Source organism: Vibrio zhanjiangensis (genome assembly GCF_030161235.1).
Lineage (GTDB): Bacteria > Pseudomonadota > Gammaproteobacteria > Enterobacterales > Vibrionaceae > Vibrio > Vibrio zhanjiangensis.
In genome coordinates this window covers 57672-173014 of the sequence record NZ_BSPW01000024.1, presented here as the reverse complement: position 1 = coordinate 173014, position 115343 = coordinate 57672, and the positions used below count along the sequence as shown (strand labels likewise).

At 43.0% G+C, this 115343-nt stretch carries 104 protein-coding genes, 2 tRNA genes and 1 riboswitch (2 of these 107 cut by a window edge); of the genes, 55 read left to right on the top strand and 51 right to left on the bottom strand.

Features of this window, described 5'->3' with window-relative positions; translation table 11 throughout:
* The 4 genes in view from mukB to cmoM are tightly spaced (each overlapping or abutting the next) and all read right to left on the bottom strand, a layout consistent with a single transcriptional unit that may run on beyond the window.
* Nucleotides 1–1221, bottom strand: the beginning of a protein-coding gene (gene mukB, locus QQK21_RS07550) for a chromosome partition protein MukB (RefSeq protein WP_284191588.1). It extends 3234 nt beyond the left edge of the window; the window shows 1221 of its 4455 coding nt (coding positions 1–1221); it begins with the start codon at nucleotides 1219–1221; the stop codon falls past the left edge of the window.
* Nucleotides 1218–1946, bottom strand: a complete 729-nt coding sequence (mukE, locus tag QQK21_RS07545; RefSeq protein WP_284191587.1) for a chromosome partition protein MukE — start codon at nucleotides 1944–1946, stop codon at nucleotides 1218–1220. Before mukE ends, mukB begins: the two co-directional genes overlap by 4 nt.
* The gene (gene mukF, locus QQK21_RS07540) at nucleotides 1927–3264 is read right to left on the bottom strand and encodes a chromosome partition protein MukF (protein WP_284191586.1); all 1338 of its coding nucleotides are present in this window, start codon (nucleotides 3262–3264) and stop codon (nucleotides 1927–1929) included. The genes mukE and mukF overlap by 20 nt, the downstream gene beginning before the upstream one ends.
* On the bottom strand, nucleotides 3257–4051 hold the full coding sequence (cmoM, locus tag QQK21_RS07535) for a tRNA uridine 5-oxyacetic acid(34) methyltransferase CmoM (RefSeq protein ID WP_284191585.1): 795 nt from the start codon (nucleotides 4049–4051) through the stop codon (nucleotides 3257–3259). The genes mukF and cmoM overlap by 8 nt, the downstream gene beginning before the upstream one ends.
* Nucleotides 4052–4165: 114 nt before the next feature.
* On the opposite strand from cmoM, the gene elyC reads away from it, so the two are divergent.
* The 5 genes from elyC (at nucleotide 4166) to QQK21_RS07510 (ending at nucleotide 8441) form a co-directional block, all read left to right on the top strand.
* Nucleotides 4166–4984, top strand: a complete 819-nt coding sequence (elyC, locus tag QQK21_RS07530) for an envelope biogenesis factor ElyC (RefSeq protein ID WP_284191584.1) — start codon at nucleotides 4166–4168, stop codon at nucleotides 4982–4984.
* Between the two features lie 300 nt (nucleotides 4985–5284).
* Nucleotides 5285–6292 (top strand): HTH-type transcriptional repressor PurR, encoded by a 1008-nt coding sequence (gene purR / locus QQK21_RS07525; RefSeq protein ID WP_284191583.1) that lies wholly within the window; start codon nucleotides 5285–5287, stop codon nucleotides 6290–6292.
* Nucleotides 6293–6432: 140 nt separating this feature from the next.
* A riboswitch (cyclic di-GMP riboswitch) is annotated at nucleotides 6433–6519 on the top strand.
* Nucleotides 6520–6709: 190 nt separating this feature from the next.
* The gene (locus tag QQK21_RS07520; protein WP_284191582.1) at nucleotides 6710–7303 is read left to right on the top strand and encodes a TfoX/Sxy family DNA transformation protein; all 594 of its coding nucleotides are present in this window, start codon (nucleotides 6710–6712) and stop codon (nucleotides 7301–7303) included.
* Between the two features lie 134 nt (nucleotides 7304–7437).
* On the top strand, nucleotides 7438–8133 hold the full coding sequence (locus tag QQK21_RS07515) for a TVP38/TMEM64 family protein (protein WP_284191581.1): 696 nt from the start codon (nucleotides 7438–7440) through the stop codon (nucleotides 8131–8133).
* The gene (locus tag QQK21_RS07510) at nucleotides 8130–8441 is read left to right on the top strand and encodes a putative signal transducing protein (protein WP_284191580.1); all 312 of its coding nucleotides are present in this window, start codon (nucleotides 8130–8132) and stop codon (nucleotides 8439–8441) included. The genes QQK21_RS07515 and QQK21_RS07510 overlap by 4 nt, the downstream gene beginning before the upstream one ends.
* 55 nt (nucleotides 8442–8496) lie before the next feature.
* Here the strand turns inward: QQK21_RS07510 and QQK21_RS07505 are convergent, their stop codons facing one another.
* From QQK21_RS07505 to QQK21_RS07485, 5 genes are read right to left on the bottom strand one after another with little or no spacing between them, the layout of a single operon-like run.
* Nucleotides 8497–9513, bottom strand: coding sequence for a sugar phosphate isomerase/epimerase family protein (locus tag QQK21_RS07505; protein ID WP_284191579.1), 1017 nt, complete (start codon nucleotides 9511–9513; stop codon nucleotides 8497–8499).
* Between the two features lie 29 nt (nucleotides 9514–9542).
* Complete coding sequence (gene iolE, locus QQK21_RS07500) at nucleotides 9543–10460, bottom strand: myo-inosose-2 dehydratase (protein WP_284191578.1); 918 nt, start codon at nucleotides 10458–10460, stop codon at nucleotides 9543–9545.
* A gap of 49 nt (nucleotides 10461–10509) precedes the next feature.
* Nucleotides 10510–11025 (bottom strand): hypothetical protein, encoded by a 516-nt coding sequence (locus QQK21_RS07495; RefSeq protein ID WP_284191577.1) that lies wholly within the window; start codon nucleotides 11023–11025, stop codon nucleotides 10510–10512.
* The gene (locus QQK21_RS07490; protein ID WP_284191576.1) at nucleotides 11022–12158 is read right to left on the bottom strand and encodes a ferritin-like domain-containing protein; all 1137 of its coding nucleotides are present in this window, start codon (nucleotides 12156–12158) and stop codon (nucleotides 11022–11024) included. Before QQK21_RS07490 ends, QQK21_RS07495 begins: the two co-directional genes overlap by 4 nt.
* Nucleotides 12151–14076, bottom strand: coding sequence for a GMC family oxidoreductase (locus tag QQK21_RS07485; RefSeq protein WP_284191575.1), 1926 nt, complete (start codon nucleotides 14074–14076; stop codon nucleotides 12151–12153). Before QQK21_RS07485 ends, QQK21_RS07490 begins: the two co-directional genes overlap by 8 nt.
* A gap of 340 nt (nucleotides 14077–14416) precedes the next feature.
* On the opposite strand from QQK21_RS07485, the gene QQK21_RS07480 reads away from it, so the two are divergent.
* The 3 genes from QQK21_RS07480 (at nucleotide 14417) to QQK21_RS07470 (ending at nucleotide 18428) form a co-directional block, all read left to right on the top strand.
* Entirely contained in the window at nucleotides 14417–15847 is a 1431-nt protein-coding gene (locus QQK21_RS07480; protein WP_284191574.1) for a glycoside hydrolase family 15 protein, read from the top strand.
* A 68-nt stretch (nucleotides 15848–15915) separates the two neighbouring features.
* On the top strand, nucleotides 15916–16749 hold the full coding sequence (locus QQK21_RS07475) for an MBL fold metallo-hydrolase (RefSeq protein WP_284191573.1): 834 nt from the start codon (nucleotides 15916–15918) through the stop codon (nucleotides 16747–16749).
* Nucleotides 16750–16772: 23 nt separating this feature from the next.
* Nucleotides 16773–18428 carry an alpha-keto acid decarboxylase family protein gene (locus tag QQK21_RS07470; RefSeq protein ID WP_284191572.1) on the top strand — a complete coding sequence of 552 codons (1656 nt, stop codon included), beginning with the start codon at nucleotides 16773–16775 and terminating at the stop codon, nucleotides 18426–18428.
* A 77-nt stretch (nucleotides 18429–18505) separates the two neighbouring features.
* Here the strand turns inward: QQK21_RS07470 and QQK21_RS07465 are convergent, their stop codons facing one another.
* The 6 genes from QQK21_RS07465 to topA form a co-directional block, all read right to left on the bottom strand.
* The gene (locus QQK21_RS07465) at nucleotides 18506–19567 is read right to left on the bottom strand and encodes an exonuclease/endonuclease/phosphatase family protein (protein ID WP_284191571.1); all 1062 of its coding nucleotides are present in this window, start codon (nucleotides 19565–19567) and stop codon (nucleotides 18506–18508) included.
* A 329-nt stretch (nucleotides 19568–19896) separates the two neighbouring features.
* Entirely contained in the window at nucleotides 19897–20733 is an 837-nt protein-coding gene (locus QQK21_RS07460; RefSeq protein WP_284191570.1) for a LysR family transcriptional regulator, read from the bottom strand.
* 414 nt (nucleotides 20734–21147) lie between these two features.
* On the bottom strand, nucleotides 21148–21951 hold the full coding sequence (locus QQK21_RS07455) for an alpha/beta fold hydrolase (protein ID WP_284191569.1): 804 nt from the start codon (nucleotides 21949–21951) through the stop codon (nucleotides 21148–21150).
* Between the two features lie 132 nt (nucleotides 21952–22083).
* The gene (glgA, locus tag QQK21_RS07450) at nucleotides 22084–23541 is read right to left on the bottom strand and encodes a glycogen synthase GlgA (RefSeq protein ID WP_284191568.1); all 1458 of its coding nucleotides are present in this window, start codon (nucleotides 23539–23541) and stop codon (nucleotides 22084–22086) included.
* Entirely contained in the window at nucleotides 23531–24748 is a 1218-nt protein-coding gene (glgC, locus tag QQK21_RS07445; protein WP_284191567.1) for a glucose-1-phosphate adenylyltransferase, read from the bottom strand. Before glgC ends, glgA begins: the two co-directional genes overlap by 11 nt.
* A gap of 365 nt (nucleotides 24749–25113) precedes the next feature.
* Entirely contained in the window at nucleotides 25114–27741 is a 2628-nt protein-coding gene (topA, locus tag QQK21_RS07440) for a type I DNA topoisomerase (RefSeq protein ID WP_284191566.1), read from the bottom strand.
* Nucleotides 27742–28103: 362 nt separating this feature from the next.
* Here topA and QQK21_RS07435 point away from each other — a divergent pair, with 362 nt between their 5' ends.
* Nucleotides 28104–28355 (top strand): DUF2498 family protein, encoded by a 252-nt coding sequence (locus QQK21_RS07435; protein ID WP_284191565.1) that lies wholly within the window; start codon nucleotides 28104–28106, stop codon nucleotides 28353–28355.
* Between the two features lie 98 nt (nucleotides 28356–28453).
* Here QQK21_RS07435 and aroA read toward each other — a convergent pair whose 3' ends face one another.
* Together aroA and QQK21_RS07425 are read right to left on the bottom strand one after the other, a co-directional pair.
* A complete protein-coding gene (gene aroA / locus QQK21_RS07430) occupies nucleotides 28454–29734 on the bottom strand; it encodes a 3-phosphoshikimate 1-carboxyvinyltransferase (RefSeq protein WP_284191564.1) in 1281 nt (426 codons plus the stop codon).
* 148 nt (nucleotides 29735–29882) lie between these two features.
* Nucleotides 29883–30338 (bottom strand): glycine zipper 2TM domain-containing protein, encoded by a 456-nt coding sequence (locus QQK21_RS07425; RefSeq protein WP_284191563.1) that lies wholly within the window; start codon nucleotides 30336–30338, stop codon nucleotides 29883–29885.
* A gap of 17 nt (nucleotides 30339–30355) precedes the next feature.
* Here QQK21_RS07425 and aat point away from each other — a divergent pair, with 17 nt between their 5' ends.
* The 3 genes from aat (at nucleotide 30356) to infA (ending at nucleotide 32071) form a co-directional block, all read left to right on the top strand.
* Nucleotides 30356–31078 carry a leucyl/phenylalanyl-tRNA--protein transferase gene (aat, locus tag QQK21_RS07420; RefSeq protein ID WP_284191562.1) on the top strand — a complete coding sequence of 241 codons (723 nt, stop codon included), beginning with the start codon at nucleotides 30356–30358 and terminating at the stop codon, nucleotides 31076–31078.
* Entirely contained in the window at nucleotides 31075–31773 is a 699-nt protein-coding gene (locus QQK21_RS07415) for an arginyltransferase (RefSeq protein ID WP_284191561.1), read from the top strand. The genes aat and QQK21_RS07415 overlap by 4 nt, the downstream gene beginning before the upstream one ends.
* Before the next feature lie 79 nt (nucleotides 31774–31852).
* A complete protein-coding gene (gene infA / locus QQK21_RS07410; protein ID WP_001040192.1) occupies nucleotides 31853–32071 on the top strand; it encodes a translation initiation factor IF-1 in 219 nt (72 codons plus the stop codon).
* 70 nt (nucleotides 32072–32141) lie between these two features.
* Here the strand turns inward: infA and QQK21_RS07405 are convergent, their stop codons facing one another.
* The gene (locus QQK21_RS07405) at nucleotides 32142–32720 is read right to left on the bottom strand and encodes a thymidine kinase (RefSeq protein ID WP_284191560.1); all 579 of its coding nucleotides are present in this window, start codon (nucleotides 32718–32720) and stop codon (nucleotides 32142–32144) included.
* Nucleotides 32721–32786: 66 nt separating this feature from the next.
* Nucleotides 32787–34169 carry a cysteine--tRNA ligase gene (gene cysS, locus QQK21_RS07400; protein ID WP_284191559.1) on the bottom strand — a complete coding sequence of 461 codons (1383 nt, stop codon included), beginning with the start codon at nucleotides 34167–34169 and terminating at the stop codon, nucleotides 32787–32789.
* A 201-nt stretch (nucleotides 34170–34370) separates the two neighbouring features.
* On the opposite strand from cysS, the gene QQK21_RS07395 reads away from it, so the two are divergent.
* The 3 genes from QQK21_RS07395 to QQK21_RS07385 are packed head-to-tail and all read left to right on the top strand — an operon-like array spanning nucleotide 34371 to nucleotide 36190.
* Nucleotides 34371–34865 carry a peptidylprolyl isomerase gene (locus tag QQK21_RS07395; RefSeq protein ID WP_284191558.1) on the top strand — a complete coding sequence of 165 codons (495 nt, stop codon included), beginning with the start codon at nucleotides 34371–34373 and terminating at the stop codon, nucleotides 34863–34865.
* 59 nt (nucleotides 34866–34924) lie between these two features.
* Complete coding sequence (lpxH, locus tag QQK21_RS07390) at nucleotides 34925–35656, top strand: UDP-2,3-diacylglucosamine diphosphatase (RefSeq protein WP_284191557.1); 732 nt, start codon at nucleotides 34925–34927, stop codon at nucleotides 35654–35656.
* A 48-nt stretch (nucleotides 35657–35704) separates the two neighbouring features.
* Nucleotides 35705–36190 carry a YchJ family metal-binding protein gene (locus QQK21_RS07385; protein ID WP_284191556.1) on the top strand — a complete coding sequence of 162 codons (486 nt, stop codon included), beginning with the start codon at nucleotides 35705–35707 and terminating at the stop codon, nucleotides 36188–36190.
* Nucleotides 36191–36268: 78 nt separating this feature from the next.
* Here QQK21_RS07385 and QQK21_RS07380 read toward each other — a convergent pair whose 3' ends face one another.
* Complete coding sequence (locus tag QQK21_RS07380; RefSeq protein ID WP_284191555.1) at nucleotides 36269–36553, bottom strand: YeaC family protein; 285 nt, start codon at nucleotides 36551–36553, stop codon at nucleotides 36269–36271.
* A 105-nt stretch (nucleotides 36554–36658) separates the two neighbouring features.
* On the opposite strand from QQK21_RS07380, the gene QQK21_RS07375 reads away from it, so the two are divergent.
* On the top strand, nucleotides 36659–37480 hold the full coding sequence (locus tag QQK21_RS07375) for a DUF2989 domain-containing protein (RefSeq protein ID WP_284191554.1): 822 nt from the start codon (nucleotides 36659–36661) through the stop codon (nucleotides 37478–37480).
* 24 nt (nucleotides 37481–37504) lie between these two features.
* Here the strand turns inward: QQK21_RS07375 and msrB are convergent, their stop codons facing one another.
* Nucleotides 37505–37930: a peptide-methionine (R)-S-oxide reductase MsrB gene (gene msrB / locus QQK21_RS07370; protein ID WP_284191553.1), complete on the bottom strand. Its 426-nt coding sequence runs from the start codon at nucleotides 37928–37930 to the stop codon at nucleotides 37505–37507.
* A gap of 331 nt (nucleotides 37931–38261) precedes the next feature.
* Here msrB and gap point away from each other — a divergent pair, with 331 nt between their 5' ends.
* From gap to QQK21_RS07325, 9 genes are all read left to right on the top strand, one after another.
* Nucleotides 38262–39257: a type I glyceraldehyde-3-phosphate dehydrogenase gene (gap, locus tag QQK21_RS07365; RefSeq protein WP_114787106.1), complete on the top strand. Its 996-nt coding sequence runs from the start codon at nucleotides 38262–38264 to the stop codon at nucleotides 39255–39257.
* 161 nt (nucleotides 39258–39418) lie between these two features.
* Entirely contained in the window at nucleotides 39419–40303 is an 885-nt protein-coding gene (locus tag QQK21_RS07360; protein ID WP_284191552.1) for a D-hexose-6-phosphate mutarotase, read from the top strand.
* A gap of 96 nt (nucleotides 40304–40399) precedes the next feature.
* Nucleotides 40400–41218, top strand: a complete 819-nt coding sequence (gene rlmA / locus QQK21_RS07355; RefSeq protein ID WP_284191551.1) for a 23S rRNA (guanine(745)-N(1))-methyltransferase — start codon at nucleotides 40400–40402, stop codon at nucleotides 41216–41218.
* Between the two features lie 66 nt (nucleotides 41219–41284).
* On the top strand, nucleotides 41285–42208 hold the full coding sequence (locus QQK21_RS07350) for a ChaN family lipoprotein (protein WP_284191550.1): 924 nt from the start codon (nucleotides 41285–41287) through the stop codon (nucleotides 42206–42208).
* Between the two features lie 215 nt (nucleotides 42209–42423).
* Nucleotides 42424–42780: a hypothetical protein gene (locus QQK21_RS07345; protein WP_284191549.1), complete on the top strand. Its 357-nt coding sequence runs from the start codon at nucleotides 42424–42426 to the stop codon at nucleotides 42778–42780.
* Between the two features lie 273 nt (nucleotides 42781–43053).
* A complete protein-coding gene (locus QQK21_RS07340; protein WP_284191548.1) occupies nucleotides 43054–44631 on the top strand; it encodes an alkaline phosphatase in 1578 nt (525 codons plus the stop codon).
* Between the two features lie 100 nt (nucleotides 44632–44731).
* Nucleotides 44732–45043: a ribbon-helix-helix domain-containing protein gene (locus tag QQK21_RS07335; RefSeq protein ID WP_284191547.1), complete on the top strand. Its 312-nt coding sequence runs from the start codon at nucleotides 44732–44734 to the stop codon at nucleotides 45041–45043.
* Nucleotides 45044–45122: 79 nt separating this feature from the next.
* Nucleotides 45123–45518, top strand: a complete 396-nt coding sequence (locus QQK21_RS07330) for a VOC family protein (protein ID WP_284191546.1) — start codon at nucleotides 45123–45125, stop codon at nucleotides 45516–45518.
* A gap of 13 nt (nucleotides 45519–45531) precedes the next feature.
* A complete protein-coding gene (locus QQK21_RS07325; protein ID WP_284191545.1) occupies nucleotides 45532–45816 on the top strand; it encodes a putative quinol monooxygenase in 285 nt (94 codons plus the stop codon).
* Nucleotides 45817–45851: 35 nt separating this feature from the next.
* Here the strand turns inward: QQK21_RS07325 and QQK21_RS07320 are convergent, their stop codons facing one another.
* Nucleotides 45852–46778, bottom strand: a complete 927-nt coding sequence (locus QQK21_RS07320) for a putative adhesin (RefSeq protein ID WP_284191544.1) — start codon at nucleotides 46776–46778, stop codon at nucleotides 45852–45854.
* Between the two features lie 481 nt (nucleotides 46779–47259).
* Here QQK21_RS07320 and QQK21_RS07315 point away from each other — a divergent pair, with 481 nt between their 5' ends.
* From QQK21_RS07315 to QQK21_RS07300, 4 genes are all read left to right on the top strand, one after another.
* The gene (locus QQK21_RS07315; protein WP_284191543.1) at nucleotides 47260–48300 is read left to right on the top strand and encodes a zinc-dependent alcohol dehydrogenase family protein; all 1041 of its coding nucleotides are present in this window, start codon (nucleotides 47260–47262) and stop codon (nucleotides 48298–48300) included.
* A gap of 87 nt (nucleotides 48301–48387) precedes the next feature.
* Complete coding sequence (locus QQK21_RS07310; protein ID WP_284191542.1) at nucleotides 48388–50043, top strand: sodium:solute symporter family protein; 1656 nt, start codon at nucleotides 48388–48390, stop codon at nucleotides 50041–50043.
* The gene (locus QQK21_RS07305) at nucleotides 50031–50162 is read left to right on the top strand and encodes a putative transporter small subunit (protein ID WP_284191541.1); all 132 of its coding nucleotides are present in this window, start codon (nucleotides 50031–50033) and stop codon (nucleotides 50160–50162) included. The genes QQK21_RS07310 and QQK21_RS07305 overlap by 13 nt, the downstream gene beginning before the upstream one ends.
* 388 nt (nucleotides 50163–50550) lie before the next feature.
* Nucleotides 50551–51954 carry a trypsin-like serine peptidase gene (locus tag QQK21_RS07300; RefSeq protein WP_284191540.1) on the top strand — a complete coding sequence of 468 codons (1404 nt, stop codon included), beginning with the start codon at nucleotides 50551–50553 and terminating at the stop codon, nucleotides 51952–51954.
* 70 nt (nucleotides 51955–52024) lie between these two features.
* Here the strand turns inward: QQK21_RS07300 and QQK21_RS07295 are convergent, their stop codons facing one another.
* From QQK21_RS07295 to QQK21_RS07260, 8 genes are all read right to left on the bottom strand, one after another.
* Nucleotides 52025–52762 carry an endonuclease gene (locus tag QQK21_RS07295; RefSeq protein ID WP_284191539.1) on the bottom strand — a complete coding sequence of 246 codons (738 nt, stop codon included), beginning with the start codon at nucleotides 52760–52762 and terminating at the stop codon, nucleotides 52025–52027.
* 215 nt (nucleotides 52763–52977) lie between these two features.
* Nucleotides 52978–53751 carry a hypothetical protein gene (locus QQK21_RS07290; protein WP_284191538.1) on the bottom strand — a complete coding sequence of 258 codons (774 nt, stop codon included), beginning with the start codon at nucleotides 53749–53751 and terminating at the stop codon, nucleotides 52978–52980.
* Nucleotides 53752–53988: 237 nt separating this feature from the next.
* The gene (gene fecE / locus QQK21_RS07285; protein ID WP_284191537.1) at nucleotides 53989–54753 is read right to left on the bottom strand and encodes a Fe(3+) dicitrate ABC transporter ATP-binding protein FecE; all 765 of its coding nucleotides are present in this window, start codon (nucleotides 54751–54753) and stop codon (nucleotides 53989–53991) included.
* Between the two features lie 2 nt (nucleotides 54754–54755).
* Nucleotides 54756–55727: an iron chelate uptake ABC transporter family permease subunit gene (locus QQK21_RS07280; protein ID WP_284191536.1), complete on the bottom strand. Its 972-nt coding sequence runs from the start codon at nucleotides 55725–55727 to the stop codon at nucleotides 54756–54758.
* Nucleotides 55727–56647: a FecCD family ABC transporter permease gene (locus QQK21_RS07275; RefSeq protein WP_284191666.1), complete on the bottom strand. Its 921-nt coding sequence runs from the start codon at nucleotides 56645–56647 to the stop codon at nucleotides 55727–55729. Before QQK21_RS07275 ends, QQK21_RS07280 begins: the two co-directional genes overlap by 1 nt.
* Before the next feature lie 125 nt (nucleotides 56648–56772).
* Entirely contained in the window at nucleotides 56773–57747 is a 975-nt protein-coding gene (locus QQK21_RS07270) for a Fe(3+) dicitrate ABC transporter substrate-binding protein (protein ID WP_431313102.1), read from the bottom strand.
* A gap of 88 nt (nucleotides 57748–57835) precedes the next feature.
* Nucleotides 57836–59974, bottom strand: a complete 2139-nt coding sequence (locus QQK21_RS07265; protein WP_284191535.1) for a TonB-dependent receptor family protein — start codon at nucleotides 59972–59974, stop codon at nucleotides 57836–57838.
* 106 nt (nucleotides 59975–60080) lie between these two features.
* Complete coding sequence (locus tag QQK21_RS07260) at nucleotides 60081–62117, bottom strand: TonB-dependent receptor (protein WP_284191534.1); 2037 nt, start codon at nucleotides 62115–62117, stop codon at nucleotides 60081–60083.
* A 238-nt stretch (nucleotides 62118–62355) separates the two neighbouring features.
* On the opposite strand from QQK21_RS07260, the gene QQK21_RS07255 reads away from it, so the two are divergent.
* From QQK21_RS07255 to QQK21_RS07235, 5 genes are read left to right on the top strand one after another with little or no spacing between them, the layout of a single operon-like run.
* Nucleotides 62356–63567: an ATP-grasp domain-containing protein gene (locus tag QQK21_RS07255; RefSeq protein ID WP_284191533.1), complete on the top strand. Its 1212-nt coding sequence runs from the start codon at nucleotides 62356–62358 to the stop codon at nucleotides 63565–63567.
* Nucleotides 63564–65375, top strand: a complete 1812-nt coding sequence (locus tag QQK21_RS07250) for an IucA/IucC family protein (RefSeq protein ID WP_284191532.1) — start codon at nucleotides 63564–63566, stop codon at nucleotides 65373–65375. Before QQK21_RS07255 ends, QQK21_RS07250 begins: the two co-directional genes overlap by 4 nt.
* Nucleotides 65376–65381: 6 nt before the next feature.
* The gene (locus QQK21_RS07245; RefSeq protein WP_284191531.1) at nucleotides 65382–66578 is read left to right on the top strand and encodes an MFS transporter; all 1197 of its coding nucleotides are present in this window, start codon (nucleotides 65382–65384) and stop codon (nucleotides 66576–66578) included.
* Nucleotides 66550–68397 (top strand): IucA/IucC family protein, encoded by a 1848-nt coding sequence (locus QQK21_RS07240; RefSeq protein ID WP_284191530.1) that lies wholly within the window; start codon nucleotides 66550–66552, stop codon nucleotides 68395–68397. Before QQK21_RS07245 ends, QQK21_RS07240 begins: the two co-directional genes overlap by 29 nt.
* Nucleotides 68390–69592, top strand: coding sequence for a type III PLP-dependent enzyme (locus QQK21_RS07235; protein WP_284191529.1), 1203 nt, complete (start codon nucleotides 68390–68392; stop codon nucleotides 69590–69592). Before QQK21_RS07240 ends, QQK21_RS07235 begins: the two co-directional genes overlap by 8 nt.
* 107 nt (nucleotides 69593–69699) lie before the next feature.
* Here the strand turns inward: QQK21_RS07235 and QQK21_RS07230 are convergent, their stop codons facing one another.
* Entirely contained in the window at nucleotides 69700–70140 is a 441-nt protein-coding gene (locus tag QQK21_RS07230; protein WP_284191528.1) for a YcgN family cysteine cluster protein, read from the bottom strand.
* Nucleotides 70141–70251: 111 nt separating this feature from the next.
* A complete protein-coding gene (locus tag QQK21_RS07225; protein WP_284191527.1) occupies nucleotides 70252–70644 on the bottom strand; it encodes a DUF2850 domain-containing protein in 393 nt (130 codons plus the stop codon).
* 261 nt (nucleotides 70645–70905) lie between these two features.
* On the opposite strand from QQK21_RS07225, the gene QQK21_RS07220 reads away from it, so the two are divergent.
* Nucleotides 70906–71154, top strand: a complete 249-nt coding sequence (locus QQK21_RS07220) for a YkgJ family cysteine cluster protein (protein ID WP_284191526.1) — start codon at nucleotides 70906–70908, stop codon at nucleotides 71152–71154.
* Between the two features lie 67 nt (nucleotides 71155–71221).
* On the opposite strand, the gene QQK21_RS07215 is transcribed toward QQK21_RS07220, so the two are convergent.
* Nucleotides 71222–72193, bottom strand: coding sequence for a lytic murein transglycosylase (locus tag QQK21_RS07215; protein WP_284191525.1), 972 nt, complete (start codon nucleotides 72191–72193; stop codon nucleotides 71222–71224).
* A 61-nt stretch (nucleotides 72194–72254) separates the two neighbouring features.
* Complete coding sequence (locus QQK21_RS07210; protein WP_284191524.1) at nucleotides 72255–72536, bottom strand: YcgL domain-containing protein; 282 nt, start codon at nucleotides 72534–72536, stop codon at nucleotides 72255–72257.
* Nucleotides 72537–72697: 161 nt separating this feature from the next.
* Between QQK21_RS07210 and minC the strand changes: the two genes are divergently transcribed.
* The 5 genes from minC to metG all read left to right on the top strand — a co-directional run bounded on the left by minC (nucleotide 72698) and on the right by metG (nucleotide 77786).
* A complete protein-coding gene (gene minC, locus QQK21_RS07205) occupies nucleotides 72698–73360 on the top strand; it encodes a septum site-determining protein MinC (protein ID WP_284191523.1) in 663 nt (220 codons plus the stop codon).
* Between the two features lie 18 nt (nucleotides 73361–73378).
* Nucleotides 73379–74191 (top strand): septum site-determining protein MinD, encoded by an 813-nt coding sequence (gene minD / locus QQK21_RS07200; protein WP_284191522.1) that lies wholly within the window; start codon nucleotides 73379–73381, stop codon nucleotides 74189–74191.
* Entirely contained in the window at nucleotides 74192–74455 is a 264-nt protein-coding gene (gene minE, locus QQK21_RS07195; RefSeq protein WP_284191521.1) for a cell division topological specificity factor MinE, read from the top strand.
* Between the two features lie 360 nt (nucleotides 74456–74815).
* On the top strand, nucleotides 74816–75871 hold the full coding sequence (locus tag QQK21_RS07190; protein ID WP_284191520.1) for a hypothetical protein: 1056 nt from the start codon (nucleotides 74816–74818) through the stop codon (nucleotides 75869–75871).
* Nucleotides 75872–76229: 358 nt separating this feature from the next.
* Nucleotides 76230–77786 carry a methionine--tRNA ligase gene (gene metG, locus QQK21_RS07185; protein WP_284191519.1) on the top strand — a complete coding sequence of 519 codons (1557 nt, stop codon included), beginning with the start codon at nucleotides 76230–76232 and terminating at the stop codon, nucleotides 77784–77786.
* Nucleotides 77787–77890: 104 nt separating this feature from the next.
* Here the strand turns inward: metG and adhE are convergent, their stop codons facing one another.
* Nucleotides 77891–80584, bottom strand: coding sequence for a bifunctional acetaldehyde-CoA/alcohol dehydrogenase (gene adhE / locus QQK21_RS07180; protein WP_284191518.1), 2694 nt, complete (start codon nucleotides 80582–80584; stop codon nucleotides 77891–77893).
* Between the two features lie 581 nt (nucleotides 80585–81165).
* Here adhE and QQK21_RS07175 point away from each other — a divergent pair.
* Together QQK21_RS07175 and QQK21_RS07170 are read left to right on the top strand one after the other, a co-directional pair.
* Complete coding sequence (locus QQK21_RS07175; protein ID WP_284191517.1) at nucleotides 81166–81804, top strand: YchE family NAAT transporter; 639 nt, start codon at nucleotides 81166–81168, stop codon at nucleotides 81802–81804.
* 51 nt (nucleotides 81805–81855) lie between these two features.
* A complete protein-coding gene (locus QQK21_RS07170; RefSeq protein ID WP_284191516.1) occupies nucleotides 81856–82692 on the top strand; it encodes an ion transporter in 837 nt (278 codons plus the stop codon).
* 57 nt (nucleotides 82693–82749) lie between these two features.
* On the opposite strand, the gene asd is transcribed toward QQK21_RS07170, so the two are convergent.
* Nucleotides 82750–83880: an aspartate-semialdehyde dehydrogenase gene (gene asd / locus QQK21_RS07165; RefSeq protein WP_284191515.1), complete on the bottom strand. Its 1131-nt coding sequence runs from the start codon at nucleotides 83878–83880 to the stop codon at nucleotides 82750–82752.
* 434 nt (nucleotides 83881–84314) lie between these two features.
* Between asd and nhaC the strand changes: the two genes are divergently transcribed.
* Nucleotides 84315–85748, top strand: a complete 1434-nt coding sequence (gene nhaC, locus QQK21_RS07160) for a Na+/H+ antiporter NhaC (protein ID WP_284191514.1) — start codon at nucleotides 84315–84317, stop codon at nucleotides 85746–85748.
* A 169-nt stretch (nucleotides 85749–85917) separates the two neighbouring features.
* Nucleotides 85918–86535, top strand: a complete 618-nt coding sequence (locus tag QQK21_RS07155) for a class I SAM-dependent methyltransferase (RefSeq protein ID WP_284191513.1) — start codon at nucleotides 85918–85920, stop codon at nucleotides 86533–86535.
* A 2-nt stretch (nucleotides 86536–86537) separates the two neighbouring features.
* Here the strand turns inward: QQK21_RS07155 and QQK21_RS07150 are convergent, their stop codons facing one another.
* The 5 genes from QQK21_RS07150 to yejK all read right to left on the bottom strand — a co-directional run bounded on the left by QQK21_RS07150 (nucleotide 86538) and on the right by yejK (nucleotide 94687).
* Nucleotides 86538–87791 carry an Hpt domain-containing protein gene (locus QQK21_RS07150; RefSeq protein ID WP_284191512.1) on the bottom strand — a complete coding sequence of 418 codons (1254 nt, stop codon included), beginning with the start codon at nucleotides 87789–87791 and terminating at the stop codon, nucleotides 86538–86540.
* 150 nt (nucleotides 87792–87941) lie between these two features.
* The gene (locus tag QQK21_RS07145) at nucleotides 87942–89987 is read right to left on the bottom strand and encodes a type I secretion system permease/ATPase (protein WP_284191511.1); all 2046 of its coding nucleotides are present in this window, start codon (nucleotides 89985–89987) and stop codon (nucleotides 87942–87944) included.
* Nucleotides 89987–91372 carry an HlyD family type I secretion periplasmic adaptor subunit gene (locus QQK21_RS07140; protein ID WP_284191510.1) on the bottom strand — a complete coding sequence of 462 codons (1386 nt, stop codon included), beginning with the start codon at nucleotides 91370–91372 and terminating at the stop codon, nucleotides 89987–89989. The genes QQK21_RS07145 and QQK21_RS07140 overlap by 1 nt, the downstream gene beginning before the upstream one ends.
* On the bottom strand, nucleotides 91369–93426 hold the full coding sequence (locus QQK21_RS07135; protein WP_284191509.1) for a peptidase domain-containing ABC transporter: 2058 nt from the start codon (nucleotides 93424–93426) through the stop codon (nucleotides 91369–91371). The genes QQK21_RS07140 and QQK21_RS07135 overlap by 4 nt, the downstream gene beginning before the upstream one ends.
* A gap of 256 nt (nucleotides 93427–93682) precedes the next feature.
* Nucleotides 93683–94687, bottom strand: coding sequence for a nucleoid-associated protein YejK (gene yejK / locus QQK21_RS07130; RefSeq protein WP_284191508.1), 1005 nt, complete (start codon nucleotides 94685–94687; stop codon nucleotides 93683–93685).
* Nucleotides 94688–94772: 85 nt separating this feature from the next.
* Here yejK and QQK21_RS07125 point away from each other — a divergent pair, with 85 nt between their 5' ends.
* From QQK21_RS07125 to QQK21_RS07100, 6 genes are all read left to right on the top strand, one after another.
* A complete protein-coding gene (locus tag QQK21_RS07125; protein ID WP_284191507.1) occupies nucleotides 94773–94997 on the top strand; it encodes a YejL family protein in 225 nt (74 codons plus the stop codon).
* A gap of 27 nt (nucleotides 94998–95024) precedes the next feature.
* Nucleotides 95025–96827: a DUF3413 domain-containing protein gene (locus QQK21_RS07120; RefSeq protein ID WP_284191506.1), complete on the top strand. Its 1803-nt coding sequence runs from the start codon at nucleotides 95025–95027 to the stop codon at nucleotides 96825–96827.
* A 53-nt stretch (nucleotides 96828–96880) separates the two neighbouring features.
* Nucleotides 96881–96957, top strand: a tRNA-Pro gene (locus QQK21_RS07115).
* A 231-nt stretch (nucleotides 96958–97188) separates the two neighbouring features.
* Complete coding sequence (locus tag QQK21_RS07110) at nucleotides 97189–98196, top strand: TAXI family TRAP transporter solute-binding subunit (protein WP_284191505.1); 1008 nt, start codon at nucleotides 97189–97191, stop codon at nucleotides 98194–98196.
* Nucleotides 98197–98228: 32 nt separating this feature from the next.
* Nucleotides 98229–100355 carry a TRAP transporter permease gene (locus QQK21_RS07105; protein WP_284191504.1) on the top strand — a complete coding sequence of 709 codons (2127 nt, stop codon included), beginning with the start codon at nucleotides 98229–98231 and terminating at the stop codon, nucleotides 100353–100355.
* Between the two features lie 161 nt (nucleotides 100356–100516).
* Nucleotides 100517–100607, top strand: a tRNA-Ser gene (locus tag QQK21_RS07100).
* Between the two features lie 144 nt (nucleotides 100608–100751).
* On the opposite strand, the gene QQK21_RS07095 is transcribed toward QQK21_RS07100, so the two are convergent.
* The 5 genes from QQK21_RS07095 to QQK21_RS07075 form a co-directional block, all read right to left on the bottom strand.
* Nucleotides 100752–101486: a substrate-binding periplasmic protein gene (locus tag QQK21_RS07095; protein WP_284191503.1), complete on the bottom strand. Its 735-nt coding sequence runs from the start codon at nucleotides 101484–101486 to the stop codon at nucleotides 100752–100754.
* 79 nt (nucleotides 101487–101565) lie between these two features.
* Nucleotides 101566–101925: a diacylglycerol kinase gene (locus QQK21_RS07090; RefSeq protein WP_284191502.1), complete on the bottom strand. Its 360-nt coding sequence runs from the start codon at nucleotides 101923–101925 to the stop codon at nucleotides 101566–101568.
* 146 nt (nucleotides 101926–102071) lie between these two features.
* Nucleotides 102072–104024 (bottom strand): LTA synthase family protein, encoded by a 1953-nt coding sequence (locus QQK21_RS07085; RefSeq protein WP_284191501.1) that lies wholly within the window; start codon nucleotides 104022–104024, stop codon nucleotides 102072–102074.
* A gap of 158 nt (nucleotides 104025–104182) precedes the next feature.
* Nucleotides 104183–104665, bottom strand: coding sequence for an NUDIX domain-containing protein (locus QQK21_RS07080; protein ID WP_284191500.1), 483 nt, complete (start codon nucleotides 104663–104665; stop codon nucleotides 104183–104185).
* Nucleotides 104662–105600, bottom strand: a complete 939-nt coding sequence (locus QQK21_RS07075; RefSeq protein WP_284191664.1) for a histone deacetylase family protein — start codon at nucleotides 105598–105600, stop codon at nucleotides 104662–104664. The genes QQK21_RS07080 and QQK21_RS07075 overlap by 4 nt, the downstream gene beginning before the upstream one ends.
* A gap of 161 nt (nucleotides 105601–105761) precedes the next feature.
* Between QQK21_RS07075 and QQK21_RS07070 the strand changes: the two genes are divergently transcribed.
* Nucleotides 105762–106442 (top strand): SDR family oxidoreductase, encoded by a 681-nt coding sequence (locus QQK21_RS07070; protein WP_284191499.1) that lies wholly within the window; start codon nucleotides 105762–105764, stop codon nucleotides 106440–106442.
* Nucleotides 106443–106449: 7 nt separating this feature from the next.
* On the opposite strand, the gene QQK21_RS07065 is transcribed toward QQK21_RS07070, so the two are convergent.
* Together QQK21_RS07065 and QQK21_RS07060 are read right to left on the bottom strand one after the other, a co-directional pair.
* Nucleotides 106450–108399 carry a DNA topoisomerase III gene (locus QQK21_RS07065; protein WP_284191498.1) on the bottom strand — a complete coding sequence of 650 codons (1950 nt, stop codon included), beginning with the start codon at nucleotides 108397–108399 and terminating at the stop codon, nucleotides 106450–106452.
* Nucleotides 108400–108489: 90 nt separating this feature from the next.
* Complete coding sequence (locus QQK21_RS07060) at nucleotides 108490–108828, bottom strand: Grx4 family monothiol glutaredoxin (protein ID WP_284191497.1); 339 nt, start codon at nucleotides 108826–108828, stop codon at nucleotides 108490–108492.
* Nucleotides 108829–109098: 270 nt separating this feature from the next.
* Between QQK21_RS07060 and sodB the strand changes: the two genes are divergently transcribed.
* The 3 genes from sodB (at nucleotide 109099) to QQK21_RS07045 (ending at nucleotide 111181) form a co-directional block, all read left to right on the top strand.
* Complete coding sequence (sodB, locus tag QQK21_RS07055) at nucleotides 109099–109683, top strand: superoxide dismutase [Fe] (protein ID WP_284191663.1); 585 nt, start codon at nucleotides 109099–109101, stop codon at nucleotides 109681–109683.
* A 127-nt stretch (nucleotides 109684–109810) separates the two neighbouring features.
* Nucleotides 109811–110320, top strand: a complete 510-nt coding sequence (locus QQK21_RS07050) for a VC2046/SO_2500 family protein (RefSeq protein ID WP_284191496.1) — start codon at nucleotides 109811–109813, stop codon at nucleotides 110318–110320.
* Nucleotides 110321–110518: 198 nt separating this feature from the next.
* Entirely contained in the window at nucleotides 110519–111181 is a 663-nt protein-coding gene (locus QQK21_RS07045) for an SDR family oxidoreductase (protein ID WP_284191495.1), read from the top strand.
* Nucleotides 111182–111208: 27 nt separating this feature from the next.
* On the opposite strand, the gene QQK21_RS07040 is transcribed toward QQK21_RS07045, so the two are convergent.
* Nucleotides 111209–111661, bottom strand: a complete 453-nt coding sequence (locus QQK21_RS07040; RefSeq protein WP_284191494.1) for a low molecular weight protein-tyrosine-phosphatase — start codon at nucleotides 111659–111661, stop codon at nucleotides 111209–111211.
* 88 nt (nucleotides 111662–111749) lie between these two features.
* On the opposite strand from QQK21_RS07040, the gene cobO reads away from it, so the two are divergent.
* Entirely contained in the window at nucleotides 111750–112355 is a 606-nt protein-coding gene (gene cobO, locus QQK21_RS07035; RefSeq protein ID WP_284191493.1) for a cob(I)yrinic acid a,c-diamide adenosyltransferase, read from the top strand.
* 45 nt (nucleotides 112356–112400) lie between these two features.
* Here cobO and QQK21_RS07030 read toward each other — a convergent pair whose 3' ends face one another.
* Nucleotides 112401–114551: an AsmA family protein gene (locus QQK21_RS07030; RefSeq protein ID WP_284191492.1), complete on the bottom strand. Its 2151-nt coding sequence runs from the start codon at nucleotides 114549–114551 to the stop codon at nucleotides 112401–112403.
* Nucleotides 114552–114702: 151 nt separating this feature from the next.
* Nucleotides 114703–115343, bottom strand: partial view of a uridine kinase gene (gene udk, locus QQK21_RS07025; RefSeq protein ID WP_284191491.1) — the 3' portion only. 1 nt of this gene lie beyond the right edge of the window; only the last 641 of its 642 coding nucleotides appear in the window; its start codon straddles the right edge of the window (only 2 of its three bases are visible, at nucleotides 115342–115343); its stop codon occupies nucleotides 114703–114705.

The following is a 115343-nucleotide window of genomic DNA, read 5'->3' as shown; positions in this document are numbered from 1 at the left end:
ATCCAGAGCCTGTTGGTAATCTGCAAGCTGAGTCTTTAAGCTATCCACTTCTTCTTCAGCAATCAAAGCCTGTTCTTCGAGCACAAGGACACGTTCTTTAGCCTCTTCAACAACCATCATCTGCTCTTCAAGACGTTCATTGAGTTCTTGCAAATCTTCTTGATAACGTTCGATTTTTTCTTGATGACGAAGTGCATTCTGCACAAGTTGAAGGTGATCAGAAGCCGCCTGATAATCTTGCTCTAATGCCGACTCTGACTCTACCAATAGCTCAAGTTCTTGTTTAACTCTGTTGAGCAAGTCGTTTTGCTCCACCAAAGTTTCACGAGAGCTTAAAAGCTCTGAACGAAGAGAAAGTGTTTGCTCCAGTTTACTGCGCCGCTCATTGGCATGACGCATATAGTCTGCTGCCACATAATTGGTTGACTCTGTAATTAGATGCTTAAACAAATCACGGTCAGATTGGGTGGTTTTAATCGCTTCAAGCGTCATGCGATTCTCTCGCAATGCCGATTCCATATCTTGGAAAGCTTTTTTAACGCCGCCATTTTGAGGCAATAAATAGTCACGTAAAGAGCGCGTAATTGCACTGGAGATCCCACCGTACAAAGACGCTTCAATCAATCGATAAAACTTTGAACGGTCGCCAGAATTGCGTAATTTCTTCGGAATCACACCAAACTCAAACATTTGCGCATGGTAGTCAACAATCGAGTTAAAGACTTTGAGCTGAACTCCTTCGTATTGTGCTACGCATTGTTTAATCTCATTCGTCTGACGAACACGAGCTTGAGTATCCGAGACACTTTCAATCAAAATATCGGTCGGTTTAACGTGACTAGGCAACCCTTGAATAACAAATGGCTTAATGTCAACTTTCTTATCTCTACCCGCGACTTGCTGCAATTTCACCGCAAACAACAAACGTTGGTTACGTGAGTTCACAACATCTAACGCTGCATAGCATGCACCCGGCTGTAGCTTTCCGTACAAACCTTTGTCTCGTGATGATTGGCTGCTACCTGCCTCTGTTGTATTACGAAAGTGAAGTAATGTTTGATCTGGAATCAAAGCGGTAATGAAAGCTGCCATTGTGGTTGATTTACCAGCGCCATTACCCCCTGACAAAGTAGTCACCAAGCCATCAATATCAAACGTTCTGGCAAAAAAACCATTCCAGTTAACCATGGTCAGTGATTGATATTTGCCTCTTTCAATCATGCTTCACCTTCTTCTAAATTCAAATTTTCTGACTGAAACGACTCGTCATCATGCTCGGCTAATAAACTCACTTGGTTCGGTTCTTTCGTGTGAATCACTGCCTCACCATCACGGATAAGACGCAACTGAGCTTCGCGTATATCATCACCGATGCGAACATCAGCACCGAAACGAAACACAGACTCACTAATACTGAATTTACCTGTTTCACCAATATTGATGATCATCCCTAGGCGTCTTAAACGGCGCAGAGAAGTTCGCACTTTCTCAAACAGCTTCTCTTTATCCAAATCAGATCCCGTCGCTCGGTTAGTGACTAGCTTCATGAGTTTTTTCTCATCAGATAGTGTCAACAACTCGTCATAAAGTTCTTGGTTAGTAAAAATACCTTCATGAGCCAATCGCTCTGGACTTAGGTATAAGAAACACAGAACTTTGCCAACCAACATGTCCAGCTCAGACAGTACACTGCGACTGATAAGCGAAGTAGAGCGAGGTCGTAGATAGAAAAAACCCTCAGGAGCTTTAACTAATTCAGTATTATAACGCTGGTAAAACGATGATAACTCAACCTCAAAGTCTGACAACAATGCATGATTGTCGAGATCATCTGTTGATATATGTCTGCCAGCACGCAACATACTATCTAGCATTGGAAATAGTGGGTTTGAGATTGCTTTAGCCAGCTTTTCTGGCATGTAATCATTAGTATCGGTCGATAACATTTGCTTGTACCTTTGCTCCATACGGATTGATCGCCTGCCAGTCTGGCTGAATCGCCTGATAATCTGACTCTGAGTACCCAAGGCGTACTGCTTGATCAATCACAATACGAGCTAAATCAAAATGGTGAGTGCGTGGATGTTGAGCCAAGTAATCACGCAAAACAGCACCCAAGTGGATTGGTGTGCCCTGCTCTTTGTGGACTTTTAGCATGCTACTTATGCGTTCCGAGAGATCATTGTTGATTTTCTGAAATTCCTCGTACTCAACTTCCATTGGTACCTGCCCAGTCACTTCATCATCTCTGAGGACTAGAGCTTCATCCCTAAGATCAACAAGCCTCTCGGCATCGGCATAAGTAAGAAGCCAAGGAGAGTCATCATAATCTTTGATTGATTGACGCAAACGTGTACTAAAAGCACGATTTTTGTCCATATCAATAGCCGTTCGGATAAACTTATGGACGTGCCTGTCATAGCCTATCCATAAATCAATGGCCTGTTGACCCCAAGTTGTAATTCGGTCCAATTTCATCTGTAAACCGAATAGGGCTTCCTCAATAAACTGCAAAGAATCCTGACCATAGATAATCTCTTGGATGTCAAGAATCTGAGTTTGCAACTCATCACTCGCAGCTTGAAGTGTATTTTGCAGCTCACGTAAATTGTTCGATGTCTCAGAAAGTAATCTCTCACAGCTGCTGATTGCTTCCCGCCAATCTTTGTTGAGAAGCTCGGCAATTTGCACTTTAACAGACTGCTGCTGCTCATCCATCACTCGTTGGTTTAAATCTATCTGATCAAATATTTCGCCAACAGAGTACTTCAAAACACCAAATACATTCTTTTTCCAATGAGCTGGCGTGCCTCCTTTCTGAGCAGACTCAATCGCCTTCGACATCTCATCGGCAACCATGGAAAGCTGGATAGAAAGGCGTAGCTTAGAAAATTCTCGATGACGGAGATAATAGTCTGTGACACCTACCGCCAGCGGAGATAGCCGATAGATGCTGGCACCATCGTTAATTTCACTGGTGAAACGGCTGATCAATCTCTGTTTTACCATATCATTAATTGCATTGTTGGCCCGAAACGCCGTCGCTTCACCCGTCGTATCAAAGAGCCTCGTAACAATGGCAAACGCATCATGCAATTCACCTTCTCCCAGTTCTTCGTCAAACCTCTCGTTGCTCAACACTGCGACTGCGATCAGGAAAGCTAAACGTTCAGTCGTTAAATTTAATGAGAAGTCGTGCTGCTTTACCCAACCAACCAGTTCATCAATTGGCTGCCCAGCAGCATTGGCAAGTATCTCACCCATTATTATTCCTGCTCTTTTTTGCCCATACATGTATATAGCGACCCATAGAAAGATAGGGTTCCTGACGACATAACTTCCTCTCGAGCGCCATTACATCTTGTGTTTGATAATCTCCCAGATATTCCCTGTTTCCAATATAATCACTGAAACATCGGATACCTGCTTTGCCACAAATTTCAAAACCTGATTCCTCTATCCATAGATAAACATCTTCCGGTTTGAGCCCTTTCTGTGGCTGCAACTTAAATCTCTTACGATGAGGCATACCATCCAATATATGAGGAATATTGCCACACACTACATTCTTATAAACTAACCCATGGTGGTTGTAGAACATGATAGAGGCGGCTCCACCAGGTCTAACTTCATCGAGCAAGGTTTGCAGTACAGCTTTCGGTTCTGCCAACCATTCCATCACAGCATGAAACATCAAAATATCTACAGGTTCATTTAAATGTCTTGCTATGTTTTGGGCTGGTGAATGAATTAGGCGATACTGCTCAAGCAAACCATTTTTTTCAATATCTCGGCGAGCTAGTTGCAACATTTCCGAAGATAGATCACACAAAGTAACTCGATGTCCGAGTTTAGCTAGCTTTTGCGAAATTTGCGCCAATCCACCTCCTGCATCAAGCACATGGAGGCTTTTCCTGCTACCATTAATAGCAGAAAGTAATTGTTCAAGTTCTTCCCAAACAATCACTTGGCGTATCTCACCCTTATCAGAGCCGTAGATGTTTTTTGCAAATTTGTGCGCGATATCGTCGAAATTACGATCTTTAGTCACGGTGGGTTGAGTTATTATGTCGTGTCATACTGCTATTCTGTCACATAGAAAGCAGATATAAAGAAAGATTATCTTAAATTAAAACCAACTGGTGTTTTTTCGGACTATTTGAGTATGTTTGAGCTGAAAAAAGTCGTGTCATCACTATTAATGCCTTTGCCTGCCATGTTAATCATGGGCATTATTGGTCTGATGCTTATCATGTTTACAAAAAAGCAAAAAACAGGATGCTTTGTTGTGCTGTTTTCCTTCCTAGGTATTTTTCTCATCTCTTTCCAGCCTGTTGCATCAAGACTTCTTCTCCCTCTTGAGCGCCAATATACGGCCTTTTTCCCAGTGGACGAAACCATAGACTACGTTATGGTATTAGGTAGTGGCCACGTAGTCGATGACAAAATCCCTCCGACGTCCGAGCTTAGCCGCACAGGTCTAATGCGACTTTCTGAGGGAATAAGAGTCATGCGGATGTACCCAGGGTCAAAGTTAATTCTGTCAGGATATGCGGGCGGCTCAGAAGTAAGTAACGCACGTATGATGGCCAAAGTCGCTCTTGCATTAGGCGTCGCCAAGTCAGACATTATTTTATTGGAAACAGCCAAAGATACGTGGGAAGAAGCCCGTCAAGCTGCAGCATTCATTAAATTGAAAAAACTTGTCATTGTCACATCTGCCAGCCATATGAAACGAGCCCTGATGGAGTTTCACTCAGCAGGATTAAAACCCTACCCAGCCCCAACTAACTATCTTGCCCAACGCAACGTAGAACAAATTTGGGTTAAGTATGCACCGAAAGCCGTTTATCTAGAACAAACTGAAATATATTGGCATGAAACTCTAGGATTAATATGGCAATCGCTGCGCAATTGGGTTTCAAATAGTGACCATAAAGACAGTATTGTATCAGACAAAAAAGTAATAAAAGGTGATACCTGATGGCAGTGCTGTTCACTCACTCATGACCGAACCCCTTTCCATTCTCACCCAGCTAAAGGCCTCGTATACAAGAAAAAGTGAGTAAGTAAATCCAAATGTGTGATGATAAGCCTATCGCACACTGGGTTTTTGTTTGCTCTAGATGCTTTTGCGATCTAAAATCGAGAGCGAAAACGATAAAAACTAACAGAACAAGAAACAAACCGCTAAATAGAGCGGTTTTTGCGTTTCTGATACTTACTGCCCACCTACATGGCTTTCGATGAAAGCTTCCGGCAGTCATCGACAGGATAAAACCTTATGGCCACTATAAAAGACGTTGCCCGCTTAGCTGGCGTCTCAACAACTACCGTTTCTCACGTAATCAACAAGACTCGCTTTGTTGCCGAAGCAACACAAGAAAAAGTGATGGAGGCCGTTACTCAATTGAACTATGCCCCCAGCGCTGTGGCGAGAAGTTTAAAGTGCAACAGTACTCGCACAATTGGAATGCTTGTCACCCAATCCACAAACCTTTTCTTTTCCGAAGTGATCGACGGTGTGGAGAGTTACTGCTACCGTCAAGGCTATACTCTTATTTTGTGTAATACTGGCGGAATTTACGAGAAACAACGTGACTACATACGGATGCTCGCGGAAAAACGAGTTGATGGCATTTTGGTCATGTGCTCCGACTTAACAGAAGAGCTAAGCGAAATGCTTGATCGCCATAAAGATATACCTAAAGTTGTGATGGACTGGGGGCCAGAGAGTTCTCAGGCAGATAAAATCATCGACAACTCTGAAGAAGGGGGTTACCTAGCCACCAAGTATCTCATCGATCATGGCCATGAGCATATTGCTTGCCTGAGTGGACACTTTGAAAAAGCAGCCTGCCAAGAACGTATTCAAGGATTTCGCCGTGCTATGAATGAAGCGAAACTTAGCGTCAATGAAGATTGGATTCTTGAAGGAAACTTCGAGTGTGATACTGCGGTTCTAGCGGCAGATAAGATTGTTGCCATGGATGATAAACCAACCGCCGTATTTTGCTTCAACGATACCATGGCATTAGGCTTGATGAGTAGGTTACAGCAAAAAGGTATCAAAATACCTGAACAAATTTCAGTTATTGGCTATGACAACATTGAACTTGCCGAATATTTCTCCCCCCCCCTTACTACCGTTCATCAACCTAAACGTCGAGTAGGCAAAAATGCGTTTGAAATTCTTTTAGAACGTATCAAAGACAAAGAACATGAAAAGCGTGTATTTGAAATGCACCCTGAGATCGTCATTCGCGATACCGTTTTTGATTTAAACAAATGACCAAAACCCGGCTGATAACTTAAACTATTAGCCGGACCTATCATTTTAACACAAAATATTGCGATATATGTCACACTTACATGATCATGATGTGATACTTACCTCAAATCTTATTTATCCTTAAGGTGTTCGACTAATTGCCACGAACAGGGCAAACCACTTCGAAAGAGTGGGACGCAAAGCTTCCGGCCTGACTCAGGAAACTGAATGGTAGCGGAGTTACCGATGGGCAAAAATGCAACCAAGCATACTGTTTAAAACAAAACATGGACTGGTAATTTGAAGTTTCAAAAACCAAACGTATTTGTTCTAAAGAATGTATGACACTTTTTACAACACTTTACCTGCATTATTTTGCTAATCTCTCGGACCTGGTTTTGGTGGCGTATAATTTTATATACACCGAGATAAAACAGCATGGATAAACCAATACTTAAAGAATCGATGCGACTTTTTGATCAGCTTGGTCACATAAAATCGCGCTCGATGTTCGGCGGATTCGGCATCTTCGCAGACGACACTATGTTCGCATTAGTCGTCAACGATAAGCTGCACATCCGCGCCGATGATAAACTAGCTAATCAATTCCAAACTGAGGGACTAACTCCGTATGTTTATAAAAAGCGTGGTTTTCCAGTCGTAACCAAATATTTCGCTTTAACTGACGATGTCGCATCTTGCCAAGAGCGTGCACTTTTACTAGCACAAAGTGCTTTGCAAGTAGCAAAAAAAGAAAAGACCTCTCAAGCCAAAACGAGGCCTACCCGTCTTAAAGATCTTCCAAACCTTCGGCTAGCGACTGAACGAATGTTAAAGAAAGCAGGAATTGACAGTGTCGAGAACTTGGAACAAGCCGGCTCAGTAAAAGCGTTTAAAGCCATTCAAGCTACTCACTCAGCGGAAGTATCGATTGAGCTATTATGGGCCTTAGAAGGTGCAATCAAAGGCAAGCACTGGTCGGTAATTCCTTCAACTCGTAGAGCTGAATTGGAAACACTTCTCAATAGCTAGCTCAAGAAATAGCAGCTAACTGATAGGTAAGCCAACCAGATAGGTTGGCTTTTTTGTATTTTCTTTTGAAATTTTACGCCAATTCAACTGTTCTTATCTGATAGTCTTTGTTAGCTTAAATGTAGGAAATGAGTATGAATAAAAAGCTCGTGTTAGGTGTCTTGTTGGTCGGATTAATCTTATTTCTTGGGATTAACTTTAGCCACTACCTCACTTTAGAAAATGCCAAAGCTCAGCAGGCATCACTGTCTGAGTTCATCAACAATCACTTTACATTGGCCGCAATCAGCTATTTTCTTGCATACATAACTATCACCGCATTTTCTATTCCTGGCGCTGCTGTAGTTACCTTATTAGGTGCCGCTTTATTTGGCTTTTGGACGAGTTTATTACTCGTCTCTTTTGCCAGCACTATTGGTGCCACCTTTGCCTTTCTTAGCAGCCGTTTCCTGCTTCGCGATTGGGTACAAAACAAGTTCGGTGATAAATTAAAAGCAATTAACGACGGCGTAGCAAAAGATGGGGCATTTTATTTATTTTCATTGCGCCTTATCCCAGTGTTCCCGTTTTTCTTAATTAACTTACTTATGGGCCTAACTCCCATTACTACTCTTAGATTTTACCTAGTAAGCCAGTTAGGTATGCTACCTGGCACTGCTGTGTATTTGAATGCTGGTACACAACTTGCGCAGATAGATACCTTATCCGGTATTGTCTCGGCCCCGGTATTACTTTCTTTTGCCCTGCTTGGACTATTTCCTGTGATAACCAAGTGGCTGATGGGTAAACTTAGAAGAACTTCACAACCACAAAACGGTCGTGCCTCTTGAAAATCTACTCAGCACCGACAGGTCCAGAAGTTCATATTGTCTGTGAACTTCTGAAATCGTCGAATATCGATTGTAAAGTGTTAGGAGAAGGCATTTTCGGGTTACAAGGAGAATTGCCCTGTGACGCAAGTACATATCCATATATTTGGTTACTGGATGCAAGCCAAATTGGTCAAGCAACTAAGATAATTGAACATTATGAGCAACATGAGCAGTCTACGTCACGATGGCAATGCGAAAAGTGTTATGAATTCAACGAAGTACAATTTGGTTTATGTTGGAAGTGCAATACGAGTTGTCGAGATTAGCATGGTTTGGGTTGTATAAAGCGCCTAGATGACGCTTTATACAAGAGTATTGATATTACAAGTTACTCTTAATTAGAGAAAGATTATATTTTGTCGTTTCATAAGCCTGTAATGCAACCGTATAAGCATTCGGGTATTCATTCGGTGAATCCACTTCTGGCACCCAAAACTTTCTTCTGCTTAACCGCAGTCCTTGATCGAAACCTCCAACAGCATTAAAAATTTCAACCGCTATCGGTCCATCATAATGCCGTAAAATTGGCCTAAACATATCTTGCCAAGGAAGCCAACAGTTTGTTAGATCCCCTCTGTCTGGAGGGGAAGCTTGAGCATAATGTAACCGGTTTTGGCTAGCCAGATAGTCTACTTGCCCTGCAAATACCTTGGGACCATCGCCATCAAGTACCTCTTGAGCACTGTCGATAACTACTCCTACTGTTTTATCGTCTATATCGTCTAAAAATTTTATAAGCTGGGCTAGCTTATTCGGACCGGGAGTTTCCCAGTGGCTGATCGGCTCAATGGCAAGTTTGACACCTCTGTCTCTCGCATATTGAGCCAAGTCTCGAAAACTGTCTTTCGCCACTTCGTATCGCGCATCTAACTCATCTTGAAGTGCATCACTCCAAACAGCGTTACCATTTGGCGCATCAAAAACAAACCCACCATATGGAATCACCATTGGCCCCATCATAATCTCGCCACCCATCGCTGCGGTAATATCGATTCTAGATTTAAGATAATCAATACCAGCCTGACGCAGCTCAGGATTGCTGGAGCTTGGGTCTAGGGTAGTGGTTGCGCCAACGTTAGTGGCAATTTTGATATTAGCAAGGCCTTCAGAGTTCATTCTTGCTCTAAATTCCCTGTATGCCTTCAGCTCTTGGTCATAGGTTGGAAAAGCATAAGACGTCGTTTCTTCCCGCCCAGGATGGATTTCAAATCCAACGTATCCTAAATCGACTAGGTGTCTCATGTGAACGATGGCCTGATCCAAAAAATTCTCATTTTCAATTGGAAAGTTGGAGTCGAACATAAAAAAGCTAAAGTATAGCTCTGTCTGATTTGACATAGATATTGCTCCGCATCAAGTATACTAAGTTACAGTCCGGTGATTTCTCTTAAGTACTGACGAGCCATTTGAGCGTATAATAACGGCTTAGCCTTTGCCGGATCTTGTTCTGCTTCTACAATCAACCAACCAGAGTAGTCTTTTTCAACCAATGCTTGGAAGATAGCCTCAAAGTCCAAACAGCCCGCAGGGTCTCCAGGTACAGTAAATACTCCGCGAAGGATTGACTCTTTAAATGACAATTGATGGGCTAGACAATATTCCATTACCTCTTGGCGAATATTTTTTAAATGTACGTGACGAATTCTGTCACCATAGAGTCTAATAAATTCGAGGTTATCACCGCCAGCAAAGTGAAGATGACCTGTATCCAGACATAAGTTGACTAAGTTTGGATCTGTCATTTCTGCTAAGCGGGCAATTTGATCCATGTTCATCACCCCTGTTCCCATGTGGTGGTGGTAACACATAGTAATGCCTTTTTGGTTTGCTTTGTGTCCGAGATCATTCAAACCGTTAGCTAAATTTTTCCATTGTTCATCACTAAAATTTGGCGCATTAGGAACGAGAGCGATTGGCTGTTGATGTGATGAACACCCCAACTCAGCCAGCACCATATCTCCGCTTTTCATCGCTTGAATAAATTCAATTTCCTTATCAAAGTTCTCCAGCGTTTTCTGGTACATATCTTTAATGGTGAAATAGGTGCTTACCCAAGGCTCAGACATTTGTAAGCCTCGCATATCAAGTTCGGGTTTTAACACTGCAGGGTCCGAGGGGTATTTGTGTCCTCGGCTACAACCACAAAAGCCAGCTAAAGCCATCTCACTTACAATTTGCTCAAATGGAATGCCGATATCAATATCTGGAAAGTCGTCGTTAACCCAACCCGCCGGTGTGATACCAAATTTAACACTTCCCTCTGGAAACATTGTTTGTCTGCTCATACTTTTATTCCTTTAGCCAAATGATATTTACGATAAACTTTGCTACTTGTTATTGTTCCATCGGAACCTTAGGTGGGTACGACCAAGTATCTTTAAAATGAATATTCGGTGGGCTTTGCCAAGAACCGTAACCAGGCCCTTTTGCACCAGATGGGTTAGCACCAATAGCTAGCCATAATAGCCCTTCGGTATAAGAAGATGGACTGACAAAAAAAGTTCGATCACTGTCACTTGCCCCATAGGCCTCTCGCCAATCATTCGGTAGCTGATACCAAGTTCCTGTATACCAAAGTTTGATGATGTTTCTCGCCACCGGGCCAAGCTTAGGGTCACCTAAAATATTCTTTCTTATCTCTCCCAACAAATTGTTTTCTGAGTGAGCAAGCTGACAGATCCCCTCAAATTTCTCCAGTAACTCTAACGTTATTTCCATCCCTGTTATCGACGCTAAAGTCTGTAGATAGTCATCTACCTGCCCTGTGCCTTGAAGCGTAAATCGGTCAAAGTCTGTAAGAACACTTGAGAGCTCAATGAATAAATTGACTTGTTTGCTCGTTAATCTCATGACAAGGCCTCCTGAACATCAATTTGAACCTGACTGAGTTCCTGACTGACGTTGTACAATTCGAAAGTAGGAGCGCCATTGATATGAGATTGGTTAGGAATAGGATTACGTATTAGCTGAGTCGCTCCTTCTTTAAGCCTGAACATATCGCAAACCGCCCCTAATAAAACATTTTGGTTTCCATTGAACGCTTCTGTAACTAATGCCAAAAACTTGAGGTAGTTCTGATTGAACAAACGAGCTGCTCGGTATAATTCAGATTCAAGTGGGTAATCACTTAACTTGGGATTAGACTTAATTGGATAGACCTTTTCAAAATTTACGCTAAATCGCTCTCCTGTTGGCTGACCTGGTTGGTCACCAACTTGGTAGTATTGACCCATTTTTAGCTGCTCAAACCGATAGTAGTGGGAAATTTCGCCCTCTGAATTGAAGATACTGCCTCCATGCCCCTCACCCTGCTCTTTTATCAGTTCAAGTGCTTTTCGTGCTGTGTCTACGTCGTTCACTTCTATCACTTCACCGCCACCTGAATAGTAATAAGCGTTCGAGACCTGAAGATGGCTTGAACCAACGAATATAGTGCTTCCGCTCGCCTTGGCCTCAGCTTCCAAAAACTCAATACCTTCCAATATCGCGTCATAAAATTCGCCAATACTATAAAAACGGTAATTGTGTCCTTGGTGAGGAGTAATGGCGGACAACTCAAATTTATCGACATTTGAACACGGTATACAACCTTTACAAAAATTGGAACGAGGACCTGTATCTGACATTTTTGAAGGTCGCTCAATGTTCAAAAATGTCTCTAAAGTTTCTGGTGAAAACGGGGCAATTGAAACTTTAAAGTCCGTCTCTCCATCGGGCAAAAACGTCGGAAAATTGGGCACAAATCCCCTCTTAGTAAGGTCTGGCTTTTTGCCCACTGAATTCAAAACATTGGCAGCAAGGGTAAGGTGCAGCATTTCTTCCACTAACACGGCCCTAATCGTCGCAACAGCTTCGAGGTTGGTATTTGGATAAATACTATACAAAGCCGTCAGATAAGGAGGTATGGTTGCATGCTCTAATTGAATCGCAGCCTCAAGCATATAGTGAAGCTGCTCTATTGAATCAATGATACGATCATTCATAACAACCATCCTTTGCAAGTTTGAATTCTTTATCAGACACAACGCTAATCTTGTACTGCGTCAGTCGGCTTAAGATGTCTTCCGTGGTCTTATAGCAAAGGGCGGCCAAAGTTAATGTGGTATTTGATGTCCCTATACTGGGCATGCTACCCGACCCCACTAAATAAAGATTCTCGTGATCCCATGATTTTTGGTTTTCATTGACGACTGAATTTGACGAGCAACTGCCCATTATGTGCGTTCCTGAGAAATGGTTTCCGCCCCGAAAATAATAATTTTCTCCTTGGTAATTGAAGTAACCGTAGTCTAATGGCGAATAACTAGAGCAGTCTTGTGCACCTAGACGTTGAAAAAACACTTTTGATGTTTTCCTCGCGTAAGCAATGCCTGCTTTTGAGTAATCCGACAAGTTATAATTTACGATTGGGCGCATATTACCAATAGCGTCTTTGTACTTAGGGTCTACGGTAATACGGTTACTTTCATCAGCGACCTGCTCCACCATGTAGGCAAATAGAAGCTGGTTTGAAATACGATCAACAACCCCTTTTCTCAGTTCGCGACCAAACTTATTCTGCTCATCGACTAAATGTTCAATGTCGGTGAAAGGAGAGCCCGTGGCCCAGCCCCAACCATCATTATGAATATCAATACCAAAAGGCGCTTGCTTGCTGCGCCCACGACCATGTCGAAAATCTGCGATTCCCGAAGTACATTTAGTACCACGCATGGTACCAGCTGGCTCGGGTAACAAGCCCCATGTAAGCAAATAGGTATGATCCATCAGATTTTTACCTATTAAACCACTCGAGCTTGTGAGCCCAGACGCTAACATCAAACGAGCATTTTCAACCGCATTGGTTGCCAATATGACGATCTTTCCACGCGCTTTATGTGTGGTATATTCGGCACTTTCAACTGACTCATAATGCTTAAACTCAATGCTATCTATCGAATTATCTTCCTTATTTACCGAGACCTTACTCGCAACCGCCTGGGGTAAAAAGTCAAGCCGTCCGGTTTGAGCTGCATCGAGTAACGTTTTGCGAGCATCATATTTTGCTTGGACAGGACAAATGGGCACGCAATTATTATTGCCTTGGCACCACCCTCCCTGCTCTACTTGATAGCCACTTACGGAACCTTTAGGTTTATAGCCTTGTCCAACATTGTACGCCTTGTTGGGAATCCCGTTTCTACCTTGGGGGAAAGGTCTTACTTGAACCGTATGGCTTTCACCGTACAAATCGAACTGGCTGCCATCGATGCCTTTTGCAACGACTTGATCCAAGTATGAGGGAGGCAAACCATGCATTGGATAAACATAGTCAGGTTCGTACTTAATGCCATAGAACTTCTGATCTTCTACATTTGCTGATACACCAATTTCACGCTCTGCGATTCGATAATAAGGCATCAAATCATCGTAGCTGATAGGCCAGTCAAGGCCGACACCAAAGGAAGTCCTAATCGAGAAGTCCTCGGGCAACATCCTTAAAATTTTCGCTTCCCAGTGCATGGTTGTTCCCCCTGCTACACGCGTGTAGGTACTGTCAAGAGCTAAGGGGCCATTTTGAACCATATACCCTTTGTCGTTTGTAACACCGGGAATCAACTTACTAATGTCGGTGGATCTAGGCATAGGTGCATTGGGATTTTCGGGATAGGGTGCGTTGTTATCTTTAGAAGCGTTGGCGTAATACTGACTTACATATTGTTGAAAACCACTATAAGTAAAGTCTTTTGCGGGCCCTGCCTCAAGCATTAATACTGATAAGCCTTTTTGGGTGAGCTCTTTAGCTACGATGGCTCCACTAATTCCAGAACCAATTATTAACGCATCATAAACGCCCAGCTCAGACTTGCTAACAGCTTGTTTTAAATTAATACTTTGTATCTTTGATGATGGATCATTCATAGAAAGCCTCAGTTTTTTCTAGCCAATGCCATCAATACCTATGGCAAAAATCAGTGTAGCAGCTAAATCCTTACCCTAAAGACAACATAAGAAAATGATTTCATATTAATTTGAACAGCCAAATTTGCTCCTATTTTTTATGCTTACTTTTCAGATATATAAGAAATAGTTAGTCATGTTCCATGCAAAAATTTATTTTTCGAATATACTTCCGATATGCATTCGCATGCTTAAATGAGGATTTGTGAATGTGGGCTAGCTAAGTGAAATTTACCTAGTTGAAGTTTTTCTCACACGTGCATTTCCATAAATCTAATCGATACATTTCCTTCGGAAGTTTATGCCAATGAATACAAGCACATTAGAGAAAGTGGATAAAGGCTTAACGGCTCCTAAATCGGTTTTACCGATAGAGCAATGGATATCTGCTGCGAGACCAAACATTCTCACCAAAATGATAGCGAACATATCTCCAGATGATGGAGAAAAGGGAGCGGTACTCGCTTCGCCCTCACGAAATAACCCTGACTATTACTATCACTGGATACGAGATGCTGCCCGCACGATGGCTGAAATCGTAAAACTGAGCGGCAAAGATAAACGTAAATTCAAAGATAAATATTTCGACATGATGATTGATTATGTTGAGTTTACAAAAATCAATCAAACAACGCCTACACTCAGTCAAAGTCCTGGTGAACCCAAGTTTTATGTCACTGGTCAGGCATTCAACGGCCCTTGGGGTCGACCGCAAAATGATGGCCCAGCACAACGGGCGCTAACGCTCACTCGCTGGGCCAATATACTTCTCGATAACAATGAAAAAGAATACGTATCTGGGGTCTTATATGATGGAAAAGAACCTTCTTTCAGTGTGATTAAATCTGATCTGGATTTTATCGCCAATCATTGGAAAGAAGCGTGTTTTGATTTATGGGAAGAAGTAGAAGGTACACATTTTTATACTCGGATGCTACAACGGACAGCACTTAGAGAGGGCGCTGACCTTGCAACCACTTTAAAAGATCAAGGCGCTGCAGATTTTTATAATGAGCAAGCAGAACAAATTGAGCAATCGATGGATGCTTTCTGGAGTGAAGAGAAAGGCTATTTTCAAGCGACACTAGACCGCGTCGGAGGATTGGACTACAAGCAATCCAATTTAGATGTCGCCGTGATGTTAGGCACTTTTCAGTCTCAATCTGACACTCACCCGTTCCTCATGCCTGATAACGACAAGGTCTTAGCTACTGCTTATGCGCTCCATCAAGTATTTGATTCCTTGTATCCCATTAATGCAGTCGAAAAAACGGATATAGGGGAACCCATTGCCCCCGGAATTGGCCGTTACCCAGAAGACAAGTACACTGGCAGCGGAACATTAGGCGCCGCTAACCCATGGTTTTTGTGTACGGCGTCTCTTTCTGGTACTTGCTATAAAGCAGCAGCGCGATTTTCATCTCTAAAGGTCATTAACGTGACTCAATATAATATCGGCCAACTAAGACTGGCATTGTCCTACGTAGACCCAAATCTAAAAATTAATGATGGTGAAAATTACGGCGCAAAAACGAAAGTGTTTAAGTCTATTATCAATGGATTGAAAGCTCTCGGCGATGCTTACTTGCGTAGAATTCAAATTCATTCTGCAGACGATGACTCTATGTCCGAGCAATTTAGTCGTTATGATGGATATATGACTAGTGCCCATGATTTAACTTGGAGTTATGTATCTGTAGCAATCGCAATGGATATGAGAAAAGAGATTTAAAATATATAATATATCCACTTTTAAAAGTGGATATATTTTTATTTTCTTACAGAACTGTGAGTAAAAATATGAATATTCCTATTACTACACCCATAACGATAGTATCTAAAAATAATGGAAAAATAAAAGTTCATACCTTTATCTCCTCATATGAAGAGAACAATATTGCAAATGCAACTCACATTATTGAAAGTGAACATACACTGGTAGTTATTGACGGCCAATTCCTTCGCCCATACGCGAAAAGTTTTCGCGCCTATGCAGATAGCTTAGGAAAACCGATTGAGAGAGTATATTTGTCACATCGCCATCCAGACCATTGGTTTGGATTGGGGGACGCTTTTGATGATGTTGAAATTTATGCATTGCCAGAAACCATCGATTTTCTAAAAGAGCATGCAGAAGCTTCAAGAGAAGATCATATCTCAAAACTAGGCAAAGAATTAGCTCCTACTAAAGTCGTTATTCCACAAAATGTCGTTTATCCAGGACTGCAGGTGATTGACGGCATAGAATATATTATCGATCGTGTTATCGATACTGAGATTGACTTTGCTCTAACTATTAAGCTGCCTAAACATGGAGTCTACATTGTACAGGATTTATTATATAGTGGAACACATCTATATTTAACAAAATACATTGACCATTGGATTGATATTTTACAATCTATGCTATGTTCTGATTATGATATATTTCTTCCAGGTCATGGGTTCCCAGCTGACAAAAAAGAAGTAACGGAAAACATTAAATACCTAATTGCAGCCAATAATGCGATTGATAATGGATTAAAAGACAAAGAATTCAAAGATTTTATGTTATCTAGGTTTTCTGAAAGAGAATGCCCTGCAATATTTGACATATATATACCAAGACTATTTGATGGTGCAAGAGAGTATTAATTTAAAATTGGAAGGGCATAATTATGGAAGATCAATATACTGTCGGAAAATATTTGGCGCACAGACTTGAAGAACTTGGTTTAGGTCATTTATTCTCCATTGCTGGTGACTACACCGTAGGTTGGATCAACAATTATATTGAACCAAGGAATATCAAACTGATTGAAGAAGTCAACGAACTGAATGCGGGATATGCTGCTGATGGATATGCCAGAATTAAAGGTATCGGCGCCATGTGCTTCACCTATTCTGCTGGCACATTAAGTGCTGTCAATGCCGTAGCCGCCTCCTACGCTGAGCGAGTACCTGTTGTTGTGATTAATGGTGCTCCCAGTATTGAGAAAAGACTAACCGCTAAGCAAACAGGCTTCATCTATCATCACATGATAGACGGTGAAACCGATTTAAATATTTATAAAAATATTACTGCTGAGGCCGTCAAAATAGATGATCCTGAGTCGGCTCCACGATTAATCGATCAAGCGTTAACTTCATGTATTTCACAAAAAAGACCCGTGTACATTGAGTTATTAGAAGACATGGTCCAGTTGAAATGCCGCTCCCCGCAAAACAGGCTAGAAGCGGCTAAGCCTATCGCCTTAGATAAAAATCTCGATGATGCAGTGGTCACCATCAAACAAAAACTGCAATCTGCGAATACGCCCATTTTGTGGCTGGGTGCGGAGATAGACAGGATGGGTCTTCATCAGCAGGCTAGCCAGTTAGTGCAGAAGCTTGGGCTTCCATATGTCACCGAACTAGTGAGCAAAGCCGTTATTTCGGAGAAAGATCCCCTTTTCATGGGCGTATTCGATGGACAGGCGTCTTCTGAGACTACGCAAAACCTAGTTGACCAAGCTGATTTTATTCTCGGTCTTGGTGTGTGGTTGTCGGATATCAACTCCTTGGGCAAAAATATCGATTATTCAAAAACCGCGCTTGTTTCCTTTGATACAGTAAAATATCGAGAATACTTTTCCCCACAAGTACCACTTTACCAATTCACTCAGCGGATGCTACTCGAAGATGTAGATTGCACATACAATGCAGAGCTCCCTACAAAGATCCCACAAACTCAAAATACATTCGAAGGGAGTATTAGCTATCAAGGCTTTTATGAGTTTATTAGATCTAAGCAATATATTAATGACCAGACAATTGTAGGAAGCGATGCCAGCCTTAACTTTTTTGGTAGTATGTTGCTGGAAGTCGGTACGCCACGCGGATTCATTGCCCAGCCAACGTATTCATCCATCGGTTACATAGGTCCGGCGGCTACTGGGCTCTGTTTAGCCAAACAAAGTCATCAGCGCGTTGTCGTTTTTTGCGGTGATGGCGGGTTTCAAATGACGCCACAGTGTCTTTCAACCCAAACTCGTTTCGGCCTAAATCCGATTATTTTCGTTATGGATAACGGTGTGTATGGCGTTGAACAATGGCTTTATGATGCAGAGGTTTTTGTCGGTGAAAGAGAGTTTTACGACTCATGTATTTTACATCGCTGGGATTATAGCAAGCTTGCCGATGTGTTCGGTTGTAAAGGCTGGACAGTAGAAAACTATGATGAGTTAGAGTCTGCTATTTTGGATGCATTAGAAAACTCCCAAAGCCCGTCATTGATTCAAGTAAAAATCCCAGCTAAATCCCTTCCCAATAACGCTAAATGGAAAAAGAAATAGCTTAAACTTCTGGCCCTCTCCGATTATTTCGAAGAGGGCTGACGTGAGGCAAAGCTAGCCACTCTCGGTTATATCTATTAACTGTCTATAGTGAACTCGGCCGTCACGGCACGATGATCACTGCCAAAAGAAGAACCAACAACCGACTTACCAACTGGAAGTATCGAACCCGTATCGGCTTCCCCTTCTTTAGCAAAAGCTCTGGGAGTCAAAATAGCAACACCGTCCAAATAACCACTCTGCATCTCACCATTTCTTTGTCTTCTCGAACTCTTAGCTTCAGCGTTTACGTCTGCATCCCATTTATAGGTGTTCTCCTGTTGGGAAATAGTTGGCAATTTAACACTATACTCTTGAGGTATTCCTAATTCAGTTCTAAAGCTTTCTTCATCTTGTAGTGCTCTTATTAAATGACCTTGTACATTTCTATTCCTTGTATTGAAGTCACCAGCAACAATAATATGATTTATGTCATTATGCTTATTTTTTATTTTGTTCAGTATGTCATTAATCTCTTTTTTTCTTTCATCTTGGTCACGCGAGTCTAGATGGATATTGACCATGGCCACTTTCATATCACCCACTTTTTGTATTGTGACAGTACCACCTTTATTAGGGTTATTTAGCATATCTCTGTATGTAAAGTGATCGATTACGACAGGAGCGACTACCCCTTTTTTAACAAGGGTAATTTGAGCGGTTGAAGCAGGACAGCTAATCAAAGATAGCAGTTCCTTAGGTTTTGTTACTGTTAACATTTTTTGTGCGCTATTGTAAACAATCACATATTGTGATCGGCCAATTGAATCTTTCATCGCACCCGACAGGTTTTTCATCTCTTCAGTTGATATGAATAGGATGTCTGAGTTACAGCTGCTCACAATGGAGTCACACATAGACTTACTCATCTTTCTATTGGCGTTATTATGAGTAAATACTTGGATAGTTTTGGCTGGTCTATGACTTACAAGAGAACTTGTGGAAATGCCAGTGATATAATTTTCACTTTGAAAAGAGCTTTGGTCAGTCCCACAACAATTAAATATTCTAACGATATTTTTGCATAAATTATCGGATTGCCCTACCTGATTTTTAAATCCATAATTATTCAGGCGAGCGCAGTTTGAGTTAATATCCATTTTAGTACCCATAGTTAAATTTCAATAAAAATTATATAGATAATTTTTAGATAAAACTGTGCGTACTAGGCAATATTAATTATTACCCCATCGATATCTTTCAGTTATATAATCGAAAAATCAGTTACCCATATCATATTTTGAATGAAGATCTCTATGTGGAAAATTAAATTTCACCCAAAAAACACCTCAATAATAAGTCATATTCTCAGCGCTAATTTTTTATGAATAGATATTTTAAAATTATGATTAATATAAACCTTTACTATATTATTATCAGATACCTCAAAGTAGCAAATAACAACATTGATAAGCTCACCCTGTACACGCTATAGTTTACACGTTTGACGCACACGCGCTGGCACATCGGATGAGGCAATCTTGGTCATGCTGTCATCGCTACTCCATATATACATATTAATTAATTGGGACAACGGAGTTTTTAGATACCCATCGCTTGTCACAGACCAATCTGGACATATTGCAATTGTCCCAGGCATCGCCAGTTCACTGTTAATTAGTGTCGATGAACTGGTGGTATGCCAGTAAACTACATTATCGAGAGAAATCTCGTGTTCTGTCAGTACACTTCTAACATAAGATTTCGTTAAAGTGCTTGAAAAAATAACTCTAGTTGGGGTCACCATGTCGCCACTAGAACGTACAAGGCTGTAGCTAACCGTATCAAGATGATGAGATGTTCCCCTGCCTCTAGGCAATCTTTCAGTGGTAAATATCAGATCGTACTCTTCTACAGGAGGGCAATGTTCAAGACTAAAACTTGTAAAGGAGAGCTCACGGTAATCTAGTGTTTTAAATTGCCTCAATACACATTCTATGACTCTTGGGCAAAACACATCTTCTACTGCAATGTTCAGTCGACGACCTAGATTGATACTTTTTAGCTGGTCAAATAAACTCTCGTTCATACTCAACATTTTTTTTGCATGGTCGAACAAAATTTTGCCATGCTGAGTCAGTTCAAAGCCACCTCTTCGATCAAACACCTCTACACCTATGGTATTTTCAATCTTCTTAATGTGCTGGGAAACGGCGGGTTGCGTCATAAACAGTGACTCAGCTGCCGCTGTTACACTACGATATTTTGCCACTTTAATAAGTGTTAATAGGTACTTTGAGTCAATAAAGCACTTAGATTTGTTCATAGGATCAGCCAACCCAACAGTAAATTTGAAAACGAAGCGAAACACGTCTAAACAGAAAATATAGACAGAGGTATTAAGGAGAAAAAGGTACAACCCAAGATATCTATACAGATGATTTCCCCCTATAACAACGACTTACACTATATGTTCAAACAGCAAAAAATCATAAAAACAAATGTTAATTTAATTTAAATTTAAAAAAATTTTTTATAACATTACGACAAGTAAGAATCTAAAAGAAAGCATAAAGAATGTTAAGCCATGCACTAACCGCAAAGTCAGACTCTTGATATAAATACAAGAAAATAAATATAAATTTTTTGCAAAATGAAGGAGATAAGCGAGAAAAAATACCTAAGATTGCACGAGTCCTATCGCCCACCGAAAGACCTTAAAAATAATGTTGAACTCGATCTACTGTAACAGCGTCTGACTTTGGATAAACTCGATAGAGTGTTGGTTAAATACTTCGGGACATTCGATATTGCATACGTGTCCACAATTGGGTATTTCAAACAAAGAGCTACTTTGATGGATAGCAACCATCTCTTTTACGGGAGTCAAAAACATATAGTCCAACTCCCCCATTAAATACAAAGTTGGTATAGGCAACTCTTTTTCTTTAAAGTAACGCATAAGAGGATTCACATCTGTGGTTAGAATAAACCAGCGCTTAAATTCTTTCTGACACAGCTTTTTAGCCTCTCTTATGAATAAGTGGCGAGACTCTTTCTGGGCTTTCTGAGGCATAACTATATAAGCGAATAAGCTATACAGCCACATGTATGGCACAATATGCTTAAACAGATTGCCTATTTTTGCCAAAATCTGAGAGCGCATATTCAGCCTTGTCACCGCTCCCCCTAAAACCATCGATTTGACCCTGTCAGTGGATAGCTCGGCCAAATTCCGGACAATTATGGTTCCTAAAGACATACCGACAAAATGCGCTGAGTGAATTTTCAGATGGTCTAAAACTTTCAGAATATCCGAGGTCACCGATTTGAAAGTGTAACGACTCGATATTAATTCTCGAATAAAAGTACGAGACTGACCGTGACCACGTAAGTCGACTAAAAGTAGATTGAAGTGCTGACGATAGGCTTTAATTTGCTTGAACCAGAGAGAGGAGCTTCCTCCAGCTCCATGAACAAAAACAACCCATTCATCACTCGTAGGATGCAGATATGTCTTGTGAAAAAGTAGCTCTTGACTCATAGCTCAAATTAAAATCCGTTTTACAAAACCCAATTACGTGCAGTATATCACAAATACCGCCATTATTAACTCCTCAGAAATCATTAAGTTGTCAAACATCATGCCGTCAATTGCACTCTGCTTGTGCGATTATCACATCAACACACTATTATATAAGCTCAAGTACTCGTCAGCAGCAATACTCCAGCTGAAATTTTGCTCCATCGCATTAAGTTGAACGCGCATAAATTCTTCTGGTTGTTGTTCATAAACTAATAAAGCATGTTGCAATGTAATCAACAGTTCGCTTGGTTTTGGCTGATTAAACACAAAGCCTGTCGCTCTATCGGGATCTGTCGCATAATCAACCACTGTATCTTTAAGGCCTCCTACTGCACGGACTATGGGTAAAGTACCATAAGCCATGCTGTAAATCTGGTTCAAACCACAAGGCTCAAACTCAGACGGCATAACAAACACATCGGCACCCGCTTCAACCATATGGGCGAGTTCATTGCTGTACGCCTCGATAAACTTAAATTGTCTACCATGACGCCGTTGAATATCTCTAAGCTTGACCGCCAAGCTCGGATCGCCGGTACCTACAATCACAAATTGAACTTGATGACTCAAAAATCGCTCGAGTATCGGAAGCAGATATTGAATACCCTTTTGGTTGGTCAAACGACAAACCATCCCATAAACAGCTACATCTCTGATATCAAGCCCTAGCTTGGTTTGCAGAGCATATTTGCAGGCTTTTTTCCCTCTCTTTAAGCTGTCTTTATTGGGCTGATAATTCATTTCTAAATAAGGATCTGTCTTAGGATTCCACAAAGAATAATCACACCCATTCAGTATTCCGACTAAGTCTGCCTGCCGTGCCCTAAACTCTTCAGACATACCATGACTGCCCATCTCAGTTTTTAGTTCTTCGGCATAAGTAGGACTCACAGCGCTAATTTTATCAGCCGTCATAACGCCAGCTTTAAGCATGGTGATATGCGTTGGACTCACAGCCGCATCAGGAGCATATCTAGTTTGCATTTCAGGTAAGCAGAGTAGGTCATCGTAGCTGAACACCCCCTTAAATATGGCATTGTGAACTGTCATTATACTTTTCATTTCGGCATAAAACTCAGATTGTCTATGTCGATATTTTAAAAGATAAGGAACTAATCCTGTGTGCCAGTCGTTCGCATGCACAATATTCGGTCGGAAGCCAAGCTTTGGTAACATATCAAGGCTTGCTGCACTAAAAAAAGCGAAACGTTCGCCATTATCACTATACGCCCTATTATTAACGGCATACATTTCAGAGCGATTGAAATACTTCGGACAATCAATAGCATAGACCACAACATTTGATATCCGCAGTTCCAACACCCTATATTCCGTATGGGGACTATGCTCAAGCTGAGTATCAAGTAAGACCGTTGCTTTTTCTAAATGAGATATTTGTTGATACGCGGGCAATGCGATTCTAACATCTTGATTCAGCGTGACTAGCGCTTCTGGTAGTGCTTTTGCTACATCAGCCAACCCCCCACTTTTTATTAACCCTTCAACCTCAGACGCAACAAACAGTACTGATAAACTCTTAGTATCCAACACGTACTCCTTTGGGAATGACAACAATACCATCTTCAGAAACATGGAAATGTTTCCTATCTTCTTCTATATCTACGCCAATTTTCGTATGAGGGGCAATATCAGCATTTTTATCTATGATGACACGGCGTAGCACGCAGCCCTCTCCGACTTTAACGTCACCCAGTAAGATACTCTCACTAATATCACAAGCCGATGCAATATTACTACGAAATCCCAAGACAGATTTTTCAATTCTCGAGCATCTTACATAGCTCCCATTACACACTAAGCTATCTATTATTTGCACTCTTCTATTGTCGGAGTCACTAAACGTAGCTGGAGGTAAAGCAGGATAAAAAGTATGTAATGGCCAGTTGCGATTGTACAGTGAAAAAGGCGGCTCTTTTTCAAGCAGATCCATATGGGCTTGCCAATATGAATCTATAGTACCAACATCCCTCCAGTATACGACGCCCTTTTCTCCTGGGATTTGATTTTGGCTAAAGTCATAGACAAAAACATCACCACGCGGGAACATTTTAGGAATGATATCTTTACCAAAGTCATGGGAGGAATCTGGGTTGTCAGCATCTTCTATCAGCTCAGCAAAAAGGGGCTTGGCTTCAAATACGTAATTCCCCATAGATACCAAGGCATGGTCAGGGTCACCAGGAATAGATTTGGGTTCGGCTGGTTTCTCTTCAAAACCGACCATACGGCCATCACTGTCTACTTCAATAACACCAAACTGTGAAGCTTCAGACAAAGGTACACGTAGAGCAGAGACTGTTAAAGAGGCGTGCTTTTGCTTATGGAAATCAAGAACCTGCTTGATATCCATTTTGTAGATATGATCAGACCCGAAAATACATACTTGATCTGGTTCTGCCAATTCCATGAAGCGAATATTTTGATAAATGGCATCCGCAGTACCTTCATACCAGCGTTTACCCGTTCTCATTTGAGCAGGAATAGGGTCAATAAATCGGTCTGTTATACCGCTGATATTCCAACCTTTTTTGAGATGATGAAACAGAGATTGAGATTTGAACTGTGTTAATACATAGATCCGCATTAAATCTGCATTAACAAAGTTATTTAGTGCAAAGTCAATTAAACGGTAGCTTCCACCAAAGGGAACTGCAGGCTTACTGCGGGATTCCGTCAAAGGGCGAAGGCGTGAACCTTCTCCACCCGCAAGGATCATTCCTAAAACACCGGCCATTCTATAATCTCCATACTTTATTATTTTGGACCACTACCCACTCCAAAATGTATCTCTATCTTCCAAGTTGCGAGATGCCACCACACAAACATACGAGATGCGTGACAAGTACTAATACTCATCATGCAAATCTACAGCCTAATGCTCTAGCGTTATCGACATATGCACGCGATCTACTATACGTTACCTCATTCCCATAAATTTACAATTCAAAACATGCAATCGCATAAGCGTTCCAGCACGGAGTATGATCCATCTCTAAGCCTCTGGTTCACGTTCAACCAAATTTGTGATAAAAAAACAGCCACGAAATGTGGCTGTTTTCACTCTATTTAGGATGGAACATACTAAAAAAATAGACCAATCTACTTTGTCGGTTTTTTACGCTTATCCGTAATTTCCCATTTTCCATCAATATACAGTGCTGTATATCCTGATGGTTTACCATCTATTTCAGAGCGTACGTAATTCTCTTTCGATTTACGGCTAAAGCGAACGACCATAGGGCGACCATCGGGGTCCTTTTCTGGCGCCATGGTCAAATAGTGGAACTTTGGAGAAATACGCTCTTTAAATCTAACCAGTTCTTCCACAAAAGGAGCTCTGGTCTCACGAGATTTAGGGAAAGTATTTGCCGCAAGAAACAAACCAGAAGCACCATCTCTTAATACAAAATAAGCATCTGAGTTTTCACATGGGAGTTCAGGGAAATGAACGGGATCTTCTTTTGGTGGTGCAATCTCGCCATTTTTAAGAATCTTACGAGTATTTTTACACGACTCACTAGTACAATCCATATACTTACCAAATCGGCCATTTTTCAATACCATTTCACTGCCACATTTGTCGCACTCAACCGTCGGCCCTTCATACCCTTTAACTTTAAACTCGCCGTGTTCCACAACATACCCGTCACAGTTGGGGTTATTGCCACACACATGAAGCTTACGCTTATCATCGATTAAGTATGCATCCATGGCGGTTTCACAGATAGGACAGCGCTTCTTAGCACGTAACGCAGCAGTCTCAACATCTTCTTCAAGTACGTTGACAATGCCTTCTTCGTCACCAAGGTTGATGGTCGTTTTACAACGCTCTTTAGGCGAAAGTGCATAGCCAGAACAACCTAAGAATACACCTGTGGACGCCGTTCTGATTCCCATTTCACGTCCACACGTCGGGCATTCAATGTCCGTATAAACGATGTGGTTTGGCTTCATGCCACCTTCATGTTCATCCAGCTCCGCTTTTTCCAAATCATTGGTAAAATCATCAAAAAAGTTATCTAGAACTTTTTTCCAGTTGGCATTGCCTTCTGCTATCTGATCGAGTTTTTCTTCCATACGTGAAGTAAACTCGTAATTCATTAATTCGTGAAAGCTATCATCTAGACGATCGGTGACAATTTCACCCATTTTTTCTGCGTAAAATCTCCGCTGCTCAACCTTTACATATCCTCTGTCCTGAATTGTAGAAATAATCGATGCATAAGTTGATGGTCGACCAATTCCGCGCTTCTCAAGCTCTTTGACTAAGGCAGCTTCGGTAAAACGTGCCGGCGGTTTAGTGAAGTGTTGTTTGGGGTCCAAGCTAACCAGATCAATTTTGTCACCGACTTGCACTGGTGGAAGAATTTGGTCTTCATTCTTACCAAGTGGCCGCTGAACGCGAGTCCATCCATCGAACTTTAGAATTCGACCTTTCGCCTTTAGAGTATATTCTGCCGCTTTAACACTGACTGTTGTAGAGTCATACTTAGCAGGCATCATCTGACAAGCAACAAATTGATTCCATATTAGTGAATACAGTTTATGGGCATCGGCTTCCATTGCCACTAAGTCATCCGCTTTCACAGAGACATCAGAAGGACGTATCGCCTCGTGAGCCTCTTGAGCGCCTTGCTTACTACCATATACATTGGGTTTTTCTGGCAAATAGGGCTCGCCAAATTGATCCGTGATAAACTGACGAACGGCCTCCACTGCTTCAGAACTCAAGTTTGTCGAATCCGTACGCATATAGGTAATATAGCCAGCTTCGTACAAGCGCTGCGCCAGCATCATAGTCTTCTTCACACCATAGCCAAGGCGAGTACTTGCCGCTTGCTGTAACGTTGAAGTAATAAAAGGCGCGGAAGGCTTACTAGACGTAGGCCTATCCTCACGCTTACACACTTCGTATGCAGCATTTTCTAAAGCCGCCACCGCAGACTGCGCTTGTGCTTCATTTGCTGCTTTAAACGCTATACCATCTTTTTGTGCGACCTGAAGACGGAAATCTTCTTTGTCTCTAGTTTTCGTATCAGCGTGGATATCCCAGAACTCTTCTGGAATAAAGGCATTAATTTCCCGCTCACGTTCAACAAGCAACTTAACTGCCACTGATTGAACTCGGCCAGCGGAAAGACCACGAGCCACTTTTTTCCACAATAATGGTGACACCATAAAACCGACTACTCGATCCATAAATCGACGTGCCTGCTGCGCGTTCACACCATCCATATTGAGTTCACCAGGCGCTTCGAAAGCCTGTTGGATAGCATTTTTAGTGATTTCGTTAAATACCACTCGCTTATATCGCTCTTCATCTCCACCGATGATCTCACGAAGGTGCCAAGCGATGGCTTCTCCTTCGCGATCCAAATCGGTTGCGAGATAAACGCTATCTGCATCTTCAGCTAATTTTTGTAGCTCAGCAACGACCTTTTCCTTACCAGGCAAAACTTGATAGTTAGGCTCCCAGCCATTGAAAGGGTCAATGCCCATTTTTTTAATTAACGCTTTCCGATCTTTTTCTTTCTTGATTTGAGCTTTATCTTCAGCACTCAAACCTTTGGTCGAAATCGCTGCAGCTTTTTGACCAGTACTTTGACCAGCCGTTGGTAGGTCTCTTACATGACCTACACTGGACTTTACGATGAAGTCCTTACCTAAATACTTATTGATGGTTTTAGCCTTAGCTGGCGACTCCACAATAACGAGTGACTTACCCATATTGACCCAAGTGTCCTTTATATGACCCGACGCCATAGCGCACGGCATACTTAAAAATGTTACTTCTTTTTTTACTATCGAGCGAGAAAACCAGAAGATCAATATCTTTTTTCAGATCCACAACTAACTGGTCGACAATTCAACGGATTGCTACTCACCTCTTTGAAAGGTCCCACATACTAGCCGTGGCAAGCTCACTTCTGCTAATACAAGCAAGAAAATTTTGCCACCGCTCACAAAATAAGAGCCTTTGCACTATACCGCCAAAGTAAAGCGCGATTGATCTAACTCAAAGGCTAAAAATGAGAGTCATTTTACACTCTTACCAATCCACACCAGTGCTAGATCATGAGTAATAGTAGATGAATCAGAAAAAAGTTATTTCAAAATTCGAACTTTTATTGATTGCCAATCACCTAATCCAAGAACACAGCGACTACATAACAGGTATGAGAGCAGATGAAGTTGAAGAAAAAGACGACATTCTCATTTTCAAAGGCCAATGCTTTCTCGATAAAAATGGATTACCCACACCAAATACGCCAGCAGCTTTTAATATTTTGAAATACCTTACCCTTCATTTATCCAACGAATTCACGTTGAAACATGACTAGATTGATAGCCCTTAAAGGTAATAATAGCTAGCGTTTCGCAAACCAAAGCAAATGAATCTGTTTTATACAGCTCCTAACCTTCATTAGGAGCTGTTTTGTTAACCACCTAATGAAGACAATTTGTCAAAGTAATCCGGAAACGTCTTTGATGTACATTTCGGGTCGTTTATTGTCACTGGGGTATCACTCAACGCCACGAGCGAAAAACACATTGCCATACGGTGATCGTCATAAGTATCAATCGTTGCATGAATCAGCTTATCGGGCGGGGTCACAATAATATAGTCTTCCCCTTCCTCAACGTCGGCACCCACTTTGCGCAACTCGGTAGCCATCGCAGTTAGGCGATCTGTTTCTTTAACCCGCCAGTTGTATACATTGCGAATTGCCGTCGTTCCTTTAGCAAAAAGAGCCGTCGTAGCGATAGTCATTGCCGCATCGGGAATATGGTTAAAGTCCATATCAATGGCTTTAAGCTCTCCAACTCGTGAAATAACATAGTCGTCACCCCATTCGATGTCTGCCCCCATTTTTTCAAGAGCATCAGCAAACTGGATGTCACCCTGAATACTGTTACGGCCGATACCAGTCACTTTGATTTTTCCACCCTTTATAGCAGCCGCTGCTAAAAAGTAAGACGCCGATGATGCATCTCCTTCAACCAGAAAATCACCTGGGGACGTATAGGATTGTCCGTGGCGGATAACAAATTCTTGATACGCATGATTCTCTACTTTTACCCCGAACTGGGACATAATATGCAGGGTAATATCGATATAAGGTTTGGAGACCAAATCCCCAATAATTTTAATGGTAACGTCTTCTTGAGCCATCGGTGCTGACATCAAAAATGCGGTCAGAAATTGACTTGATATTGAACCATCGATTTCAATCACCCCTCCCTTCAAGCCTGTGCCTTGAATCTTAAGTGGTGGGTAATTTTCGTTTTCCATATATTCTACATGCGCGCCAGCTTGACGAAGCGCATCCACTAAATGACCAATAGGCCTTTCCTTCATTCGTGGCTCACCCGTCAAAACATACTCACCGGCTCCCAAACAAAGAGCGGCGGCAAGTGGACGCATTGCTGTTCCCGCATTACCGAGAAATAGCTCTAATACTTCGTGGGATTCGAATGGCTTACCTCTGCCTTTGACTTCGCAAACCGTCTTGTCTTGTGAGAGCGTGTACTCTACTCCGAGTTTCGTCAGCGCATTTAACATGTGACGGATATCATCACTGTCTAAAAGGTTGGTCAAACGAGTGGTTCCTTGGGCTAGAGCCGCAAGTAATAGTGCCCGATTTGAAACACTTTTTGAGCCTGGCAAGTTCACCTCACCGTCGACTTTACTGATGGGTTGTAACGTAAGGCTTTCCATTAAATTTTGATATTCCTTGATTAAGCAACGCTAAAAAGCTAAAAATTCTCAATACTGGCAGCGTACCCAAATTCGTCATTTAAAACCAGACAAAAGTCACATTAATTGCGATATTTATGCGCTATCAAAATAATTTTGTGTGAGTTGATCAATACTCTTTATCCACCCGCACTCCATTATCAAAATACAGAAGGCGTACCTTATCTCCACGCTCAAACAACATACTGTTATCAACATCTTGAATGACATCAATAAGCTTCCCTTTGTCAGTTTTTATGAGCAACTCAACCAACTTGTACTCCACTTTATATTCTTGATTGGCCATATTGTGTGCCACTCCAGCACCTGCAACTGCTCCTACGGCTGTAGCAACTTGTTTTCCCGTACCACCACCAAATTGATTACCAACAACACCACCTACAACCGCTCCCAGCAACGTTTCCCAACCAGACGATTCGGCCTTAACAACATCTTGCTGACTCAAATAACGTACAGAGTCTATACTTCCAAAGACGACCTCATTGACCGGTTTGGCCATATTTCTCTCATAAGCAGCATTGGCAAAGAGTGGTAAAATGAATAAAATCCAAAGCCATTTTTTCATAGTAATTCTCCTGTATTATGGCGATTTATCTCACTGAACTCGACAGTAATAAACTCTGGTTCCCCTCTCCCTACGAAGCGCTTCAAGATCCCAATGGGCTACTCGCTTATGGCGGGGATTTATCAACAGACCGTCTACTTCTAGCTTATCAAAATGGGATATTCCCATGGTATAGCGAAGATGACCCCATATTATGGTGGAGTCCAACACCACGAGCTGTCTTTTATCCTAAGACATTTAAACCGTCCAAAAGTCTTAAAAAGTTTCAAAGAAAATATCAATATCAAGTCAGCATCAATATGGCAACAGAAACCGTCATCGACCAGTGTGCTTTCACACGGTCTGCAGACGAAACATGGCTGACCCATGAAATGCGCCTTGCCTATAAGACACTTGCTAAATTAGGCCATTGTCATTCTGTCGAAGTTTGGCATAACGGTATGATAGTAGGTGGCTTGTATGGGGTTTCAATAGGTCAAATCTTTTGTGGAGAATCCATGTTTAGTCTAAAGACCAACGCCTCAAAAATTGCACTTTGGTATTTCTGTGAACATTTCTCTTCAATGCGAGGAAAGCTTATCGATTGCCAAGTAATGAACAAGCATCTCAAGTCTCTTGGCGCTTTGGAGTTAGAACGAGAGGAATTTATACAAAGCCTGCTATCATTAAAGCAGGAAAAACTTGTCGCGAGCAGTTTTAAGCCGCAGTGGATTAAGTTGTCTTCGAAGGAGAATCCATGAGTTCTGACCTGCAACAAATTCGTATAGGATTGACAGACAGTCATCAATGTAGCTATCTCGCCGATAAACAAGAACGTGTCGCGGTCGCTCTTGACCCCACAATGCATACTGCATCAGGCTATGAAGTGCTCTTAGCCAATGGTTTTCGTCGCAGCGGTGATACTATTTACAAGCCTCATTGTGACACATGCCAATCTTGTCAGCCGATCAGATTGTCTGTTCCAGACATTGAATTTTCAAAAAGCCAAAAACGTTTACTGAGCAAAGCAAAACACCTTAGCTGGGAGCTGAGAGACGAGATGATACCCGGCTGGTTTGATTTGTATTCACGGTACATTGAAGCTCGCCACAAAAATGGCACTATGTATCCACCAAAGCAGAACGAATTTGTGCATTTTTCACATTGTAAATGGCTCAATACTCAATATTTGCATATCTACGACCAAGATAGATTAATTGCGGTTGCGGTCACCGATATTTTATCAAACTCGATCAGTGCATTTTATACCTTTTTCGATCCTCTCTTCCCATTATCCCTAGGAACGTTAGCGGTTTTATTTCAAATAAAAGATTGCCAACAGCAAGGGAAACAGTGGCTTTATCTAGGGTATCAAATCGACGAATGCCCAGCAATGAGCTATAAAGTCCGTTTTCAACGTAATCAAAGGCTAGTAAATCAGCGTTGGCAAGGGTAGAATACGTCCCAAATTTGTTGATTTCATTTTAGTTGGCAATATTGCCAGCAGAAATTATCCATTTCTAAAAGAGGAATAAATGGCTAAAGAAGACGTAATTGAGATGCAAGGCACTGTCCTTGATACTCTTCCAAACACAATGTTTCGTGTTGAGCTAGAAAACGGTCACGTAGTTACTGCTCACATCTCTGGTAAAATGCGTAAAAACTACATCCGTATCCTTACTGGTGATAAAGTTACTGTTGAGATGACTCCTTACGACCTATCAAAAGGCCGTATCGTCTTCCGAGCTCGTTAGTCTTAGATTATCGAATACAACAAAAAACGGAGCCTGATGCTCCGTTTTTTGTTGTATTCATCGGTTGGGCTTATTTTCCTAACGCTTCTTTGTAGTGTTGGCGACAAACAGAAACATATCTATCATTACCACCAATCGCAACTTGATCTCCGTGAGCAATCGCATTTCCATGTTCATCTGTTCTTATGACCATATTCGCTTTACGACCACAGTGGCAAATCGTCTTCAGCTCAATCAACTTATCTGCCCATGAAAGAAGGTATTTGCTACCTTCAAATAACTCACCCAAAAAGTCGGTTCTCAAGCCATAACACAGCACAGGAATGTTCAGTTTATCTACCACTTCAGTTAGCTGATACACTTGTTGCTTCGATAGAAACTGGCATTCATCGACCAGAATACAATGCCGCTTCTGGACTTCATCCAAGGCCGCAATCTCTTGATAAAGATTGGTGTCATTTCTAAAGAGCTGCGCATCCGATTGTAGGCCGATACGAGAACTCACCTTACCCACCCCATACCTATCGTCCAGGGCGGCTGTGTATATCAGTGGCGTCATGCCTCGTTCTTGATAGTTAAATGAGGATTGAAGAAGTGTCGTGGATTTACCTGCATTCATTGCAGAGTAGTAGAAGTACATCTGAGCCACTGGTTTTTACCCTAAACGGTGGATAGAAAGAAAGGGCTGAGAGATCACAGCCCCGTATGACATTAGCTACTTACGACGCCACGTCGTTCCCGATGGACCATCTTCGAGTACAATCCCCATCGCCATCAGCTTATCACGCGCGACATCCGCGTTCGCCCAGTCTTTGGCAGCTCGCGAATCATTACGCAATTTAATAAGCGCCTCGATTTCAGCGACTTCACTATCATCACCTGTTTGCCCTTTTAAGAAGGCTTCCGGCTCTTGATGCAAGATACCAATAACATCAGCAAGTTCGCGCATCAATGAACCCAACGCGCTAGCGTGTTTGATATCCTCAGTTTTGATTCGGTTTATTTCACGGGCCATATCAAACAACACTGAGTAGGCTTCAGGTGTATTGAAGTCATCATTCATGGCTTCGGTATAGCGTTTAACGTACTCTTCACCACCCGCGGCAGGTACTGTAAGATCCAATCCTCGCAAAGAAGTATATAGGCGTTCAAGGGATGCTTTGGCTTGATTTATATTTTCTTCACTATAGTTAAGTTGACTGCGATAATGACCAGACATCAAAAAGTAACGCACCGTTTCTGAATCATAGTGGCTTAGAACATCACGAATGGTGAAAAAATTACCAAGTGATTTCGACATTTTTTCTTTATCGACCATCACCATACCACTGTGCATCCATGTGTTGACATATTGAGTATCATGGGCACAGCATGACTGAGCTATCTCATTTTCATGATGAGGGAACTGAAGGTCAGAGCCACCACCGTGAATATCAAAATGGTTACCCAGAATCGATGAGTTCATTGCAGAACACTCAATATGCCAACCGGGGCGACCCGCTCCCCAAGGGGATTCCCAAGTAGGCTCACCTGGCTTTGACATTTTCCAAACCACAAAATCAAGTGGACTGCGTTTAGCCGCTTCTACGTCTACCCGTGCACCCGCTTGCAGCTGATCCAAATCTTGTTTTGACAGCTTGCCGTATTCATCAAACTTGGCGACTTCAAACATAACATCGCCGTTGTCAGCCACATAAGCAAACCCACGCTGAATAAGCTTTTCAACCAATTCAATGATCTCACCGATGTATTCCGTCGCACGGGGCTCAACATCAGGGCGCTTCATATTAAGTGCATCAAAATCTGCATGCATTTCGCCGATAAGACGCTCAGTAAGCGACTCACAACTTTCACCATTCTCGTTAGCGCGCTTGATGATTTTATCATCAATATCAGTTATATTACGAACAAACGTTAAGTCATACCCCAAGTAACGTAAGTAACGAGATACCACATCAAAAGAAACAAAAGTACGTCCATGACCTATGTGACAGAGATCGTAAATGGTAACCCCACAGACATACATGCCAACTTTTTTAGCATTGATTGGTTTAAATTCCTCTTTTTGTCTTGTGAGTGTGTTGTATATCTTTAACATGATCTCTATCTAATTATTTGCTAATACGAAATAGTGGTTCAGTATAACAATAGGAACGCCTAGAGGTCATCCCTCAAATGTTGAAAAAAATACGATTAAAGTAACTAATCCTCCAAAACCTCCATAATTCACATACAAAATTGGTACAACTTCATATAGAATTCAGTCTTTACATCAAAAATATAAACTAAGGACATCATCATGATCACCCTTCACACTAACTTCGGTGACATCAAAGTTGAACTAAACGAAGACAAGGCACCTGAAACGTGTGCTAACTTTTTGCAATATTGTCGTGACGGTTTCTATGACAATACTCTGTTTCACCGTGTTATTGATGGTTTCATGATTCAAGGTGGTGGGATGGAGTCTGGTCTACGCGAAAAAGAAACGCGAGATCCAATTAAAAATGAAGCAAATAATGGCCTAAGTAACAAAACAGGTACTTTAGCTATGGCTCGTACTATGGAACCACATTCTGCAAGCTCACAGTTCTTTATCAATGTAAACAACAATACCTTCTTGGATTTCCGTAGTGAAAGCATGGATGGCTGGGGTTACTGCGTTTTTGCTGAAGTAACTGAAGGCATGGATATTGTTAACAAAATTAAAGAAGTCAGTACAGGATCATACGGTATGCATCAAGATGTACCATTAGAAGATGTAGTGATTACTGGTACAACGATCGAAGAATAATGTTAGCTGGGGAGAGTGTCGAACCCTCCCCTACCACGCTCACTGATTGACGAATAATTATGACCACGCTATTTATATCAGATCTTCATCTCTCCCCATCTCATCCCAACATTACAGATTGCTTTGCTCGTTTTATGCGAGAAGAAGCTGCTCATGCAGATGCACTGTATGTTTTAGGAGATTTGTTCGATTTTTGGATAGGTGATGATGATCGTTCAGAATTTGCCAATCAAATTCGCTATGAGTTCCAACGCCTAACATCCAACGGCGTCCCCTGTTACTTTACTCGTGGTAACCGAGATTTTCTTGTCGGCAAACATTTTGCTCGAGAAACAGGAGTGACGCTGTTAACTGATGAGACTGCCATCGATCTCTATGGCACGAAAGCCGTGATACTGCATGGTGATACACTCTGTACAGAGGACCTCAACTATCTTAAATTTCGCCAGACAGTCCACCAACCTTGGCTACAGTGGCTCTTTAACCGTATCCCAATGACTATCAAGACAAAGATTGTCAAAAAAATACAAACAGATATTCGCTCAGACAAACAAAACAAGTCGTTAGATATCATGGATGTGACCCAGTCTGAAGTCGAAGCCGTGATGGACAGACACCAAGTCAGCCTTATGATTCATGGTCATACACATAGACCGAATATCCACACATTCCGCTCTTGCGATCAAACCAAAACACGTATCGTTCTTGGCGATTGGTACACTCAAGGCTCGGTACTGGTGTTTAATCAAGAAGGGTTCACTTTAGAAAAAAGACCATTCATTTTCTCATGAATTGATACTTTTCTCCTCTCGAAAACGCAATAAATTATCGGAGCTAAGATGCAAACTTGTCCCTGCGGCACCAATAGATCCTATGCTGACTGTTGTGAACCGATTCATAAAGATCATGCAAAGGCCAAAACACCAGAGCAACTCATGCGCTCGCGTTATAGTGCCCACGTAAAAGGTTTGGTGGACTACGTTATTGAGACTTATCACCCAAGTTGCAATGCACAAATTCATAGGGAAGCAATTGAACAATCTATAGAAAGTAACTGGTGTAAGCTAGTGGTACTTAAAATAGAACATGGGACTTGCGCCCAAGAAGGATTTGTCACTTTTAAAGCCTTCTACACAGAGCAAGATATAGAATATTGTCTCGAAGAACGTTCTCGATTTGTCAAAGATAACGGTCTTTGGTACTACATAGACGGTACGTTTCCCAACGAAAACTCGCTCGATGATAAGCCAAATATGATTAAAATAGGACGAAACGACCCATGTTTCTGTGGGAGTGGTAAGAAGTACAAAAAGTGCTGTGGCTAAAGAACTAACATCGCAGTTTCAGCAGACTTTTTGATGATAGAAAGCACACAGCCTTCTATCATTACGTCAACATTAGGGTTAGGATTGATTAGGGTTAACCCTCAAAATATCGTCTTGATCATTGGCAAACTGTTTTTTTAACTCAGATTTTGATTTAAAACTCACTTCGCCGCCTTTGGCAACTGTCATATGTTGAGCTTCTTCGTTGTGTTTTGACTGATATAACATTACAGCTTGCATACATGAGTCTCGTTGCTGTTGTGAAAGCACTGAACCCTCAGGCCACTTACCTGTCTCAACAGCATATAACAGACGCTCATACGCCTCAGGTGTAATAGCATTGACTAACTGCTTTGCGTCCATGGTCTATCCTTAAGTTGTAACTGATATAAGAAACATAACTAGCAAGCGATCTGAGTCAAGATTGTATGCTGAAATAAGTGTAACGGATCACAAGCAATTATAAATATGAAGCCACTAAAATTACTCATAATCGTCATTCTAACTGCAACTGTCACCGGATGCTTCGAAAATAGAAGAAATACCGATCAGCTGTGTCAGGATAATCCAAACTTAAAGTGTGAGAGAACGAATCAAAACGATGGTCAGTGTAGATTACCACGCACCAATCTGATTTGGCATCGATACGATTCAATGAAAAACCCTTCCGACAGTATGTTGATTAAAGAATATGCGTTAGTGTCTGAATATAAAAAATGTCTAGAGCTTGCTTCACAAATTCAAACCATAGATCAGGCAGATTTGAGAAGAAATAGATTTAACGCCCTCGTCAATGCGGGTGATGATCTTAAAACCATCGTTGAAAACATAAGAAAATCATCTTCCCCAGACGCATTGTACTTTTTGTGGAGCCAAACCGGGGATGAAAGTGCGCGAAGAAGCTTCTTACAACTTGAAGGCAAGCCTGCGCTTGAAACCGCTGAAATGCAGTATGCTCTTGCAACCTTTTACACCAGCCGAGATTCGGAAAAGACCATCAAACTACTCAACAAATCGCTCGAACTTAGCAACGGTGATAATCTCAATACCGAAATTTTCAAATCTCTTGCCAGTATTAATTACCAATTAAACCATAAAGAGCAAGCTTATGTCTGGGCTATGGTTGCAAGTGCCTTCGAAGTCCCTGTGATCGCATCCAAACAAGAAATGAAACTGCTGTATGGATTTAGTGAGAGCAAATACGAGCAGCTAGATGACATCGCAGATAATATCCAAAGCGCTCTAGAAAGCGGCCGATACAAGCGCAGCATGATGCCTGAATTCAAATGAAAGATTTCAACAAATAGCGGTGATTTACTCACCGCTTTGGTCTGATTTGTTGAAAATTAACGACACTGAGTTGACACAGAACCTTTCCCCTGTGGTCTTGGGTCCGTCGGGAAAAACATGCCCTAGATGGCTATCACATACCGCACATCGAATCTCTGTTCTGATCATTCCGTGACTAAGATCTTCGATGTAGCGTATCACTTGGTCATTGATAGGTGCGTCAAAACTCGGCCAACCACACCCAGAATCAAATTTGTTTTCAGATTGAAACAATGCGGTATTACAACAAGTACATTCATAAATCCCCGTATCTTTATTGTGCAGTAAGGTACCGGAAAACGGAGCTTCAGTACCCTGTAATCGACAAACTCGATACTCTTCCTCAGATAACTTATCACGCCAGTATTCATCAGGTTTGTGTATTTTTGTATTCACTGATTTCAATCTCATTTCTCCCTCTGATAAAGGATTTGAAAACTTCACTTTTCACTGCAAAAACTTGCGCTAGTCAGTGTTTGTAGCACATACTTTAATTCCATGAAAGGATGGTTAGACTTTCACCACCCGTGAACGCATCCGAATTATCTTATGTCAACTGGTTTAGAAAAAAACCCACAATCCGTTCAAAAGATAGTCAAATGAGACTTGTTATGAAAAAAAGCGACGCTTTTTTTTGACTTTAAACAAGTTAAGTCCGATTATCTGTTGCAGATTTTGACTGGATTCTGTAATTTTACTACCAGTTATCTTTAATCAGAAATTAAGTTGTGGAGCAACTATAATGACTATCAAAGTAGGTATTAACGGTTTTGGCCGTATCGGTCGTTTCGTATTTCGTGCAGCACAAGAGCGTAACGACATCGAAGTTGTGGGTATCAACGACCTAATCGATGTAGAATACATGGCTTACATGTTAAAGTACGATTCAACTCACGGCCGTTTCAACGGTACCGTTGAAGTTGAAGGTGGTAACCTAATCGTCAATGGCAAAACAGTACGCGTTACTGCAGAGCGCAACCCAACTGAACTAAAATGGGACGAAATCGGTGTTGACGTGGTTGCTGAAGCAACGGGCATTTTCCTAACTGACGAAACTGCACGTCAGCACATCACTGCTGGCGCTAAAAAAGTGGTTCTAACTGGTCCTTCTAAGGATGCTACACCAATGTTCGTTATGGGCGTAAACCATGCTTCTTATGCTGGCCAAGATATCGTATCTAACGCTTCTTGTACGACTAACTGCCTAGCGCCTATTGCAAAAGTACTTAATGACAAATTCGGTATCGAATCTGGTCTAATGACAACGGTTCATGCTACTACAGCTACACAAAAAACGGTAGACGGTCCTTCAGCAAAAGACTGGCGTGGTGGCCGTGGTGCTTCACAAAACATCATCCCATCTTCAACAGGTGCTGCTAAAGCTGTTGGCGTTGTACTTCCTGAGTTAAACGGTAAACTAACGGGTATGGCTTTCCGTGTACCTACAGCAAACGTTTCTGTTGTTGACCTAACTGTTAACCTTAAAGAAGGTGCATCTTACGAAGCTGTGTGTGCGGCGATGAAAGAAGCATCTGAAGGCGAACTTAAAGGTGTCCTAGGTTACACTGAAGATGCAGTCGTTTCTCAAGATTTCATCGGCGAAGTTCAAACTTCCGTATTCGATGCGAAAGCAGGTATCGCGTTAACTGACAAATTCGTTAAAGTTGTCTCTTGGTACGACAACGAAATCGGCTACTCAAACAAAGTTCTAGACCTAATCGCTCACATCTCTAAGTAACAGCGATATTACATCTAAGCTCCAAGCCATTGTCGAATAGCTTGAATAAAAAGACGGCCCATGAGCCGTCTTTTTGTATCTGTAATGAGAACACGCGTTGAGGCGCACATAGACATAATGTTGAGTCTCTAGTTTTCCCCTAGCCTGAGGAACCACATTGTATGGATTTGACCACACTGACTCCCCTAACCGTTCTATCCGATAGCGTCACCATCGTCCAAGTAGAACAAATAAAAATCATCCGAATCATTCATGAGAAGGCAAGTGCTGGTATTTCGTTACATGGCGGACATCTTGTCTCTTTCAAACCTACAGGACAACACGACCTTATCTGGATGAGCGATAGGGCAATCTTTGATGGCAAAGCAGCCCTTCGTGGTGGTATTCCAATATGCTGGCCATGGTTTGGGCGTATTGCCTCTCCTGCACATGGATTTGCTCGCACATCAGAATGGTCATTACTGCAACACAGAGAGAATGACCGTGGTGTTATTGTTGAACTTGGATTGGCATCTTCACAGCAAAGTATGGATATTTGGCCATTTCAGTTTAGTGCCAGACTGATTGTGGAAGTGACAGACGAGCTTAAAGTCACTTTAGAGGTCACCAATACAGACGACAAACCATGGACATTCTCAGCTGCACTGCACACCTATCTCAAGGTTAGTCATATACGAGATATCATGATTACAGGTGTTGGACCAGAATACTTGGACAACTTACAAAATGGGGCCCGTTTTGAAAGTGATAGCACCGTTTTACTATCAGATTCAGTAGATAGGGTGTACCCTAAAACGGAAACGCAAATCCACCTCCAAGATCCAGGTTATAGTCGCAAGCTGGTAGTTGAAAATGATGGACACAACTCAGCCGTTCTTTGGAACCCTTGGCAACGTGGATCAGCCGATTTAAAAGATATGGATGACGATGGCTACCTTACTATGATGTGTATTGAATCCAGTCTTCACGCATCCAGTCTTGAAACTGGAAAAGCGCTCCAACCAGGTAAAACATACCAACTGTCAACCAAGCTATCTATCGGTTAGTCAGCACCGCATGCCATTGGTATGCGGTAATCTTAATGGTCTGCATGGCACCTTCCTGTTAGAATTCAGCTCATCTATATCGATACCGAGATACTTATGTCTTACTCTTGCCCTTTATGTGATAGCAGTTTGGCTCCAAGAAACAATTCATACCATTGTAATAACAATCACTCATTTGATATCGCCAAAGAAGGCTATGTCAATCTCATGCCAGTTCAGCATAAAAGGTCAAAACATCCCGGAGATAATAAGGAAATGATGCAGGCACGTCGCCATTTCTTAGAAAAAAGCTACTATCAGCCACTACAAGAAAAAGTCGCACAGCTCTGCGTTCACTATTTACAAGGGTCCCAACACAAACTATTAGATATTGGATGTGGCGAAGGCTATTACACCAATGAAGTAGCAAGCCAATTAATCAACCGCAACGCCAAAGCCATTACTTACGGATTAGATATATCCAAAGTCGCAATTCGCTACGCAGCAAAACGCTATCCAAACTGCCAATTCAGTGTCGCTTCAAGTACTCGTTTACCCTTTGAAGAGAGTAGCCTAAGCGCAGTACTCAAAATTTATGCACCGTGCAATCCAACTGAACTCAAACGCGTTGTCCATTCAGAAGGCGTTTTGATCACCGTTACTCCCGGAGCTCGTCACTTATACCAATTGAGAGAAAGATTGTACGAAACCGTAAAACTTCATGATGAAAAACCCGATGAGTTTGAAGGGTTTAAATTAGAGAAAGTGGAAAAGTTAAGTTATACAATGACACTCAAAAATGGTGATGCTGATAAACTTCTACAAATGACTCCTTTTGCTTGGAAAGCCGATTCGACGTTAAGACAATTATTGGCCACTGCGAAATCGTTTGACTGTGACGCTGACTTTATCATCCAAATCTATCGTAGGGTCTAGTTTATATTGAGAGGGGTAAAGACCTGTAATATCATTGAGCTCTTACTCCTGCTCTTAAAAATACCTATGTACCAACATATTACGTTGCTTTTGGCTTGCTGGAGCCTAGTTGCTTGCTCAACATCTGCTCAGAAAGAAGCTCAAACCTTCTACGATTATCAACTTTTCTCACCCAATGCTGCATTGGTTTCTCTCACCAACTTGCCTCAAGAACTCATCGACGCAGATGTTATTCTTGTCGGAGAGTGGCACACACATGCTGGCATCCATCATTTTCAAACCGATTTGCTTAAATCACTATATAAAAACCGAAAAATTGCGTTGTCGATGGAGCAGTTTTCGCGCAATACTCAATCACACCTTGATCAATATTTAGATGGCGAGATTGGTGAACAAACTCTTATAAAAGAAGCGGATGCTTGGCCAAACTATGAAAGTGATTACCGCCCTCTAGTTGAATTTGCCAAAGCTCATCAGCTGGATATTATCGCGGCCAACGCTCCCAAACACATTGTTCGCTGCATAGGTCGGCAAGGCATCGACTATCTAGACAAACTGAGTCCAAACCAACGTGCTATGGTAGCCACTAAAGTGAATACACAAGCAAGCCCCTACAAAGAAAAGTTCATGGCTTCAATGCACCATGGTGCCAGTGAACAGGCTGAGCGATACTATGCGGCTCAAGTGACTTGGGATGAAACTATGGCGGAAAGTATTACGCAATACCTAGAGACACACCCTAAAACACAGGTTGTACATATTGCTGGAACATTTCATGTAGAACAAGGTCTGGGTATCAAGTCATCCATTTTAACAAGACAACCCAGGTTAAATGTTGTTGTGGTGACACCTAATGGTGAAATCATGTCCAATAGCCAAGATTACCAACTTAAGGTGCTCTCTCCCCCTACTCGGTATGTGAAGGAAGAAAACAGGCTGAAAGAATATCAACAATTAAGCAAGAGAAATGACGACCTAACTTGTTTGTAACAAGAATTATCCTAGATAGATGTAGACCCCATACCCCATCTCCTTGTCACTGAGGTCTACACTCTATAGCCGTCATTTTTATTCTCTTCTATCGGACCTACCCTACTTTAGGCACACTTTGTGCTAGATGGAATTTCACACAAATACTGTATTTTTTGCACAAGTTTTCTTCTTCGTGGCCGATACAGTCATGAGGATGATGTAAGGAGATCGCTATGACACCAGTAGGAATGGAGCCAGCCAAGCTGACCCCTGCCCAGCAGGTCAAGCCTCAAGCGAATCAAAGCGAGTTGAGCAAAAACCCAGCTGCGCTTAAGGTGGAACAAAATAAAGTTACTCTTTCAGAAGAAGGTAAAGCTCTGCTTGCCGCGTTACAAGAGTTAGACAAGGAATCTAAATCTGCCGAAAAATCAGAAAAAACGGTTGGAGACAAAGTAGAATCATTCACTCATGGTGCACTAGGTATTGATAAGCCAGATGAGATAGAAAAAGAGCAAGATGGCGCTTACTCGGCGGGGCAATATCTTTCCGCTGCGGCAACTGTTGGCGGTATATTATTGGCACTCATATAACCACCTCAGTGTGCCAATCTACTGCAAGACAGCTCTGGTAGCTCAGATACCAGAGCCAGAGTCTGTTTTATAATCTGAAATATCGTTTCCCTTCTTTCAACGCACTTAGTCGTATTTCCTCGTGATAAAAGCATTGTTTATTCACCCTTAATGTATAAGAAAGCGCACAAATGCAAATCTAAAAGAATGGTGACCAATTCAATTCATTGCCTATGAAAATGTTAAATGTAACAGTGGTTTACTCAGGATACATTGTTTAATAAGGACCACTAAATGAAGCATCTAGCGAACCCTATGTTGACGACCCTATTGACAGCAACACTTTCGTTCAATGTACTTTCAGCAGAAATAAAAAACGTTATTTTAATGATTGGCGATGGTATGGGACCACAACAAGTCGGTTTACTTGAAACTTACGCAAACAGAGCCCCAAATTCAATATATAAAGGACAGCCAACTGCACTATCTAAACTCGCCCAAGCGGGTGTGATTGGTTCATCGCTCACTCATCCAGACGATGCCATTGTCGTCGATTCCGCCTGCTCCGCAACTATGCTCTCTACCGGAATTTCCACTGGTTCAGAAGTGATTGGCATCGACGCACAAGGTAACCATATACAAACTGTGTTAGAAAAGGCCAAAAGCTTAGGCAAGGCCACAGGTTTAGTATCAGATACCCGTTTGACTCACGCAACTCCTGCGTCTTTTGCTGCACACCAAGCACATCGTTCTTTAGAAAACGAGATTGCCACAGATATGTTGGCAACTGGACCAGACGTGATGTTTTCCGGCGGCCTTAGGCATTGGATACCAAAATCAGTTAACGAAAAAGGTGAGGTATACCACCAATTAAAAGCCTTAACCCAAGAGAGCCTGTCTATAAAGTCCAAACGTGAAGATCAACGTAATTTGTTAGCTGAAGCACAGCAGGCTGGCTACCAACTGGCATTTAACCGCACTATGATGGATAAAGCTTCCAATGGTAAAGTTCTCGGCTTATTTTCATATGCAAATATGAATGATGGTATTGCTCATAGTAATAGCAAAAATGATCCTCTTCGCACTCAACCTAGCTTGAAGGAAATGACGGTGAAAGCGCTTGAGTTACTGTCTCATGATAAAGATGGCTTTTTTTTGATGGTTGAAGGAGGACAGATAGATTTTGCTGGTCACAGCAACGATGCGGGCACCATGCTGCACGAAATGATCAAGTTTGATGAGGCAATTGATGCTGTTTATCAGTGGGCAAAAGAGCGGAAAGACACCATCATTATTGTTACGGCCGATCATGAAACGGGATCTTTTGGCTTTAGCTACTCTTCTCAAAATCTACCAAAGCCGCAACAACGCAGTGGAAAGGCATTCTCCACTAGAAATTATGCCCCAAATTATAATTTTGGCTCATTTGCCTTACTCGATCGACTGTATAGCCAGAAGCAAAGCTACAACAGCATGGTCAGTGAATTTGAGAAGTTAAATGCAAACCAGCAAACCGCTGAAAAATTCGCCGCAATAGTCAATGAAAATACCGAGTTTCCCATCACTTTAAGCCAAGCAAAAGGCGTGTTGGCCAGTAAACCCAATCCCTATCATTTAACAGGCCACTCTTACTTATCAGCTGAACACATTCCAGCAATTAACGACTTTGATGCTTTTTTTCCATACAACGACCGAGGTAATCTTCTTGCTAGGGCACAAGCGACTAGCCAAAACATCGTGTGGGGAACTGGAACACACACTCATACCCCAGTGAATGTATTTGCTTGGGGACCCGCTGATGTCATCATACCTGTCTCAAAAATTATGCATCACTCAGAGCTGGGCGAATACATCAAAAATCAAGTGAGATAACCAATAAACGCCCTGAAGGGCGTTTATTTAACCCATTTAATTGACACTCGCTGGTAGTCAAGCTAGAAAGGCTATATCCTTATATATCAATCGTAGAACTATGTGTGAAATTTTCGCCAACCAACCGCAACAAAATTACCGAATCATTGCACGCTCAATTCGCATTGATGGCCATGCCACCAGCATTAAGCTAGAAGCCAGTTTCTGGGGAATCCTAGAAGAAATTGCTCGGCAGCAAAATATGACACTACCTAAATTTATCAGCGCGATTTACTCAGAAGCTATAGTATATAACCCTGAGATTAAAAATTTTACGTCTTTACTACGCTGTGCATGCTTAATTTATCTTCGCCATCCAGAAAACGTTTTGAGTAAAATACAGCAACAGCTTCAAACACCCCACCCACATTAGTTGATGTCGTACTCAGGTACTACCACAACTTAAACAAACTTCCTTATTCTAAAGCCCAATTTACGATAAGGAGGACGATATGACCAAGCTTGTCCATACCATGATAAGAGTACATGATCTTAGTATGTCTATTGAGTTTTATCGCAAAGCACTTGGATTAAACATCAAAGAGCAATTTGTATTCAAAGACTATACTTTGACCTATTTAGCAAACCAAGAAACTGACTTCGAGCTTGAGCTAACCCACAATCATAACGAAGATACAGCTTATACTCATGGCTCTGGCTACGGGCACGTCGCCGTTACAGTCGATTGTATCCATCACACACATAAAACACTCAAAGAGTTAGACATTCCACCTAGTGACATAAAAACTATTCGATACCAAGACAGGCTACTAGCCACATTATTTTTTATTGTCGATCCTGATGGATACAAGATCGAATTTCTACAACGTAACGGAAGATACAACTAGATAGGCTCCTAGAATGATTCATTTAACTGCCACTTTCGAGGCAAAACCTAGCAAAGAAAACACACTTAAAGAACTTTTGCTCAGTATGATAAAACCAACTCAAAAAGAAGCGGGCTGTGTGCGCTATACCTTACTAAGAGACTCAAACAACCCACTAATTTTTCAATTTCAAGAGCAGTTCATCAATCAAGCTGCGTTTGAATCGCATTGTAATGAACCACATTATTTAAATCTGATAGATAGCCTAGAAAGCTTGTTGGTTAAAGATCCTATCATTACCTTCTATGAACAACTATGAATCAACTAGAGCGCACAAGGCGCTCTGTTTTAATATTAGTGATCTGGTGATCCGCCAAGTTTCATTAAGTTTTCAATCACAGAATCACTTCGTTGCAATGGTTCTATACTATTCGCATTTACACCACCACCTTTATTGAACGCAATCATGTCATCGGTTGGATGGGCACGACAAGCCGCAAAATGCACAACACCCATATTGGGAACTAAGAGCGAGGAGAGAGAGCGAACTCCAGTAAACATTACCCCACCCAAAAAGGCCGGATTATCTATATGTCCTCCCAAACCTTGATGATCAAGTTCACCAATGTAATGCTCCCTGATTGTTGAACCGGGGCCAGCCACTTCACGAACAGTAGGGACTTGGTGTCTACCCCAAACTTCCGGACAAGCAATCGCTCGGACGTCAACGTCTCGCAAAAACGCTTGGTCATAAGTATAAAAATGGACACTCGTACCCTTGGGGATTTGAATATGTGTGTTAAGCGTTGTTTCACCATGACCCAAAAATACGATTTGCTTGTCCCCACGCCGAGATGCTTGTTTCATTTGGGTGACGGTTGTTTTACTTACCTTACTGGTATTACCTAACATCAGCGGCTTAGTCGGAGGTAAAGCCTTCTCATAGACCTTTGAATTGCCAAGATCACTATTAAAATATACGCCATATTCATCCACTAAAGACTGAAGCGCTTTTCTGGTTTTGGTTTCTTTACCAAACACTCTAAATGTGTAGGAAGAATGACGGTTTACCCAATATTTACACGCTGTGTCTAGCGGCTTCAAATCTGTTGGGGCTTTCTCATTGATTGCTTCGACCAAAAGATCTTTAATCTTTTTTAAATCAGTAAGTTTTACTACATCACTGCGAAGCTTAGGCAGCCCGACCGTTTTTTTTCGGCTGCTTGTGGTACCAAGAATACAATCGTCAATGGTCTTCAATACTAGTTTCTTAGTGAACATCGTTTTTCTCTCTCATCGGCGTCATGTCAACAACAGAAAGTATAGAAATAATATTGGGTGCTGGATAACTTTATTAAGTTAGTAAGTAAAAAATTCAACCTAAATTAAAAAAACAACATCATTAATATCATAAGTGTTACTAATGGGATTGTTTTACTGTTAGAAAATTTCTCTCTATAGATAATGACAATAATCATATTACAAATTAAATTATTTGATCAGAATAACATTTAAACCTAATTAAATTTATTATTAAGGTTAATAAAAAACAAAATTAAAATTTAAATAAAATAATTCACATGCAAACGTTTACTTTTGTTTTTCCTGTGTGATAACTTGATAAAACACAACTAGATTAATGCCTTTAAATAATAGTTGTAATTATAGATGCAAATGTATTTATCATATTACTTTAAAATTATCATTAAGACTATATCGGCTAAAAAATTGGTAGATTTCATTATAGAAAAGGTGAAGTAAAATGAAAGCTTACGTAATGGATGCTCAAGGCAATCACTCTCTTCAAGAAAGACCTAAACCCACTTTAATTGATGACAATGATATTATTGTTAAAATTGAAAAAACGACTATTTGTGGTACGGACCTTCATATATTAAGAGGGAATGTTTCGACATTTAAAAGTGATACTATTCTTGGCCATGAAGGCGTAGGAATCGTGGAAGAGTGTGGTCATCGCATTAGCAAATTCAAACCTGGCGACCGAGTTATCATATCTTGTATTACTTCCTGTGGCAGCTGCTCAATGTGCCAAAAGTCTCTATTTGGTCAATGTTTAAATGGGGGATGGATATTAGGAAATGAAATTGACGGATGCCAAGCCGAATATGTAAGAATTCCGCATGGGGATAATAGCTTATTCCATGCTCCAGAAGATATAGACTCAGAGTCATTAGTATTTCTAAGCGATATTTTCCCAACTGGCTATGAGGTTGGCGTCTTGGATGGAAAATTAAAGCCTGCTGATTCAATCGCCATAATAGGCTGCGGACCAGTAGGTTTGGCAGCATTAATGACAGCTAAGTTTTTTACCCCTAGTAAGATATATGCCATCGATAATAATGCTCATCGCTTGGAAGTAGCAAAGAAATTGGGCGCTACTCATACAATCAATAACACTGAAAATACTGCTGTTCAACAAATTCTCGATATTACCGATAATGTAGGAGTCGATGTGGTTATCGAGGCAATAGGAATCCCCGCAGGCTGGGATATGTCACAAAAGCTAGTGCGCCCTGGCGGTAACATTGCCGTGCTTGGTGTTCATGGAAAATCGGCCACAATTAACCTTGAAGATATGTGGAAGCGCAATTTCACCATGACTGCCGGACTTGTGCACACCTACACAACCCCCGCCCTTATTAAGCAAATTCGCGCTGGGCACCTACATCCAGAAAAACTTTGTACGCACCATTTCTCTCTTAGTGAAACTGACAAGGCCTATGACACCTTTATCAATGCAGAAAAACACAACGCTTTAAAAGTAATGATCACTAACAGCTAAAAGCATCGTGAGCTCAAGATACCCTTCTAGAGTTCACCTTTCGAATTTGAAATTTCTCCACAGAGATAAGGATAATGGATGTATCAGATGTCTACTCAGACAGCATTAATTCTGCTGCTGTGCTTTTATGGCCTCACTTTTTTAGTATCACTCACACTAGCAAGAAAAGAAGAAAATGTTGACGGTTACATGGTTTCCAATAACTCGATAGGGTTTGGTATGGCGGCTGCCAGTATGACAGCTACATGGATATGGGCTGCTTCATTCTATGCTGCGGCTACATCTGGATATAAATATGGCCTATCGGGAGCCCTACACTATGGATTCTGGGGCGCTTTGATGATTTTCTTTATCTACCCATTCGGAAAAAGATTTAGAAAAATTGCGCCCAAAGCACACACGCTTGCTGAGATCATGCACGCACGGCATGGTAGCTCTAGCCAAATGATCATGGCAGGCTCCAATATTGTGGGAAGCCTTATCAGCTTGACCGTCAATTTTACTGCAGCTGGAGCATTACTGGAAATTTTGTCGCCACTTAGCTTTGTCCATGGCGTTACGATCGCGGGTGTTGGTGTTCTTAGCTATACCATTTGGTCTGGTTTTCGGTCATCGGTGACCACTGACTTTGGTCAAGTGATTGCGATGATCTTTGCAGCGGTAGTCATCATTCCAATAATTTTTTTCCAACTTGGCGGAAGTGCTCTGTTTGACTCAGGAATGTCATTAATTACAGCGGAGCAATCCAGCTTCTATTCGCAAACTGCCATATTGGAACAAGGTGCCCCCTACTTTGTCGCGGTTCTTGCTTATGCTATCGGTAACCAAACCATTGCCCAGCGTCTATTTGCTGTCAGAGAAGACCTTTTGAGGCCAACCTTTGTCACCGCCACTCTCGGTTATGCGTCAATTGTGATTGGACTGGGGATGTTGGGGTTTCTCGCTCTTCTTGCTGGTATTATTCCAGAGGATGGCAATTACAATAATCTAATCCCACAAATGGCGGCTACCTACCTGTCTCCATTTTTGGTCGGATTATTCTTTATTATGGTCATTGGTTCACTGTCCTCTACTGCAGATTCCGATCTGTCCGCACTGTCTGCACTCGTCATGACTGATATCTATGGTAAACACTTAGCAAAAGGCAAGATAAAACCCAAAACTATGCTCTTTGTTGGTCGATTGACCATGGTTAGCGCGACATTTTTTGCCATGTTATTGGCATGTTTGAAGTTCGATATCCTCACTATGCTGGTCTTTGTTGGCGCACTTTGGGGGGCCATTGTTTTTCCAGTTATCGCGAGTCTCTACTGGGATAGAGTAAACAATCTGGCGTTTACCAGTGCTGCCATCGCAGGGTTTGGAATGTTTATTGTCACGCGATTTGAATTCATTGAACTACAAGGGCTAGCGGCTTTGTTCTTCGAATGGCTGGCATCTGTCGGTGGCGGTGTCGTAATCAGTCTAATGGCGTTTGGATTTTTTGGTTTCAGAGTGGCCTGCTTACTGGGAGGGATTGCTTTTATCACTATCACCCCATTTGCCATAGATTCACTGCGTGACTATCCCGTACTGCTTAGCTCAATGACGGCTTACGGCGCAAGCACCATCATGTGTGTACTCCTAAGCTTGAGATCTAAAGAGCACTTTGACTTCAATAGTATAGGTAACGATGTCGTTTCCTTTAACAAAGCAGAAAACCAAGAACAAGGAATGGAGGGTACCCCACAATGTCAAGCCTAGCATTAACCTTTTATGTTCTAATTTGGCCGCTTTTAGCGTTCGGCATTATGGTGCTTTTATGTGTCAGCCTCTATCGAGATATTTGCAAAGCGAAGAAAGAAGGAAAAGATCTCGTCTAAGCACAATTCGTCAGGGCTCTATCAAGTGTATGTAGCCCTGACTTTTATTTACTGGACAAGTGTGCAGATATTGCCCTCATCATACCGCCAAGTCGCGCTTATCCCTAAAAATCGATACCTGAGTTATCACGCAGTGGCTACAACTCAAAAAACCTGAGTCTATTCCAAAGTTTAAATATCAATATATTGCGTATAAATACATAAAGAGTGAATGTAAATAAGCCGATGACTTGTATAAAAAATAATAAAATAAAGATTCACAAAGAGAGGAATATAACAACTATCTAATCCATATAAAACTACAAATAACTGCACAGCTTGTGAATAACCTCTATTACATGTTCACAAATAACTTATTGCTTTAAATGTCAACCTAAGAGGCATGTTAATGAAACAACCTACACTTTTTGTCGCTGCGCTTGCTCTTACTTCACCTTTTGTCTCAGCAGATCAAAATACCGAACTACCCGACAGTGGTGAACATTCATTTTATCGCTCCGTTGGTAAGCTAAGTGGTAACATGACTTGTACCGTATCGTTTGTACAATTTGGCGACGACCTAAACGCACCCGCTACTTTTATCTCTAATGGACACTGTAGCCAAAATGCATTTAGCTCATCAGCAAGCAACGATATAACGACAGATAAATCGGTGAACTACACAGCCAAATTTAACTATTTTCAAGATTCTATTGAAGCAGGAGAGACTATCTCTGTTGGTATTAATAAGGTCTTGTACTCAACCATGAAAGGGCTGGATATTTCAGTATTATCATCAGACCAAACCGTTGCTCAATTAATCTCTCAAGGTCTTACTCCTTATCGAATTACCCAGCAATCATTACCGACTGAATCACCTATTACGATTGCTGGTGTACCTATGGATGTTAATGCATTACAGCTATCATACTGCGAATCAGGAGATACATATAATGTGATAGAAGGATACTGGCATTGGTATGGCTTTGATGAAAATAACTGTCAAGGGATCTCAGAAGGAAGCTCAGGGTCTCCAGTATTTGATAACAATCAAAGTATCGTTGGACTTATCAACACCACCACAAATACCGCAGTAGGCAAAACTTGTTATAGCGGAAACCCTTGCGCTGTTGACGAAGAAGGAGCTCATGTTAAGAAAAACAAAAATTACGTGGTTCCTCTCCAAAACCTAGACCAATGCTTCGATGCCAGTGGTCGTTTCTCATTAAACCATCTGGGTTGTCCCTTACCCAAACCTAGTAACATCACTATTACCGACTATCCCTATATCTTCAGTGGTGAAAACTACAGGTACAAAGAGTGGAAATTCAACGTAATTAGCGAGAATAAGATTCGATATAAGAACATCTTATTATCTGACAGTAATCAAACTTGTCAGGATATCTCAGGCTATAGTGCACCAGTAGATGCAAATCAAATCAACTTCAGCGAAGCAAAGATAGACGTTAGTAAAGAAGGTGTTCATCAATACTGCATCATCGGAGAAAGAGATGATGCTAGTGCACCAAGCGTGGTACAAGTGCTAGTAGACAATACTCCCCCCACAACCAAACCAGTCCTGAATGTAACGCCTATGGGTTTCGAGCCTATCTTCAACGTTCCAGAATACTCGGACTATTGGTTAGCTTGGGGCGAGCCAGACAGTATTGACTGCGATAACACTCGCTATATTCAGTACAGAAGAAACCCGATACGCATTGAGTCTATTCCACTAAAAGTCTGTGTCTATGGGTTTGATGCCGCGGGTAATCAAAGTCCAAACTTTGACTATCTTATCGAAAGTCCATTTTAACTATCTGAGCGAGTAGACAATCCCCAAATAGCCACCTCTTTCAGTAGATTTTCACTAGGGGTGGCTATACTTACAATGGGCATCGCTGTTCAAGTATTGGATTGGACGATTGCTGTGCAGCACTGATACGTTTGCCAATTTCACATTCAATTGCTGTTACGGGATATCGACTGTCCCAAGCGTTCATAAGTTTACGCTGAGAACGACTCATCTGGTAGATAGGATAAACCGTTTCCATGTATAGATAAGCTCTCGCTATCCTTCCTCTCGCATTTTCGGGAGGCTGAACCTTTGTGGCCTCAATTCTCATATCACAACTACCGAAGCTGGATAGGCTATTAGGCAACATCACAAAATTATAATTTTGCCGTTGCGCATTAACGCTCCCTATAGCTGGATACAAGTTAAACAAATCGGCCTGCATCAATCGATAATCTTTGCTCACTTTAGACGCACAGTCTCGCCCTTTGTAAGCTTTCCCCTTGTTATCAATACAATCAGGATGTCCATCACGCCAAGCAGGAAAAGCTCGACCAAAGTTCTCCGCTGGAACCACGTGCTCGGCTTCCCATTTATTTAACCGCCCACGGTATTTATCCGTAGTAAACCCTTCAGGCAAGGTTACATACTTACTCATATTAAATGATGCATCACAATACAATGTACGCTGATAAAGCTCCCCGACAAATATTTCCTTTTGCATCAGCCTTTTAGATGTACTAAATGACTCAATACTCGCATTTCCCATAGCAAGTACCACATGAGGCAGCAACGCTAGCCACACTACAAAAAATCTCGCTACGAACATCAGCTTGACAACTCCATCAAAAAATATCAAACATATCAATTACAGAAATAAGTATGATACTCAAAAAGATATACTAGAGAAAACTTATATTTTCCAGATGGTTGAATGTTTAGGGGGGTAATTGCGAATTAAGAGGTCACTGGCTGCATAATGCTGCCAAGCAACCTTGAGATTTAACAATACGGAAGACAAATACAGTACATCTTTGATGATGTTTAAGGCGCTTCATTGCTCTGCCAATGAGTCGGCTGCTCAACCTTACCGTCATCACGAAAAGCGACTAGGAAAGGTAACTCATCGGGAGCAACAACCATTTGTAGCCAAACAGAGCGCTCTGTTATTAAATCATCAAGCGCTTGGCTTCTTGAAGATGGAGCATCCTCGAGTATTGCTTGCCAAACACTTAAATCTGGCGGGTTCATGATGCTCCACTTACATTGCTTAAGTGGCTGTGTAGAATAGATTTTTAAAATCGTTTTTTTTGCTTTGTCGCTGAAATCAGGCTCTTGATAATTCCCCGAAACATAACTCAACATTTTTTGCCAAGTCGTCATCTCTCGTTTCGCTTTCTCTATCTCTTGAGAGCGCTCAGGCTCGGTTGCCAGCGAAGCTCCCCAGTCAGGCAGCTTCCCTTTCACCTTAGCCACATAAAATCCGGGACCAATTTGTCCTGTTTTTGGTAAACACTCCCTGCGAACTCCGGTATTAATGATATTCACCGCTGAACTTTCACTGGTGCCATGATAACCAATAAAATACAGATCCTTTTTAGAATCATCTTCAGGACGAACTTTTTTCTCTGGCGGCTTTTGAGTTTCAGATGCCCTTCTTTCTCGCAGCACTCTTTCTCTATTTTCCGCCCAACGTTTTTGGTCACTCGCCGAATATGTCAACTCAGCTCTGCGCTCCAAACGCTGTCGCTCTGCTCTTTCTCTGGTTGTTTCTTGCCTTTGTTCGGTTGCATTACCAGGTGAAGATTGATACCGCATACAAACACACCGTTTCTGTAAATAAAAAGCACAATAACAGTATTTAACTAACCTTAATGCTTTCATTATCACTAAACGGCGAATCACCTAACCAAAGACACACTATTAATAACAAAAAACTCACAATGATTGATGCATGACTAATAATTTAGTCATTTCAAAAATAAAAGCAGTAAAAACAAATATTTAAAATGCAAATGTATTGCATTAAACCATAATTTAAATATATAGCATTTACTAAATCGCTACGCACATAGGCGTATTCGAAATAGGATCTCGAAACACATTGGCTTTTAAGTCAAAAACATCATTAAGCAGTGTTTGCGTCATCACCTCATCAGGTGAACCTTCCTCTACAATTTCCCCTTGCTTTAACACCACTAAATGATCGCAATACCGACACGCTTGATTGAGATCATGCAGCACCACAACCACAGTTTTACCCTTAGCATTCATTTGCTGGATCAACTTCATTAGCTCAACCTGATGCGACATATCCAAATAGGTCGTGGGCTCATCAAACATCACAACATCCGTATCTTGCGCTACCACCATAGCAATCCATGCTCTTTGCCTTTGTCCCCCTGACAAAGAATCTACTGGTTTATCGGCAAAATCCAACACGCCTGTATCACGCATGGCTTGTTCCACAATATCTTTATCATCTTGAGCCAATCTTCCCCAATGAGAAACATAGGGTGAACGCCCATACTCAACCAGTTTTCGAACCGTAATACCTTCAGGGTTCACCAGAATTTGTGGTAACAGGGATAAGGAGCGAGCTAGAGCCTTATCGCCATAACTAGACAATGTTTTGCCTTCCAGAAGCACTTCGCCTGACTTGGCTTTATTGATCCTGACAAGGGTTTTCAACAAGGTCGATTTACCGCACCCGTTTGGCCCAACTAAAGCAGTGATCTTCCCCTTCGGGATAGAAACAGACAGATTGGCAATAATGGTTTGTTTTCCATACGCGACAGAAAGGTTCTTGGTTTCAAGCATGGTTACCAACCTCGATAACGATAAAGAAGAAAAATAAAATAAGGGGCGCCAATCACAGAAGTAAGTACCCCTGCAGGTAGTTCAATCGGCGGTTGTATACCTCTCGCGAGACCATCGGCAAATGTGACTAAAATAGCGCCGAGCAGCGCGGAAGCGGGGATCAACATTTTATGATTGTGTCCAAACAACAAACGAGCTAAATGCGGTGCGAGTAACCCGACAAAGCTGATGGTTCCAGCTACAGAAACACTAATGCTTGCAAGTAAAACCGCAGCCAGAAGCGCAAAAGCCTGAACGCTCTTTGGGTTGGTTCCAAGCGTGGTTGCACTTTCTTCGCCAAGGCCCATCACATCTAAACGCCACGCTAGCCAAAAAGCAAATGGCAGCAGTATGGATAAAGCCCCCCAAATAAAAGGCACTTGCTGCCAGTTTCTGCCCCAAAGACTGCCGGTGAGCCAAACCATTGCTGTATTAATTTCTAGAGGATTGGTGATAAGCAAAAAGTCGATTCCGCTTGCCAAAAACGCACTGACAGCAATACCAATTAGGGCAAGTTTTGCCGGTGTTGGTTGCGACCACCAAGCCAATAATGCAATCAGTCCCGCAGCTAAAATACCACCCAACATGGCAACCAAAGGCAAGATATTCACCGGCGCACTGGGAAAAAGAACTAAGCAAGTGGTGGCCGCAAGACCTGCTCCAGCACTAATACCCATCAGATCAGGAGAAGCCAAGGGGTTGCGTATCACGCCTTGCACTAACAGGCCAGAGAGCCCAAGACCAGCACCGACACCCATCGCAAGAAGAGCCCGTGGCAATCGATACTGGTGAATGACAAAGTCATCGCTCGATAATGCAAGCAAATGTTCAATGACTTGTGACACACTCAGCGATGCAGCGCCCACAAATAGACCTGTGGATGCCACCAGCATAAGTAGGCCAAATAAGAAAAATAGCGTTGTCCTATGATGCATCAGGCTCTCCTCATCGCAAGCAAAATAAAACATGGCGTACCAAGTAAAGCCGTGATCACCCCAACAGGCGTTTCGGTCGGAAAAGCAATGGCTCGTGATATCGCATCTGACCATGCGACAAGAGCCGCGCCAGCAAGGGCTGATATAGGGATCAGCAAATGGTAGTTGTGACCAATAATCGGCCGGATCAAATGAGGAACTAACAAGCCAACAAAACCAATCGGACCAGCAATGGCGACACTTGAACCAGCCAACAATACAATTGCTGCCCCACTTAACAGGCGAGTGAGCCAGATATTAGTGCCTAAGCCAATCGCAACCTCATCCCCCAACGCCAATAGGTTGAGATTACGAGCAAGACCTAACGCTAATATCAATCCAGCTATTACTGGCGGCCAAAGCTGCTGCCATTGATTATTGTCTAGGGTCGATAACGACCCAGTCAGCCAATGCAATACGCTATAAGCCATATCATCGCCAAGGATCAATGCCGCTCGTGTAATGCCAACAAGAAGTGCACTAATTGCAATGCCAGCTAACACTAGACGCAAAGGATGAGAGCGAGCAGAGAAAAATCCGCCAAGCAGCATCACAGTTATGCCACTTAGCAAAGCACCACAAACGGCATTGATAATAGGGTTTAATCCAGAGAGGATGGGCAGACCAACCGACGCAAGCGCCATAAAGCACGCGGCGCCTGCGTTTATACCAAGAATTGACGGAGAAGCTAAAGGGTTTCGGGTTAAACCTTGCATCAGAAGCCCAGACACAGCGAGGCCTGCGCCAATTATTAGCCCTGCATAAGCTCTTGGCGCTCTCAGTGTGGCGAATATCTGGTGGGTGATATTGGCTTCATCAAACGCAAGCCAGTAATCAACCAAATCGGAGGCGGTCAGTGTAAAGCTCGACCAGCCCAGCATCGACGCAAGATAGCCACAAAAAGCCAAACTCGACACCAATCCGACCAACAAAATGACTCGCCAAGCAAAATTCAGCGAGTGTTTACGCTTTACTTCAGGCTCGCGGTTTAGCAGCACTCCATTACTCATGAGGGGTCCAAAATCTGCTCAAGGTTTGCTGCCATTTGCTCAGCGGCCAACATACCTCGGTTTAGTGACCAAAGCTCAGGTGAGACTTCAACAACGCGTTTATTTTTTGCCGATGTCAGTAGATTAAACAGTGGATTTTTCTGCCAATCATTAATCACATTAGGATGGGAATAAGCCCCCAACAGTAGCCAATCTGGATTGGTTTTTAGCAAGAGTTCAAAACTGGTCGGCAGGTACGCTTTGTTGGTTTGCTCTTTGATGGGACTTAAAATCCCTAATGTTGTCAGCACGCCACCGGCATAAGAGGCTGGGCTATGTAGCCACATACCTTTGTCTGACACCACGGCAAATTGAATGGTTTGCTTGAGAGAAAAACGCCCCTTAAATTCCGCCATAATTTGGTGGTGGCGCTCAATTCTTTGCTCCATAGCAGACAGCTGATTAAGCGCTGCGCCAATTTTGCGTGCCGACTCCAAATTCTCTTGATAGGTTTCCCCACGGCTTTTAAGCAGTAACGTCGGAGCGATTTTCTGCAAATCTCTTAAAACCGTGCGGTGGCGCTCAGCATCGGCAATGATCAAATCCGGCTTTAAAACCGCGATCGCTTCTAAGCTTGGTTGGGCACGCATACCCACCGATTTCCATGGTTTGATGAGTTTGCGCACCGCAGGAATCACCCGAGAAGCGTCGTTATCATCGGCAACGCCGACCGGTGACACACCCACCGCAGCCAATGCATCGACAAAAGAGAACTCCAACACCACAACACGTTGCGGCGTGGTATCAATTTCAAACACGCCTTGCTCATCTTGTATCGATCTAGGACTGGCTAAAGCTGTAAAAGAAGATAAAGTAACCAGCAACAAAGCCAAAACAGATGCTAATGGCTTATGTGGCAGCATCCCAGCCAAAGACCGAAATGAGTTTAGCAACAATCGATGCGGTAACAAACGTCGAGCGTGGTTATTCATAGCTAATTTTCCTTTAACGCTAAAACCATCAAAGTCGCCAAGAGTATTGGCGACTGTATATTTGTCAATAGTTTCAGAGTGTTAAATGTTAAAACTGGTAATTAAGATCCAAAATATAGCTTCGACCTGGCGCTGGATAACGCCCGATGTCGCTGGTATCAATACCTCGGAAATAGTAATCTTCATCAAATAGGTTGTTGACACTCAGGTTCATCCGCAGTTTGCTGCTCTCATCTTTATACAAATCAGAACCTATATTAAAGTTCCACACCATATAGGCAGGGATTTTACCCGCTTTACCGATTGAATCTTCTTCTACCGTGTTTGCATCATCAGAGTATGCATCACTGAAGTAGTAGCCAGACAAGGTGGTTTCTAGCTTGCTAAAGGTGTAAGTGGCATCCCAGTTAAGCTGATGTTTAGAAGTATATTTAAGCTGATTACCTTTATTAGGGCCATCTTCTTCAAGCGTCGCATCTAAGTAGGTATAACCACCACCTATGCTTAAAGCAGGCAGAGATTCAAGAACGTAGCGGCCTGAAAGCTCAACCCCTTGATGAAGGGTTTTGCCAATATTTTCAGTGAGCTGAGTGGTGGGATTCCATTGCAACTTATCTTTAAAATCAATCCGATAAAGGGCAATATTAAAAGTAGTGGAATCTTGGGTATAGCGAGCGCCGAGTTCATAGTTCCAAGCAAGTTCGCTACTCTTTTCTCCATCAGTTGGAACGTCAGAAATTTGCGGTACACGCAAAGACTTTTGCGCATTGGTATAGGCAACCCACTGCTCGGTAAGATTATACGCAAGCGTTAAACCAGGTAACCACTCTGTGACTTTATTATCTTTACTTGTATCCTTACCCAAATCATCGAATGTCATATTGACGGATTCATAACGAATGCCCGGCGTAACTTTGAATCTATCGCTAAACAGGCCAATTTCATTGCTAACATAACCTGCATACGCGTCAGTGTCTGAATGCCAATCGCGAGGAACCGTTGTTGAACCTTCCGCGATTGAAGTTTGAGTCAGTTTATAATCAATATCCTCGTTGACGTAACGAGCGCCAAAGATCCAATTTTGCGTTACACTTGGGCCTGCAACATGAACGGCCAATTTTGGCTCGATACCATAAACTTCGAACTGACGCGGTGACCTGCGGATATGAGTTGAGGGGCGTGAAGGATCGGCCCAGTCACCAGTAACATTATAACCCCACTGGAACACGCGATCTGAATGGTGACCAAAAGTCAGTATTTCTAACTCAGCGCCGTCTGCAATGGCAAGATCATGCAAATACTTCAGGCTCCAACGTGTCGACTCGCCTTGATATTCATCATATGGACGCTTGGATTGGGTGCGATCATCATCATAATCGGCTGGCGCTAAAGCGCCTGGCATTTGGGTGTCTGCATCGTAGCGTTGAACAAAGGCTTGCAATTCTTGAGTATCGCTAAGTAACCATTGCAACTTAGCTTGGAAGTTGGTGACGTCCGTGTCTGAGTGCTCTCGAAAGCTTTCACCAGTTAAGAAGTTACCTTCCACTTGCAGTGCAAGGGTGTCACTTAGCCACCCTCCCGTACGCAGATAAACATCATTGAGTGGCGTGTCGCCATCTTCAAAAACAGTCAAACGGTTACTGATTTCAGTTTGCCATTGATGTGGAATGGGTTTGGTCACTAAGTTGATCACACCGCCGACATTATTGGGGCCGTATTGCACCGCCGCGCCACCGCGTACAATGTCTATTCTATCAATTGTTGCCATCGTGGCTGGGAAAATAGATTGCCCTGTGTGGCCATAAGGAGCGAGAGTCAGTGGTACGCCATCCATAAGAAATTGTGCATAGCCACTTCGGCTCGCCTTCAAACCACGAACCGAGATGTTAGGCAACACACCTGTCCCTGTCTCGTCTTGAACTTTAACCCCTGGAACACTTTGCAGTGCTGAATCAATTGATAATGCGGACGTTTTCTTAATTTGATCTTGAGTCAAAATGTTGCGAGCGCCAGGATATTCTTTTACATCCTCTAGCTCAGAGTGGCCGATCAAACTGCCCGTAACCACAAGGGTTTCCATCGTGGTAGTTTGAGTATCATTGGCAGCAATGGCACTCATAGAAGTCACTGAAGCGATGGCAGTTGCCAGCACACTTAGGTGCAGCGTCCGCTGCGTTTGTTTTGGTGCGGGTATATGAGGTTTTCTATCCAAGTTCTGATGAAACATGGAAATCTCCTTTAAAGGCAAAATAGGACCAAGATCTAGACGTTGATCCCATGGGCTAAATAGCCTCAAGTTGAGGCCAAAAACTCGCTAATATGCTGAGAAAAAATTAGAATTGATAACCGTAGCTGAGCATAAATTCAGCTGGGGCTCCGTAACCCACTTGGTTCGCTCCCGTCGCACCGTTTGTGGCACCAAGAATATATTTCTCATCAAACACGTTATAAGCATTAGCTTGGATTTTGTGACGGCCCGTTGTGTACGCTGCCATTAAATCAACCGTGGTATAGTCACCTAATGCCACCGCTTCGTTATCACCAGCATAACGATCGCCAACGTATTTCACGCCGCCACCCATACGCCAGTTGTCATCAAGCTGATAGCTACTCCAAAGTGAGAACAGATGGTCCGACACATCGTTGGGCTTTTTGCCGGTTTCTTTGACTTCGGCATCCAGATAGCTATAGCCGACAGAGATATCCCACTGCTTTGTGATTTGACCGCGTGCTTCAAGCTCAAAGCCTTGGTGGCGTTGGTCTATTTTGCTAGTCACATCTCCACTGTTATTGGTTTGAGGCTGTTCTTGATCAATTTGAAACACAGCGGCATTAAGCATCAGGGCATTATCGAGCAGATAAGCTTTTGCGCCGACTTCCTTGAGATCGGTTTGAAAGAATTCAGCTAATGTAGGCTTAATGAAAGTTCCTGCATAAGGCAATTGCCACGAGCGGGCTAAAGTCGTATACACAGACATATCACTGCTAATGCGATAAACCAAACCACCACGATAACTGACCTTGTTATCGTCAAGATTCTCTTTTGCTGAGCCGGCTTTTTGCTGCTCAAGTTTCATCGCGTCGTAGCGCACATTGCCAATCACTGACAGATCGCCAAGAGTGTATACATCCTGAAGGTAAATACCTGTCGTGGTGGTGGTATTATCACGTGCCGGAGTGAAATCAGGATCGGGGGTTGGCCCAGACACAGGGTTATAAATATCTTTGTTCGGTAAACCTTCATTTTTTCCAAGCGTTAGATCGATATTGATCTGGTTGTAGTCTGCACCTACCATCATTTGGTTTGAGTGCGTTTCCCACACTAGCTCAGATTGCAGCGTTGCTGTGGTTCGAGGATCATAGCCAAAGTTATTGACAGTCTGAGAAACCTCATTCCCAGTGACCGTACCTTGGCGTGTTCCTTTTTGTTTCAGCTCAATATGGTTATAAGCGGCGCGGTTTGTCCAAGTCCACTCGCTGTTTAGCAGCCATTCATAATTCACTCCAAGGCGCAGGCTGTCTGATTCTTGGTAATCATTGGTACCGCCGTAAAACGTACTCTCAGAAACATCGACAGGTTTACCATCTTTGGATGGAACGCCGCGGTAAGGCACCAATTCTTGGTGCGCGTATTCAACATCAAAGTCGATAGTGTGACCTTCATTGGGCATGACTCGAATAGTCGGGGCAATAAAGAAATCACTTGAATCAACATGATCGACGTACGAGTCGGCTTGTCGATGCTCTAAGTTAATACGGCCATTAACTTTGTCCGAAAAAGCCATCGAGCTATCGAGTTGACCTACAAACTGGCTATTGCTGCCTACACTGCCCTTAACGCTTGTAAAGTTATCACCGTTTGCTCGCTTGGTGACCAAGTTAATAATGCCACCTGCAGAGCCGCGCCCATAAAGTGCACCAGCTGGACCTTTAACCACTTCAACCCGTTCGATATTTGCAAGACTACGGTAGGACTGTAAAGTGCCATCATCACGCATGCCATCACGATACATATCATTAAGGGCATCAAAACCACGGATCACAAACTGATCTCGACTGCCTTCTCCCAGCGTATTATTAACCCCAGCAACGCCATCCAGCGTATCAACTAAACGTACAGCGCCTCTGTCTTCCATCTCGGTTTGTGTTACCACAGAAACCGCTTGCGGAACATCTAACCAATCCACATCGGTTTTCGTGCCCGATTGCGGCATATTTTCTACGTAACCTTGATATTGATAACCTATAACTTGCAGCGTTTCATCCGTCGCTATTTGTTCTTGTGCCACTACAACTGATGCACCTGCCACCGCTGCCAAAGCTCCCCCAATCGCCAAAGCTAAGGGGGACAAGGTCAATCTTATGTTCATTTTTTATTCCGTTTTTTATTTATAAAACCACAGCAAAGCGAATGAAAACAAATATCATTTGTATTTGCAATATTTATTTTTTTATCTATAGTTGGCAAACGATGCTGAAAAGCAAAATAATAAAACGATCAATAAAACAATAAATTGGAAAAACCTCTTTCCTCTATGCTCGAAAGAGACCATGTGAAAGCCAGTTGTGAGCAGACGACAACAACGTTTAAAATTTAGGACAGTCCCAATGAAATCTACGATTATTATCGTAACTCACGTCGTAAATGACGCCGTGACTCATGGCTTCGTACCGACAGCAAAAGCGATGGGTCTTGAGGTCATTTTGATCACAGATCACAGGCTCAGCCATCTAAGATTGAGCGAGAATGACCCAGGATTTAGCCCTGATGAGATTCTTGAATGTGATGTGTTTAATCCTCTCGAACTTATCGAGACCATTACTGGTAAAGGACTAAAGCCTAGCGCTATTTTCAGTAACAGCGATCACTTACAAACCTCTACTGCAATCTGTGCACAGTTTTTTGGCGTACCCGCCAAAGACTGGAAAGTAACGCTAAAAGCGAAGAACAAACATCTAACCCGCCAAGTGCTCAGCGAAAAACGGTTACCAAATGTTGCAAGTCAATTGTTATATTCAGGTAGCGTACCTGCGGTAGATTTTCCCTTCCCAGTCGTCGCAAAACCAAAAGAAGGGGTTGCGAGCATAGACGTCCAGCGTTGCAACTCCCAAAATGAACTTGAGCGTTATTGTGAACACTTTTGGCAAAAACACCCCGCTACCCCAGTGTTGGTAGAAGCTTTGTTACAGGGCCCGCTTATGACCGTCGAAACTTTAGGTGATGGCGAAAAACTCACTGTAGTGGGTGGCTTTGATGTGGAGCTCTCTGAACCACCTTTCTTTATTGAAACAGCTGCAACCTTTAATGGTCCTAATAGCAGTCAATTTAGAAACGAATGTATCAAGCAACTACAAGCATTTGGCATCGGTTTTGGTGCGTGCCATAGTGAGTTCATCATTACACAGTCAGGCCCAGTATTGGTTGAAATCAACTATCGAAGTATTGGGGATGGCCGAGAGTTTTTACTCGATAACCTCAGCCAAGGAAAATGGTTCAGTACCATCTTAAACCTTCATCTCGGTAGCGAGTTAGACACCGCATTTCAGTTAAATGGCAGCGCAAAAGTACATTATGTCGTAGCAGACCAAAGCGGCATTATTGAAGGCACCTCCACATCTTTTCTAACGCGCGAAGACGATATTGTCATCCAGCAACAAGTGCTAAAACAGGTGGGTGAAAACCTTGCTCAAAGTTTCTCTAACAAGGATTATTTGGCAAGAATTTCTGTCGTTTCACCGTCTGGCGAAAACCTAGAGCCAACTCTGCAAAAAACCATCTCTCAATTCAATCTTAAGGCAGCGAGCGAGGTAGCCGCATGAACAGCAATGCTTCTTACCTAACTCAGCGCCTTATTGATACCTGCCTAAGAGAAGATTTATTTGGCATAGTTTCGCAAAGCCAATTTACAACTCAGCCCCCTGAGGCCATCAATACCGCAACTCACTCTGTAGACCAGGTATGGGCAATATTCGATAGTTCGGATTTTACTCTCTACTTACCGGTCACAGCCAGCTACTACATGCAGCACTGGGTTTATAGCTCTCCTACTGGGGAAGATGGCAAAGGGTGGATTATCGAGAAAAATGGTCAATTTGAACATCAATACCACTATCAAGATTGGATTGGATTGCTCAAAGCTTGTGCTCACGAAAGCTCTCATCCTCTGCTCGATAGCTACTTGCAAGAACTTGAATGCGCTGAAAAACATAAAGCACTGTGTGACAAGGCTTTTAAACAGCACTCAGAGTCGTTGATGCAGCCAATCTCCCAATTAGATAACTGGGGAGAGAAATTACTGCTCGCCGACCAAATTGCGTCCTACCTTGACCATCCTTATTATCCAACCGCTCGGGCTAAATTCGGTCTAAGTGATGAGGATCTTGCGCAATACGCACCAGAGTTTGCCCAAAGCTTTGCTTTGCGCTGGCTCGCTATCGATAAGTCACTTGTAACTTTAACCTGTGCTCAGCCGAAATGCTGGCCGACCATGGAACAAGTCGGCCTGCCAAGTGACTTTGCTTTGAGCCATGAACTGTTTCCAGCTCATCCATTAACGCTGCAAAGCCTAGAGTTTTTGCCTGAAGGCATCATAGCGGCGCCAAATGCATACCTTGAGGTTACCCCAACTCTCTCCGTGCGCACCGTGGTGGTAAATGAAGCGCCGCATATTCACATTAAGGTACCGCTTATCATGCGCTCATTGGGGACAAAAAACATTCGTCTTATCAAGCCATCAACGATTTATGATGGGCACTGGTTTGAACGTTTACTCACTCACTTAGAACAAAGCGATAATGATCTGCAAGGCTCACTTTTTCATTGCAACGAAAAACACGGCGGTCATGTTGGCGAGGAAAAAAGTTTCGCCTACATAGTGCGAGAATACCCACTCAATCATTCAACAGACAAAGCCCTTGTTCCTGTTGCTGCACTCGCAGGCCCGATGCCGGATGGACACCTATTCTTAGAGCACCTCGCAAGCCAATATTACCAGCAAGATACCCTAGCTTGGTTCAAAGATTATGTTGAGCTGTTATCTAAGGTTCATCTTACATTATGGATTCGCTATGGTATCGCACTGGAGTCTAACCAACAAAACGCCATCATTGCTTTTAATGCCCAAGGTAAGATGACCTTAGCCATGAAAGACAATGATGCAGCGCGCATTTGGCCAGAGCGATTTCAAGCCTATGAGCATGCCTCCCCTGTCAAGTGCCAGCAGCTGCTAGACCAACGTATCAAGGTCGACAATGAACTGGCGCTTGGTCAGATGTTTACCACGATCACATTGCAACTCGATATTGCCGCTATTGTCGAAGCAATGGCAGCCAAGGGCCTTGCAAGCTCGGCTTCCCTCTATGAGATAGTCGCTGATATCCTTTCCCAACAGCTTGAACTACTCAGTCGTCAGGGCCACGATATAAAGCTTGCTAAAGAGATGCTGTTTGATTCGCCATACTTGTATGCCAAGTACTTGTTAAGCTCTGGCAGTTTGTTATCAAAAGAGGCGTCAGGCGCGAGCGATATCAACAAATTCTATGGTTTATCCGCGCCTAACTTCTTGCGGCTTACTAGCGAAAAAGCACAGCAAGCTTACATAGAAGTCATCAAACAAAGCGCGAGCTAATCCATCATGACCAAACTCATATATTGCGTGCTGCTTTGTCACTTTATTGCGGCATTTTCAGCATTAGGGATGCCTTTGTTCTTGCCAATGGTATTACCCACACTTGGTGCGCACATTGACGCAAACTGGGCAGGCGCTCTGTTTATTCTGCCTACCTTTTGTACCGCCTTGGCGGCGCGATTTTGGGGACAGTTTGCCGACAAATATGGCAGGCGACGCTCACTGTTACGGGCTCAACTTGGGCTCGCAGCAGGTTTTGCGTTATGTGGCTTAGCAGACAATCTAGCCATGTTTGTGTTTGGTCTTATTGTTCAAGGAACCTTTGGCGGCACAATGGCGGCTTCTAATAGCTATTTGTCCAGCCAGATTAAAGATGCAAAAACTCTCGGAGCCTCTCTAAATAAGACTCAGCTCTCGGCTCGCTTGGCACTGATCATCGCACCTATTGGGCTGGGGTGGAGTTTGTCGGAAACTAGCCCGCTCAGTGCGTATCTTTGGCTATCAGTTCTGCCTTTGATTGCCATGGTGATCACGTTGACATTGCCGGCAGACATTATCGCTAAGCCTAATGCCCAAGGCCAAGACAAAGCTCAACAACACGACAACAAAAGCGCTTCGTTACGCTCTCTGTCTTGGGTGTTCGTTGCTCAGTTTTGCTTTGCGTTTGCAATGGTCGTGACCTTCCCCTATTTCTCGCCTTTCGTGCAAAAATTTGGGGTGACCAATCAAGCATGGGTTGGCTTTCTGTACGCTCTTCCACATGGTGTCTATTTAGTTTTTACTGGCAAAGCACAGAGTTTCTCTGAATGGCTCAATCGTCATCATAAACTCAATACCTTGCTACTTGGTTTTGGTCTGCTCTCGCTAGGTACTCTGATGCACCTTATGCCTTACCAAGAGGTGTTGATCATCGCTCGTATTCTATTTGGACTGGGTATGGTCTGTTGTTATCAAGGGTTACACCAAGCGTTAGCAGACCAAATCGATAGGCAGCAAAGCGGTAAGATATTCTCACGCTTTGATGCTATGTCTAAATGGGGTGGCGTGGCAGCCGGGTTATGTGCTTCTTTTGTCTCGAGCTTGGGTTGGCTTGAGGTTCTTTTCTTACTTTCTAGTCTGGTCAGCGCTTGTACTGCAATAGCGCTGCTCTTCCATGCAAAATTTGGACGTCAACATGTTAAACATACATTCATCCCCCACTGAGAACGTAACACAGAATATAGGTTTATTTGGCCATAAAAGAACTCAGCTCAATCACGAAAAAGCCCAGCTTAATACCATTATGAGCGTAGTAAATTGCTATCTGCGTGAATACGCCATACCCAATAAACAGGTAAAATGGGGCTTTAGTTCAGCCACGCTTCCACAGACCTTGAAAAGAAACTATGGCCCAAGTCAGCTCGTAGCGATCTGCCTGAATGAAGGCGATCTACTGGTACTACCCGTGGAGTATATAAGCCAATTAGGCAAGGTAAAACTGTCTGACAGACCTTGGTCAAAAACTTCAGGTGCAGGATGGTCTAAATTGGACGCCACCCAAACTCTGACTATACTGCTGCAGTACCTAAAGCAAGTATTAGTCATTCCATTTAATCATGAGTTAATTGATCAAATGGAAAACAGTTTGTTAATTACTGAACAATTCCTCAACTCGGAGCCTACCTACCAACATCACAATCCCTTTATCGCCTCAGAGCAATCATTGATTTGGGGACATTCTTTCCACCCAACCCCAAAGAGCCGCTCTGGTGTCAGCATCGATGATTTACTCGCGTGTTCTCCTGAAGTGGGTGCAAAAGTCCCCCTATACTGGTTTGAAGTCGATCGAGCGCTAGTTGATGTATTGCACTCTGATAACCAAAAAACGCCACAAGCTATGCTCGAAAAACTCGCTCCGCAAAACAGTCATTCTCAGTCTAGGGTCCTTTATCCATGCCACCCTTGGGAAAGTTATACTATTTTACAAAATCCCGTCGTGAAACATGCGATTGAACAAGGTAAAATCACTCCTCTGGGTTTAGGCGGTGAAAAGCTCCTGCCAACGTCTTCGGTGCGAACGCTTTACCATCCTGATATGGACTGGTTTGCCAAATTTTCCATCAACGTACGCTTAACTAATTGCGTGCGCAAAAATGCTTGGTATGAGCTCGACAGTGCGGTTCAACTAACCTCAATTCTGCGCCCAATAAAACAGAGTGAGCAACTACGTAATCCTGTGTTTAAAGTCATGACTGAACCTTACGCTACGACCTTGAATCTAGAGTCCCTCGCAGAGCCTCAACATTCCAACGTGATAAAAGCTCGCGAATCATTCGGGATTTTGTATCGTGAAAACTTCTCTCAATGCGAAATTGACATCTTGCAGCCGACGTTGGCTGGAGCCCTTTTTGCCTACGACCGAGATGGTAATAGTTGCATCGCCACTGAGTTGACACAAAAAGCAAAGGAAAACCAAAGCCAGTATGAGGATGTCGCAATGTTGTGGTTCGGACGCTACTTGCACTGCTTAATTCCGGGCGTGTTTAATTATTACTTTAAACACGGTGTGGCATTTGAACCGCACTTACAAAATACACTGATTGGCTTTGACAAAGGCATGCCGTGCTGTGTTTGGATTCGTGACTTAGAAGGCACAAAACTGCTGGCTGAGTTTTGGCCAACTGACGCCTTAAACCAATTATCTGAGCGTGCTCTACAATCGGTTTACTACAGCCGTGAGCAAGGGTGGAATCGCATTGGTTATTGTACCTTTATCAACAACATCAGTGAGGCGGTATTCTTTATTGCTGAAGGTAACTCAAAACTTGAGCAAGCGTTGTGGAGTATATTGAGAGACGCCATCATGAGTTGGCAGTCAATCAACGGCAAACAGCCGGAGTTAGAATCACTGCTTGATGGTGGATATTTCCCAAGTAAAAACAATTTTACTACTCGATTGATGCAAAACGCGGACAAAGAGTCGAGCTATACCCAAGTGTTAGCCCCATGGACGACTCAAAACAAAGGTGAAAGCCATGATTAATTCGTTGCAACTTCCTTCACACATTAAGCACGAGATAGAGTACTTAGCCGAGCAGCAAGACCAACCACTGTGCGCTTATCTTTATGACCTCAACGCACTTGAAAATCGCATCAAGGGGATGCGCCACGTACTGCCCAAAAACGTGGAGTTGTTTTATGCGGCCAAAGCGAATCCTTCTGAACCTATATTACGTACTCTGGCCCCTTACGTTGACGGGTTTGAAGCGGCGTCAGGCGGTGAGCTACATCACCTTCATCAGCAACAACTCAATAAGCCTCTGATCTTTGGCGGTCCAGGCAAAATGCCAAGAGAACTAAAACAAGCGATCGAACTGGATGTGGATGCAATTCATGTGGAAAGCATCACCGAATTGCAACGTATTGGTGCCTTGACTCAAAAACTAAGCCGAAGCGCGTCTATTTTTCTACGCATGAACATCGACATTGGCGATATCACGCTCAGCAAATTGGCCATGGGAGGTAAACCAACGCCATTTGGTCTAGACGAGGCCGAGCTAGATAATGCCATCATGTTGTTGCGTGATTATCCATCAATCCAATTAAAAGGTTTTCACTTCCACTTGATGTCGCATCAGTTGGATGTCAGCCGGCACTTAGCGTTAGTTGAGCGATATTTTCAAGTTGTAAAAAGATGGAAGCAGAAATACTCACTCGATGAACTCACCATCAATCTCGGTGGCGGAATGGGAATAGACTATCAAGACACTCAACAGCATTTTCCATGGGAAGAGTTCTGCGACAAGTTGGAGTTTTTGATTGCCAAAGAGCAGATGCAAACATGGCTGTTACGTTTTGAATGCGGGCGTTATATCTCAGCGCCTTGTGGCTACTATGTAATGGAAGTGCTGGATATTAAGCAAAACCTTGGTGAAAACTTTGTCATTGCACGCGGCGGTACCCACCATTTTCGCACCCCCGCAGCCCAAAGCCATGACCACCCATTTGTGGTTTTGCATAATCAGCAGCGCCCAGCGATTTCAAACCCAATCGGCCACACAACAGCGACTTTGGTCGGTCAGCTGTGTACACCTAAAGATGTCCTCGCGCGCAATCAAGTCATAGAGCACATAGACATCGGAGATTATGTGGTGTTCACTTTGGCGGGCGCTTACGCTTGGAACATCTCCCACCAAAACTTTTTAATGCACGAACCTCCCGTGTTCCATTATTTCTAAATTTGAGTGGATACACTCAAAACAGATAGGCAGACACAGGACAAAAAAGGCGGTGATAAACTCATGTTTATCACCGCCTGAATATATTTTTGTACACCTTGCTACACCTAGTCCCTATTGGGATGGTTTAAAATATGGTCCTCCCAATTGACTACTTCAATTTCATAAACCACCTTGTTGCGCACGCTTTCTCCGGCAGCGTGCATGGCGGATTTTGAGCCAGTAATCAGTGGATGCCACTCTGGAAGAGGCTGTTTTTCTGCTAGCAGGCGGTAGGCGCAGGTGTGGGGCAACCAAGTAAAATCATCGATATCATCACGAGTCAGCTTAGTGCACTCTTCACCTGATGAAAAACGGTTGGGGTAATCTTTACACGAACACGTTTTACTGTTTAGCCAACTACAAGCCACATTGGTGTAATAGATTTCTTCTGTGTCTTCATCCATGAGTTTATGTAGGCAACACTTACCGCAACCGTCACAAAGTGCTTCCCACTCTTGTTCGGTCATTTGTTCGAGAGATTTACTTTCCCAAAATGGCAGGCTCATAAACATTATTTAGATATTGGACAAAGGGAGGGCTTTATACCGCTATGGCTGGAAAAGTGCAAGTGAGAAGATCTAAAATCTCATGGCATCTGACTCGCTATGCTGGGTGATTTATTGGCCATTTTTGCCATGATACCCCTGCTTTAAAAACTGGGCCTTATACTCACCATTAAGATGAACAAGGGTACCTTTCAAGCGGTCAAGATAGTATTCTTGTTTCTTGTTGCCATGCTCGAATTTTAGCGTTGCACCATCGAACGTAAAATGAGTACTGATAAGGTCACCGTTCCAATATACACCATCGTTAGATACCTTAAGTCGGTTGGCAGAATAACTGGCGACATTGGCTTCTCGCCATGTACCTAACAATTCTTTACGAGCAAGTTTGTTTTCATGATCAATTACGGAATGTACTCCAATACCAATCATGATCACACCGCACAAGCCTAAAGCGATAACAGCAATACCTAAAGGCTTTGTCCAAAAACTGCTTCCACTACTCATCGTACTACAGTCCCGATTTTTGCTTAATTCAAACGCTTGACACGTTCCCCTAATCGATAAGTTTAGTGGAACAATTGCATAACTAACAAATATATTACTATTTGTCTTTGTATTGGCTAATATTGGCCATTTTTCTTAGTATTACTAGGCGGCGAGCTGGCTAAAAAATTAAATGTGGAAAGAGTGATTTAAACACCTAAAGATGCTTTCGCAGATAAATGTTGCTAGAATCGCGGTCTCAATTTATCGAGGACATCGGATATGGATTGCAGACTGGGCTGTGGAGCTTGTTGTATCGCTCCAAGCATTTCTTCTCCTATACCGGGTATGCCCAATGGCAAACCCGCTGGGGCTCGCTGCATTCAACTGAATAAAGACAACTTATGCAGCTTATTCGGTCGTCCAGAACGCCCAAAAGTTTGTCATGACTTTAAGCCGTGTCCTGTTGTCTGTGGCTCAACGAATCAAGAAGCGATTGACAACATAACCCAACTTGAAGCGCTTACCTAAACAGCCGTTTATTTAAAACGGCTCAGGCGACGAACAATAGAGCACTTAAGCGCTCTGATGTTTACAGTTAAAGAACAATTCTATCGGCGAGATGGCTTACCGCTAAAGCAAAGTAATATGACCGATTCCATTTCATCAATACGTTGTAGTTATTGTAAACCAAATAAACACGCCCATTCGCATCATCTGGTGCAATCAACCAAGCCTTTATATCTTTATCTAACTTAGGCAGTGGACGTCCATCATAGCGAGTGATTCCCAGTCGACTCCACTCCTGTAGATACTTACCTTTTTCCTCACCACGCCCTTGAATACTAGTATCAAAACCTTTGGGTAACTTAACTTGACGGCCCCAAGTGTGCTCATTTGTCCACCCTGATTGACTTAAGTAATTGGCCGCAGAGGCAAACACATCCGCTTCATTATCCCAAATGTCTTTTTTTCCATCGCCGCTACCATCAGCCGCAAAGGAAAGAAATGAACTTGGCATAAACTGGCACTGCCCCATTGCACCCGCCCAAGAACCTTTCATGTTTTCTGGCTTGATGTGCCCTTCATCCAAAATGGTCAGTGCGGCCATCGTTTCCTTTCGGAAAAACTCTTCACGACGACCGTCATACGCCATCGTCGATAACGCATCAATAACACTGTAGTTGCCAGTGAAAGTACCAAAGTTACTCTCTATACCCCAAAGTGCCACGATGAAACGCGGCTGCACACCATATTGTTCACCGACCTTTTCAAGGGCTTTCTTGTGCTTTGTATAGAGTTCTTTTGCCTGCTTAACTTTCCAATCAGGTACCGCTTTGGGGATATATTCATCCAAGGTCAGCCGCTTTTCCGGCTGATTGCGATCGGCAGTGACCGCTCTTGGTTTATAGGTCACATTGGCAAAGGCGGCATCGATTGTCTGCTCAGAGATGCCTTTGCTACGTGCCTCGTTTTTTAACCCTTCGACATATTGCTCAAAACTCTGATCATTGGCCCAAACAGAGCTTGCAATCGTCGCACCTAGTATGACTGACAATAATTTTTTCACATTGCCCTCCTTGAGCAACATTATGATATTCAGGCAACTTCCCTATTATAGTTGAGAGAAGTTAGTCTGGTTGCTGGCGTGCTTTTTGTTGTTTGTATTCTTGCAACAGATCCTTTGGTGGTGGCGGTAATTGAAGAAAAAAGCCATCCTCTTTTAACGATTGAAGCACTTTATCTATATCAACTTGAGCCAACTTTCGGCCATCCAAATTCACCATCATTACCATGATAGGTTTGCCAAACATTTGCATCAATGTGTCAGGGACTTGTGAAAAATCACCTTTCTTTGGAATATATAAGTATGCGCCTTCTTTTTTACTACTTTTGTAAATTGCACAAAGCATGGACAGCCTTTTGTCTATCTGAATTAATATTACGTCAATGTTTCGCTAATTTTGAGAGCAAAACACTCAATTGGGCACAAGAGATCTTGCTGTGCTTATTGCGGGAATATAACATGATACCCCTAGTCTCAGGCAACGCCCTTACGAGGTTCCCAAACAAGATGTCGAATTCACCTGATCTGAAAGGAAGTAGCTTTACTTTATCAGTTTTGCACCTTTCTGATAACCATGTTGAAAACACAATTCAGTTTCTTAGTGATAAAGTTGAGCAAGCGCCGGCTTTCTTTGCCCATGCTCCTATTGTCATCAATATTTCAAAAGTGACTGGTGACATTGATTTCCCACGTCTCAAACATGGTATCGCTCAAGCAGGCATGATTCCGGTCGGCGTGACAGGCTGTAGAGACAAACGTACCCAAAACTTCGCGTCACAAGCTGACTTCGCCATTATGTCTGCCAGCAAGTCACCATCTCAAGCACCTGTGACTATGGCACCAACCAAAATCGTCCGTACACCCGTACGTTCGGGCCAGCAAATATACGCAAAAGATAGCGACTTAGTCGTACTAAACCATGTCAGCGAAGGGGCGGAAGTCATCGCAGATGGGTCAATATATATTCATGGCACATTGCGCGGCCGCGCAATTGCAGGCGCGAGTGGTAACACTGGTGCCGTCATCATCTGTGAAAAACTCAATGCCGAATTAATGTCAATTGCTGGACATTATTGGCTTACCGAGCAATTTTCAGCAGATTATTGGCAGAAAAAAGTTATGTTCAGTTTAGAGAATGGCTCGCTTAAATTCGAGTCGTTGACAGTTTAAGAAAATAAGGAACAAATAATGGCTCGCATTATTGTTGTCACATCAGGTAAAGGTGGTGTAGGCAAAACTACATCAAGCGCTGCAATTGCTTCAGGCCTTGCCCTGAAAGGTAAAAAAACCGCTGTTATCGACTTTGATATTGGCCTTCGAAATCTTGATTTAATTATGGGCTGTGAGCGCCGCGTGGTGTATGACTTTGTCAATGTCATCAATGGTGAGGCCACTCTTAATCAAGCGCTCATCAAAGATAAACGTACTGATAATTTGTTTATCTTACCGGCATCCCAAACACGTGATAAAGATGCTTTAACCAAAGAAGGGGTTCGGCGCATACTTGATGAGCTCGATGAAATGGGCTTTGATTTTATCATTTGTGACTCTCCTGCGGGTATAGAGCAAGGCGCTTTGATGGCGCTCTACTTTGCCGATGAAGCGATTGTCACCACCAATCCTGAAGTCTCATCAGTAAGAGACTCAGACCGAATTCTCGGTATTCTTGATTCTAAATCTCGCCGCGCAGAAGAAGGGCTAGAGCCTGTAAGACAGCACCTACTGCTGACTCGCTATAATCCAGCTCGGGTTACACAAGGTGAAATGTTGAGTGTCGAAGACGTAGAAGAAATTCTGCATATTTCTCTGCTTGGGGTAATTCCAGAAAGCCAAGCGGTGCTTAATGCCTCAAATAAAGGTGTACCTGTGATTTTTGACAATGAGACAGACGCAGGAATGGCCTATGATGATACTGTAGAGCGCCTATTAGGTTCTCAAGTCGACTTCCGCTTTTTAACTGAGCAGAAGAAAGGTATCTTCAAGCGACTATTCGGAGGCTAAATGTCATTACTTGAATTTTTCCGACCACAAAAGAAAACCTCTGCCAATTTAGCCAAAGAGCGCTTGCAAATCATTGTCGCAGAGCGTCGCAGCCAAAGCGATCCTGCGCCATCCTACCTGCCGCAACTTAAAGAAGACATTCTAAAAGTCATTGCAAAGTACGTTGCCGTTGACCCATCCATGGTCGACTTATCTTTTGAACACAAAGATGACGATATTTCCGTCTTAGAGCTTAACGTCAAGCTCCCAGATGATGAGAAATAGTCATAAGGGTTAGCATTTTCTGCTAACCCTTTGTTTGGTCTTTTGGGCTAAAACACTCATTCAGAAAAGTACCAAATAATACTAGTCGCAAAATAACTTACCAAACCTCGAGATAGTTAATGCCTTCTTTTAAGCTTGTGCCTCTTTTCAAGCATGAACAAGGCAAATCGAACTCTACTTCCACCTAACTAGCTGTTCTATAAAAAGTCCCCGAAAACGTATTCACTTTTCACCTTTTTTCTCTGGTTCAGATTTAAGCGAAAGTGATAATTTAATCTTTAACGTTAGAGCTTGAAGTACCTTGCTAATCACACAACACACAACATGATTTTTCACTATATAGAATTGGAGTATAAAACTGTGCCCGTAGGTAATACCATTCACAAAGCCCCTAGTTTGTCCAACGAAGGAATAAATAAAACCGACCTAAATGAGGCCAAAAGGTCTCTTTCCGAACAAATCAAAAATATTGAACAAAAGGCATTCAGTCAATATGACACATTGAAGAATGAAAAAAAGAGCACTTTCTCATGGTTAAAAGATCTCAAGAGCATCTCCGAAAAACATGGTGATAACAGTATAGTTCGTTTTAAAAATGGCCAGTTCAAGTATGGTAAATCGAGTAGCAAGTTAAAGAGACTGTTTAATATTGACAAAACTAGAATCAAGTCTGAACGTCAAGAAGCCGCGACTAGATTAAGCAAACTAACAAGCGCCAAAGAGGAGTCTGCTACCTCCAAAGGGTTAACCAATGCAATTGAAAAACATTTAGGTACTTTAGAACATAAGCTTGAAACAAGTTTAGACAAATTAGATGATCTAGAGCAACAGTTAGACTCTGTTAGAAATGAACACCTAAAAGCTATAAACGAGCAGTGGGACAGTATTCCACTACCCCAAAATGATTCAAAACCAAAGAAAGTGAGGTTTGGCGATGTAAAGGAAGTGACGTTTGACGAGCGCGCACCGATCGCACCTAAAAAGCAAGTAACCAAAGGATCGACCACCCATTCTAAAGCTAATCAAAGCGACCAAGCTCAAGCATCCCCATTGGATAAATTGCTGGGCAAACAACGTCAACTTCAAAGCAAGATTGATGCTTGTCGTGATAATACCGATTTTCGTGGTGAGCGCGCAGCAAAAATGTATGAAAAGGAATTAAAGTTAGTAAACCAACAGCTTAGCGCGCTGTCAAAACAGCAGCAAAGATCTCGCGGAACAAGTATTGCAACTCGAGGGACAACAGCATCTAGAGCACAAAAAATAACAGAGTTATCAAATCACATTGCTCAGCTCAAAAGAGAGAAAGCTGATTGCGAAAATTCTGGTTATAAAAACGCGGATCGTGAAGCAAGACTGGTTGAGTCTAAGATAAAGCAAGTAGAATCAGAACTGGAAGCACTCCTTAATGCGTAGTAATGATTCAGATTAAATCTCATTTTACAATTTGAAATAAAAAGCCCTTACCTTCACTGCTAAAGTCAAAGTAAGGGCTTTCTTTAACAAAAAACAACCAAAGATTGCCCACCGTTAACAAGTCTGTTAGCTTAGAGCCATGAACACAAAAACTACTCCAGCCACTTCCCATGCTTTTACCACAAGCATGATGATGAACATGCCTTCACAGCGAATGCTGCGAGGGATGGTCTGCGTGTTCTAAATTTATCAATCACTGCATCACCATTCCCTAATACACGGTTGGGAAGGTGGTAAAACCAAGTGATATCTGGCCTCTCTTTTCAACCTTAGTATTGAAAAACAAGGAGATAGGCCAATGAATACCAACCATAGTTTTAAGCTAAATTTATCTAAATCATCAAAAATAGAGTTTATTACGACCCCGATATTTTACGCCAACGGAGAGCCACACTTAGGTCACGCCTACACTAGCATTATCGCTGATATTTTTTGTCGATATGAGCGCCTTTCACAGACGGATATCGGCTGCCAACTCATCACAGGCACTGACGAACATGGCCAAAAAATTGCCTCAGCAGCTCTGTCAAATAATCTCCCAGCGCAAGATTTTGTCGATACCCTTTCACAAAGTTTTCAAGTGTTATGGCCAAAGCTTGCAATTGAACCTGATACTTTTATCCGCACCACAGATACCCAGCACAAATTAAACATCCAACATATTTGGCAGCGGCTCGAGCAGCAAGGAGATATCTATCTTGGGCACTATTCTGGACACTATTGCATTGCGTGCGAACAGTTTTATCCTGAAAAAGACCTGCTCGATGGCGCATGCTGCCCAGTCCATAAGCGCAAAGTAATTTTCAGTCAGGAGGAAACCTACCTATTTCGCCTCGAGAAATATCGTGAAGCACTGATTGAATACTACCAATCGAACCATGGCTGTATTGAGCCTGCTCATTATCAGCAAAGCTTAATCGAGCAACTAAAGTCAGCACCACTCGACGATTTGTCTGTGTCTCGGATTAATAACAAGTGGGGCATCCAAGTACCAAGTAATCCAAACCATACGGTATATGTTTGGATTGATGCGCTGTTTAGTTACCTTAGCGCAATACAGAACTGTGGTGGCAGTACGCATACTCTTACCCATACACAACACGTAATCGGTAAAGATATCCTCCTGTTTCATGCGGTATACTGGCCTGCATTTTTATTGGCTTTGGATATCCCATTACCACAAAAACTGATAGTACATGGCTGGTGGACCATTGGCGGCGAGAAAATATCTAAGTCCAATCCTGACACCACGGTGAATCCCAGCGTCTTTTCTGAGAAACTGACTTGCGATGGGCTGCGTTACGCACTTGTACGTCACAAGCCGCTGCATCGAGACGGCAATTTAGTCCTCGATGAGTTTGCCCAAACCATTAATGCCGATCTGCTCAATAACCTCGCCAATCTCGTCAAACGCAACCACACACTGATCACCAAGAACTTTGCTGGCGAAATCAAACTCGCTGAAATTTCTCTGCTTGATCAAGAGAGCCTTGCTTGCATCAACAAGGTTATTCCAATGCTTGAGAACACTATTAACGCGTATCAAACTCGTGATCTTAACCGCGTGGCCAAAGTGATAAATTCAGCACTGGCCGAGCTAAATGGTTTCTTCCACCAAAGAGCACCGTGGCTGGTGAACAAAGAGCAACCCGAAGTCAAAGCGAAACAAACCTGCCTAGTGGTGAGTAATCTTGTTCGTGAGCTTGTTTGGTTACTCTCGCCCATCACACCCGCACTTTGTCAGACCATCATCGAAGAAAAAGGTACCCCCTCATCATCTCTCTTTGAGCATCATGCTTTGATCTTAAAAGATGCAGTGGCACTTTCTGCTAATAGTCACTGGCAAAAGATATAGACGATAAAAAGCCCCAGACTTTCATCTGGGGCTTGGTTTTTCCCGATAGTTAGGTTGGTTCGTGCTAGCGAAAACCTATCTCATATCTCATAACCCATACCTACTTATGCGTTAGTTTTGCTTTTTTTGGCTTTAGGCGCTGCCTTTTGATCGGCTTTTTTCTTAATTACGGTCGTGCCTTCGAAGGTTTCACCTTCTACAAACGCTTTACCATAGTAAGAATCCAGCAGTACCGCTTTAAGCTCACTGATCAATGGGTAACGAGGGTTCGCACCAGTACATTGGTCATCAAATGCTTCAACCGCAAGCTCGTCCAGTTTAGCCACAAAGTCTGCTTCAGCTACCCCTGCTGCCTGAATAGACATTGGGATGTCCAAATTCACTTTTAGCTCATCCAGCCAAGCCAGTAAACGCTCAATCTTCTGAGCCGTGCGATCGCCCTCTTGGCTTAGTCCTAGGTGATCGGCTACCTCTGCATAACGGCGACGAGCTTGTGGTCGGTCGTATTGAGAGAAAGCGGTTTGCTTGGTTGGGTTATCATTGGCGTTGTAACGGACCACGTTAGAAATCAGCAATGCGTTAGCCAAACCATGTGGTAAGTGGAACTCAGCACCAATTTTGTGCGCCATTGAGTGACAAACACCAAGGAAAGCATTCGCAAAAGCGATACCTGCAATGGTTGCAGCATTGTGTACTTTCTCACGAGCAATCGGGTCATTGGCACCATTTGCATAGCTTGATGGTAGATATTCTTTGAGCATCTTAAGAGCTTGCAGCGCTTGACCATCTGAATATTCGTTGGCAAGAACTGACACATAAGCTTCCAAAGCGTGAGTCACTGCATCATAGCCACCAAACGCAGTCAGTGATTTAGGCATGTTCATCACTAAGTTAGCATCTACGATCGCCATGTTTGGCGTAATTTCGTAATCTGCTAATGGGTACTTAGCACCTGTTTTATCGTCAGTGACCACCGCAAATGGTGTCACTTCTGAACCTGTGCCAGACGTTGTCGTGATACAAACAAGCTCGGCTTTTTGACCCATTTTAGGGAACTTGTAGATACGCTTACGAATGTCCATAAAGCGCATGGCAAGTTCTTCGAAGTGTGTATCTGGGTGTTCATACATTACCCACATGATCTTCGCCGCATCCATTGGCGAGCCGCCACCGAGTGCGATAATGGTGTCAGGTTGGAAGCTCTTCATTGCTTCAGCGCCTTTTTCAACCACAGAAAGCGTAGGGTCTGCTTCTACATCAAAGAATGTTTGTACTTCCATGCCTTGCGCTTTTAATAAGCTCACAACATCATCCGCGTAACCGTTGTTAAATAGGAAACGGTCTGTGACTAGGAAAGCGCGTTTTTTACCTTCTAAATCACTCAAAGCAATAGGAAGGCTACCACGACGGAAGTAGATAGACTTAGGTAGTTTATGCCACAACATGTTTTCAGCTCGCTTGGCTACAGTTTTCTTGTTGATTAGGTGTTTAGGACCGACATTCTCTGAAATAGAGTTACCACCCCAAGAACCACAACCAAGAGTTAGAGAAGGGGCAACATTAAAGTTGTACAAATCACCGATACCGCCGTGAGTGGTCGGGATGTTGATCAAAATACGCGCCGTTTTAAGCTTGTCACCAAAATAACGAATACGATCTGCATTGGTATCTTGGTTAGTATATAGACCAGAGGTATGACCGATACCACCAATTTCTACCATGGTTACCGCTTGAGCGACAGCATCTTCAAAGTTATCCGCACGGAATAGGCCTAACGTTGGCGAGAGCTTCTCATGAGCAAAAGCATCATCGTATGACACTTTACCAAGGCCTTCACCAACAAGTACTTTGGTATCAGCTGGCACAGAAACGCCTGCCATTTCCGCGATTGCTGGCGCAGGCTGGCCCACTATTTTAGCATTCAACGCACCTTCGATAAGAAGAACGCCACGAACTTTCTCTGCTTCAGCCTTAGAAAGAACGTACGCTTTGTGAGAAGTAAAACGTGCTTTCACTTCATCATAAACTTCATCAACGACGATGGCAGCTTGCTCTGAAGCACAAACAACGCCGTTATCAAATGTTTTGGACATCAAGATTGATGCAACGGCACGTTTAATATCAGCAGTTTCATCGATAACAACAGGAACATTACCTGCACCTACGCCGATTGCAGGTTTACCAGACGAGTAGGCTGCTTTCACCATGCCTGGGCCACCTGTTGCAAGAATAAGAGCAATATCATCGTGCTTCATAAGAGCATTAGAAAGCTCAACAGATGGCTGATCAATCCAGCCGATAATGTCTTTCGGTGCACCTGCTGCTACCGCTGCCTCTAGAACGAGTTTAGCCGCATCATTGGTTGAGTTCTTCGCTCTTGGGTGAGGCGAGAAGATGATGCCGTTGCGAGTTTTAAGAGAAATAAGAGACTTGAATATTGCCGTTGACGTTGGGTTTGTTGTCGGCACAATACCACAGATAATCCCAACAGGTTCAGCAATGGTCATAGTGCCAAGATTGTCATCTTGTTCAAGGATGCCACAGGTTTTTTCGTCTTTGTACTTGTTGTAGATAAACTCAGAGGCAAAGTGGTTTTTTATTACTTTATCTTCAACGATACCCATACCAGACTCTTCAACCGCTTGCTGAGCCAGCGGGATACGTGCTTGGTTTGCGGCGAGAGAGGCAGCACGAAAAATCTTATCGACTTGCTCCTGAGTGTATGTTGCGAACTCTTGCTGCGCTTTTTTAACACGCGCAACCATTGCATCAAGTTCAGCCATATTAGTGACAGGCATAGGGAATCTCCTAAATTAACAAATTGTAAAAACTCTTTATTAACAAAACTTAGCGACCTCATAGTGTGTCTATCTGTCAGCTTCTTTAGTAAATAGCTTTCACGACTGATTATATTATTTCAGTCAGTGAAAAAAATTGACCCAGATCAGTTAGGTAGAACTATTTGATGGCTGGCAGCAAAAGAAACGCCAAACAACCAAAAAGCCACATATTTACTATGGCTTAACTCATTCACCAAACTGCACAAAACATTTACAACTTATGTCATGCAGCTGCTATTTCATCAAAAAGCTGTAAATAAATTTCAGTTCGAAAAATGTTAGTTACATGCACACCATAAATGACGTGTTACATGAACACATTTGTCTCATGCTATAAATCTGTAGACTAGCACAAATTGTGAACGTCAATGACCAAATGTTAATAATCATATAAATCGGTTAACATACAACCTGCCTTAGAAGTAGCCAAGTCGATATTTTTGCCAATAATTAGCTTTTTTCACTCGTGACTCCGTTCAATTTCAACTATATTCCGCATGTTACAGTCAGTTAACTTTTCTTTTGTTTAGGCACCCGTAATGCAAACATTCGAATTCGCGATTTTTTTACAGTTCTTTCTTGGCTTAGTTGCCGCAGTCAACCCAGTCGGCATCATGCCCGTTTTTGTTTCTCTCACTGGTCATATGACTGCAGAAGAAAAACACAAAACAGCCACCACAGCGAATCTGGCCGTCGCTATTATATTGATTATTTCGCTCTTGGCAGGCCAACTTCTGCTGGATATGTTTAGTATTTCATTGGATTCATTTCGTGTTGCTGGTGGTTTGCTTTTGCTTAGCATCGCGTTTTCAATGATGAGTGGTAAATTGGGTGAAGATAAGCAAAACAAGCAGGAAAAATCAGAATATGTAAGCCGCGAGCAGATAGGTGTCGTACCTCTAGCCATGCCGCTTATGGCAGGACCTGGTGCCATAAGCTCTACTATTGTTTACGGTGCTCGATACCCGACGGCGATTGACACTGTTGGTATCAGTATTACTGTGGGTTTATTTTGTTTTTGCTCTTGGCTGCTGTTTCGCTCTGCCCCACTGATCGTGCGTTTTTTGGGGCAAACTGGCATTAACGTCATCACCCGTATCATGGGTTTAATACTTGGTGCATTAGGCATTGAATTTATCGCCAATGGACTGAGAAACTTATTTCCCGGATTGGCTTAAGAATACTGATACAGGTATGATTGGCACTACTGATTAAAAGGTAGTTCTCTCATGCCACGCCACGCTTTAAAACACTATTTGTATATCATTATCTTCGGCACGCACACCAAAGCTGGGCGTGCCTTTGATATTGCTCTTATCATTGCCATTTTGTCATCTCTTGCGGTGCTGGTACTTGAGTCAGTACCAAGTATTGCCATGCAGTGGAAAACTGAATTGCGATATCTAGAGTATGCCTTTACCGCTTTGTTTAGTATCGAGTACTTACTGAGGCTATATTGTTCGCCCAAACCAATCGCCTACGCAAAAAGCTTTTACGGAGTGATTGATCTCTTAGCCATTTTGCCCACTTACCTCGCCTTTTTCTTCCCTGGTGCATCCTTTATGGGTGTTATTCGCTTGCTGCGGGTAATGCGAATCTTCAGGGTGTTAAAGCTGGTACGCTATCTACAAGATTCAAATATTTTATTGCGCTCACTACTTATGGCTCGCAGAAAAATACTGATCTTTTTCAGCACAGTCGGAATACTTGTGACTATTTTTGGCTCGCTCATTTTTGTCATTGAAGGACCAAATAATGGCTTTACCAGTATCCCAAAAAGTATTTACTGGGCCATCGTCACTATTACGACGGTTGGCTATGGCGATATCGTGCCTCAAACTCATTTAGGAAAAGCGCTAGCCTCACTTACCATGCTATTGGGCTACTCAATTCTTGCTGTACCCACCGGCATTATCACAGCAGAATTGAACAAAGAAATGAATGCGCATAAAGAGTTGGTTAAATGTCCCAACTGTAATCGTGCAGGACATGATTCCGATGCCATGCATTGCAAGCACTGCGGCAGTGAGCTGGCTGATCCCGACAAGCGAATTGTCAAAGCATAGTGCAAAAGAAAAGGGCTGACATTGCGCCAGCCCTCCTAGTAAACAGTTATTAGCTGATTAAGCTTTCTCCGCCAAAATAATACGCAGTGTCCGGCGTAGAGGCTCTGCCGCTCCCCATAGTAACTGATCACCCACGGTGAACGCGTTAAGGAAATCATCTCCCATCGCCATCTTGCGTAATCGACCGACAGGGATAGACAACGTACCTGTGACTTTTGCTGGGGTCAGCTCTTGAGCGGTAATATCACGCTCATTTGGAATGACTTTAACCCAATCGTTATGAGTAGCAATCATTTCCTCAATTTCATCCATAGGCACGTTTTGCTTTAACTTGATAGCCAGTGCCTGTGAGTGGCAACGCATGGCTCCTATGCGAACGCATGTTCCATCAATAGGCACTGGAGAATCTTGAAAGCCCAAAATTTTATTCGCTTCAACGCCTGCTTTCCATTCTTCTTTGCTTTGACCGTTATCACGCTTAACATCAATCCAAGGGATAAGAGAACCCGCAAGTGGCACACCAAACTTATCGGTTGGGAAAGAGTCACAACGCATGATATCCGCTACTCGCTTATCAATATCAAGAATGGAGCTCGAAGGATTCGCCAGTTCAGAACTCACTGAGTCATTAATCACACCCATTTGCGAAATAAGCTCACGCATGTTCTGAGCGCCAGCACCAGAAGCCGCTTGATAAGTCATAGCACTCGCCCACTCAACCAAGCCTTTTTCAAACAAACCACCTAAGCCCATAAGCATAAGGCTTACGGTGCAGTTACCACCAACAAAGGTAGTCGTACCTTGGTGAATCCCTTGCTGGATCTGGGTATGATTCACTGGATCTAAAGTAATGATTGAGTCCGATGCCATACGTAATGTTGACGCAGCATCAATCCAATATCCTTTCCAACCCGCTTTGCGTAGCTCAGGATACACTTTCTCTGTATAACTGCCACCTTGACATGTCACAACAGCATCAAGCTGCTTCAAACTTTCAATATCGTAAGCATCTTGCAATAACCCAGCTTCTCCTCCGATTTGGCGATCGGAAAACACAGGAGCTGGAATGCCAACTTGAGATGTGCTGTAAAATACCGGCTCAATATGGTCAAAATCGTTTTCTTCTACCATGCGCTGCATAAGTACTGAACCAACCATGCCTCGCCAGCCGACTAAACCTACTCTCATTTCTCAACTCTCCGTGTGTAAAATTAAATTTGGGGAACGAGTCAATATTTCAATTTTCCAAGCAAAATCTCAAGCGAAATTTGATCTATTTCTGTTTATTTTTCTGACTTTGTAAGTTTCTGGGCTAAAAACCACATAGCCTAGTTCAAGCTTTGGACATAAGCGATGAAGATTTACATCAAAACCAACAAAACCACAACCCAATGAAAACAATTCACTTACAATTAATAATAAAAATAATAACGAAATTCAATATATTTAACCAAGTATAAATAGTTCAATAGATTTAAATCACATCAGAGTGGTATTTATTCGAAATAATATTCCAGCTAATGTAAAGTGCTCACCAAATAAAAATGAGTAAGTACTCTCAATGCGTTCCCAAAATAGCTCAAAAGGGACCTATGAGACATAACACATACAAGAGGCTCTGCATGACGCAACTCACTCCCCGTTTGCCTAGTTTGATGCAAGTAATTGTTGCATTAGGTCTATTCTTACTAATGGCTTTTTCGTTTACCGCTCAATTAGATTTGCCTATTCAGTTGGCTCTCTATATTGGTTGGTTCGTTATTATGGCTCTTGGCATCAGGCTAGGCCACCAATATAAAGATCTTGAAAAAGCGGCGCTCGACGGTATTTCTAACGGCCTTGGCGCAGTATTGATCCTGCTGGCCGTTGGTGCTTTAGTTGGCACTTGGATCTCAGGAGGTATCGTACCCACGATTATTTATTACGGCCTGAAAGCCATTCACCCATCTATCTTCCTTCTGGCAACTATGGTGATCTGTTCTCTTACGGCATTGGCAACAGGAACATCTTGGGGAGCAGCAGGTACAGCGGGTATAGCCATGATGGGAATAGGCCAAGGCTTAGGTGTTCCAGCCCCTATTACAGCCGGTGCCGTATTGTCAGGCTGTTACTTTGGCGACAAGATGTCACCGCTATCAGATTCTGTCATTCTGGCTTCATCTATGTCAAACGTTGAAGTGATGGAGCATATCAAAGGCATGCTGCCTATCGCACTTATCAGCTATGTCATCACTGGTATCATGTTTACTGTATTTGGCTTTCACTACGCCGGCAATGTAGATATGACACAAGTGCAATCTGTTATCGAGGCAATGGATAATCAATTTTACATTACCCCTTATTCGTTTGTTCCTGTTGTCATCGTGCTAGGTTTACTTGCGATGCGTATGCCTTCATTCCCGGTCATAAGCTTTGGTTCTCTACTGGGTATTATATGGGCAGTCATGATTCAAGATGTCGACTTCCTACAAGCCTTTAATACTGCATGGGCACCTTTTCACATCGAATCAGGTGTAGGCTTCATTGACTCCATTCTCAATCGAGGAGGGATGTCCTCCATGCTGGGTTCTGTCGCTGTAATTGTGTTTGGTTTGGGGTTTGGTGGATTGCTGGATAAAGTCGGCGTGCTAGAAACCATTGCAAAACTGTTTGAACGCCGCGTCCAGAATGCAGGCTCTTTGGCAACCAGCACTATAGGTACCGCTTTCTTAGGTAATGTTTTTGGTTCGGCTATGTATGTATCTTTGATTTTGACGCCCAAAATATGCGCCAAGAACTACGACCGCCTAGGATACAAACGCAAGAACTTATCTAGAAACGCTGAGTTTGGAGGTACGCTCACCTCAGGAATGGTACCTTGGAGTGACAACGGCATTTATATGGCAAGCATTCTTGGTGTCGCTACACTGTCTTATGCCCCTTTCATGTGGTTAAGCTTTGTATGTATTTTGGTGACTATAGTTACGTCTTACATGGGTTGGTTCATTGATAAATGTGAGCCGAACAGCACTAATAGCATCGATGCTAATGGTGAATTGACCCAACAGCGCGCTTAGTCACGTTCAACCAGATAAGTGCTGCAATTGCGCTTATCTGGCGCTTCATCTCAAACTTCTGACATACGCCTTCCCAAGGCTCTTCAATCATCACCCATCATCATTTAGGCTTGAAGAATCTTGCTTGCATTAAATATGCGTACCCATTATTCCATTGAGGTAAACTTCTATGCATATTGTCGATCGGTTAAAGGTATATCGTTTTCATCGTAATCGGTGTCATAGTGGACAAAACCTCAATCACAAGATGCAAGGCTGGTCAACTGAGGAAGAGCAAAGGATTCGTTTTAACGCCATCGCCAATAGTGCTGAGTTTTCACATAAACGCGTACTCGATTTGGGTTGTGGTTTGGGAGAGCTGTATGATTACCTCAGTCAAAGAGACCACCTAACTTTTTATCTCGGCATTGATCAACACTGGTTATTTCTTAGGAAGGCCAAAAAACGTATCGGCACATCTCGATGCCGCTTTAGATTTGCTGACATTAGCCGTACTTCTCTACCTGACTTCGACATCATTGTCGCCAGTGGTTCACTGAATTACCGAACGCGTCAAACGGACTATTTGGAGTGTATGATAGCCCGCATGTACGATGCGGCGAGAGAAGCTATCATTTTCAACCTACTAGATAAAAACGTTTTTAGTGAGTCTAATCTTCTCCAAGCTTACGATAAAGAAACCGTTGTCTCATATTGTCGTACACTCACACCGAACGTGACTCTTATTGATAATTACTCGGCCAGCGATTTTACGATAGTGTTAAAGAAAACCAACACTGCCGGATAGTGTTAGTCAACTTTTTCTTGCTGGCTAAGAAAGGTTTGTGCTTCATTAATCGCCTTATCCAAGCGCACCTTCAGCTCCGCAAGAAGCTCTGTCAATGAGCCCGACCCCTCTTTGAGCGCCTGCTCTACGTTCCCTGCTGCAATACGTAACCTCTTCGCTCCTAGGTTTCCCCCGACGCCTTTAAGGCTATGTGCTTTGCGTAAGGCTTCTTCAGGTGAGTTATGCAACATTTCGGCAATTTTTTCAGCATCTCCAGTATGATCATCGACAAATACCTGAAGTAGCATGCAGACGGAGTCATGGTCATTACCAAGTGACTCCAACATGACATCCAAATCAATCTCTGGTTCATTATTATTTGTTGGTGCGCTATTGACTAAAGGTATACCTTCACTCTTATTGGCAGTTTCCAAGTCCTGATATTGGCTGACTTGTTCATCAAGGTGTTCAGGTACCTGTTCTTCTGGCTCAAGTGTTCTTTGCTCTGCTTGGCCAGCCGCCACACGATAATTCACACCGATTAAGGCCAATAAACATAGTCCACTTAACACTAACCCACCGAAAACCAACTGGTTTTGCTGGGAATGAAATTCATTTTCGACCAAAGCAATTTGAGAATAGATCGAGTTATCCATGATCTTTTCGATCGCATAATTGCCTTGAGCATAACTACTCAATAGAGCCGATGTTTTCGATAGCAAATGCTGTAAATGCTTTTTCTGTAACTTAGGCAGTGTTTCAGACTGAACATAGATCTGGTCTATTTCCCTAAACACTTGCGGGTTCGATTGATTAGAACTAAACAACGCGGCCAATACGTTCATACCGAGCTCAGCATAATAATTCGACAATTGACTGTCTTTTTGATACTTGGCACGTAATGCTTGGATTTGGTCCACTAAGGCCACCAGTTCAAGTTCATTGTCCAAAAATGCCTTCATTTGCTCAATAAAACGATCTGTTGTATACAAGAGTTGTCCCATATCCAGCGTTAGCCAGTTTTGCTCGTAGGATGCAGCCATTTGTAAGCGCAACGCATGGATCACTTGAAGCTTTAATGCTTGATCTTGAGTCTGGCTAGTTCGGTAAGAAGGCTCTTGGAACATGCCATATTTAATCTCATCAATACTGTTGCTTAGCTCGCTCACCTGACTCATTGTGACCACACTCGAGCGATAAGCAAACATCAAGGTTGCTATCCCCAAAATCCAAATCACAACAACACACCAAGCTAGCTTGAGCGACTTACCTTCCATACCCAGATCTTCTTCGAATAAACTGCATAATTACAAGCATATACGTAAAGCGCAAGAATAGTAGGCCAAAGTCACGATTTCTTCGACCTAGTCCGATTTTCATCATAGAGTTCAAGGCGTTTAATAACGCCGATTTTGATAGTAAAACCATTATGAGTATTGAGTACTATCACTTAAATCCACCACCCGATGGCAATGGGCTAATGTTGATAAACGATGCGCTATGCTAATAACGGTTCGGCCTTTGGTGATTTCGGGTAGGCGCGAAACAATGGCCGCTTCGGACTCATAATCGAGCGCACTGGTGGCTTCATCGAGGATCAATATTCTGGGGTTGGTCATTAACGCACGCGCCAACGCGATTCTTTGCCTTTGCCCGCCAGAAAGACGACTGCCGCCTTCTCCAACTTGTGAGTTATAACCTCCAGATAGCTCGATAATAAACTCATGAGCGCCCGCCAATTTAGCCGCGTGAATGACTTCTCCGTCTGTGGCATTGGGCACACATTGCTTAATGTTATCGGCAATGGTTCCACCAAATAGGCAACTTTCTTGAAGCACGACACTCATGTTGCGCCTTAGCTCAACAGGATCAGCGATAGCGAGATCCATACCATCAACCAGCACTTGGCCTGAATCTGGCGTATATAGTCGCTGCAACAACTTAGTTAAAGTACTCTTACCACATCCAGAGCGACCCGTGATCCCGACAAACTCCCCTGCTTTGATGGTCAAGCTGAGATTTTTCAATACTTCAGGAGAGTCTGTGTCGTAACGAAAACGAACTTGATGGAAAGCCACTTGACCTTTCATTTGAGGGATCGAGGCTAAACCTTCACTACCTGCTTCTTGAGGCTCATCTAATATATCCCCAACGCGGCGCAGTGAAATTAGGGTGTGTTGAAAATCTTGCCAAACCTGAGCTAAGCGTAAAATAGGCTGGGTAACTTGACTTGCCAACATGTTAAACGCCACTAACTCACCGGGTGAGAGTTCACCTTCTAAAACCAGTTTTACCCCCCACCAAAGCGTTAGTGCAGCAGTAAATTTTTGGATCAGACCAATACCTTGCTCCGCCCAAATCGAAACGACCCGAGCGTGAAAACCTGCTTTAAGCTGCCTCGCCAAGTTAGCTTGCCAACGCTTTTCAAAACTGCGTTCCAACGCATTGGTTTTGACCGTTTCAATTCCAGTTACCGATTCGGTCAGAAAAGCCGTATTGTCTGCCGTCGCTTCATAGTCTTTGGTGACTTTAGCGCGTAAAGCTGGTCCCACAGCTAACCAAAATAGAAAGTACAACACCAAAGAGCCAAGCACGACCCAAGTCAGCAGCGGTGCATAGGCAAATAAGACCGCAATAAACACCCCGATAAAAATTAAGTCGAGCACCATGGTCAACGCAGAGCCGGAGAGAAATTGGCGAATTTGGTCCATTTCACGCACTCTGGCGGTAATTTGCCCTGTTTGCCTACGGTCAAAATAACTCAGGGGTAAGGCAATTAAGTGCGAATAAAGCCTTGCACTAAGATCGGCATTCAGCTTGCTGGCAAGATTGGCATACATCCAGCTGCGCATATAGTTAAATAAGGGCTCAAAAATTGCCATGCCCAACAGGGCGATACCCAGAACATGCAAACTGGACACACTACGACTGACTAATACTCTGTCAATGACATTTTCAAATACAATCGGAGTTGCAAGCGCGATCAACTGAATAAAGAGTGACAACCAAATGACTTTCCTCGCTTGACTGACATGCTTTTTAAGGGCAGGTAAAAACCAGCGAAAACTGAAGGATGTCTGTGAAGCGGTTAACTCTCCGTCTGCAAGCAAATAGGTATTACCCTGCCAACTCGCCTGAAAGTCCTCGTGAGAATAACGTCGTACTTGATTGGTTCTAGCGCAATACAAGGTGACATCCGAATCTGTGGCCTTGAGCAAAACGTAAAATTGATTATCAAGCTCAACAATAGCGGGCAGCGGTGTGGTATTGAGCTGCTCGAATCGCAAACTGACTTGTTTCGCTTTAAGGCCAACCCACAACGCGCAGCGACACAATTGCGTCGAATCTAGCTCACTGACAGACTCTCCGAGTTTGTGCTGCAGATGATTTATTTCTACCGATTTATCAAAATGTTTCGCCACATAAGCAAGACAAAGTAAGCCCGTTGGCCGAATATGATGTTGAGGGTTCATTAGCGCTCCCTCATGGCTTCAGACTGATACTGCTGCAAAGGGCTTAGCAAGTAATCGATAATGCGGCGGGTTCCAGTTTTAATTTCAGCACTTAAGCTCATCCCCGCTCCAAGCGTTACCCATTTATCATTAACTAAAATTTGGTTGCTGCTGAGACGAATTCGAGCAGGAAACACATACCCTAGCTGCTCATCTTCTACCGCATCTTTGGATACGTGTAGTAGCTCGCCTGAAATGGTGCCGTATTTGGTGAAGGGAAAACTATCTATTTTGATTTCTACTGCTTGGCCTGCCATGACAAAGCCGATGTCTTTATTAAGAATATTGACCTCTGCTTCGAGATCGGCGCTTTCGGGCACGATAACCATCAAAGGCTCAGCGGGAGAGGCCACGCCACCTAGGGTATGAATACTCAGTTGCTGCACTACGCCATCTACTGGGGAGCGGAGCGCCTGAATGCGCTGGCGCTCACGAGCCTTGACAAGTTCTTGCTCAAGCTCTGCAATTCGACCATCAACCTGATTAAGCTCATCAAAATACTCTAGCCGCTTTTGAGCAATAAGCGTCTCTCTTTGTTCAACAAGACTTGCTGCCTGCGCGCTAAGTACCTCGGTTTGAGATTCTAAGTTACTCAAGTCGCGCTCTACATCTAATAGTTCTCTCTCTTGTTCTAATAACTCAACCCGAGCAATCGAGTTTGTTTCCATCAGTGCTTGACGCGCATTGAGTCGTGTAGTGATGTTTTGTTTAAGTTTATTGAGCGCCGCAATCGCTTGGCGGTTCGCTTTTAACTCTGCTCGATTAACATTCTGCTCAGCTTGAATTTTTTCCAGCAATTGAGTCGTTTCAGTGTACTCACTTTGCAAATGCTGACGGCTGATGGCAATCAGCTCACGATTGGCATCCCGCGTAGGGTTAAAGCGCTCTAATGGAGCGTCTGAGAGCAGCGCCTCAAGTCTCGACTTGTCCAACTGAAAACGAATTTTTTGCTCGGCCAATCGGCTCGACTCCGCATCGGCGCCCGCAGGGTTAAGCTGAATAAGAATATCGCCTTTGCGAACATATTGACCATTTCTAACATTAATCGCAATAACCTCACCTTGTTCTAACGCTTGTATAACTTTGCTATGGCTCGACACCATAACCTTGCCTTGTGCGTTTGCATGGATGTCGAGCTGGCCAATAATCGACCAAACCAAGGTCACCAGCAAGAATGTCGCAATGGTAAAGGCCACACGTCTAGACCAAGGCGAAGGCGGTTTTTCAATCACTTCGAGATAAGCAGGTAAAAACTCGTATTCATGTTGGGGGCGTTTTGGCGATTGAGGCTCACGCTTTTGGGCTTTGAGTGCCATTTTTATTGTATTTATTATTGTATTTATCATTGCACTTGCTCACTCACTTTAGTTTCCTGTTGTTTTGATTGCTGTATATGCCAGAGTCTGGCGTAACATCCTTTTTGCTCGAGTAATTGCTCATGGGTGCCAAGCTCTGTGACTTCACCTTGTTCAATGACGGCAATACAATCGCATCTCCGAACCGCCGATAAACGGTGCGCGACCGTTATGACGGTTCTGCCACGCGAAATAGCTGCCATATTTCGATTCACCACTTGTTGAGATTCTTCATCTAGCGCACTCGTGGCTTCATCTAAGATCAATATTCTTGGTTTGGTCATTAAGGCTCTGGCGATCGCGATGCGCTGCTTTTGGCCTCCAGATAAAGAGGAGCCGCCTTCTGCTAGCAAGGTGTCATACCCTTTGGGCATTTTGATAATGAATTCATGAGCACCAGCAAGCTTGGCAGCTTCGACCACCTGCTCAAAAGAGGCTGTTGGCCTACGAATGGCAATGTTTTCACGCACACTGCGGTGAAATAGGTAGTTTTCTTGTAACACCACACCTATATTTTTTCTCAGCGCTGATGATGACCATTGGTTAATTGGAACACCATCAATCAATACATGGCCTTTTTCCGCCAAGTAGAGCTTTTGAATCACGCGAGTGATGGTACTTTTTCCTGATCCAGAAGGCCCTACTAGACCGATTGATTCGCCTGGGCGAATGTCCAAGCTCAGTCCTTTTAACACTGGGGCTAATTGAGGCTGGTATCGAAACCACACGTGGCGAAACTGTATATGACCCTGAAAAGGCTGACTTGATGCATGTCGGCCCATTTCCTGCTCTGCTGGCAAATTGAGCATTTCACCAAGGTTATTGACAGCAACTCGAGTTTGGATAAATTGCTGCCAAAGCTCAACTAGCTTGGCGAGTGGCTGACTGACATGGTTGACCATCATGTTAAACGCAATCAACTGGCCTATGGTCAGCTCCAGTGACATCACCATCTGTGCGCCAATCCAAAGCACACCGACCGTCGTTAGCTTCTGAACTAATGTGACCCATTGACTGATTTGAGCTTGATAACTTTGACGAGAAAAGTTTGCTTCGACCAGCTCTTGAGTTTGCCCTTCCCACTTTCTTTCAAATCTAGGCTCGATAGCAAGGCTTTTGACTGTTTCTACGCCATTAAGCGACTCAGTCAAAAAACCCGTATTTTTAGCGCCGCAGCTGAACTGATGCTCAATACGCTGTTTAAGAGAACCGGAGCTTACCCATGCGATAAACGCATATACTGGCAGTGTTGCGATAACTAACCAAGTTAACGGCGCGCAGAGGTAGAACATCACACCGACAAATACAAAGGTAAAGCTGACATCCACTAGTAACGTTAGCGCCGCGCCAGTCAGAAGATTGCGAATACTGTCCAGTTCTCTTACCCGAGTGACGATGGCTCCTACATGCCGGTTTTTAAAATAAAGTAAAGGCAGGCCGAGTAAATGTTTAAATAACTTAACACCGAGCCGTATATCGATTCGTGTTGTTGTATGAGCCAACAAATATTCTCTTAACCCTTTTAGGGTCACTTCAAACAAACCAACCACAAGCAATGCCACAACTAACACATCAAGGGTGGATAGCGCATTATGAACCAAGACCTTATCCATAATGACTTGAAAAAATAGCGGTAGGATCAGAGCTAGCAATTGAAGTAAGAGTGAGAAAAACAGCACCTCTCCCAAGAGCTTTCGGTGGCGAACAAACTCAGGGATAAACCAACGAATATCAAACTTACCCCCACTTTGATGATACTGAATAGTCTGACCCGCCCACTGCTGTTTTAAGTCTTGTCTTGAAATCACTTCCGGTATCGGCTTGTCCACCTTTTGGATCAAAGCCTGATCTTCTGACAGCCGAGCCAGAACCACAAACTGTCCATCCTTGGTTTGATAGACAAGAGGAAGGTGGGCAGTCGTTAGCTTTTCTTGGCTGAGTTTTTTTAATCTCAGTTGGCCATCTGTTTTAAGTGAGGCTGCTTTTAGCCAGTTTTTTAGGCCATTTCCCTGCGGCTGAGTAGGAAGCGAGCATGTGATGCCCATTAACCGCAATAATATCTGAGAACTTTCTACCGCACTTTGAAAAAATGCGTCCGTCTTGGAATAGGCTGCGCCCATAAATTGGAATGTTTTAATGTTATTATTGTATATTCGGGAGGTTACACACCTAGCTCAAACCATTCAAGATGAATATTATAAAAAGCCATTTATGAGTGGATTCAAAAATGGCACTAAGCCCAAATAGACTAGAGTGCCACAAAAAATTAGTACAAAAATAATCACCAATTATGTACTTTATTTAACCTTGATTTCTGGTTAATTGATCACGCAAGTTTGGTGGCGTGCCTTTAATCGTTAAAGTGTCAGTTTCTGGGTCGTAAAAAATACGTTCACCGAGCAGCAGGCTATCAAAACTCATATTAAGTCCACCTCCAGCGCCGACATACTTGGTTAGCTTTCGAACCGCCGTTCGGTCAGCAGGAAAACTGTCTTCTAACTCATAACCTTGCTTTTGGGTAAAATCATGAAAGCTTGTACCGTCGTGTGTGGGTGGCAGTTCGCCCGATAGTTCTTTAATCTGAACTTCGTCCCCCGTTTTGATTTGCTCTTTGCAATAATCAGCCACTTGTTTTTTGTAGTTTATAACCTCTTCTTTCTCGAGCTTAGAGTCCGAACAAAAATCTTCCACAGCTTGGATCAATACTTGATTTTGTAGTTTGGTATCCAAACCAGCTTCTGCCTGTAGAAAGTCCATAAAGAAGTCGGCTACCTTACGCCCCACACGACCCTTGATGTAGGCCAAATAACGATTGGAGTCTTTATCAGTTTCATAGCTGGTCAAATCAATACGAGCCGCAATATCCATTTTATTGAGATCCAAATAATCCGTAGCACTGATATCTAGCCCCTCAGTTACCTTTAGACTTTGGTTAGATGGCACTAACGCAACAAACAAATAATCGGTTGCCAACGACTGATATTGTGCAATCACCAAAATACCGTCATCTGCAAAAGGATATTTACCTAACTCATTTTTGAGACGAGTGGCACTAAGCTGAGAAAAATCATAGAAATTTCTTTCACCCTTACAAAGTTCATGCAACCAGATTTGAAATTCACTGTCAGACTTAAAACAACCAAAGCCTTTACCCGCTTTGGAATTGAAGACTCTGTGAAGCTCAGCGACTAAATTTTCAGTGGATGTGTCGTTTTCTAGACATTCCGTTCTAAAGTTAACAATAAGCTCGTCGGAGTCATTTTTTCGTAACTGGTGCAAAATTACATTTGAAAGATGAAGGCTCATGATAAATTTTTATCGTCGTGTAGGTTTCAGTTGCGGGGCATTGTAGGTTATCATAAGTCGCTTTACTATCACCATTAGAGTCTTTATGCCGATCACATCTAAATACAGCGATGACAAAATTGAAACCATCTTATCAGAGGTTGCTGTTGTTCTGGACAAATACGGTGCTGGCCCTGAATTATCTTTGATGATTGCAGGCAATATCGCTACCAATGTCTTAAATCAAAATGTTAGTGCTTCACAACGCAAAGCACTTGCTGAAAAATTTGCTCAGGCACTGTTGTCTTCTATTGAAGAAAACACTCACTAGAATAACAAACGGACAATAGAACAATACATGGTAGATAACGGAAACACATACGGTGAACGCGTTTCGCGTCTAGTTGGTTGGGGGCATTGGTTTGCCTTCTTCAATATCATAGCCGCCATGCTAATTGGCACCCGTTATATCACTGAATCTCCTTGGCCAGAGACTTTACTTGGCCAATTTTATCTCGCAATATCTTGGGTGGGACATTTTGGCTTCCTTGTATTTGCGCTTTATCTGCTGGTTTTATTTCCGCTGACATTCTTAATACCATTTCGTAAACTCTTCCGATTGGTTGCGGTCTGTTTTGCGACCATAGGTTTGACGGTATTGCTTGTTGACACTCAGGCTTACCAGAAGATAAATCTCCACCTTACTCCTGTTGTTTGGGAAGTACTATTTAATGACGAAGGCAGTACCATTAGCATCGACCTTCAACACTTATTTGTCGTTTTACCCCTGATCTTTCTTCTGCAATTATCGCTGTCCGAGTGGGTTTGGAGAAAACAGCGACGTCTTTCCCACAAACATGTTGGCAGGCCAATCGCGGCACTATTTTTTGTCAGCTTTATCGCTAGCCATCTGATTTATGTCTGGGCGGATGCTTACTTCTATAATCCAATTACCGTCCAAAAAGCAAACTTCCCACTCTCGTATCCTATGACAGCAAAGTCTTTTATGGAGCGACACGGCTTGCTTGATCGACAAGAATATTTGCAGCGCTTAAAAGAGAGTCAAGCTCAAACCGAGCTGGTGCGCTATCCACTTGAGAAACTTGAGTTTAACCGCCGTACAAACTCGCTCAATATTCTGGTTGTTAGTGTCAACAACTTGCGAAGCGATGTGATGACACCTGAATATATGCCAAACGCGGCAAATTTTGCCACGCAGAACTTATCTTTTACCAATCATTACAGCTCAAGTAATGACACTTTTGGTGTCTTTGGCCTATTTTACGGTTTGCCAAGCAGCTACGTTAGCAGCATTAAAATGCAAGGTTCTCGGCCGATACTCCTAGATACTTTGCTTGATAAGGACTACAGTTTTGGTCTTTTTAGCGGCGATAACTTTGATGATGACTTATACGGCGAAACCATTTTCCGGGGGCTTAACTTTACAGGTATTGCATTTAATGATGCCAATTCACCAGATACGCAAGCGATAAATGTGTGGGCCGATTGGGTTGAACAACGTAAGAAAAATCCATGGTTTAGTTTTATTGAGCTAACAACCGTTGATAACTTCAGCACTTATGATGACAAAGGTAACCACTCAGCAGTAGATAAGCTACAAAATGGATATCATGCCTCTGCCGCCAAAGCCGACGAAGAACTGGGGATATTGTTCGATAAAATCGAGCAACTTGGAATCAGCGAATCAACCGTCGTGATCCTCACGTCGAATCATGGCACTGAGTTCAACGAAACAAAAACCAACAGCTGGGGCTCTAACAGCAACTACAGCCGTTACCAACTCCAAGTCCCCATGGTTATTCACTGGCCGGGTAAAGTGCCGACTACTTATGACCACAGAACAAGTCACCTTGATTTGTCTGTTACCCTATTACAGGATTTATTGGGAGTATCCTCTAATCCTTCTGATTTTAGTAGTGGACAAAATTTATTCGATGAAAGCCCTAGAAAATGGATTCTTGCTGGCGGAACCCGAGAGCTAGCCCTAATAACCAACAAAGATACAACGGTAATCGACAAATTTGGTAACTACAAACTATACGATGGAAACTACCAGCGTTTGCAAGATAAAAACCCTACTTTACCTGTATTAATGCAGGGTTTAACTGAATTGCAGCGTTTTTATGCGAAAAGTAACTAAAACCTTATCTTAGTATTTGACCCAAAGAAAAAAAATAGGTACATTACTCGCATCGGACTGTAGCGCAGCTTGGTAGCGCACCGTCATGGGGTGTCGGGGGTCGGAGGTTCAAATCCTCTCAGTCCGACCATACACCTAGAAAAAGAGAGCTTTGGCTCTCTTTTTTGCTATCTAGTGCAGATACTTCCGCTACTCATCCGAAGCCGTTTTCTCCCTCGACTTTTAATCGCTTATTCTCTCCATTCAAAAGCAATCACTTACAGATAACATATCAAGGCACTGAGCAAGTTCTTATTGGATAAAATGTGGTAATGTTTCAGCTTACAGATAAGCAATAATATTCATATGAGTCATGACTAAAATGTTGAAACAATTACTCAAAATCACAGCAATTATCCTAGCAATTCTTGGCATTAATCAGCAAAGTCTTGCCAATGAACGTAGCTATATTCTCGCAACTGCATCCACCGGAGGCACTTACTATCCTGTTGGCGTCGCGCTCGCCACCTTAAGCAAAGTCAAACTTGCCCCCACGCAACATTTCTCTCTAGCGGCCATTAGCTCAGCAGGATCAGGCGAAAACATCAAACTACTGAACGACAATCAAGCGCAATTTGCGATTCTTCAGGGACTCTATGGTGCTTGGGCATGGCAAGGTAAAGGCCCTTATGAGAAAGCCGGAAGCCAAACTCAGTTGCGCTCGGTTTCCATGCTTTGGCAAAACGTTGAACATTTTATTGTTCGCTCTGATCTTGCTTCAACAGGCACTATATCCGACCTCATTCAGCTCAAAGATAAAAAATTCTCCATCGGCAAAAAAAGCTCCGGAACTGAGAATTCAGGCAGACAAATCATGCAAAGCTTGGCGATAGACCCAGAAAAATTTAAGCTTGCGTATATGGGCTATGGCAGCAGTGCCAGTGCGCTGCAAAATGGCACTATCGATGGTATGAACACCCCCGCAGGAATACCTGTTGGCGCTGTAACCCAAGCTTTTGCGGCTTTGGGTGAAGAAATTAAGATCCTATCTTTTACCGATGAGCAAATCAAACAAGCCAATCAGCAATATAACATCTGGTCGAAATACGAAATACCGGCCAACACCTACCCGAGTGTCAACCAACCCGTCACAACCATTGCGCAGCCTAATTTTCTAGCCGTACGCGAAGACGTTTCTGAAGAAGATGTCTACCAGTTAACCAAAGCCATTTATGAAAACTTGCCTTTCTTACAAGGCATTCATAAAGCGACGAAAGTGATGGAGCTAGAAAGAGGTGCCTCTGGGCTCCCTATTCCCTTGCACCCCGGTGCCGCACGTTATTATCGTGAAATGGGTATCGAGCTATCACCTGAGCTCGTTGTTCGCTGAGCCCTTTTGGGTCATTTCCAAGCGAGGTGAATATGGACACCAATAATGCGATGCAGCAAGAGCTGCAAAAGTTTGAACTTTCTACCCGTAGCCACTTACCCATGAAGTGCACCAGCTTATTTTGTGTCGCACTATCGTTAGGCCACATTTGGTTTAACCTTACGGCAAACCTACCTGAACTATGGTCTTCAGCCATTCACTTTGGTGGCTTTGCGATAATATGCACGCTACTCTACCCCGCTCATCCTTCTCTCAAACCAAGTAAGATTGCGCTTTGGATTGATGTGCTTCTTATTATCTCGATTATCAGCTGTGTGCTTTATCTTCCTTTTGGTGAGGACGAGCTCTATGAAAGAGGGATGCACTTTATCACCAGCGATTGGGTATTTTCACTGCTGGCAATTGCGATTGTTACTGAGCTGATACGCCGAACCATGGGCTGGTTTATTCCCGTGTTGATCATCCTATGTTTGAGCTATGTGGTTTGGTGGGGAGACTGGGCGACAGGTTTGTTCCACTTTCCGGGGCTGAGCGCTGAAACTCTGCTTTATCGCAGCTTCTATTCATCAGAAGGTATGTTTGGCCCGATTTCGCGTATCAGTTGGTCTTTTGTGTTTATGTTCATCTTATTTGGCGCATTTTTAGTCCGCTCCGGTGTCGGTGACTATATCATTGCACTGGCGAAAGCTGCCGCAGGAAAAATCATTGGCGGCCCTGGCTTTGTTGCCGTGCTGGGCTCAAGCTTAATGGGTTCAGTATCTGGCTCAAGTGTCGCCAACACAGTGTCAACAGGCGTTATTACTATTCCTTTGATGAAAAAAGCAGGCTTTCCCGCTCGGTTCGCCGCAGGAGTCGAAGCGGCCGCCTCAACTGGCGGGCAGCTTATGCCTCCAGTGATGGGTGCTGGCGCGTTTATTATTGCTTCCTATACGCAAGTGCCCTATGGAGACATCATTCTCGTGTCACTGCTACCCGCTGTGATTTATTTTTGTTCCGTCGCTTTTTTCGTTCGCATTGAAGCAAAACGCAGCGGCGTACAAAAGACATCCTCAGAAAGTCCTCCATTGATACAGGTACTTTTGTCTGGCTGGCACAACCTGATCCCACTTGTGGTGCTAGTCTTCTTGCTCATTAAGGGTTTTACGCCCACCTACGCAGCAGGCCTCGCAATACTCTCGGTTATTGGCTCTTCTTGGTTGTCCAAACACCACAAAATGGGACCCAAAGCGATATATGAGGCTCTCGCTCAGGGTGCAAAAAATATGGCGACGACGGCTGTCTTGCTAACAGGCATTGGCTTAGTCGTTAACGTAATAAGTACAACGGGAATAGGTAATACGTTTTCGCTGATGATCCAGCAATGGGCTAGCGGTGATTTACTCGTGATGATCGTTTTAATCGCACTTGCTTCGCTGATTCTAGGCATGGGACTACCCGTTACCGCCTCTTATATTGTGCTCGGTACACTCTCCGCACCCGCACTTTATCAACTGCTTGCAGAAAAACAGCTCATCGAGCTTCTTGTTACTGGTGAGCTGCCACAGCAAGCAAGTACCATCTTTATGATTAGCGCACCCGGTAAAGTCGGTTTACTGAACGCTCCTATGTCACTTGAAATGGCTCAGAGCCTACTTGCATCGGTTCCAGTAGACTTTATGCCAACCTTGTACGAGCAGAGTTTAGGAATGGAATCGATTACCTTAGCATTACTCTCTGCACACCTGATTATTTTCTGGTTATCACAAGACAGTAATGTTACGCCACCTGTGTGTTTAACCGCCTTTGCCGCTGCAACCATTGCCCGCACCCCGCCAATGCGCACTGGCTTTACCGCTTGGAAGATTGCCAAAGGTTTGTATCTTGTACCATTGCTGATCGCCTATTCCAATATCATTACTTGGGATTTTGTATTTATTATTGAGGCTGGCATCTTCGCAATCCTAGGCACTTATGCCTTTGTTGGTGCACTAGAGGGCTATTTGGAAGGCGATATTACACCGCTGCATCGACTACTCTTAATTGCCCTTGGCCTGATACTTGTTTGGCCACAGATACCGCTGGTGATTAAGATCGGTGGCACAATGATACTGTTTGGTGTTGTGTCATACAGTCATCAAAAACACAAAGCGCTATCACTGACACCAAACACCTCGTCTTGAACACGAAAAGTGCAGCGTTTGCACTGCACTTTTCATCTCCAATTTAGCCCAGTTAGGTAATTTCTAAGCGAATATTCGCATATTCTGCTCATAATTAAAGCAATCAATAAAATTAGGGGTTTACAACAAATTCCAACCTCTATATTATGCGCTTCAGCAACGGAGAGATGGCTGAGTGGTTGAAAGCACCGGTCTTGAAAACCGGCATACGTTAATAGCGTATCTAGGGTTCAAATCCCTATCTCTCCGCCACATTCTAAGCCCCAGTCGAAAGACTGGGGCTTTTTCATTACCGAGTAAGGTTAAGGTGGCGAGTTAACATAGCAAATTGCGACAAACGGGCCGCTCAAAAACGTTATTTAGACCCTCTTTAGAACAAGACGATTGTCCCTAACGTTACTTGGGCCAACTGCTGAGCACCTCTGCTTCATATTTAGCTATCATGGTGTCCAGCTCACCGCTGTCTCTTAGCTCAATAATTTTTTTGTTAATAATCGGAACCAGTTCAGCATGATCTTTGTGGATATAATGATAAAGTTCCAGTTTAGCTAGAGGAGGCCCAACCAGCTCTATCTTATTCTCACCTAATTTTTGAGCAAGCAGACGACCAAGTAGAGGGTTTGTTAGTGCAATTTGCGCTCGCCCACTAGACACAGATTGCATCATAAAGTCCGGGCTATCAACAATTTCGATGTTGCTCTTTTTCATGTCTTGAGTTATTTCAGCGGTGTGCTTAACCCCTCGAATAATAACCACTTTGTACCGGTTTAACTCTTGTTTATTGTTTATCTTGATTCCACTATTGCTCAGTGCGTACCCTACCGTTTTAAGAGAATAATAGGCCGTTGGAACACGAATAACATTGGGTGTTTGGTCGCCATACCCCCATATCCGAGCGATTTCACCGGCCACCTTGCCTGCATTTGCAGCACTTTGCGCTCTCAATCCTGGTAGCGGCTTAACCTCTATATAGTCACCAAGTTGACCATATATTTCAGTCATAATTTTGGCACTAATCACCTGTTCAGGCAGGTTTTCTATTGAAGCAAACGTGTATTCTTCTGCGTGTGTACTCGATAAATAGCTAATCAGTCCAACGGCGACCAATAATATTTTCTTTATTATGTCCATGTGCTATCACTGTAATTCAGTCAATAGAGAAGTAATAGTAGATGAACTGACCCGTGGTCAAACACACTGCCCTTTTTATCTACCAAAGCAGGATATATAACCACGTAAACAGTGCAAAAAGTAAAGCAATAAGCACGGAAGCTGAGCCGATATCTTTGGCGCGTCCGCTAAGCTCCGACCACTCACTGCCTATTCTATCCACGACCGCTTCTACTGCAGAATTTAGCAACTCTACGATCACAACTAAAACAAGCGTTCCTATCATAAACAGTTGCTCTAGTTGATTAACGGGGAGAAAAAAAGTCAACGATATTAAGATAACCGATAGCATCACTTCCTGTCTGAATGCCGCCTCGTGCTGCCAAGCTGCCTTCAAGCCTTGCATTGAATATAAAGTGGCATAAAGTATTCGGGCTATCCCTTTTCTTCCGGGTTTCATAACTGCGATTCTTATTAATTTAGGTTTTTGGCTAATGAGTCACTTTCAAACATGAAAAAGTGACTCATTCGTAATGAGCTCGATTTATCCTTTAGCTAAGGAAAATAGAGGACGTATCACAACAAAACGTACCAACGCAGGCTTGGCTAATTGGTATCTTTTGCTGTGTAGAAATCTTCATTAAACGCAAGACTTCCCCACATGGCATTTGCATGAGCTCGATTAATAATGGCTTTGTCGACATCATGAGAAACCAAAGAATGTGATTCACTATCGTAGAGATAGGTTGAAATGCCCTGCTCAGGCTGCAAGACAACCACTTGATTATCAGCAGTTAGCCAGCCAAAATTTTTATCTCGCTGCATCATTGCTCGCTGCTTTTCTTGCGGTACATCTTGGGTCAAATCATGGCCTATCATAGGATTTTGGCTACTAATACCTGCCAAAGACAACAATGTCGGCGCCAAATCAATCTGGCTCACTAAACGATCGTCTTTACGCGCTTCAATATCACCACCAAATATGACTGCAGGAATATGGAAGTATTCGACAGGAATAGGCTTATTCCCCGAAGTTCGCGCATCATGGTCAGCGACAACGACAAAGACTGTGTTATCCCAATAGTTAGACTGTTTCGCCTTTTCAATAAACTGCCCTAAGGCATAATCAGCATATTTTACCGCATTTTCAACTGTCTGACTTGGCTGGTTATATAACGATATTGAACCTTCAGGAAACTCAAATGGGCTATGATTAGATGAACTAAATACTAAGCTAAAAAATGGTTTTCCTTGGTTAGACATCTTGGAGAATTCTTGGTCAGCTTTTGCAAATAAATCTTCATCAGAAGCCCCCCAAGATCCGACAAATTTAGGATTAGAGAAAGTGGCAAAGTCCTGCATGTCGGTGAAGCCATTACCAAGAAAGAAAGATTTCATATTATCGAAATGACTTTCCCCACCGTAAATAAATTGGGTGTGATAACCAAGATTTTCCAACAGACCTGCAATGGTAAAAAAGTTCGTTTGACTCTTGCCCAATTTCACCACCGATCGTGCCGGGGTTGGTGAGAAACCAGTCGTGACTGCCTCGATTCCACGCACAGAACGAGTACCTGTGGCGTACATACGAGTAAATGCCCAACCTTCTTCAATCGCTTTATCCATATTTGGCGAAAGATCGAGACCGCCCAGACTCTTAACATATCGTGCGCCATGACTTTCCATTAACAGTATGACAATGTTTTTAGGTTGTCCTTGGTAAGTCGCGATATGTTTCACCAACGAAGGTTTGCTATCGCTGACAAAATCCTGTGACGCCACATTCATAGAAGCACGAACTTCAGCAATAACTTGCTGCTGATCCATTTTGGGATAAAAATCAAACGCACTGGCTTCTGATTTCATTTGCTTCGCCGCAAAAATCACTGAGTATGAAGAATTCAAACTCAGATCATTCATTAGCGGATCTCCAGAAAACGCAACCATAGCGGGATTCATAGGACGGTGACCTAGAGAAGAGCGAGCGCCCAATATACCAATTGCTACGATAAACACTGCAATCACAGGACGCCAATACCATTTCGGGTATCGAAGGCCCGTCACTAAGCTTTTACTCCATCGCCAGCCCAAAACAACCGTGGCAACACTGACGACAAGCCCAATGAATAATTCCAGTTTGTAGCCAGACCATAGCATGCCAAATACTTCTTTAGGGTATACAAGATATTCAATAAACAGGCGGTTGGGACGCAAGTCGTATTCAATAATAAAGGGGGGCGTAGCCACTTCCATGTAGACGACTATCCACAAACCAAGCGTAATCCAAATCCTAAGAACCCAACTCCAAATCCGACCAACCCAATGTTCGCCAGCAAGCAGAGCAGACAAAAACGCAGGCAAAATAAATAGATAACAGATTGACGAGATATCCACTCGTAAACCACTTGCAAAGATATGACTCCATCCTTGTGCATCTGATACTCGATCAAAATGCCATAGTGCAAGCCCAAGGCGCGACAATGAAAATAGCGCAAGTAATACAATCGTAACCGAAACGACTGGATAAAGTGGCCCTGTAAGTGCCTTTAATCTGTTCAAAATAGTTTCCTGTGGATAGTTCAAGGGGAAAAATCAACCAAAGCGATAAGCTTGGTTTTCGTTGGAGTAGCGCTAATATTTCGCTGGAAAATAATATCAGCTAAGTACTCACACAACCTTAATATGACTCTCTTTTTTATCAAAGGTTGCTGGGTAATTTACAAATAATTAATGTCATCCTGTTCACCCTGAATATAACTGCCTAGATGGGTAGAAAATTGTTTGTTATCGATAAGGTCAAGCAGCTTATGCGCAAGCTCTTTGGGATATATGCGTTTTTCGGCTAATTCAGACAACGGCACCCATTCTACCTTTTGGATGTAATGCTCATCGTTTAATCCAGCAAGATTGTTAAGGTGGGGGTCACCGCGATAACTTGTCACATGGTAAAACAGCTCACAGTGGTAGCGATTTTTCTCTGTTTCTAAAAACTCGCGCACGCAAACGAGAGAGCCTACTTCAATATCTAAGCCAGCTTCTTCTTTAAACTCTCTGACTAAACACGCTTTGGAGCTTTTATCCCCTTCTTCTAAGCCACCGCCGGGCGGCACCCAATATTCGCCTGTGAAGTCTTTGACTTTTAGCAGCAATATGGCGTGCTGATGGATAAGAATGCCTGCCGCTCTAATTCTTTGTTTCATGTCTTTTCTTCGCTCTTAGCATAAACCTCAAAGGCGGCATTCAATAGCTGCATATGAATGGGCACTAATTCACTGTGATCGTTTCGGTAGCCACCGCCTACCACACACGCAATAGGTATAGCGCGTTGTTTTGCCGTTTCAAACATGCGCTTATCGCGGGCAAAAATTGCTTCTGTGCTGATATTTAAATACCCAAGTTCATCGTCTTGGTGAATATCCACACCTGCATCATACAAAATCAAATCCGGCTGGTGACAGTTGATAGCCATTGTCACAACAGATTCAAACACACTCAAAAATTCTGGGTCTCCGGTGTCTCTTGGCAAGGCAATATCTATGTCCGAATCAGGCTTTCTGGCAGGAAAGTTCTTATCACAATGGAAAGAGAGAGTAACAATCGCTTGGTTGTCTTGACATAGGGTCGCGGTTCCATCGCCATGGTGGACATCACTGTCGACGATCAGCACCTTATCGATACCTTCCTGAAGCAGTGATCGTTTGGCAGCCAACACCAAATCATTAAGCAAACAAAAGCCGCTGCCATAATCATAATGTGCGTGATGGTAGCCGCCACTGAGATGAATAGCAACGCCACTCTTTAGTGCAAGCTCAGCGGTTAGACAGGTTCCCCCAGCAGAAGTCAGTGTACGTTCAATCAAGCGCTCACTCCAAGGAAAGCCAATTCGCCGCATGGGTGAAACCGCTAACGTTCCGGAAAAAAGCTGCTCTATGTAGCGCTTACAGTGGGTTTGCTCAACTTCTGCTCTTAACAGCGGCGTGGGCTGATGGTAGCAAAAAAGCGCTTGCCACTGGCTATCGCTTTGGCGCTTGGTTTCGATTGTTTGATAGAGGAGCCGATATTTGTGAATTGGATACCTGTGCCCATCAGGCAAAGGGAGTTTGGAATAAATTGGATGATAGATCAGTGGAATCATTAGGTTTTGTTGACCTTTTGGAGCAACTATCTGCGCATATTTTGATGCTTGGCATGGTAACAAGTTGTCACCCGATTGCAAAACATGCTTAAATTGATTTTGCTTAGAACAAGACGTCTTGTGTTTCATGATTCCCCTCCCCTAACGAAAAAGGATTACCCATGACTACAGTGGTTATTACTGGCGCGAACCGAGGTATAGGATTGAGTTTGGTTAAGCATTATCTTGCCAAAAATTATCAAGTACACGCAACCTATCGCTCACAAAGTCATGCCAGTGAACTGTTTAAGCTCGAACGTCCAAACTTGCATTGCCATCAGCTTGATGTGACGAATTATGCTCGTTACGAAACCCTAGCTAGCCAGCTTCCTGAAATAGATATTCTGATCAACAACGCTGGATATTATGGACCCAAAGGCTATGTGTTTGGTGAGACCGATATTGAAGAATGGCGTAAAGCACTGGAAATCAATACCATAGCTCCGATGAAATTGGTCGAAGCCCTCTATCCTAACCTTAAGAGAGGCTCATTGAAAAAGATCGCCTGTATCTCTTCTAAAATGGGTAGCATGGGCGACAACACATCGGGCGGTAGCTATATTTATCGTTCTTCAAAAGCAGCGCTCAATTCTATAGTGAAAAGCTTGAGCAACGATCTCGCCAGCCAAGACTTCACCGTACTGGCGCTTCACCCTGGATGGGTACTCACTGACATGGGCGGACCAAATGCGTTAATCAATACTGACACTTCTGTCACTGGCTTAATTGAGGTTATTGACTCTGCGACGACTGACCACTCTGGTGAGTTTATTAACTACGATGGTTCACCCTTGCCGTGGTGATAATCGGTTAGCTTGCGACGCGCTTTTTACTGCTGTATTTAGCGCGTCCGACACGTTTACGCTTAAAGGCAGGTTTTTCCACTTTTGGTAAATGACGTAGCGATTCAGGAACAGGTTGTGATTTTATTTGCTGCATCAAACCATCAATCTTACCTTGGAGCGCCGACATAAAGGGCTGATAAGCCTGATTTCTCTCCGCCATTCCCTGCAGCTGATGCTCCCAGTGGGCGGTCATATCAGGATAGGTTGATTCCGCAGGTAGAGCATGAATAAGTCCTCGCCCTGCAGGTGAGCTTAAAATCGTTTTACCTTGTCTTTTAAGTAACTGGCGCTTGAACAAGGTATCGAGAATCCCAGCGCGAGTCGCTTCGGTGCCAAGGCCATCAGTCTCTTTTAGGATCTTTTTCAACTCTTTGTCAGAGACAAAACGCGCAATACCTGTCATGGCCTGCAGCAAACTGGCTTCAGTAAAGTGTTTGGGCGGCTCAGTTTTGCGATCTTTGATTTCCCCTTCTCGGCAGGTTAACACAGTGCCTTTTGACAAAGGCGGAACCGTATCTACGCCTGTCTCTTCTTCATTGGTTTGACCAAGCAGCGCTTTCCACCCCGAGAAAACAAGTTGGCGTCCCTTAGCAATAAACTCACCACCAGCAATATCAAACACCAGTTTGGCTTCGGCGTACACCGCCGCAGGATAGAACTGCATTACATATTGACGCGCAATTTGCTGATAGATTTTCATCTCATTGGCTGATAACGCATTGACTGAGGCTTTTTTGGGTGTAGGGATGATAGCGTGGTGAGCATCGACTTTTTTATCGTTCCAAGCTTTGGATTTCAGCGTTAAGTCAGCTTGAGAGACGGCGACATTGAGCTCTTTGGCATTATTACTAATCGCATCACACACACTGCTTGCCTCGGCATAATGCCCCTGCGGAAGGTGACGACGGTCAGAACGTGGATAGGTGATGAGCTTGTGTTTTTCGTACAAAGCCTGACAAGTGTCGAGAACTTGCTGAGCGCTCATACCAAAGCGTTTTGCTGCATCAATTTGCAAGGCTGATAGTGAGTATGGCAGCGGTGCGAACTGCTTGGTTTGTTTTTGCTCTGATTCAACCACCTTCGCCGCTTGATTGGCGATTCGGCTTGCCACATTCTCCACCAGTTTTCTATTCAGAACTCTGCCTTCTTCATCTTGCCATGGTTGGCAGGCTTCGCTTGGCTTCCAGCGAGCGCGTATATCAAAGTGACGCGCGCCCTCTTGATAAGGAATAAGCGCATCGAGAGTAAAATAATCCCGTGGGACAAAATTTTCTATTTCTTCGTCACGGCGCACCACCAAACCTAGTACAGGCGTTTGTACTCGCCCAACTGACAACACGCCTTGGTACCCCGCTTGCTGGCCAAGCAAAGTATAGGCTCGTGACATATTCATGCCATAAAGCCAGTCAGCGCGAGAGCGCGCCAAAGCAGAAATAGAAAGAGGTATAAATTCCTGATTACTGCGCATTTGATTCAATGCACGCTTAACCGCTGGCAGATTGAGGTCACTGATCAAAAGACGCTGCGCCCCCGCCTGCTTGTCTTTGGTAACGTTACAGTAATCTAATACTTCGTCCACCAGCAGTTGTCCTTCCCTGTCAGGATCACCAGCATGAATAATCTCTGTACAGGTTTTGATCAGCTTTTTAACCACGGCTAATTGCTTACTGGCCGATTTTCTTGGTCTAAGCTGCCATCGCTGCGGCACAATAGGTAAATCGGCCATATTCCACTTTTTGTATCTGTCATCGTAGGCTTCAGGCTCTACCTGCTCAAGCAAGTGACCAATACACCAAGTGACCACATCACCATTTCCACAGCGAATAAAGCCCTGATCCTTTTGCTGTGGATTAGGAAGCGCCGCTGCAATGGCGCGGCCAAGGCTAGGTTTCTCAGCTATATATAGACGCGTCATAATAATAATCAAACAGATACAATAAGGGCTACATTACCCAATGTAGCCCTTACAAATCAAGAAAAACTGTAAATTTAAACAGTGGTTTGTTTATTCTTCTTCACTAGAACCAGCACGCTCTGCCGCTTCTTTGATTAATGGTTGTAATTCACCTTTTTGGAACATCTCAAGAATAATGTCGCAACCACCAATCAGCTCACCTTCAACCCATAGCTGAGGAAAAGTCGGCCACTGTGCGTAAGCAGGTAGCTCAGCACGAATATCTGGGTTTTGTAGAATGTCTACGTAGGCGAATTTTTCTCCACAAGCCATCAACGCTTGTGAAGCCTGAGATGAAAAGCCACAGCTAGGTAGCTTTGGAGAACCTTTCATGTACAACAGGATGGCGTTCTCTTCGATTTGCTGTTTAATTTTGTCTATGGTTTCCATTGCTTCCTCTTTTATATGGCATTAGCGCAAATTATTGGCATATTTTAAACCATTGGCTGAGAATAAAAAGCCTATAATGTTTGCGGCTTTAATGTGATTAAGAAATTTCATAGAGAATTTGACTATGACGCTTTCAATAAAGTAAAAACTTGCTAGACTGTAGCGCAGTTACCAAAACGACATGGTGGGCCTATGGCACGCCATGATAAAAATGACACTGGAAGCAATCGAGAGAAGTCTACTCTCTCATATTCAATGGAGAATCGAGCAATGGCATTTGAACTACCCGCTCTTCCTTACGCAAAAGATGCACTAGAACCACATATCTCAGCTGAAACTCTAGATTTCCACCACGGCAAGCATCACAACACATACGTTGTTAAACTTAATGGTCTTATCCCTGGCACTGAGTTTGAAGGCAAATCACTAGAAGACATCATTAAAACTTCTACGGGTGGTGTTTTCAACAATGCCGCTCAAATCTGGAACCACACTTTCTACTGGCACTGTCTAGCACCCAATGCGGGTGGTGAGCCTACAGGTGCGGTTGCAGAAGCAATCAATGCTGCATTTGGTTCTTTTGAAGATTTTAAAGCAAAATTCACAGATTCTGCGATCAACAACTTTGGTTCTTCATGGACTTGGCTGGTTAAAAAAGCTGATGGCTCTCTCGATATTGTTAACACCTCAAACGCAGCAACACCTCTTACTGAGACGGGTACCACACCACTGCTTACTGTTGATTTGTGGGAGCACGCTTACTACATCGATTACCGCAATGTTCGCCCTGATTATATGAATGGCTTCTGGGCTCTAGTTAACTGGGACTTCGTTGCAGAAAACCTAGCAAAATAACATCGCAAGAAAAAGATCCATTTTTATCACCTAAAGCCAGTAGTCACTGGCTTTTTTCTTTTCTAGTCAATCATTTCTCTAAAGTTTACCTACAGGTTGCCGCTAAATAGGCATCAAGCGAGGTGACATGCAAACTCAGATTCATACATTAGATAAAGCAGGAATTATCAACGAACTTCAATTCGGAAATGGTATTAGCCATGCCATCCAAGAAGGACGCCGTGCAGATTTCTCTTTCATTCTATCTCTGTTTTCTGATGATGTTAGAGACAGTACTCCTGTCGAGAAACTTACGCAGATAGATACCACAGAAGAGGCCTTGAGACGTCGCTTTGAACTCTCTCAACCTCAGGCCCTGAGATCCGACCAAGAGTCATATCCGCTGGCGGCCACTCAAGCTAAGCTATTCCACTCATCAGGCCTCCCAAGTGCGAAACTCTGCCACTATCTAAAACCCGATGCCTTAACCTACATGCCTGAGGATACTTTTAATCTTCCAGAGGATGTCTATCACAATTTGTCAGGACATCAACGTCGTCAATTAGGTGAGACAGAAAGTAAGCCACTCATACCAATCGACCTATACAATCAGCTGATCGCTGCCCAAAGAAGCTTCCAAATTCAAACTCAAGTTTAAAGATCTATGCAGATCACAGTTACTTTCATATCAGTCATTTATTAATCAACAAGTTGCTCATAAGTGTGAATGAGCGCAAGTTATTTAATTTACCCCCTAGATATGCACAAGTTATTTGAGCTTATTCACACCAAACACACAATTAATCTACCATGATATGTGGACAAACTTTCAACGCCACCGATGGAGGCACTGTGTATGGATATAAAAAGTGCTGTAATATTAATAACTTCTGCAGGTTCTCAACTTGGCAGCACCCTAGCCATGCACTTTGCATCTCTTGATGGAATTGTCATTCTTTGTGATACAAATAAGACGCAATTAAATGAGACTTTTGAGCGATGCAAGAAAATTTCATCGAATATTTATCAGCATGCAATGAATGATCATTCTTTGGAAAGCATTAACTCTTTATTCCAATTTATTGATCAATCTGTCCATCAGTCACCTGATGTGTTGATCAATGCACTGACCAGTCAGACCATGCCCAAATTCTTTGATGAAAGGGCCAGCGATATCTTTACCCAGCATTTATCCCTAATGGCTGCTACGCTGTTTACTTTTGGTCAAGCAACCGCAGAAAGAATGCGTCAAGACAAAAAAAACGGAGTGATTGTCAATGTAATTGCCCATGCCGATTACAATGATATGTCAGGCTTTGAAAATGCAACCTCTATGGTTGCTGGATTTACCCAAAGCTGGGCAAAGGAGCTCACCCCATTTAATATTCGCGTTGGTGGCGTGGTACCTTGCTACGAGCAGAGAAATATCCACTGGGCTAAGATAAGAGATGAGTTGATTCGTAACACTGAGTATATTGTCTCCAATGATTACTTCAGTGGTAGAGTTATGGCGGCCTAATAAGAATACCAATTTTATTTCATGGTGTTACAGAGTTTTGAGCAGTGTTTCCGAAGCTTGTTCAATTAAGTCAACAACCCGTTCGAAACCCTTGTCGCCGCCGTAGTATGGATCAGGTATCTCATCCTGTTCACTGTCCCCATAACTAAGAAATAGTGTCAACTTATCTTGATACTCAGGAGGGCATTGCGCTTTTAAATCCGCGAGGTTGTCTCTATCGGCAGCTAAAATCAAATCGAAGTAAGCAAAATCTTGCTCAACCACTTTGCGCGAAACAATACCAGTGAATGAGTACCCCCTACGCTCTCCCACCGCTCTAGAGCGAGGATCTGGAGGATTGCCTTGATGAAAACCGATCGTTCCCGCCGAGTCGACTTCAATCTCGATACCCATTTGTGCAGCTTTGGTGCGAAGAATCGCCTCACCGGTTGGAGAACGACAGATATTGCCCATACACACAACTAACAATTTCTTGCCCATATTTTTTTTCCTTAAAAAGCGATGGTTTTTGCACTACTGCAGATGCGTTATCATAGACACAGTTTCAAAAATTAAAAAGGATTTCCTCGTGACATCTGAAAGTCATAAACATGAACGCCACCAAGCAAGACAACAAAAAGTAAAGCAACAAGTCGATGCAAAAGTCGCAGCAGCTCAAGACGAAAAAGGGCTTCTGCTCGTCATTACCGGTAATGGTAAAGGCAAATCGACATCAGGGTTTGGTACCATCACTCGGGCAATAGGGCATGGACTAACCTGCTCAGTCGCACAATTTATTAAGGGGACTTGGGATAATGGTGAGCGTAACTTACTCGAAAAGCTAGGCGTTGAATTTCAAGTAATGGCGACAGGGTTTACATGGGAAACACAAGATAAAGAACTCGATACCCAAGCTGCCCAGAAGGTTTGGCAGGAGTGCAAACGCATGCTCAAAGATGACTCTATTGATGTCATTTTGCTGGATGAACTGACTTATATGGTCAGTTATGGTTACATCGACTTAGAAGAAGTGGTTGATGCTCTCAGCAACAGGCCACCAATGCAATCCGTTATTATCACAGGTCGTGGTGCGCATCGCACCCTAATTGAAATGGCGGACACTGTATCTGAGGTTAAAAATGTAAAACACGCTTTTGACTCAGGTATCAAGGCTCTTAAAGGTGTGGACTGGTAGTCGTGACATGATAAAAGCGCCCTTAGATGGGCGCTCGTTAAACCACTAGTTGAAAAGACCTTTAATCAAACTGTTGACCGCATCCTTGGTCTTTTGATCTTTTATCTTATCACCCAATTTTTCATCCAGTTTTTTCAAACCACGATCGACCTCTTTCTCAACTTTCTGCTTCAATACATCATCAAAGACCAGCTTAAATTTAGGCTTGTCCCAAGTACCAGATATGTTGATTGGGATCGTCACATCTTTGAGCTCATCGATATTCTTACCACCTTGACCTTCTAAAGAGCCAACAATAGAAGTGCTGACGGTAAAATTAACCGTTTGGTCGATGTAGTTTGCACTGCCATTACCTCGAATGCGCAGCAACGGTGACTGCATCGACAAATCATCCGTTGATACCACACCTTTGTTGAGTTTTAGCGTCGCCTTCATGGCACTAAAGTCGGTTTTTTGAGCTTCATTCGAAGACTCTACTTTTTGTCCCTTGAACTTGGCGTAGTTTTCACGAATTAATTGAGCAACGTTAATTCCATTAACTGCACCGTCCGTAAAATTAATTCCCACAGTACCCACTAAGTTCTTTTGAATGCCCGTTGGCGTAAGACTTTGGCCTTTCACATCAACGTCAATATTCCCCGTCCCCTCTAACTTATCATTATTGGCTACATCTGACAGTAATGGTTGAACCTTAACACCTTGAATACGTTGCTTGACCGTGTAACTCGCAGGGCTTTTTCTTGCATCCAGTTTTGCCGAAGCATTGATCGAACCTTGGTACAAACTAGAAGAAAAAGAAGTGAGCTCAGCAACACCACGATTGACATAGAAGCTGGTTTTCACCTTCTCCATTCTCGCATTGCTTGCTTTAAACTTGTCGATAGTGATATCGCCTTTGATATCCATAGTCTTAAGGGCCGACAAATCCGGTTCAACCTCTGCTTGAGGTGCTGCATTATCCGTGCTCGCTTGACTCTGTGTTGAATCAGAGGTATTGGGGTTTGCTGTTGTTGACTCATTGGAGCTTGCTAGATTAAGACCCAGAAATTCATCCAAGTCGATGTTTGGGCTATGCAGTGAAAAGCGAACCTTAGGAATATCGCCTAACGTCACGTTCGCTTTACCATCAAATGCTAAAGCATTCGCCGTTAACGTCTCTAAAACAAAATTTAAGTGGCTTTTAGTTAGATCAAATGATAGGTCCGACACCATATCGACTTTCATCGGAGACTGAGGCAAAGCATCCCCTTTGAACGTGGCATCAAGAGTTAACTTATCCATGGTAACTTTCGAGATGGCTTTATCAATCGTCAAACTACCACTGCCTTTCATATTAATGTCTAGTCCAGCAGCATTGCCCGCAAGATCATAAGTCAAGGCATTCGACTTATCAAAGTCAAAGGTATCCAAGGCTAACTGGATTGAATCAAACTGATTACTAGGATCGCTAAAACCTGCATTTAATTCAATTTCGCGCAGTGAATACTCACTAAAACCTTTGGCAAGCTTAAACTCAGCACTTCCTTTAGCACTAAACTGCTGCTGATTATTCTCACCTTTAACGGCAAATTCAGCACGAGTCCAAGTATCAATAGCAAACTCGGACAACGTCAGAGAAACATCGTACAACTTGGTATATGTGCCTGATTGTTTGTCCTGAATTTCGATAGCAGCGTTAGAGACTGTCACTCCTGCCAGATTAATACTCCAATCTGATGCTGGCTTTTCAGTCGCCTCTGTTGACAAAGACTCCGCTGGCGCATCATTGACAGTAGGCGCCTGATCTTCCACTTGGCCCGCCTGCGCTTTGTTTAACGCGTCGATATTCTTACGACCATCTTTCAACGTTTCCAGATAAAACTCAGCCCCATCAAGAGTGATGTTACCAATTTCTAACTGCTGATTAAAAAGAGGGGAAACCGATACATCAATACCAACCGTATCAACCTTGAATAAATTTGGCTGAGAAAAGCCCTGAGGATTTCTCAATTCTGTTTTGCCTAATTCAAAGCCAAGTGATGGAAAGAACTTCCAACTAATATCCCCCTCAATCACCAATTCCAACCCGGTTTGCTTTTGGGTTTGCTCTACAATGAGCGGCTTAAACTGGTTTGGGTTGACAAACAGCACTAGCGCCACAATCGCGCCCAAAAGCACGAGAATTGGAATGGCAATAAATAAGAACAGTTTCTTCATCAGAATTATCCTTGCAATTCAAAGTTGTCATGCAATGGCCAATATATCCAAAGGGTACTCTGGTTAGGAGGCTGATTACATGTAAAAAGAAAGTGGCACCTAAAGTGCCACTTCTTACAAAAAAAATAAAGCGCTCAAATAAGATAAGGGCTTAAGCTTTCAAAAGTTTTGCAATATGCGCTTTTAATACATCAATAGCGATACGGTTTTTACCACCGCGTGGAACGATAATATCAGCGTGCTGCTTTGATGGTTCAATAAATTGCATGAACATAGGCCGCACGGTTTCCTGATATTGTTTCAATACCGACTCCATAGTACGACCACGCTCCTCAACGTCACGTCTCACTCGGCGCAGCAAACAGATATCAAGTGGTGTATCCATAAACACAGTTGCATGCATAAGATCACGCAGACGAGGGTCTGTAAGAAGCAAAATACCTTCAAGAATGATCACCTTTTTGGGTGTCATCAAGGTGGTCTTTTCAGTACGAGTATGCTCTGCATAGCTATACTCAGGTACCTCCACTGCATCCCCTTGGGTCAGCATTTTTAAGTGCTCACACAATAAATCATGGTCCAATGCGTTCGGGTGGTCGTAGTTAGTTTTAACACGCTCTTCCATGCTCAGGTGGCCCTGATCGTTGTAGTAGCAATCTTCCGTAATTACACCAATTTGATGATCGCCTACTTTCTCTCGAAGTTCATTATAGATAGTACTGGCGATTAAACTTTTTCCAGAAGCCGATGCGCCAGCAATACCGACGATGACGCATTGATTATTATCAGACA

What these genes read in the sequence shown, in the direction of transcription:
- QQK21_RS07520 (WP_284191582.1), top strand. Translation starts at nt 6,710, where the DNA reads ATGGATAAACCAATACTTAAAGAATCGATGCGACTTTTTGATCAGCTT.
- yejK (WP_284191508.1), bottom strand. Translation starts at nt 94,687, where the DNA reads ATGAGCCTTCATCTTTCAAATGTAATTTTGCACCAGTTACGAAAAAAT.
- QQK21_RS07470 (WP_284191572.1), top strand. Translation starts at nt 16,773, where the DNA reads ATGGAAGATCAATATACTGTCGGAAAATATTTGGCGCACAGACTTGAA.
- QQK21_RS07045 (WP_284191495.1), top strand. Translation starts at nt 110,519, where the DNA reads ATGGATATAAAAAGTGCTGTAATATTAATAACTTCTGCAGGTTCTCAA.
- QQK21_RS07245 (WP_284191531.1), top strand. Translation starts at nt 65,382, where the DNA reads ATGACCAAACTCATATATTGCGTGCTGCTTTGTCACTTTATTGCGGCA.
- QQK21_RS07515 (WP_284191581.1), top strand. Translation starts at nt 7,438, where the DNA reads ATGAATAAAAAGCTCGTGTTAGGTGTCTTGTTGGTCGGATTAATCTTA.
- mukF (WP_284191586.1), bottom strand. Translation starts at nt 3,264, where the DNA reads ATGGGTGAGATACTTGCCAATGCTGCTGGGCAGCCAATTGATGAACTG.
- QQK21_RS07125 (WP_284191507.1), top strand. Translation starts at nt 94,773, where the DNA reads ATGCCGATCACATCTAAATACAGCGATGACAAAATTGAAACCATCTTA.
- QQK21_RS07380 (WP_284191555.1), bottom strand. Translation starts at nt 36,553, where the DNA reads ATGGACGCAAAGCAGTTAGTCAATGCTATTACACCTGAGGCGTATGAG.
- QQK21_RS07485 (WP_284191575.1), bottom strand. Translation starts at nt 14,076, where the DNA reads ATGAATGATCCATCATCAAAGATACAAAGTATTAATTTAAAACAAGCT.
- QQK21_RS07265 (WP_284191535.1), bottom strand. Translation starts at nt 59,974, where the DNA reads ATGTTTCATCAGAACTTGGATAGAAAACCTCATATACCCGCACCAAAA.
- gap (WP_114787106.1), top strand. Translation starts at nt 38,262, where the DNA reads ATGACTATCAAAGTAGGTATTAACGGTTTTGGCCGTATCGGTCGTTTC.
- QQK21_RS07050 (WP_284191496.1), top strand. Translation starts at nt 109,811, where the DNA reads ATGCAAACTCAGATTCATACATTAGATAAAGCAGGAATTATCAACGAA.
- QQK21_RS07350 (WP_284191550.1), top strand. Translation starts at nt 41,285, where the DNA reads ATGTACCAACATATTACGTTGCTTTTGGCTTGCTGGAGCCTAGTTGCT.
- QQK21_RS07255 (WP_284191533.1), top strand. Translation starts at nt 62,356, where the DNA reads ATGAAATCTACGATTATTATCGTAACTCACGTCGTAAATGACGCCGTG.
- QQK21_RS07340 (WP_284191548.1), top strand. Translation starts at nt 43,054, where the DNA reads ATGAAGCATCTAGCGAACCCTATGTTGACGACCCTATTGACAGCAACA.
- QQK21_RS07415 (WP_284191561.1), top strand. Translation starts at nt 31,075, where the DNA reads ATGAGTTCTGACCTGCAACAAATTCGTATAGGATTGACAGACAGTCAT.
- QQK21_RS07145 (WP_284191511.1), bottom strand. Translation starts at nt 89,987, where the DNA reads ATGAACCCTCAACATCATATTCGGCCAACGGGCTTACTTTGTCTTGCT.
- nhaC (WP_284191514.1), top strand. Translation starts at nt 84,315, where the DNA reads ATGACGCAACTCACTCCCCGTTTGCCTAGTTTGATGCAAGTAATTGTT.
- QQK21_RS07065 (WP_284191498.1), bottom strand. Translation starts at nt 108,399, where the DNA reads ATGACGCGTCTATATATAGCTGAGAAACCTAGCCTTGGCCGCGCCATT.
- aroA (WP_284191564.1), bottom strand. Translation starts at nt 29,734, where the DNA reads ATGGAAAGCCTTACGTTACAACCCATCAGTAAAGTCGACGGTGAGGTG.
- QQK21_RS07360 (WP_284191552.1), top strand. Translation starts at nt 39,419, where the DNA reads ATGGATTTGACCACACTGACTCCCCTAACCGTTCTATCCGATAGCGTC.
- QQK21_RS07095 (WP_284191503.1), bottom strand. Translation starts at nt 101,486, where the DNA reads ATGGACATAATAAAGAAAATATTATTGGTCGCCGTTGGACTGATTAGC.
- metG (WP_284191519.1), top strand. Translation starts at nt 76,230, where the DNA reads ATGAATACCAACCATAGTTTTAAGCTAAATTTATCTAAATCATCAAAA.
- QQK21_RS07300 (WP_284191540.1), top strand. Translation starts at nt 50,551, where the DNA reads ATGAAACAACCTACACTTTTTGTCGCTGCGCTTGCTCTTACTTCACCT.
- QQK21_RS07375 (WP_284191554.1), top strand. Translation starts at nt 36,659, where the DNA reads ATGAAGCCACTAAAATTACTCATAATCGTCATTCTAACTGCAACTGTC.
- QQK21_RS07395 (WP_284191558.1), top strand. Translation starts at nt 34,371, where the DNA reads ATGATCACCCTTCACACTAACTTCGGTGACATCAAAGTTGAACTAAAC.
- elyC (WP_284191584.1), top strand. Translation starts at nt 4,166, where the DNA reads ATGTTTGAGCTGAAAAAAGTCGTGTCATCACTATTAATGCCTTTGCCT.
- QQK21_RS07460 (WP_284191570.1), bottom strand. Translation starts at nt 20,733, where the DNA reads ATGAACAAATCTAAGTGCTTTATTGACTCAAAGTACCTATTAACACTT.
- purR (WP_284191583.1), top strand. Translation starts at nt 5,285, where the DNA reads ATGGCCACTATAAAAGACGTTGCCCGCTTAGCTGGCGTCTCAACAACT.
- QQK21_RS07110 (WP_284191505.1), top strand. Translation starts at nt 97,189, where the DNA reads ATGTTGAAACAATTACTCAAAATCACAGCAATTATCCTAGCAATTCTT.
- topA (WP_284191566.1), bottom strand. Translation starts at nt 27,741, where the DNA reads ATGGGTAAGTCACTCGTTATTGTGGAGTCGCCAGCTAAGGCTAAAACC.
- QQK21_RS07305 (WP_284191541.1), top strand. Translation starts at nt 50,031, where the DNA reads ATGTCAAGCCTAGCATTAACCTTTTATGTTCTAATTTGGCCGCTTTTA.
- QQK21_RS07230 (WP_284191528.1), bottom strand. Translation starts at nt 70,140, where the DNA reads ATGAGCCTGCCATTTTGGGAAAGTAAATCTCTCGAACAAATGACCGAA.
- QQK21_RS07170 (WP_284191516.1), top strand. Translation starts at nt 81,856, where the DNA reads ATGCCACGCCACGCTTTAAAACACTATTTGTATATCATTATCTTCGGC.
- QQK21_RS07075 (WP_284191664.1), bottom strand. Translation starts at nt 105,600, where the DNA reads ATGATTCCACTGATCTATCATCCAATTTATTCCAAACTCCCTTTGCCT.
- QQK21_RS07290 (WP_284191538.1), bottom strand. Translation starts at nt 53,751, where the DNA reads ATGCGGTATCAATCTTCACCTGGTAATGCAACCGAACAAAGGCAAGAA.
- QQK21_RS07040 (WP_284191494.1), bottom strand. Translation starts at nt 111,661, where the DNA reads ATGGGCAAGAAATTGTTAGTTGTGTGTATGGGCAATATCTGTCGTTCT.
- glgC (WP_284191567.1), bottom strand. Translation starts at nt 24,748, where the DNA reads ATGGCCGGTGTTTTAGGAATGATCCTTGCGGGTGGAGAAGGTTCACGC.
- sodB (WP_284191663.1), top strand. Translation starts at nt 109,099, where the DNA reads ATGGCATTTGAACTACCCGCTCTTCCTTACGCAAAAGATGCACTAGAA.
- QQK21_RS07345 (WP_284191549.1), top strand. Translation starts at nt 42,424, where the DNA reads ATGACACCAGTAGGAATGGAGCCAGCCAAGCTGACCCCTGCCCAGCAG.
- QQK21_RS07240 (WP_284191530.1), top strand. Translation starts at nt 66,550, where the DNA reads ATGTTAAACATACATTCATCCCCCACTGAGAACGTAACACAGAATATA.
- QQK21_RS07295 (WP_284191539.1), bottom strand. Translation starts at nt 52,762, where the DNA reads ATGTTCGTAGCGAGATTTTTTGTAGTGTGGCTAGCGTTGCTGCCTCAT.
- QQK21_RS07480 (WP_284191574.1), top strand. Translation starts at nt 14,417, where the DNA reads ATGCCAATGAATACAAGCACATTAGAGAAAGTGGATAAAGGCTTAACG.
- iolE (WP_284191578.1), bottom strand. Translation starts at nt 10,460, where the DNA reads ATGAGCAGACAAACAATGTTTCCAGAGGGAAGTGTTAAATTTGGTATC.
- asd (WP_284191515.1), bottom strand. Translation starts at nt 83,880, where the DNA reads ATGAGAGTAGGTTTAGTCGGCTGGCGAGGCATGGTTGGTTCAGTACTT.
- QQK21_RS07155 (WP_284191513.1), top strand. Translation starts at nt 85,918, where the DNA reads ATGCATATTGTCGATCGGTTAAAGGTATATCGTTTTCATCGTAATCGG.
- QQK21_RS07175 (WP_284191517.1), top strand. Translation starts at nt 81,166, where the DNA reads ATGCAAACATTCGAATTCGCGATTTTTTTACAGTTCTTTCTTGGCTTA.
- QQK21_RS07030 (WP_284191492.1), bottom strand. Translation starts at nt 114,551, where the DNA reads ATGAAGAAACTGTTCTTATTTATTGCCATTCCAATTCTCGTGCTTTTG.
- QQK21_RS07275 (WP_284191666.1), bottom strand. Translation starts at nt 56,647, where the DNA reads ATGCTGGGCTGGTCGAGCTTTACACTGACCGCCTCCGATTTGGTTGAT.
- QQK21_RS07140 (WP_284191510.1), bottom strand. Translation starts at nt 91,372, where the DNA reads ATGATAAATACAATAATAAATACAATAAAAATGGCACTCAAAGCCCAA.
- QQK21_RS07505 (WP_284191579.1), bottom strand. Translation starts at nt 9,513, where the DNA reads ATGTCAAATCAGACAGAGCTATACTTTAGCTTTTTTATGTTCGACTCC.
- QQK21_RS07280 (WP_284191536.1), bottom strand. Translation starts at nt 55,727, where the DNA reads ATGCATCATAGGACAACGCTATTTTTCTTATTTGGCCTACTTATGCTG.
- QQK21_RS07330 (WP_284191546.1), top strand. Translation starts at nt 45,123, where the DNA reads ATGACCAAGCTTGTCCATACCATGATAAGAGTACATGATCTTAGTATG.
- QQK21_RS07495 (WP_284191577.1), bottom strand. Translation starts at nt 11,025, where the DNA reads ATGAGATTAACGAGCAAACAAGTCAATTTATTCATTGAGCTCTCAAGT.
- minE (WP_284191521.1), top strand. Translation starts at nt 74,192, where the DNA reads ATGTCATTACTTGAATTTTTCCGACCACAAAAGAAAACCTCTGCCAAT.
- QQK21_RS07235 (WP_284191529.1), top strand. Translation starts at nt 68,390, where the DNA reads ATGATTAATTCGTTGCAACTTCCTTCACACATTAAGCACGAGATAGAG.
- QQK21_RS07220 (WP_284191526.1), top strand. Translation starts at nt 70,906, where the DNA reads ATGGATTGCAGACTGGGCTGTGGAGCTTGTTGTATCGCTCCAAGCATT.
- cysS (WP_284191559.1), bottom strand. Translation starts at nt 34,169, where the DNA reads ATGTTAAAGATATACAACACACTCACAAGACAAAAAGAGGAATTTAAA.
- QQK21_RS07425 (WP_284191563.1), bottom strand. Translation starts at nt 30,338, where the DNA reads ATGAAAAAATGGCTTTGGATTTTATTCATTTTACCACTCTTTGCCAAT.
- QQK21_RS07210 (WP_284191524.1), bottom strand. Translation starts at nt 72,536, where the DNA reads ATGCTTTGTGCAATTTACAAAAGTAGTAAAAAAGAAGGCGCATACTTA.
- QQK21_RS07150 (WP_284191512.1), bottom strand. Translation starts at nt 87,791, where the DNA reads ATGGAAGGTAAGTCGCTCAAGCTAGCTTGGTGTGTTGTTGTGATTTGG.
- QQK21_RS07385 (WP_284191556.1), top strand. Translation starts at nt 35,705, where the DNA reads ATGCAAACTTGTCCCTGCGGCACCAATAGATCCTATGCTGACTGTTGT.
- rlmA (WP_284191551.1), top strand. Translation starts at nt 40,400, where the DNA reads ATGTCTTACTCTTGCCCTTTATGTGATAGCAGTTTGGCTCCAAGAAAC.
- QQK21_RS07250 (WP_284191532.1), top strand. Translation starts at nt 63,564, where the DNA reads ATGAACAGCAATGCTTCTTACCTAACTCAGCGCCTTATTGATACCTGC.
- QQK21_RS07320 (WP_284191544.1), bottom strand. Translation starts at nt 46,778, where the DNA reads ATGTTCACTAAGAAACTAGTATTGAAGACCATTGACGATTGTATTCTT.
- QQK21_RS07120 (WP_284191506.1), top strand. Translation starts at nt 95,025, where the DNA reads ATGGTAGATAACGGAAACACATACGGTGAACGCGTTTCGCGTCTAGTT.
- minC (WP_284191523.1), top strand. Translation starts at nt 72,698, where the DNA reads ATGTCGAATTCACCTGATCTGAAAGGAAGTAGCTTTACTTTATCAGTT.
- QQK21_RS07310 (WP_284191542.1), top strand. Translation starts at nt 48,388, where the DNA reads ATGTCTACTCAGACAGCATTAATTCTGCTGCTGTGCTTTTATGGCCTC.
- msrB (WP_284191553.1), bottom strand. Translation starts at nt 37,930, where the DNA reads ATGAGATTGAAATCAGTGAATACAAAAATACACAAACCTGATGAATAC.
- QQK21_RS07225 (WP_284191527.1), bottom strand. Translation starts at nt 70,644, where the DNA reads ATGAGTAGTGGAAGCAGTTTTTGGACAAAGCCTTTAGGTATTGCTGTT.
- infA (WP_001040192.1), top strand. Translation starts at nt 31,853, where the DNA reads ATGGCTAAAGAAGACGTAATTGAGATGCAAGGCACTGTCCTTGATACT.
- minD (WP_284191522.1), top strand. Translation starts at nt 73,379, where the DNA reads ATGGCTCGCATTATTGTTGTCACATCAGGTAAAGGTGGTGTAGGCAAA.
- QQK21_RS07070 (WP_284191499.1), top strand. Translation starts at nt 105,762, where the DNA reads ATGACTACAGTGGTTATTACTGGCGCGAACCGAGGTATAGGATTGAGT.
- QQK21_RS07090 (WP_284191502.1), bottom strand. Translation starts at nt 101,925, where the DNA reads ATGAAACCCGGAAGAAAAGGGATAGCCCGAATACTTTATGCCACTTTA.
- mukE (WP_284191587.1), bottom strand. Translation starts at nt 1,946, where the DNA reads ATGTTATCGACCGATACTAATGATTACATGCCAGAAAAGCTGGCTAAA.
- QQK21_RS07455 (WP_284191569.1), bottom strand. Translation starts at nt 21,951, where the DNA reads ATGAGTCAAGAGCTACTTTTTCACAAGACATATCTGCATCCTACGAGT.
- lpxH (WP_284191557.1), top strand. Translation starts at nt 34,925, where the DNA reads ATGACCACGCTATTTATATCAGATCTTCATCTCTCCCCATCTCATCCC.
- adhE (WP_284191518.1), bottom strand. Translation starts at nt 80,584, where the DNA reads ATGCCTGTCACTAATATGGCTGAACTTGATGCAATGGTTGCGCGTGTT.
- QQK21_RS07270 (WP_431313102.1), bottom strand. Translation starts at nt 57,747, where the DNA reads ATGAATAACCACGCTCGACGTTTGTTACCGCATCGATTGTTGCTAAAC.
- QQK21_RS07060 (WP_284191497.1), bottom strand. Translation starts at nt 108,828, where the DNA reads ATGGAAACCATAGACAAAATTAAACAGCAAATCGAAGAGAACGCCATC.
- QQK21_RS07465 (WP_284191571.1), bottom strand. Translation starts at nt 19,567, where the DNA reads ATGGATATTAACTCAAACTGCGCTCGCCTGAATAATTATGGATTTAAA.
- QQK21_RS07325 (WP_284191545.1), top strand. Translation starts at nt 45,532, where the DNA reads ATGATTCATTTAACTGCCACTTTCGAGGCAAAACCTAGCAAAGAAAAC.
- QQK21_RS07080 (WP_284191500.1), bottom strand. Translation starts at nt 104,665, where the DNA reads ATGAAACAAAGAATTAGAGCGGCAGGCATTCTTATCCATCAGCACGCC.
- QQK21_RS07315 (WP_284191543.1), top strand. Translation starts at nt 47,260, where the DNA reads ATGAAAGCTTACGTAATGGATGCTCAAGGCAATCACTCTCTTCAAGAA.
- QQK21_RS07135 (WP_284191509.1), bottom strand. Translation starts at nt 93,426, where the DNA reads ATGGGCATCACATGCTCGCTTCCTACTCAGCCGCAGGGAAATGGCCTA.
- QQK21_RS07105 (WP_284191504.1), top strand. Translation starts at nt 98,229, where the DNA reads ATGGACACCAATAATGCGATGCAGCAAGAGCTGCAAAAGTTTGAACTT.
- QQK21_RS07475 (WP_284191573.1), top strand. Translation starts at nt 15,916, where the DNA reads ATGAATATTCCTATTACTACACCCATAACGATAGTATCTAAAAATAAT.
- QQK21_RS07435 (WP_284191565.1), top strand. Translation starts at nt 28,104, where the DNA reads ATGAATCAGAAAAAAGTTATTTCAAAATTCGAACTTTTATTGATTGCC.
- QQK21_RS07490 (WP_284191576.1), bottom strand. Translation starts at nt 12,158, where the DNA reads ATGAATGATCGTATCATTGATTCAATAGAGCAGCTTCACTATATGCTT.
- QQK21_RS07335 (WP_284191547.1), top strand. Translation starts at nt 44,732, where the DNA reads ATGTGTGAAATTTTCGCCAACCAACCGCAACAAAATTACCGAATCATT.
- QQK21_RS07260 (WP_284191534.1), bottom strand. Translation starts at nt 62,117, where the DNA reads ATGAACATAAGATTGACCTTGTCCCCCTTAGCTTTGGCGATTGGGGGA.
- aat (WP_284191562.1), top strand. Translation starts at nt 30,356, where the DNA reads ATGGCGATTTATCTCACTGAACTCGACAGTAATAAACTCTGGTTCCCC.
- fecE (WP_284191537.1), bottom strand. Translation starts at nt 54,753, where the DNA reads ATGCTTGAAACCAAGAACCTTTCTGTCGCGTATGGAAAACAAACCATT.